At 74.5% G+C, this 115,343-nt stretch carries 69 protein-coding genes and 4 pseudogenes (1 of these 73 running past the window's edge); 33 read left to right on the forward strand and 40 right to left on the reverse strand.

Annotation, left to right across the window (positions count from 1 at the left end):
* Positions 1-143 precede the first annotated feature (143 nt).
* Positions 144-482, forward strand: coding sequence for a hypothetical protein (locus tag ACZ7DL_RS11935; protein ID WP_470773599.1), 339 nt, complete (start codon positions 144-146; stop codon positions 480-482).
* A 9-nt stretch (positions 483-491) separates the two neighbouring features.
* Here ACZ7DL_RS11935 and ACZ7DL_RS11940 read toward each other — a convergent pair.
* Positions 492-779 (reverse strand): annotated as a pseudogene (locus ACZ7DL_RS11940) (RICIN domain-containing protein); the annotation flags it as partial.
* 81 nt (positions 780-860) lie between these two features.
* Between ACZ7DL_RS11940 and ACZ7DL_RS11945 the strand changes: the two are divergent.
* Positions 861-1,178 (forward strand): annotated as a pseudogene (locus ACZ7DL_RS11945) (glycosyltransferase); the annotation flags it as partial.
* A gap of 216 nt (positions 1,179-1,394) precedes the next feature.
* On the opposite strand, the gene ACZ7DL_RS11950 reads toward ACZ7DL_RS11945, so the two are convergent.
* The gene (locus ACZ7DL_RS11950) at positions 1,395-2,420 is read right to left on the reverse strand and encodes an alcohol dehydrogenase (protein ID WP_470773600.1); all 1,026 of its coding nucleotides are present in this window, start codon (positions 2,418-2,420) and stop codon (positions 1,395-1,397) included.
* A gap of 123 nt (positions 2,421-2,543) precedes the next feature.
* Complete coding sequence (locus tag ACZ7DL_RS11955) at positions 2,544-3,206, reverse strand: TetR/AcrR family transcriptional regulator (protein WP_470773602.1); 663 nt, start codon at positions 3,204-3,206, stop codon at positions 2,544-2,546.
* 140 nt (positions 3,207-3,346) lie between these two features.
* Between ACZ7DL_RS11955 and ACZ7DL_RS11960 the strand changes: the two genes are divergently transcribed.
* Positions 3,347-4,600, forward strand: a complete 1,254-nt coding sequence (locus ACZ7DL_RS11960; protein WP_470773604.1) for a YncE family protein — start codon at positions 3,347-3,349, stop codon at positions 4,598-4,600.
* A gap of 52 nt (positions 4,601-4,652) precedes the next feature.
* Here ACZ7DL_RS11960 and ACZ7DL_RS11965 read toward each other — a convergent pair whose 3' ends face one another.
* Both ACZ7DL_RS11965 and ACZ7DL_RS11970 read right to left on the reverse strand, forming a co-directional pair.
* Positions 4,653-6,515 carry an endoglycosylceramidase gene (locus ACZ7DL_RS11965; protein WP_470773606.1) on the reverse strand — a complete coding sequence of 621 codons (1,863 nt, stop codon included), beginning with the start codon at positions 6,513-6,515 and terminating at the stop codon, positions 4,653-4,655.
* Between the two features lie 82 nt (positions 6,516-6,597).
* Positions 6,598-8,628 carry a GTP-binding protein gene (locus ACZ7DL_RS11970; RefSeq protein ID WP_470773608.1) on the reverse strand — a complete coding sequence of 677 codons (2,031 nt, stop codon included), beginning with the start codon at positions 8,626-8,628 and terminating at the stop codon, positions 6,598-6,600.
* 183 nt (positions 8,629-8,811) lie between these two features.
* On the opposite strand from ACZ7DL_RS11970, the gene ACZ7DL_RS11975 reads away from it, so the two are divergent.
* Positions 8,812-9,918, forward strand: a complete 1,107-nt coding sequence (locus ACZ7DL_RS11975) for an XdhC family protein (RefSeq protein WP_470773610.1) — start codon at positions 8,812-8,814, stop codon at positions 9,916-9,918.
* 42 nt (positions 9,919-9,960) lie between these two features.
* On the opposite strand, the gene ACZ7DL_RS11980 is transcribed toward ACZ7DL_RS11975, so the two are convergent.
* From ACZ7DL_RS11980 to ACZ7DL_RS12000, 5 genes are read right to left on the reverse strand one after another with little or no spacing between them, the layout of a single operon-like run.
* Complete coding sequence (locus ACZ7DL_RS11980) at positions 9,961-10,551, reverse strand: GNAT family N-acetyltransferase (protein WP_470773612.1); 591 nt, start codon at positions 10,549-10,551, stop codon at positions 9,961-9,963.
* Positions 10,552-10,573: 22 nt separating this feature from the next.
* The gene (locus ACZ7DL_RS11985) at positions 10,574-11,077 is read right to left on the reverse strand and encodes a metallophosphoesterase family protein (protein ID WP_470773614.1); all 504 of its coding nucleotides are present in this window, start codon (positions 11,075-11,077) and stop codon (positions 10,574-10,576) included.
* Positions 11,078-11,086: 9 nt separating this feature from the next.
* A complete protein-coding gene (locus ACZ7DL_RS11990) occupies positions 11,087-12,097 on the reverse strand; it encodes an SDR family oxidoreductase (RefSeq protein WP_470773616.1) in 1,011 nt (336 codons plus the stop codon).
* Positions 12,098-12,129: 32 nt separating this feature from the next.
* Complete coding sequence (locus ACZ7DL_RS11995; RefSeq protein ID WP_470773618.1) at positions 12,130-13,239, reverse strand: enolase C-terminal domain-like protein; 1,110 nt, start codon at positions 13,237-13,239, stop codon at positions 12,130-12,132.
* Positions 13,240-13,241: 2 nt separating this feature from the next.
* A complete protein-coding gene (locus ACZ7DL_RS12000; protein ID WP_470773620.1) occupies positions 13,242-16,286 on the reverse strand; it encodes an FAD-binding and (Fe-S)-binding domain-containing protein in 3,045 nt (1,014 codons plus the stop codon).
* Positions 16,287-16,410: 124 nt separating this feature from the next.
* Between ACZ7DL_RS12000 and ACZ7DL_RS12005 the strand changes: the two genes are divergently transcribed.
* Positions 16,411-16,848, forward strand: coding sequence for a MarR family winged helix-turn-helix transcriptional regulator (locus ACZ7DL_RS12005; RefSeq protein WP_470773622.1), 438 nt, complete (start codon positions 16,411-16,413; stop codon positions 16,846-16,848).
* A gap of 217 nt (positions 16,849-17,065) precedes the next feature.
* Positions 17,066-17,650: an isochorismatase family protein gene (locus ACZ7DL_RS12010; protein WP_470773624.1), complete on the forward strand. Its 585-nt coding sequence runs from the start codon at positions 17,066-17,068 to the stop codon at positions 17,648-17,650.
* Between the two features lie 115 nt (positions 17,651-17,765).
* On the opposite strand, the gene ACZ7DL_RS12015 is transcribed toward ACZ7DL_RS12010, so the two are convergent.
* The 11 genes from ACZ7DL_RS12015 to ACZ7DL_RS12065 all read right to left on the reverse strand — a co-directional run bounded on the left by ACZ7DL_RS12015 (position 17,766) and on the right by ACZ7DL_RS12065 (position 65,797).
* Positions 17,766-17,954 (reverse strand): hypothetical protein, encoded by a 189-nt coding sequence (locus ACZ7DL_RS12015; RefSeq protein ID WP_470773626.1) that lies wholly within the window; start codon positions 17,952-17,954, stop codon positions 17,766-17,768.
* A gap of 138 nt (positions 17,955-18,092) precedes the next feature.
* Positions 18,093-18,449, reverse strand: coding sequence for a DUF6479 family protein (locus ACZ7DL_RS12020; RefSeq protein WP_470774068.1), 357 nt, complete (start codon positions 18,447-18,449; stop codon positions 18,093-18,095).
* A gap of 92 nt (positions 18,450-18,541) precedes the next feature.
* The gene (locus ACZ7DL_RS12025; protein WP_470773628.1) at positions 18,542-18,814 is read right to left on the reverse strand and encodes a hypothetical protein; all 273 of its coding nucleotides are present in this window, start codon (positions 18,812-18,814) and stop codon (positions 18,542-18,544) included.
* A gap of 393 nt (positions 18,815-19,207) precedes the next feature.
* Positions 19,208-21,580: a SpoIIE family protein phosphatase gene (locus ACZ7DL_RS12030; RefSeq protein WP_470773629.1), complete on the reverse strand. Its 2,373-nt coding sequence runs from the start codon at positions 21,578-21,580 to the stop codon at positions 19,208-19,210.
* A gap of 120 nt (positions 21,581-21,700) precedes the next feature.
* Positions 21,701-22,951, reverse strand: a complete 1,251-nt coding sequence (locus tag ACZ7DL_RS12035) for an MFS transporter (RefSeq protein WP_470773631.1) — start codon at positions 22,949-22,951, stop codon at positions 21,701-21,703.
* Positions 22,948-23,505, reverse strand: coding sequence for a GNAT family N-acetyltransferase (locus ACZ7DL_RS12040; RefSeq protein ID WP_470773632.1), 558 nt, complete (start codon positions 23,503-23,505; stop codon positions 22,948-22,950). The genes ACZ7DL_RS12035 and ACZ7DL_RS12040 overlap by 4 nt, the downstream gene beginning before the upstream one ends.
* A 130-nt stretch (positions 23,506-23,635) precedes the next feature.
* Positions 23,636-23,839 carry an MbtH family protein gene (locus tag ACZ7DL_RS12045; protein ID WP_014676677.1) on the reverse strand — a complete coding sequence of 68 codons (204 nt, stop codon included), beginning with the start codon at positions 23,837-23,839 and terminating at the stop codon, positions 23,636-23,638.
* 126 nt (positions 23,840-23,965) lie between these two features.
* Entirely contained in the window at positions 23,966-43,843 is a 19,878-nt protein-coding gene (locus tag ACZ7DL_RS12050) for a non-ribosomal peptide synthase/polyketide synthase (RefSeq protein ID WP_470773634.1), read from the reverse strand.
* 13 nt (positions 43,844-43,856) lie between these two features.
* Positions 43,857-62,639: a non-ribosomal peptide synthetase gene (locus tag ACZ7DL_RS12055; protein ID WP_470773636.1), complete on the reverse strand. Its 18,783-nt coding sequence runs from the start codon at positions 62,637-62,639 to the stop codon at positions 43,857-43,859.
* Between the two features lie 491 nt (positions 62,640-63,130).
* Complete coding sequence (locus ACZ7DL_RS12060; RefSeq protein ID WP_470773638.1) at positions 63,131-64,486, reverse strand: serine hydrolase domain-containing protein; 1,356 nt, start codon at positions 64,484-64,486, stop codon at positions 63,131-63,133.
* Positions 64,487-64,588: 102 nt separating this feature from the next.
* A complete protein-coding gene (locus ACZ7DL_RS12065) occupies positions 64,589-65,797 on the reverse strand; it encodes a cytochrome P450 (protein WP_470773640.1) in 1,209 nt (402 codons plus the stop codon).
* A 1,345-nt stretch (positions 65,798-67,142) separates the two neighbouring features.
* Between ACZ7DL_RS12065 and ACZ7DL_RS12070 the strand changes: the two genes are divergently transcribed.
* Positions 67,143-69,293, forward strand: coding sequence for a PP2C family protein-serine/threonine phosphatase (locus ACZ7DL_RS12070; protein ID WP_470773642.1), 2,151 nt, complete (start codon positions 67,143-67,145; stop codon positions 69,291-69,293).
* 234 nt (positions 69,294-69,527) lie between these two features.
* Here ACZ7DL_RS12070 and ACZ7DL_RS12075 read toward each other — a convergent pair whose 3' ends face one another.
* On the reverse strand, positions 69,528-71,012 hold the full coding sequence (locus ACZ7DL_RS12075; RefSeq protein ID WP_470773644.1) for a S1 family peptidase: 1,485 nt from the start codon (positions 71,010-71,012) through the stop codon (positions 69,528-69,530).
* A 211-nt stretch (positions 71,013-71,223) separates the two neighbouring features.
* Between ACZ7DL_RS12075 and ACZ7DL_RS12080 the strand changes: the two genes are divergently transcribed.
* The 5 genes from ACZ7DL_RS12080 to ACZ7DL_RS12100 all read left to right on the forward strand — a co-directional run bounded on the left by ACZ7DL_RS12080 (position 71,224) and on the right by ACZ7DL_RS12100 (position 78,263).
* Positions 71,224-71,637, forward strand: coding sequence for a PaaI family thioesterase (locus ACZ7DL_RS12080; RefSeq protein WP_470773646.1), 414 nt, complete (start codon positions 71,224-71,226; stop codon positions 71,635-71,637).
* A 453-nt stretch (positions 71,638-72,090) separates the two neighbouring features.
* Complete coding sequence (locus tag ACZ7DL_RS12085; RefSeq protein WP_470773648.1) at positions 72,091-72,309, forward strand: type A2 lantipeptide; 219 nt, start codon at positions 72,091-72,093, stop codon at positions 72,307-72,309.
* 101 nt (positions 72,310-72,410) lie between these two features.
* The gene (locus ACZ7DL_RS12090; protein WP_470773650.1) at positions 72,411-73,217 is read left to right on the forward strand and encodes a hypothetical protein; all 807 of its coding nucleotides are present in this window, start codon (positions 72,411-72,413) and stop codon (positions 73,215-73,217) included.
* On the forward strand, positions 73,214-75,436 hold the full coding sequence (locus ACZ7DL_RS12095) for an NHLP family bacteriocin export ABC transporter peptidase/permease/ATPase subunit (protein ID WP_470773651.1): 2,223 nt from the start codon (positions 73,214-73,216) through the stop codon (positions 75,434-75,436). Before ACZ7DL_RS12090 ends, ACZ7DL_RS12095 begins: the two co-directional genes overlap by 4 nt.
* Before the next feature lies 1 nt (position 75,437).
* Positions 75,438-78,263 carry an NHLP bacteriocin export ABC transporter permease/ATPase subunit gene (locus ACZ7DL_RS12100; RefSeq protein WP_470773653.1) on the forward strand — a complete coding sequence of 942 codons (2,826 nt, stop codon included), beginning with the start codon at positions 75,438-75,440 and terminating at the stop codon, positions 78,261-78,263.
* On the opposite strand, the gene ACZ7DL_RS12105 is transcribed toward ACZ7DL_RS12100, so the two are convergent.
* Positions 78,260-79,081: a ribonuclease BN gene (locus ACZ7DL_RS12105; RefSeq protein ID WP_470774070.1), complete on the reverse strand. Its 822-nt coding sequence runs from the start codon at positions 79,079-79,081 to the stop codon at positions 78,260-78,262. The two genes, ACZ7DL_RS12100 and ACZ7DL_RS12105, sit on opposite strands and share 4 nt — an antisense overlap.
* A 277-nt stretch (positions 79,082-79,358) precedes the next feature.
* On the opposite strand from ACZ7DL_RS12105, the gene ACZ7DL_RS12110 reads away from it, so the two are divergent.
* A complete protein-coding gene (locus ACZ7DL_RS12110; RefSeq protein ID WP_470774072.1) occupies positions 79,359-80,405 on the forward strand; it encodes an MGDG synthase family glycosyltransferase in 1,047 nt (348 codons plus the stop codon).
* Positions 80,406-80,457: 52 nt separating this feature from the next.
* Here ACZ7DL_RS12110 and ACZ7DL_RS12115 read toward each other — a convergent pair whose 3' ends face one another.
* Genes ACZ7DL_RS12115 through ACZ7DL_RS12125 form a run of 3 tightly spaced genes read right to left on the reverse strand, consistent with a single transcriptional unit; the run spans position 80,458 to position 83,026 of the window.
* Positions 80,458-81,237 carry a polysaccharide deacetylase family protein gene (locus tag ACZ7DL_RS12115; RefSeq protein ID WP_470773655.1) on the reverse strand — a complete coding sequence of 260 codons (780 nt, stop codon included), beginning with the start codon at positions 81,235-81,237 and terminating at the stop codon, positions 80,458-80,460.
* A 7-nt stretch (positions 81,238-81,244) separates the two neighbouring features.
* Entirely contained in the window at positions 81,245-82,165 is a 921-nt protein-coding gene (locus ACZ7DL_RS12120; RefSeq protein WP_470773657.1) for a DMT family transporter, read from the reverse strand.
* 6 nt (positions 82,166-82,171) lie between these two features.
* Positions 82,172-83,026 carry an SDR family NAD(P)-dependent oxidoreductase gene (locus tag ACZ7DL_RS12125; protein WP_470773659.1) on the reverse strand — a complete coding sequence of 285 codons (855 nt, stop codon included), beginning with the start codon at positions 83,024-83,026 and terminating at the stop codon, positions 82,172-82,174.
* Between the two features lie 405 nt (positions 83,027-83,431).
* On the opposite strand from ACZ7DL_RS12125, the pseudogene ACZ7DL_RS12130 reads away from it, so the two are divergent.
* From ACZ7DL_RS12130 to ACZ7DL_RS12150, 5 genes and pseudogenes are all read left to right on the forward strand, one after another.
* A pseudogene (locus ACZ7DL_RS12130) lies at positions 83,432-83,698 on the forward strand (MFS transporter); the annotation flags it as partial.
* Positions 83,699-83,846: 148 nt separating this feature from the next.
* Positions 83,847-84,014, forward strand: a complete 168-nt coding sequence (locus ACZ7DL_RS12135; RefSeq protein ID WP_470773661.1) for a hypothetical protein — start codon at positions 83,847-83,849, stop codon at positions 84,012-84,014.
* Between the two features lie 159 nt (positions 84,015-84,173).
* Complete coding sequence (locus ACZ7DL_RS12140; protein ID WP_470773663.1) at positions 84,174-85,187, forward strand: iron-containing redox enzyme family protein; 1,014 nt, start codon at positions 84,174-84,176, stop codon at positions 85,185-85,187.
* Between the two features lie 45 nt (positions 85,188-85,232).
* Positions 85,233-85,862 carry a HemK2/MTQ2 family protein methyltransferase gene (locus ACZ7DL_RS12145; RefSeq protein ID WP_470774074.1) on the forward strand — a complete coding sequence of 210 codons (630 nt, stop codon included), beginning with the start codon at positions 85,233-85,235 and terminating at the stop codon, positions 85,860-85,862.
* A gap of 43 nt (positions 85,863-85,905) precedes the next feature.
* Positions 85,906-86,112, forward strand: coding sequence for a CDGSH iron-sulfur domain-containing protein (locus tag ACZ7DL_RS12150; RefSeq protein WP_470774076.1), 207 nt, complete (start codon positions 85,906-85,908; stop codon positions 86,110-86,112).
* Between the two features lie 205 nt (positions 86,113-86,317).
* Here ACZ7DL_RS12150 and ACZ7DL_RS12155 read toward each other — a convergent pair whose 3' ends face one another.
* Positions 86,318-86,752: a protease inhibitor gene (locus ACZ7DL_RS12155; protein WP_470773665.1), complete on the reverse strand. Its 435-nt coding sequence runs from the start codon at positions 86,750-86,752 to the stop codon at positions 86,318-86,320.
* Between the two features lie 455 nt (positions 86,753-87,207).
* Here ACZ7DL_RS12155 and ACZ7DL_RS12160 point away from each other — a divergent pair, with 455 nt between their 5' ends.
* On the forward strand, positions 87,208-88,377 hold the full coding sequence (locus ACZ7DL_RS12160) for a lactate 2-monooxygenase (RefSeq protein WP_470773667.1): 1,170 nt from the start codon (positions 87,208-87,210) through the stop codon (positions 88,375-88,377).
* Between the two features lie 39 nt (positions 88,378-88,416).
* On the opposite strand, the gene ACZ7DL_RS12165 is transcribed toward ACZ7DL_RS12160, so the two are convergent.
* The 3 genes from ACZ7DL_RS12165 to ACZ7DL_RS12175 form a co-directional block, all read right to left on the reverse strand.
* The gene (locus tag ACZ7DL_RS12165) at positions 88,417-90,087 is read right to left on the reverse strand and encodes an RICIN domain-containing protein (RefSeq protein WP_470773669.1); all 1,671 of its coding nucleotides are present in this window, start codon (positions 90,085-90,087) and stop codon (positions 88,417-88,419) included.
* A 378-nt stretch (positions 90,088-90,465) separates the two neighbouring features.
* Entirely contained in the window at positions 90,466-90,843 is a 378-nt protein-coding gene (locus tag ACZ7DL_RS12170) for a toxin Doc (protein WP_470773671.1), read from the reverse strand.
* Positions 90,844-90,846: 3 nt separating this feature from the next.
* On the reverse strand, positions 90,847-91,086 hold the full coding sequence (locus ACZ7DL_RS12175) for a hypothetical protein (protein ID WP_030344647.1): 240 nt from the start codon (positions 91,084-91,086) through the stop codon (positions 90,847-90,849).
* 162 nt (positions 91,087-91,248) lie between these two features.
* Here ACZ7DL_RS12175 and ACZ7DL_RS12180 point away from each other — a divergent pair, with 162 nt between their 5' ends.
* The 3 genes and pseudogenes from ACZ7DL_RS12180 (at position 91,249) to ACZ7DL_RS12190 (ending at position 94,521) form a co-directional block, all read left to right on the forward strand.
* The gene (locus tag ACZ7DL_RS12180) at positions 91,249-91,761 is read left to right on the forward strand and encodes a methylated-DNA--[protein]-cysteine S-methyltransferase (RefSeq protein WP_470773674.1); all 513 of its coding nucleotides are present in this window, start codon (positions 91,249-91,251) and stop codon (positions 91,759-91,761) included.
* A gap of 2 nt (positions 91,762-91,763) precedes the next feature.
* Positions 91,764-91,895 (forward strand): annotated as a pseudogene (locus ACZ7DL_RS12185) (2OG-Fe(II) oxygenase); the annotation flags it as partial.
* A gap of 244 nt (positions 91,896-92,139) precedes the next feature.
* Positions 92,140-94,521, forward strand: coding sequence for a SpoIIE family protein phosphatase (locus ACZ7DL_RS12190; RefSeq protein ID WP_470773676.1), 2,382 nt, complete (start codon positions 92,140-92,142; stop codon positions 94,519-94,521).
* Positions 94,522-94,524: 3 nt separating this feature from the next.
* On the opposite strand, the gene ACZ7DL_RS12195 is transcribed toward ACZ7DL_RS12190, so the two are convergent.
* The gene (locus ACZ7DL_RS12195; protein WP_470774078.1) at positions 94,525-95,055 is read right to left on the reverse strand and encodes an RNA polymerase sigma factor; all 531 of its coding nucleotides are present in this window, start codon (positions 95,053-95,055) and stop codon (positions 94,525-94,527) included.
* Between the two features lie 65 nt (positions 95,056-95,120).
* On the opposite strand from ACZ7DL_RS12195, the gene ACZ7DL_RS12200 reads away from it, so the two are divergent.
* The 5 genes from ACZ7DL_RS12200 to ACZ7DL_RS12220 all read left to right on the forward strand — a co-directional run bounded on the left by ACZ7DL_RS12200 (position 95,121) and on the right by ACZ7DL_RS12220 (position 100,677).
* A complete protein-coding gene (locus tag ACZ7DL_RS12200; RefSeq protein WP_470773678.1) occupies positions 95,121-96,512 on the forward strand; it encodes a serine/threonine-protein kinase in 1,392 nt (463 codons plus the stop codon).
* Between the two features lie 172 nt (positions 96,513-96,684).
* Complete coding sequence (locus tag ACZ7DL_RS12205) at positions 96,685-97,377, forward strand: DUF4232 domain-containing protein (protein ID WP_470773679.1); 693 nt, start codon at positions 96,685-96,687, stop codon at positions 97,375-97,377.
* Positions 97,378-97,571: 194 nt separating this feature from the next.
* On the forward strand, positions 97,572-98,813 hold the full coding sequence (locus ACZ7DL_RS12210; RefSeq protein ID WP_470773681.1) for a polysaccharide deacetylase family protein: 1,242 nt from the start codon (positions 97,572-97,574) through the stop codon (positions 98,811-98,813).
* 23 nt (positions 98,814-98,836) lie between these two features.
* Positions 98,837-100,129, forward strand: coding sequence for an arsenic transporter (locus ACZ7DL_RS12215; RefSeq protein WP_470773684.1), 1,293 nt, complete (start codon positions 98,837-98,839; stop codon positions 100,127-100,129).
* A gap of 32 nt (positions 100,130-100,161) precedes the next feature.
* Positions 100,162-100,677, forward strand: coding sequence for a universal stress protein (locus tag ACZ7DL_RS12220; RefSeq protein ID WP_470773686.1), 516 nt, complete (start codon positions 100,162-100,164; stop codon positions 100,675-100,677).
* A gap of 1 nt (position 100,678) precedes the next feature.
* On the opposite strand, the gene ACZ7DL_RS12225 is transcribed toward ACZ7DL_RS12220, so the two are convergent.
* Positions 100,679-102,649 (reverse strand): ricin-type beta-trefoil lectin domain protein, encoded by a 1,971-nt coding sequence (locus tag ACZ7DL_RS12225; protein ID WP_470773688.1) that lies wholly within the window; start codon positions 102,647-102,649, stop codon positions 100,679-100,681.
* Positions 102,650-102,910: 261 nt separating this feature from the next.
* On the reverse strand, positions 102,911-103,879 hold the full coding sequence (locus ACZ7DL_RS12230; RefSeq protein WP_470773690.1) for an aldo/keto reductase: 969 nt from the start codon (positions 103,877-103,879) through the stop codon (positions 102,911-102,913).
* Between the two features lie 141 nt (positions 103,880-104,020).
* Here ACZ7DL_RS12230 and ACZ7DL_RS12235 point away from each other — a divergent pair, with 141 nt between their 5' ends.
* A complete protein-coding gene (locus ACZ7DL_RS12235; RefSeq protein ID WP_470773692.1) occupies positions 104,021-104,974 on the forward strand; it encodes an endo alpha-1,4 polygalactosaminidase in 954 nt (317 codons plus the stop codon).
* On the opposite strand, the gene ACZ7DL_RS12240 is transcribed toward ACZ7DL_RS12235, so the two are convergent.
* The gene (locus ACZ7DL_RS12240; protein ID WP_360737952.1) at positions 104,949-105,149 is read right to left on the reverse strand and encodes a ferredoxin; all 201 of its coding nucleotides are present in this window, start codon (positions 105,147-105,149) and stop codon (positions 104,949-104,951) included. The two genes, ACZ7DL_RS12235 and ACZ7DL_RS12240, sit on opposite strands and share 26 nt — an antisense overlap.
* 12 nt (positions 105,150-105,161) lie before the next feature.
* On the reverse strand, positions 105,162-106,391 hold the full coding sequence (locus tag ACZ7DL_RS12245) for a cytochrome P450 (RefSeq protein WP_470773695.1): 1,230 nt from the start codon (positions 106,389-106,391) through the stop codon (positions 105,162-105,164).
* 258 nt (positions 106,392-106,649) lie between these two features.
* On the opposite strand from ACZ7DL_RS12245, the gene ACZ7DL_RS12250 reads away from it, so the two are divergent.
* Entirely contained in the window at positions 106,650-107,099 is a 450-nt protein-coding gene (locus tag ACZ7DL_RS12250; RefSeq protein ID WP_470773696.1) for a nitroreductase family deazaflavin-dependent oxidoreductase, read from the forward strand.
* A 95-nt stretch (positions 107,100-107,194) separates the two neighbouring features.
* On the opposite strand, the gene ACZ7DL_RS12255 is transcribed toward ACZ7DL_RS12250, so the two are convergent.
* Positions 107,195-108,109 carry a cation diffusion facilitator family transporter gene (locus ACZ7DL_RS12255; protein ID WP_470773698.1) on the reverse strand — a complete coding sequence of 305 codons (915 nt, stop codon included), beginning with the start codon at positions 108,107-108,109 and terminating at the stop codon, positions 107,195-107,197.
* A gap of 458 nt (positions 108,110-108,567) precedes the next feature.
* On the opposite strand from ACZ7DL_RS12255, the gene ACZ7DL_RS12260 reads away from it, so the two are divergent.
* Positions 108,568-109,584 (forward strand): glutathione S-transferase family protein, encoded by a 1,017-nt coding sequence (locus tag ACZ7DL_RS12260; RefSeq protein WP_470773700.1) that lies wholly within the window; start codon positions 108,568-108,570, stop codon positions 109,582-109,584.
* Positions 109,585-109,612: 28 nt separating this feature from the next.
* Positions 109,613-109,915 (forward strand): DUF4235 domain-containing protein, encoded by a 303-nt coding sequence (locus ACZ7DL_RS12265; protein WP_470773702.1) that lies wholly within the window; start codon positions 109,613-109,615, stop codon positions 109,913-109,915.
* A gap of 144 nt (positions 109,916-110,059) precedes the next feature.
* On the opposite strand, the gene ACZ7DL_RS12270 is transcribed toward ACZ7DL_RS12265, so the two are convergent.
* Both ACZ7DL_RS12270 and ACZ7DL_RS12275 read right to left on the reverse strand, forming a co-directional pair.
* Positions 110,060-110,452 carry a VOC family protein gene (locus ACZ7DL_RS12270; protein ID WP_470773703.1) on the reverse strand — a complete coding sequence of 131 codons (393 nt, stop codon included), beginning with the start codon at positions 110,450-110,452 and terminating at the stop codon, positions 110,060-110,062.
* Between the two features lie 52 nt (positions 110,453-110,504).
* The gene (locus tag ACZ7DL_RS12275) at positions 110,505-110,969 is read right to left on the reverse strand and encodes a pyridoxamine 5'-phosphate oxidase family protein (RefSeq protein ID WP_470773706.1); all 465 of its coding nucleotides are present in this window, start codon (positions 110,967-110,969) and stop codon (positions 110,505-110,507) included.
* A 207-nt stretch (positions 110,970-111,176) separates the two neighbouring features.
* Between ACZ7DL_RS12275 and ACZ7DL_RS12280 the strand changes: the two genes are divergently transcribed.
* Entirely contained in the window at positions 111,177-112,802 is a 1,626-nt protein-coding gene (locus ACZ7DL_RS12280; protein WP_470773708.1) for an amidohydrolase, read from the forward strand.
* A 4-nt stretch (positions 112,803-112,806) separates the two neighbouring features.
* Here ACZ7DL_RS12280 and ACZ7DL_RS12285 read toward each other — a convergent pair whose 3' ends face one another.
* A complete protein-coding gene (locus ACZ7DL_RS12285) occupies positions 112,807-113,661 on the reverse strand; it encodes a hypothetical protein (protein WP_470773711.1) in 855 nt (284 codons plus the stop codon).
* 61 nt (positions 113,662-113,722) lie between these two features.
* Complete coding sequence (locus ACZ7DL_RS12290) at positions 113,723-114,691, reverse strand: GlxA family transcriptional regulator (protein ID WP_470773712.1); 969 nt, start codon at positions 114,689-114,691, stop codon at positions 113,723-113,725.
* Positions 114,692-114,762: 71 nt separating this feature from the next.
* On the opposite strand from ACZ7DL_RS12290, the gene ACZ7DL_RS12295 reads away from it, so the two are divergent.
* On the forward strand, positions 114,763-115,343 hold the 5' portion of the coding sequence (locus ACZ7DL_RS12295; protein ID WP_470773713.1) for an NADP-dependent oxidoreductase. The gene runs 370 nt beyond the window's last position; 581 of the gene's 951 nt are visible here — the first part of the coding sequence; it begins with the start codon at positions 114,763-114,765; the stop codon falls past the right edge of the window.

Here is a 115,343-nt window from a genome sequence, read left to right on the forward strand (position 1 = left end):
TGGGGCTACGGCCGCTCGCTGGAGTGGGCGACGTCCTGCCCGCCGCCGCGGCACAACTTCCTCACCCTGCCGCGGATCCGCAGCGAATCCCCGGCATTCGACCTGCACCACCCGGGCGCCCCTGAGCGGGAGTTGACAGCGCGATGACGGCCCACGAGGAGCGGGATCTCGTCCGGGAGATCGAGGGTCATCTGCTGCTGGCCGCCGCACGCGAGGAGGGCCGTATCGCCGCGGCGCGCCTCGGCTCCCGGCTCGACCGGCTCACCGACACCCAACGCGAGGACGTGGAACGGCACTTCGAGGACGAGTACCTGGCGCTCGTCCGGCTCTCGTGGCATCGCACGGCCGAGCGCGCACAGCAGCTGCGGCAGGCGTACGAGTCGCGCTACCGGGCGCTGCGCCGGCGGCTGCTGGCCTGCTGTGTGCTGGGGTGCGCGCTGCTGGCGGCGGCGGTCCTGGTGGCGGTGTCCGCCGCCGCGTAGTGCGGGCTGTCAGGTCCGGGTCCACTTCTGGCCGGCGCCGCCGTTACAGGTCCACAGCACCAGGGAAGTGCCGTTGCCGGTGCCGGTGTCGTATGCGTCCAGGCACAGTCCCGCGTGGACGTTGGTGACCGTGCCGTCCGCGCCGAAGGTCCACTTCTGGTTGTCCTGGCCGTTGCAGTCCCAGATGACGACCTGGGTGCCGTTGGTGGTGCCGAGGTTGTAGGCGTCGAGGCACTTGTCGCCGTAGACGACGAGTTCCTTGCGGGAGGTGTACGTCCAGGCCTGGTCGGCCGAGCCGCCCGCCGCCCGTGGACGACGGGGTGTTGCGGCGCTGCCGAGCGCGGACCCGCCATACTGGCCGTCGTGCGGGTTGCCATCATGACGGCGGGATCCCGGGGCGATGCCGCCCCCTACACCGGGCTGGGGCACCGGCTCGGCCTGGCCGGGCACGAGGTCACCCTGGTCACGCACGACCGTTTCGAGCCGCTGGTGGCCGGTTCCGGGGTGCGGTTCCACGCGCTGCCGGTGGACCCGCTGGCGGAACTCCGGTCCTCGCGCGGCCGGAGGCTGCACCGCAGCACCAGCGGCGCCGGAAAGCTGCTGCGGGTGGTGGACCTGGCGCGGCGCCTGATCGGGCGGCTGACCGAGGACCTGCTCGACGCGGCACGGGACAGCGACGTCCTGCTGCTGTCCGCCCCCGTGCTCGCCGCGCTGGACCGGCTGGACGGCTGATCATCCCGGCCCACGGCAGCCGGCGCACGGCGCCCTCGCCCGACTCGGCCGGTGGTCGGCACCGTGGGGAAGCCGGCGATGCCGGGTCCCGGCCTCCGGCCGGTGGACAGAGCCTCCGAGGCGTCCGGCCGGTAAGCAGAGCCACCGGGGCATCCGGCCGCCGGCCCGGATCGCCCGGACTCAGCCGGTGGTCAGCACCATGCGGAAGCGGGCGGTGCCGGAGAGCATCTTGTCGTACGCCTCTCCCGCCCGCGCCAGCGGCACCGTCTCGGTCATCGGGCGGATCCCGTGCAGGGCGCTGAACGCCATGGTGTCCTCCACGTCCTGCGCGGTGCCGGACGGGTGGCCGCGGACCACGTTGGCGCTCATGAGGAGCTGGACCGGGCTGATGCCCAGGGGCTCGGGAGACGCACCGATGACGACCAGTTCCCCGCGCGGCGCGAGACCGTCCGCGGTCGCCGTGATCGCCTCGGAATTGCCCGCGGTCGCCAGCACCGCCCGGGCCCCGCCGAGGGACTGCAGCGCCTCGGCCACCGGGGCCCCGGAGGTGCTGTCGACGTAGTGGTGGGCGCCCAGCTGCTTGGCGAAGTCGGCTTTCTCGGCGCCCCGGGCGATCGCCACGGTCTCGAAGCCCATCGCCACCGCGTACTGCACGCCGAGGTGGCCGAGGCCGCCGATGCCGAGCACCGCGACCAGGTCCCCCGGCCGGGCGGAACTGCGCCGCAGTCCGTTGTACGTCGTGACACCCGCGCACGCCATGGGTCCGGCGTCGGTCGCCGCGAGCCCCTCGGGGATCCGGGCCAGGGCGTCGACGGGGGCGATCAGCTGCTCGGCGAAGCCGCCGTCGTAGGCCCAGCCGGGAACCTTCAGATTCGGGCACACGATGAAGTCGCCTTCGCGGCAGGGCCGGCAGTGGCCGCAGCTGCCGCCGAACCAGCCGACCGCCACCCGGTCACCGACCTGCCAGCCCCAGTCCTGCGTGCCCTCGCCGAGCGCCGCGATCCGCCCGGCGATCTCGTGTCCGGGCACCTCCGGGAACGTGATGCCCGGCAGCCCGGCGGTCACGAAGAAGGCGTCGCTGTGGCAGATCCCGCACGCCTCGACGGCGATGCGCACCTGGCCGGGCCCCGGCTGCGGCACCTCGCGCTCGACCAGCTCGAACGGGCCGCCCGCGGCGGTCACCTGCGCGACTCGATAGGTACTCATGGGTCTCTCCGGAGTACGGGTACGACGGTCCCCCGCACCAGCAGACCAGCTCGGGCCCGATCCCGCGCGCCGAACGGGCCGTACCCCCGCCGACCTGGGCGGTCCGGCTCCCCGGCCGCGTTTTCAGGTCTCCTGCGGACGCCAGCCCTCCGGCCGGAGGATGCCCAGCAGCAGCCGGACCAGCTCGTCCACCACCTCGTCCAGCGTGGCGTCCACCCAGCCGGCGGTCCAGTCGTGCAGCAGTCCGTTGACGCTGCCGATGAAGGCGGTGGCCGCGAGGCGGTAGTCGCGCGGCGCAGCCTCCCCGCGGGCCACGGCCGCGTCCGCCTCGGCGCGGATCAGGTCGACCCAGCGGGCCCGGCGGGCGAGGCGCTGCTCCTCCAGGCGGCGGCTGACGCCGATGATCTCCACGAAGGCGATCCGGATGCGCCGCGGATCGGAGGTGACACCGCGGGCGTAGGCCCGGAAGAGGACGGTGGCGCGCTCGGCCAGCGGCAGGCCGTCGGCGTCGCCGAGCGCGTCCAGGACGGCCTGTTCGGCCCAGCCGTTGACCTGGAGGTGCAGGGCGGCGAGGACGTCCTCCAGGGTGCGGAACTCCTCGTAGAACTGGCGCGTGGACAGACCGGCGGCCTGGCTCAGGGCGGCCACCGTGGTGCCCCGGTATCCGGGCGTGTCGCCGAACAGCCGCAGTGCCGCGTCCAGGAAGCGGCGGCGCCGCTCGGCCTGCCGTTCCTCGGCGGACCGGCCGCCGTAGCGCCCCGTCGGCGCCCTGAGCCTGCCCCCCACGTCTCCCCCTCCGTCACCCCACCGGTCACCCAATCTTGTCGTGCACACATCTTGTCGAGAAGGCCGCCCCCTCCTTACTTTTCAGTAAGTTCACTGTGAATGCGCACGTGTTCAGTTTTCCCCGAGGAAAGAGAGCCGTCATGGCTGCCTCCAGAACCAGGCACCTGTGCTCCGTGGCCGCCGCCCTCGTCCTGACTGCCGCCGCCCCGGCGACCGCCGCCAACGCGGGCTCAGCCGCCCCCGACGGCCTGCGCGAGGTGCTGTTCGTCGGCAACAACTGGGACGGCACCGCCGATGTGATCCGCTCCTCCGGCGACTTCGCGAAGATCGGCCGGATCAACGTCATCCCCGACAAGGACGCGCGGATGGCGGAGATCAACGCGGATCCGATCAAGTGGATCTACTTCCAGGCGATCCGCAACAGCGTCGGCGAGGGCCACGACCAGTTCGCCGACGACATGTACTCCACCCCGGACGGCAGGTCGGTCGTGGTGTCCCGGCCGAGTTTCGCGGACGTCGTCTCCATCGACCTGGCCGGCGGGAAGATCAACTGGCGTTTTGCGGTGGCCGGTTACCGGGCCGACCACATGGCGGTCTCCCCGGACGGCACCCGGGTGGCGGTCTCCGCCTCGACCGCGAACACCGTGCATGTGCTGGACATCGGCACCGGCAGGCAGCTGGGGTCGTTCGCGACCGGCGACAAGCCGCACGAGAACGTCTTCACCGGGGACGGCAAGTACATCTGGAACATGTCCATCGGTGACGTCAACACCGCCCTGGACGACCCGGGCTGGGACTGGACCAAGGGCGACCGGCACATCACGGTCGTGGACGCGACGACGTACAAGCAGGTCAAGGTCGTCGACATGCGGCAGCGGCTGGACGCCTTCGGGCTGAAGGACTTCTCCGACGCGGTCCGCCCGGCCGTGTTCTCCCCCGACGAGTCCAAGCTGTACTTCCAGGTGTCCTTCTTCAACGGCTTCCTGGAGTACGACGTCGCCACCGACAAGATCACCCGGCTGAAGACCCTGCCGAAGAACCCGGCGACCAGCGAGGACCGCACGACCTGGGTCAACGACTCGCGCCACCACGGCATTTCGATGAATCCCGAGGGCACCAAGCTGTGCGTCGCGGGCACCATGGACGACTACGCGGCCGTGGTCGACCGGGCCTCGCTCCAGGAGGGCCCGCTGGTTGCGGCGTCCAAGCCGTACTGGGCGACCGTCAGCGGGGACGGCAAGGACTGCATCGTCTCCGAGAGTGGCGCCGACCAGGTGACGGCGATCGACTTCGCCACCGGCCGGAAGGTGGCGTCGGTCCCGGTCGGTGACCACCCGCAGCGCGTCCGGCTGGGGCATGTGCAGGCCGACTGGACGGGCCCGAGCGGCAGTTGACGGCCGACGGACCGTGGCCTCCGGGGTGCCCCCACTCACTCCGGAGGCCACCTCACGGTCGGAAGCGGGCCGCCGCCCACGCGGCCAGCTCGGCCTTCGCCGCGGTGAGCAGGTCCGCCGACGGCGCCGTCGCCCCGTTGGTCACCAGCGCGTAGTGCAGCACACCGGAGTCCGCGTCGCCGAGCAGCAGCCGGCGGCTGCCGGTGCCGCCCGGCTCCGGGGCCACGGCGACCGGGGCGGCGGAGGTGGGGGCGGGCGGGGCGTGGACCGTGCCGAGGTCGGAGACGACCGTGGTCGCGGCGGTGGGGAAGGACGCCGGCAGGTGCAGTTCGGTGGGCGCGGTGCCGTCGCCGGAGCGCCACACCAGCACGCCGTACTGGCCCGAGCCGACCAGTTTCGCCACGTTCGGCAGGGAACTCGGCACCGGGTTCCAGGTGAGGGTGGTGGAGCCGTCGCGGGAGCGGTCCTCGTAGGTGAAGGCGAGCGTGGTGCCGGCCGTGGCGCTCGGATAGACGCGGTCCAGGAGACGGGCGTCCTGGCGCAGGGTGACGTTCCCGGAGTCGTCGAGCCGTACCGCGGACAGGTCCTCGTCGTTCCAGGCGTCGCCGGCGGTGAGCACCTTGTCGGGGTTGCCGTTCATCAGCTCGTGGTGGCGGCCGTTGTAGAGGTCCCACTGCCACTGGGTGCCGGACAGCACCGGGCCGGAGGCGGCCGGTTTCGTCCACCAACTCGCGCCGGGAAGGCGCGAGTCGAGGGCCTGGTACATGGCCTTCAGGACGGTCGGCGCCTTGTCGGAGACCGTGCCGGACAGGGGGTGGCCGAACTCGCTGACCAGGGCGGCGGTGCCGGCGGCGAAGGCGCGGTCGCGGACGGCGGCGAAGTCGGCCGCGTACTGGCCGTCGGCCGCCTTGCCCCACATCAGGATCCCGGAGATGGCCTTCTGGTCGTAGAAGTGGGTGCTGAAGGCGTACCCCGGGCCGAGCGTGCCCGCGTCCAGCAGGCCGCCCTCCTGCTTCTGGGTGGAGATGTTGGCGTTCCAGAAGAGGTTCGGCTCGACGAGGGCGGGCTTGTGCTGCCAGCCGGCGGCATCCATGCGGGCGCGGAACCGCACGTAGAACGGCCAGAGCTGATCGCGTTCCCAGGCGCGGGAGGTCTGTCCGGAGTCGTAACCGCCCGCGTAGGGCTCGTTGTACGGGTCGAAGCCGGCGATGCCGGCGAACTCCTCGGCGCTCAGGTGCTGTCGCACGTACGTCATGGCCGTCTCGGCGGTGGCGAGGAAGGCGTCCTGCAGGCCGTGGGAGTTGTGCCAGAAGTCGTACTGGGCCTTCTGCACGGCCGCGTTCCCGGTGATGTTCTGGCCCCAGAAGAGACAGATGCCGCACGACTCCTTCGGGTAACTTCCCGCGTCCACAGCCCACTTGGGGGCGCCGTCGCCGGTGTACCAGCTGCCGGTGTGGAACAGGTACCGGGAGTACAGGTCCTGGTGGAAGTCGGGGTGGACCCGGATGCCCGCGTCCAGGAACGCGCGGATCTGTTCGGTGGCGGCGGCCAGGTAGGCGGTGTCCACCTGGCCGCGTACGGGTTCGGCGTGCGCCCAGGAGAGCAGGAAGCGGACCGCGTTGCCGCCGCCGAGAGCGCGCAGCGCGGCCGCGGACCTCCGGGCGTCGGCGACCGAGGCGAAGGGCAGGCCGCCGTGCTCCTCCAGTTTGGTCTCGCCGGAGACGTTGTAGCCGCGCAGGACGATCTCCCGGCCCTGGCCGTCGGTGAACCGGCCGCCCCGCACGGTCAGCGGGGCTCCGTCGAACCAGAGGGAGTCGGAGGGGGTGGCGGCGGTGGCGGGCGGGGCGCCCGCCACCGTCAGGGATCCACTGAGGACGACCAGAACAGCCAGTAGACGCACCCGGATATTCGCCATGTCCACCACAGTCCGGCGATGTCCGGAGAGCGTCAATAGCTTCTGACTCATCAGTAAGTTGACTAGTAGTCAGCTCAGCCGCTCACTCCCCCACCCGGCGGGTCACGCTCAGCAGGTACTCCTTGCGGTTCAGCGGGTTGTGGTCGGTGCGCGGCCGCTCAGGGACCGTGCCACGGGTCACCGGCGCGTAGTGGTCGAAGGCCGTCTCCAGTTCACCCTCACCCCGGGTCAGCCCCGGCAGCCGCTGCTCCAGCGCGTGCACCCGGGCGGCCGGCACCGTGCCCTCCAGCACACAGGCCGTGGCGTGCGTGCCGGTGGTCTCCGCGACCGCGCCGAGCCGGGCCAGCACCGGCAGCAGCACGCCGAGCGTGTCGGCCGGCGCCTCCAGGCGGAAGCGGTGCACCGGTTCGTGCACCAGGGTGCCGGCCCGGCGCAGCGCGTCGACCAGGACCAGCGGGGTCAGGCCCCGGAAGTCGTAGCCGGTGCTCGACATGCTCTTGTCGAAGCGCTGGTGCGCGTGGCTCTGCCGGGGCGAGTAGCCGGAGTGGGTCATGGTGACCGTGCAGTCGGTGACCTGCCAGCCGTGCAGCCCCTGGCCGAGCGTCTCCCGGACGGTGTCCTCGACGGCCTTGAAGAAGGCGTACGGCATCGAACCGAGCTCCACCTCCAGCCGGAAGTCCACGCCCGCGCCCGGCGGGGCGGGGTCGACACGCAGGCCGACGGTGGCGAGGAAGGGGTTCGGTTCCTTCTTGTTGAACTCCACGGCGTGCCCGGTACCGACCGGCCGTTCGATACACAGGGTCGTCGTCTCCCGGAAGGTGACGTCCAGGCCGTACTCGTCGGCGAGGGTCGCCTGGACGACCTCCTTCTGCACCTCGCCGTAGAGCGACACGGACGTCTCCCCCCGCAGCTCGTCGTGGCGGACGCCGATGAGCGGGTCCTGTTCGGCGAGCTGGGTGAGCGCGAGGTGCAGGGAGCGCCGGTCCGTGCCGGGCCCGGGGACGACGATCGTCTCCAGGGTGGGCGGCGCGAAGTGATGCTCGTACGACCGTCCCGGCACTCCCCCACGCTCGGCTTCGCTCGAGCGGGAGGCACCGCGGGGGGACCCCCAGATCGCGTCACCGATCCGGATGCCGCCGAGGCCCCACACCTTGACGATCCGGCCCGCGCGGGCGCTGTCGGCCCGGCTGTCGGTGCCCCGGTCGAAGACGCCGAGCGCGGTGACGCGGCCCTCGTCGCCTGGGCCCCGGCGGCCGTCCCCGAACAGGATCCGGTCGCGGATGCGCAGGGTGCCGGAGAAGAGGCGGGCGTAGGCCACCTTCTCCCCGGCCGGCCCGCGCTCGACCTTGAAGACCGTGCCCGACAGGGGGCCGTCCGGGTCGCCGGCGGCGGCCGGCAGCAGCCGTTCGATCCCGCCGATCAGCTCCGGTACGCCGGCGCCGGTGATGGCGGAGCCGAAGTACACCGGGTGGACCGACGCATTCCGGGTCTGGGCGGTCAGGGCGCCGCGCAGCCGGCGCCCTGGGACGCCGCCGTCGAGATAGGCGGCGAGCAGGCCGTCGTCCCGGTCCGCCAGCGCCTCCAGCGCGGCCGGGCCGAGTCCGGGCCGGAAGCGGGCGGCGCGCGTGCCGAGCCCGGTGGCCGTCCCCATCGGGACGAGCGGTACGGCCAGCCGCTGCGCCATCTGGCGGAGCACGGCCGTGTCCCGGGCGCCGCGCCGGTCGATCTTGTTGACGAAGACCAGGGTGGGGATGCGCAGCCGGCGCAGGGTGCGCATCAGCACGCGGGTCTGCGCCTGGACGCCCTCCACGGCGGAGACGACCAGGACGGCGCCGTCGAGCACGCCGAGCACCCGCTCCACCTCGGCGATGAAGTCCGGGTGACCGGGGGTGTCGATGAGGTTGACGGTGACGCCGTCGAGCGGGAACGACACGACGGCGGACTTGATGGTGATCCCGCGCTGCCGCTCCAGCGCCAGGGTGTCGGTGGTGGTGCTGCCGGCGTCGACGCTGCCGATCTCGTCGATCACTCCTGCGGTGTGCAGCAGCCGTTCGGTCAGGCTGGTCTTACCTGCGTCGACGTGCGCGAGGATTCCCAGATTGAGCAAGTGCACGAAGCGTCATGTCCTTGAGAGAGGGGGCCATTCCTACCGGGGTGGACATGGACGCAGTGCGCATCTTCGCTCCTGGTTCGCTCGGGAACTCGACCGGTGCAGTGCAGCAGAAGGGCGGCCTCGACGCCAACGGATTAACGTTCAACGAGAGCCCGTGGCGGGGGTTGAGCCGAGGAGCGGACGATGCGTGAGATTCTCGCCGTACTGGACCGGTGGTACGCCGCCCGGCTGCCGTTCGGGCTGGCCACGGTCGTCGCGGTCAGCCACAGCGCCCCGCGCGGGCCCGGGGCCGCGCTGGCGGTCGGCCCGGACGGCGAGGTGGTCGGCAGCGTGTCGGGGGGCTGCGTGGAGGGCGCGGTGTTCGAGCTGGCCCAGGAGGTGGTGGAGACCGGCGCGGTGCGCCTGGAGACGTTCGGCTACACCGACGACGACGCCTTCGCGGTCGGGCTCACCTGCGGCGGTGAGATCACCGTCCTGGTGCGGCCGGTGACGCCGGCCCGGGATCCGGTGTTCGGCGCGGTCACCGCGTCCGTCGCGGGCGGTGAGCCGGTCACCGTGGCCACGGTGGTCGACGGGCCGGCGCCGCGCGGGGCCACCCTCGCCGTGTGGCCGCGGACGGCCGCCGGGAGTCTGGGCACCCGGGGGCTCGACGTGGCCGTCGCCGCCGACGCGCGCGGCGAACTCGCCCTCGGGGTGACCGGCCTGCGGCACTACGGGCCGCACGGGGAGCGGCGCGAGGACACCGTCACGGTGTTTCTCCAGTCCTTCGCGCCGCCGCCGCGCATGCTGGTGTTCGGCGCGATCGACTACGCCGCCGCCGTGGCCCGGCTCGGGGACTTCCTCGGGTACCGGGTGACCGTGTGCGACGCCCGGCCGGTGTTCGCCACGCCCAGCCGGTTCCCGGAGGGCGTGGAGGTCGTCGTGGACTGGCCGCACCGGTATCTGCGCGGCACGCGCACCGACGAGCGGACGGTGATCTGCGTCCTGACCCACGACCCCAAGTTCGACGTACCGGTGCTGCGGGAGGCGCTGCGGCGCCCGGCGGCCTACATCGGGGCGATGGGCAGCCGGCGCACCCACGACGACCGGCTCCGCCGCCTGGTCGAGTCCGGCCTCGGCGACTCCGAACTGGCCCGTCTGCGCTCCCCGGTCGGCCTGGACCTCGGGGCCCGTACGCCGGAGGAGGTGGCGGTGTCGGTGGCGGCGGAGATCGTGGCCCTGCGATGGGGTGGCACGGGGGCACCGCTCAGCAGGACGAGCGGGGCGATCCATCCGCGGGCGGTGGTCTGAGGCTCGTCTTCGGGGCACCCGGCCGGCACTGCCCTGCGCGCGCTACTCGGGGTCTCCGGCCACGCGTGCGTGCAGGTGCTGGTCGTGCCAGCCGTCGGCGTGCAGCAGGGCGCTGCGCTGGGTGCCCTCGAAGGTGAAACCGGCCTTCTCGGCCACCCGGCAGGACGCGGGATTGGCCGTCGAGTGGCACAGCCGCAGGCGGTGCAGGCCCAGGTCGGCCAGCGCCCAACGGGCGAGCCGCCGGGTCGCCGCGACGGCTACACCGCCGCCGCGCGCCTCGGGCAGCAGCCAGTAGACGAGCTCCGCCCCGCCGCCCGCGAGGTCGACGTCGTTGAGCCCGATGAGCCCGACGGCCGGACCGCCCGGCCGCGCTACGGCCCACACGGCGCCGGTCTCGGCCCGCCACCGCTCGTGCATGCGGTCGATCCGGGTGCGGGCCTCGGCGCGGTCGGCCACGCGGAACAGGTTCCACCGCCGGATCGCGGGGTCCTGCCCGGCGGCGACCAGCGCGTCGGCGTCCGCGGGCCGCCAGGGCCGCAGCTCCCGGCCGTGGGGCAGGGCGAGGACGGGCTGCGCCTGACCGGCCATGCGACCTGCGGGTACGACGTGCGGTATGCCGGCGTGGGAGATCATTCCGGCATCCTCGCACAGGTGATCACCCGCGCTGGGGCAGGCGGTGCAGGGTCACGTCGGTGAGCGTTCCGCCGGCGACCGTGGCCGTGAGGTAGGTGCAGTGGGGCTGGCGGCGGCGGTCGGTCGGGGAGCCGGGGTTGAGCAGGCGCAGGCCGCCGGGGCCGGTGGTGTCCCAGGGGATGTGGCTGTGCCCGAAGACCAGCACGTCCAGGTCGGGGAAGCGGGCGGCACAGCGGGCCTCGCGGCCCTGGGCGGGGCCGGTCTCGTGGACGACTCCGAAGCGCAGGCCGCCCAGCTCGGCGTACGCCACCTCGGGGAGCCGGGCGCGCAGGTCCGGGCCGTCGTTGTTGCCGTACACGCCGATCAGCCGGCGGCTGCGGCTCTCCAGCAGGTCGAGGGTGGCGGTGTCGACCCAGTCCCCGGCGTGGAGGACGACGTCCGCGTGCGGGAGTTCGGCGAGCAGTTGCTCGGGGAGCCGCTTGGCCCGCTTGGGCAGGTGCGTGTCGGACATGAGGAGGAGGCGCACCCCGTCAGCCTATGCGGCTCGCCCGGTGAGGCGGCGCAGGCCGCGTACCGTGCCCAGCAGGGCGGCGCCCGCGCCGAGGGCGGTGGCCGCGGGGTGCCGGAGCAGGGTCTCCTGCCAGGAGCGGGCGTGCGCGCTGTCGTCGAAGGAGCCGTGGGCGCCCTGGTCGTCGGCGGGTTCCCGGTCCACCGGTGCGAAGAGGTTGTCCACGCCTACGGGCGGGATGCGGTCGGTCTGCTGGGAGTCGTAGCCGGTGCGGGCCAGGTAGCGGTCGAGGAGGGCCGGGGTGAGCCGGTTCGCCCAGAGGGTGGCGACCGTGGTGGCGCCGATGTAGTACTGCTTGCGCCGCGGGTGGTCGGCGGCGTAAAGCACGCCCCGCGCGGCTACCTCGGGCTGGTAGAACGGCGCGACCGGCATCGGGTGCCGGGAGAGCCGGGAGCGGACCCATTCGAACTGGGGGGTGTTGACGCCGGGCATCTGGGCGACGGTGATGTGCACGTTGCTGCCGCGGTGCAGCAGTTCCGTGCGCAGGGAGGAGGTGAAGCCGTTGATGGCGTGCTTGGCTCCGCAGTACACCGACTGGAGCGGCACCGACCGCTCCCCGAGCGCGGAGCCGACCTGCACGATCGTTCCGCGGTCGCGGGGCATCATCCGCTTCAGCGCGGTGCGGGTGCCGTTGACGAAGCCGAGGTAGGTCACCTCCGTGGCCCGCTTGAACTCCTCGGGGGTGATCTCCTCGAACGGCGCGAACACCGTGGAGAACGCGCAGTTGATCCATACGTCGATGGGGCCGAACGTCTTTTCCGCGGCTTCGGCGGCGGCCTCCAGCTGCGCCGGGTCGGCCACGTCGGCCACCTGCACCAGGGGCCGTCCGCCGAGCGCCGCGACCTCGTCGGCCGCCGCTTCCAGGCCGCCCTCGCCGCGCGCGACCAGGACGACCTCGGCGCCGCGCCGGGCGTACAGACGGGCGGTGGCGCGGCCGATGCCGGCGCTGGCGCCGGTGATGACGACGGTGGGGGGCATGGTCCTTACTCCTCTTGCGTGCACGGTGTGTGTCACTCCACCCGGTAGGGCGCCGCCCGCTCCGCCACGAGGGTCAGGCCGAGGCCCGGTGCCCCGTCGGCGCCCGGCGTGATGCTGCCGCCGCCGGGATCGAGGACGCCGTCGAACAGGAGCCGTTCGATGCGGACGTGGTCGTGGAACCACTCCAGATGGCGCAGGTTGGGCACGGTGGCGGCCACGTGGGCGTGGGCGTGGGGCGCGCAGTGCCCGGAGACGTCGATGCCGCGCGCGTGGGCGAGTGCGGCGGCCCGCAGCCAGACGGTGATGCCGCCGCACCGGGTGACGTCGGCCTGGAGGCAGTCGACGGCTCCGGCGGCCAGCATGTGCTCGAAGTACGGGAGGGTGTAGCCGTATTCGCCGGCGGTGACGTCGATCGGGGTCCGGCGGCGGATGTCCGCGAGGGTGGTCAGATGGTCGGAGGAGACGGGTTCCTCGAACCAGGTGACGCCCTGGTCGGCGAGCGCGTCCGCGATGCGTACGGCCTGCCCGCCGGTGTAGCCCCCGTTGGCGTCGACGTACAGCTCGGCGGTGTCGCCGATGGTGGCCCGTGCCCGGGCGACACGTTCCAGGTCGCGGTACTGCCGGGCGCCCCACGACTCCCCGATCTTGATCTTGACGTGGGGGATGCCCTGTTCCTCGGTCCAGCCGCGCAGCTGGCGTTCCTGTTGCGCGGTGTCGTAGGTGGTGAAGCCGCCGCTGCCGTAGACGGGGACGTGGTCGTGGGCGGCGCCCAGCAGGCGGACCAGGGGCAGACCGAGCAGGCGCGCCTTGAGGTCCCACAGCGCGATGTCGACGGCGGCGATCGCCTGCGCGGCGACGCCGGGCCGTCCGGCGTTGCGCACGGCCCGGCCCATGCGCTCGTTGGCGCGCGGCACGTCGTACGCGGAGCAGCCGGTGACGGTGCCGGCGAGCAGTTCGCGGACGACGTGGGCGGTGGCGGCGGGCGCGTAGGTGTAACCGAGCCCGGTGGCGGTGCCCGCGCGGGCGGTGACCAGGACCAGGGTCGTCTTGTCCCAGGCGAGCGTGCCGTCCGCCTCGGGGGCGTCGGTGGGCACGGTGTAGACGGCGGTGTCCACGGCCTCGACGGCCGGCTGGTCGCTCATGGTCACCGCCTCTGCTGCCGCAGCGCGCCCACGGCCCCCGCGGCACCCAGGGCGAGGGCGGCGGCGGAGGCGGTCGTCGCCCAGCGGGTCGTACGGGAGGGCCCGGCGGGGCGGTCGGCGAGCCGCTCGGGGTGGTCGCTGGGCAGGTTGCCGTCGAGGGCGAGGGCGAGGACCTCGGCGAGGTGCAGGGCGCGGCGGCCGGTGCCGCCCTGCTCGATCTGGGTGCGGCAGCTGAAGCCGTCGGCGAGGACCAGGCTGTCCGGGGCGGCTGCGCGCACGGCGGGCAGGACGCCCTGTTCCGCGACGGCCATGGACACCTCGTGGTGGCCGCGTTCGAAGCCGAAGTTGCCGGCCAGGCCGCAGCAGCCCTCGTCGAGCACCTCGGCGTCGAGGTGGGCGCGGCGCATCAGTTCGCGGTCGGCGTCGAACTTCATGATGGCGTGCTGGTGGCAGTGGGTCTGCACGGTGGCCCGCCGGGTCGGCTGCGGTGGCCGCCAGTCGTCGGGGGCGTGGTGGACCAGTTGTTCGGCGAAGGTGCGGGTCTGCCCGGCGAGCCGCTCCACGTCCTGGTCGCCGGGCAGCAGCTCCGGGGCGTCGGCGCGGAACACGGCCGTGCAGGAGGGCTCCAGGCCGACGACCGGGGTGCCGGCCTCCAGGTAGGGGCGCAGCACGCCGAGGGTGTGGCGCAACACCTTCTTGGCCACCGGGAGTTGGCCGGTGGAGATCCAGGTCAGGCCGCAGCAGACGGGCCGGGTGGGGACGGCGACCCGGAAGCCGGCGTCCTCCAGGACCCGCACGGCCGACTTCGCGATCGAGGGATGGAAGTAGGTGCTGAAGGTGTCGGGCCACAGCACGACGGTGCGCGGGTCGGCCGGGTCGGGCTCGTCCCGGCCGCGCGCCCGCCACCACCGCAGGAAGGACTCCTCGGCGAACACGGGCGCGGGGCGGGCGGCGTCGACGCCGGCCAGCCGCTTGCCCAGGCGGGCCAGACCGGGCGCGTGCAGGGCCGAGTTGACCAGGGAGGGGGCGAGACGGCTCAGGCGCGCCCACACCGGGAGCCAGCCCAGGGAGTAGTGGGCGGCGGGACGGACGCGGCCGGCGTAGTGGTGGGAGAGGAACTCCGCCTTGAGGGTGGCCATGTCGACGCCGGTCGGGCAGTCGGATTTGCATCCCTTGCAGGCCAGGCAGAGGTCGAGAGCGTCGTGCACGGCGGTGGAGCGCCAGCCGTCCTCGATCGCGGAGTCCGCGTGCCCGTCGAGCATCTCGAACAGCAGCCGGGCCCGGCCGCGGGTGGAGTGTTCCTCCTCCCGCGTGGCCCGGTACGAGGGGCACATGACGCCGCCCGAGTGGCTGCGGCAGTTGCCGATGCCGACGCAGCGCATCACCGCGCGGTTGAAGGAGTGGTCGTCCTCGGGGAAACCGAAGTGGGTGGCAGGGGTGGCCGGCCGCCAGCCGGGACCGAGCCGCAGTTGCCCGTCGACGGGGTCGGGGTGGACGACCTTGCCGGGGTTCATCCGGTTGCCGGGGTCGAAGAGCGCCTTCAGCTCACCGAACGCGGTGACGAGCCGTTCGCCGAACATCCGGGTGAGCAGCTCGCCCCGGGCCTGGCCGTCGCCGTGCTCGCCGGAGAGGGAGCCGCCGTAGGAGGCGACGAGGTCGGCGGCGCGTTCCACGAACCGCCGGAAGCCGGCCACGCCCTCGGCGGTCTTCAGCCCGAAGGGGATGCGGGTGTGGACGCAGCCCTGCCCGAAGTGCCCGTACAGGGACGGGTGGTCGTAGTCGAACTCCTCGAACAGCCGCTTGAGGTCGCGCAGGTAGTCGCCGAGCCGTTCGGGCGGTACGGCGGAGTCCTCCCAGCCCTCCCAGGTCTCGCGGTCGTCCGGTGGGCGGGCGGTCACGCCGAGTCCGGCCTCGCGGGCCTTGAGCATCTTCTCCTCGCGGGCGGGGTCGTCGGAGAAGGCGACGTTCGCGTCCTTCTCGGCGCGGCCGATGGCGCGCAGCAGCGCGTGCGCCTGTTCGTCGACGTCGTCCTGGCTGTCCCCGCTGTACTGCACCATCAGCCAGCTGTCGCCCTCGGGCAGGACGTCCAGCGAGTCCAGGTAGGCGCCCTCCTCGCGCATCAGCTGGGCCATGCGCCCGTCCAGGGCCTCCAGTTGGGTGGGCGAGCAGTGCTCCAGCAGGCGGGGCACGTCGTCGGCGGCGGCGCAGATGTCGTCGTAGCCGAGGACCAGCAGGGACTGGTACGGCGGCACGGGCACGAGGTCGAGTTCGGCGCGCAGGACGGTGACCAGGGTGCCCTCGCTGCCGACGAGCGCCTTGGCCACGTCGAAGCCGTTCTCGGGCAGCAGGGAGTCCAGGTTGTAGCCGGAGACGCGGCGGGGGATCTCGGGGAAGCCGCGGCGGATGTCGGCCAGGTACTGGGTGGCGATGCGGTCGAGGCCGGCGTAGAGCTCGCCGAGCCGGCCGCCGCCGGCGATGATCCGGGCGCGTTCGTCGGGCGGGGTGGGGCCGACCCAGGCGCGCTGCCCGTCGTAGGTGAGGATCTCCAGACGGCGGACGTTGTCGACGGTCTTGCCGTAGGCCTGGGCGGAGGCGCCGCAGGAGTTGTTGCCGATCATGCCGCCGAGCGCGCAGTGGCTGTGGGTGGACGGCTTCGGGCCGAACTGGAGCCGGTACCGGGAAAGCCGGCGGTTGAGTTCGTCCAGGACGATGCCGGGTTCCACCACGCAGGTGCGCGCCGCCGGGTCGACGGAGAGCACCTTGGTGCAGTACTTGCTCCAGTCGATCACCACTGCCGTGTTGGTCGACTGGCCGGCAAGGCTGGTGCCGCCACCGCGGGAGAGCACGGGGGCGTCGAAGCGTGCGCACACCGACAGCGCCCGCGCCCCCGCCTCGACGGTGCGGGGGACGACGACGCCCAGCGGGACCTGCCGGTAGTTCGAACCGTCCGTGGCATAGGCGCCGCGGCTGCCCGCGTCGAAGCGGACTTCGCCGTCCACCTCGGCGCGCAGGGCCGCCTCCAGGCCGGACATGTCCGGAGGGGTCATCTGGGCTCCTTGGGTTCACCGACGTGCTGGCTGTCCGAGGGCGGGCGAGTACCCGGCAAATAGACAGGCAAAACTGAACAGCCAGAACTGGACAGTCTCCGCTGTCGGTCGTAGCGTGACGGTCATGGCCGACATCTCCGATTCCGCCGCCCGTGCCGCGCGTGACCTGCGTGTGGTCTTCAGCCGGCTGCGGCGCCGTATCCGGGAGGTGGCACAGGACGCCGACCTCAGCCCCTCGCAGGAGTCGGCGCTCACCCTGGTCGGCAAGCACGGCGCGGCCACGGCCAGCGCGCTCGCGGCCGCCGAGGGGGTGCGCCCGCAGTCCATGGCCGCCACGCTGGCAGCCCTGGAGCAGCACGCGCTGATCCGCCGCGCCCCCGACCCCGACGACGGCCGCCGCCAGTTGGTCACGCTGACCGACGCCGGCCGGGCCCGCGTCGAGGGGAACCGGCAGGTGCGCGAGGAGTGGCTGGCCCGCGCCTTCCAGGATCGCTACACCGAGGAGGAGCGGCAGACGGTCCTCGCGGCACTGGAGCTGATGGAACGGCTGTCGCAGCCGTGATGACGAGGCTCACCGGGCGCGACGTCAGCGACACGCGGCCCTGCCCCGGCGGCTGGGCGCGTCCGCCGCCACCACCGCGTTCTTCCCGCACCGCGCCGGCACGGCCGGGCCGCACGGCCTGGCCCTGTTCGTGCTCGCCGGCTCCGCGCTGCTGCCGGCGACGACACCGCCGGACCGTTCCCTCGGCCGGCCGACCCCGCGAAAGGCCTGATCCTGCATGGCGCTCAGCACGCTCGACCCCCGTACCGCCCTCGTCGCGATCGACCTCCAGAACGGCATCGTGGCCATGCCCACCCAGCCCTGCCCGGGCCCGGACGTCGTCTCCCGCACCGCGGAACTCGCCGGTGCCTTCCGCGCCCACGGCCTGCCCGTGGCCCTGGTCCGGGTCACCTTCGCGCCGGACGGGGCGGACGCCGTCCCCGGCCGCACCGAGCGCGGGCCACGCGGGCTCGCCTTCCCCGAGGGCTGGGACGTCATCGTCGACGAACTGTCCGGACACCCCGGCGACATCCGCGTCACCAAGCACAACTGGAGCGCCTTCCACGGCACCGGCCTGGACGACCAGCTGCGCCGCCGGGGCATCACGCAGATCGTGCTGACCGGGATCGCCACCAGCATCGGCGTGGAGTCCACCGCCCGGGACGCCTACGCTCACGGCTACCACGTCACCCTCGCCACGGACGCCATGGCCGACGCCGACGCCGAGGCGCACGCCAACAGCGTCGAGCGGATCTTCCCGCGGCTCGGCGAGACCGGCACGACCGCGGAGATCCTGGAACTGCTCGCCAAGAGCCGCGCCTGAGTGCCGAGCCGGCCCTGGCGCGGGCCGGATCGGCACTCAGTTCGTCTCGCTGGACGGTGGCTCTGGGTCGATGGCGGTTCGCCGGACGGGGGCGTGGGGGCCGGGGTCCGGGCGTTCAGTCCTCGCCGCGCACGATGGTGTCACCGGCCGCCGTATCCTGCTGCTGCGCCGAGGTGCGGTCCAGGACGGCGGGCAGGCAGGTACGGATGCTCCGGTCCCGGCGACGGCGGGCTTTCGCCCAGCCCGTCTCCCCGTGCGCCATGGCCGGTTTCTCGCTGTCGTCATGCGGGGTCACGTCGCTCATCTTCCTTCTGCGTCCCGCCCGTTGCGGGAGCCGTTCGCCGGGCCCGCGACGGGCCGGGGGCACGATCTGTGCCTGACCGGGTCCCCGGGTCGCGGAGCCGGCAAACACCGCGGCGGGCGCCACCGCGGGAGCGCCGGCTCAGGTCCGGCCGCCGCCTCCGCCGCCGAACGAGCCGCTGGAGCCGGGCGACCAGCGGGCGCGGCGCTGGTCGTCGGCGCGCTTGGTGCCGGCGGCGCCGAGCTGGTGCGGGGTGAGGCGTTCGCTCTCGTCGGCGGCCCGGGGCACCTCGTCGGGCTCGCGGACCTCGCGGGTCTCGTGGACCGGTCCGGACGGCGGCATCGTGGGCTGCTCCTCGGGCCGCGGCGGCGCCGGTTCGCGCTCGCGCACCCTGATGCCCAGCCGGAAGGCCCAGATCAGTCCCACGACGCAGACCACCCCGGCGATCAGGATGAGGACGTATCCGAAGACCTGAACGCCCGCGGCCGCTTGGTACATGGCAGTGTTCATGGCCGTCGGGTACCCGGCGCGGCCCGGCGGATGCGCGCCGGGCGTCCACCGGCGGGCCGGCGGCCCGGCCCGGCAGCGGGTCAGTCCTCGTCCTCCGCCGCCGCGCGTGCCACCTCCGCCTCGATCTCGGGCCGGGGCCGGCCCGACTGCCGGGCGTACTCGCTCACCGCCGTTTGCAGATCGCGGGCCAGGTCCCGCCAGGCGCGCAGGGCGGTCTCGTAGGTGCCCGACTGGACACCGGTCATCCGCCGTTCGGCCGGCGGGCCGTAGGCGTCCCGCAGTTCCTGGACCTGGGCATGGGCGGCCTCGGCCGCGCGCTGCTTCGCGACCAGTTCTTCGAAGGTGTGCGACACGCCAACCGACCCTAGGCAGGCCCGGCCCGCAGGCCCACCACGACCTGCCGTGCACGGCCCTACGCGCACCCGAGTGGCGGGTCGGCCGCGGGGGCGCGGGCTGGTCGGCCGCGGGGGCGCGGGCTCGGGCTGGTCGGCGGCCGGGGGCGCGGGTGAGGCCGGTCGGCAGCCGGGGCCGGGCCACAGGCGAGCGCGATGGTCGACGGCCGGGGACGAGCCGCGGGCGAGGGGCCCGGGGGGCGAAGCCGCGGGCCAGGGGGGGCGAAGCCGCAGGCCAGGTGGGCGAAGCCGCGGGCCAGGGCCGGCGGGTACCGGCGAGGGGCCGGTGCCGGGGGGCGAAGCCGCGGCCGAGGGGCGCCAGCCAGCCGGTGGGTACGAGGTACGACCTGCCGGTCAGCCGGTGGGGACGAGGTCGGCCCAGACCTGTTTGCCGCCGCTGACCGGTACCGTTCCCCAGGCCGCCGAGACGGCCTCCACCAGGAGGATGCCGCGGCCGCCGGTGGCCTCCCAGCCGATGCTGGTGGGTTTCACGGGGCTGCGCGGGGAGGTGTCGGCGACGGCGAGCCGCAGCCGGTGGTTGATCAGGCTGAGGTCGAGGCGGACCGGTCCGCCGGTGTGCACCAGGGCGTTGGTGACCAGCTCGGAGACGACGAGGAGGGCCGTGTCGAGGGTGTCCTGGGAGACCCCCCAGACGCGCAGCGTGCGCCGGGTGAAGCGGCGGGCGTGCCGGACCGCCTCCGGCACCCGCCACACCGTCCAGGTCTCCCGCAGCGGCCGTACCGCCATGCCGTCGTAGCGCACCAGCAGCAGGGCCACGTCGTCGCCGCGGTGGGCTCCGCTGAGCAGGGCGTCGGCGACCAGGCCGAGGTGGGCGGGGTCGGCGGCGGCCAGGCCGCGGGCCAGCCGCTCCATGCCGGTGTCGAGATCGGCGTCGGCGGACTCCACCAGGCCGTCGGTGGTCAGCGCGATCACCGTGCCGGGCTGGAGCCGGAGCGGTGTCATCGGGAACTCCGCCTGCACGAGCACGCCGAGCGGCGGGCCGCCCTCCGCCTGAACGATCTCGGTGGTGCCGTCCGGGTGCCGCAGCACCGGCTGGAGATGCCCGGCCCGCACGCACCAGGCGGTGCCCTGCTCCATGTCGACGTCGACGTAGGCGCAGGTGGCGAAGAGGTCGGTCTCCATCTCCAGCAGCAGCCGGTTGGCGTGGGCGACGACCACGTCCGGGGAGTGGCCCTCGGTGGCGTAGGCGCGCAGCGCGGTGCGCATCTGGCCCATCAGCGTGGCGGCGCCCGCGTTGTGGCCCTGAACGTCACCGATGACGAGGGCGACGTGGTTGTCGGCGAGCGGGATCACGTCGTACCAGTCGCCGCCGACCTCCAGGCCGGCCGTGGTGGGCAGGTAGCGGGCGACGGCGACCGCGCCGGGCAGCCGGGGCAGGCGGCGGGGCAGCAGGGTGCGCTGGAGCATGCCGACGAGCTCGTGCTCGGCGTCGAAGGCGTGCGCGCGCAGCAGGGCCTGGCCGGTGAGGCCGGCGCAGGCGGTGAGCAGGGCGCGTTCGTCGGGGCCGAAGTCGCGGGGGCGGTCCCAGCCGATCAGGCAGGCGCCGGCCATGCGGCCGCCGGCGGGCAGCGGCAGCACGGCGAGGCCGCCCGGGCCGACCTCGGCGAGGGCGGGCTCCAGCGGGCTGCCCGCGGGCCAGATCCGGGCACGGCCCTCGCGCAGCGCGGCGGACAGGGTGGGCATGGCACGCACCGGCGCGTCGGGCCACTCGGTGCGCCATTCGGTGCGCCACACGTCGGGCCAGGACTCGGGTTCGGGCGGGTCGAGGACGGTGACGACCAGCCGGTCGTTCTCCAGTTCGGCCAGCGCGATCCGGTCGGCCTGGAGCGGGCCCCGCAGGGCGGCCACGACGGCCTTGCCGACGTCCTTGACGGTGCCGGCGGTGGCGAGGGCGGCGGCCAGCCGCTGCACCCGGGCGACGTCCGTGACGTCGGAGCGCAGGGTGGAGGCGTCGGCCACGGTGCCGACGAGCCGGGCGGGGCGCCCCTCGCCGCCGGGCACCAGCCGGCCGCGCAGCCGCAGCCACTTGGGTGCGCCGGCGGGCTGGAGGATGCGGAACTCCAGCTCGCGGTCGCCGATGGACATGTGGTCGGCCTCGACCACGGACATCAGCGCGGGCAGATCCTCGGGCACCGCGTGGCCGAGCAGGGTCTCCACCCGGCCGTCGAAGTCGTCCCGGGGGATCCCGAACAGACGCAGGATCGCGTCGCCGACCTCGACCCGGCCGGTGTCCATGGCCAGGCTGAAGGCGTCCTCGGGCAGCTCGCCGGTGTCACCGGCGGCGGCCGGGGCGGGTACGGCGACCGCGTGGGCGATCAGCTCCAGACAGGCCCGGTCGTCGGTGCCGAAGCCGCCGGGGTGTTCGCAGACGGCCAGCAGGCAGCCGCCGCCGGGGCCGAGCGGCAGGGCGGCCACGGAGAAGTCCGGGGACGGGGTGCGGCGCGCGTCCGGGCCGCCGGCGAGCTCGTCGGGGCCGAGCCAGCGCGGCCGGCCGGTGCGGTGGGCCTCGGCGACCGGGGAGGTGCCGGTGGCCGGGTAGCCGTCCCGCAGCCCGTACAGGGTGCGCGGCAGGCCCGCGGACTCGGCGAGGCGGAGCAGCGCGGGATCGTCACCGGGCGTGTACACGCCGGCGAACGACGCCCCGGCGAACACGAGTGCCTGTTCGAGGACCCGGCGGAGCCGGTCGGCGGCGGCCGGGGTCGCCATGAGCGATGCGAGGGCGACTTCGGCACGCTCCGCCCTCGTTCTGCTGATCGCAGCGCCCTCATACACCACGTCGCCATTACAGCGCGTGTGAGCCGCCCGCGCAGCCCCTGTGCACGGCGGCTAGGCGGACACCGTCCGGATGCCCTTGCTGAGGGTCGCCGTCACCGCGGCCACGACGACCAGCGCCGGGAAGACCAGCATGGCCGGTCCCGGGCTCCAGCGGGCCAGCAGCGCTCCGGCCAGGGCGGGGGCGAGCGCGGCGGCCGAGCCGGCGGCGAACAGTACGCCGCTGACCACGCGTCCCTGGAGATGGTCGGGTGTGACGGCGGCCTGGTGACCGAAGAGGGCGGCGTTCGCCGTGGGCCCGAGGAAGACCGCGGCGGCCAGCGGGACGGCGGCCAGCACCGTGCTGGACAGCAGGGTGCTGACGGTCATCAGCGCGGCGGTCACCCAGCACAGCAGCGTGAGCAGGACGGGCAGCCGCAGCCGCCGCTGGAGCGCCGGGGCGGCGAAGGCGCCGAGGAGGCCGCCCAGCGCGAAGATCGTGCCGGCGACGCCGACCAGGAACGGGGAGACGCCGGCGCGGCGCAGCGCCAGGGTCATCGCGAAGATCATGCCGGTGAAGGCCATGTTCAGGGGAGCGGCGATCACCAGCAGGGCCCGCAGGAACGGATGCCCCAGCAGGAAGCGCAGGCCCTGTGCGGCCGAGGCGCCGGCCGGGACCGCCGCCTCCCGGCGTGGCTCCTGGAGCGGTCGCCGGATCCGGAGGACGGCCACGAGGGACAGCAGGAAGCTCAGCGCGTTGCCGAGGAAGGGCAGGGACCGGCCGAGGCCGAACAGCAGACCGCCCAGCGGCGGACCGGCCAGCGAGACGCCGTAGGTCCGCGCCTCGTTGCGGGCGACGGCGGAGGTGAGCTGGTCGAGGCCGACCAGGCTGCGCACGGAGGCGTGCTCGGCGGTGCTGAAGACGGCGGTGGCGGCGGCGCCCGCGACGACCACCGGGAGGATCACCGGCAGGCCGGCCGTGCCCGTCACGACGGCGGTGCCGAGGAGGGCGTACACGGCGATCCGCAGGGCATCGCAGGCGAGCATCAGCCGGCGCCGGTCGAAGCGGTCGGCGAGGACACCGGCCGGCAGCCGGCACACCAGGGTGGTGACGAGCCCGGCGGTACCGACGAGCCCGGCCCGCGCCGGGGACCCGGTCTGCTGGAGAACCAGCAGCGGCAGCGCCAGGTCCACCATGGCACCGCCCAGGTCGGACAGGCACTGGCCGGTCCACAGCAGAGTGAAGTCGCGGTTGCGCCACAGACTTGACGACGGGCCGGTGTCCGCCGTGCCGGCGGCTCCCTCGGTGAGCGGTGGCCGGTTCATACCGGGCCCTCGACGCCGGCGGCGGCCCCGGCCGGATCTGCGCCGGCCGCCTCCGTGGTGGAGATGACCAGCAGCTTGGTGACCGAGCCGTCGTCGGCCACGACGTCCCGGACGAGGCGGAAGCCCAGGCGGTGGCACATGGCCAGGCTGGCGGTGTTCTCGGCGCCCACCATGCCGTAAACCTCGGTGAGTCCGAGGTTGTCGGCGGCGTGCCGGAGCAGGCCGCGTACCGCCTCGCCGCCCAGGCCGCGTCCCCAGTAGCCGGGGGCGAGCGCGGTGACGAGTTCGTGGCCGTCGACGTTGCCGGTCGGTTTCACCTCGGCGTGGCCGACGTAGGTGCCCGCCAGCCACAGGCCCCACACGTCGAAGCGGTGCTGGGGGTAGACGTCGGTGAGGATGGCGCCGAACAGCTCGCGGATCTGCGGTTCGGGCACCAGTTCCTGGCCCATCCAGCGGCACACCTCCTCGTCGCGCAGCAGGGTGACGAAGGCGTCCTCGTGCTCGGGCCGGTAGGGGAGGAACTCCAGGCGTTCGGTGCGCAGTTCGGGGGTCATGGCGGGCTCCTCGGGAGTGATGCGGTACGGCAGGGCCGAGGGCGGTGGGGCGCCGGGACGGCGAGCGGGGGGAGGGGCCGGGCCGGCGCGGGTGCGGCCCGGCCCGGCGTGTCGGTGGCGGCGCGGCCGGTCAGGCGCCGGCGTTCTCCATGCGCTCGCGCAGGCTCTTCGGGCGCATGTCGGTCCAGACCTCGTCGACGTAGGCGGAGCACTCGGCCTCGGTGCCCTCCTTGCCGACGGGCTGCCAGCCGGCGGGCACCTCGATGTCGACGGGCCAGAGGGAGTACTGCTCCTCGTCGTTGCGCAGCACCTGGTAGCGGGTGTTCTCGTCCATGTCGGGTTCCTTTGTCGTCGGTCGGGCAGGGCTTGAGTGGAAGCGGTCGGCGGGTCGGGGCGCGGGGTGCGCGAGGGCCGTGCCGTGCGGTCCGCCGGGGCGGCGCCTCGCGGGGCCGGAGTCTCGTCACCGGCCTCCCCTGGCGTGCCGGGCGAGGTGGCGCAGGGCCTCGGCGAACTCCTCGGCGACGCGGCGCACGGTCGCCGTGTCGTGGACGCCGGGCCGGTGGTGCCAGGTGAAGGCGAGCCGGCCGTGCTGCACCGCGCCCACCACCTCGACCGGGTGCGAGCCGGGGTCCCGGGGGTCGTGGTCCTGCCCGAACGAACCGTGTTCGGCGCGGACCAGACCGCCGTCCGCGGTCTCCGGGCGGGCGTCCCACTGGCCGAGGTAGTTGAACACCACCTGGCTGTGCGCGCTGCCGCCGAGGCGCTCGCGGACCTCGGGTGGGCCGAAGGTGCGCAGCGCGCCGAAGCCGATGCCGTTGCCGGGTACGGCGCGCAGCTGACGGCGGACCGATTTCACCAGGGACCGCCAGTCGCGGTCCGGGCCGAGGTCGCCGGGCTCGGGCACCTGGAGGGCGACCGGGTAGACGGTGGTGAACCAGCCGACGGTACGGGAGAGGTCGACACCGTCGAGCAGGTCCTCGCGGCCGTGGCCCTCCAGGTCCAGGCGTACCCGGTCGTGTCCGGTCCAGCGGGCCAGCGCCAGGGCGAGGGCGGCGAGCAGCACGTCGTTGACCCGGGTGCGGTAGGCGGTGGGCGCCGAGCGCAGCAGGGCCGTGGTGTCCTCCTCCCCGAGTTCGACGCTCACGGTGGCGGCCGGCCCCGGTTCGGGTGCCGGGGCGGGCGCGGGGTCGGTGCGCACCGCCTGTTCCCAGTGGGGCAGTTCGTGGTCGAGGCCGCCTTCGGCGACGTACCCGGCGAGTCCGCGGGCCCAGTCCCGGAAGCTGGTGCCGCGCTCCCCCAGGCTGACCGTCTCACCCTGAAGGACCTGCCGGTAGGCGGTCTCCAGGTCGTCGCGGAGGATGCGCCAGGAGACGGCGTCCACCACCAGGTGATGGGCGACGAGGAGCAGGAACACGGGCCGGTCCGGGCCCCCGGTGAACAGGGCCGCCCGCAGCTGGGGGCCGTGGGCCAGGTCGAAGCCGGCGTGCAGCTCGTCGGCGGCCTTGGCCATGGCCGCGTCGGCGTCCTCGGCGGACAGCCCGGTCAGGTCGTGCCGGACGAGGAGATCGTGGCCGGCGGCGGGCGGCGGGTTGAACTGCCGCCAGCCGTCGGCGTCGTGGGTGAAGCGCATGCGCAGCGCGTCGTGGTGCTCCAGCAGCGCGTCGAGGGCGGTGCGCAGCGCCCGCGGGTCGGGGGTGCCGTCGAGTTCCAGCAGCGCCGACTGGTTGAAGTGGTGGTGGGCGGCGCGGGGGCCGGTCAGGAACCACTCCTGGATCGGGGTGAGCGGCACCTCGCCGGTGACCGGGCCGTCCCCGGACCGCCGGGGCGCGGCGCGGACCACGGTGGCGAGTTCGGCGACGGTCTGGTGCGTGAACAGGTCCCGGGTGGCGACGTGCAGGCCGTCGCGGCGCAGTCGGGAGACGACCTGCATGCTCAGGATGGAGTCGCCGCCGAGGGCGAAGAAGTTGTCGTCGGCGCCGACTTCCTCGATGCCGAGCACATCGGCCCAGATGCGGGCGATCCGGCGTTCGGTGCCGGTGCGCGGCGCGGTCCGCGGGCCGTCGGCGGCCTGCGCGGGCCCGGGTGCGGGCAGGGCCCGACGGTCGGTCTTGCCGCTCGGGGTGAGCGGCAGCCGGTCGAGCGGTACGAAGACCGAGGGCACCATGTGCGGGGGCAGCAACCCGGCCAGGTGCAGCCGCAGCTCACCGACGGGCAGCCCGGCCTGCGCCGGTTCCGTCGGGACGACGTAGGCGACGAGCCGGGCCGGCGCGCCGGGCGTGTCCTCCGCGCGGACGGCCACGACCGCGTCCCGTACCAGGGGGCTGCGGCGCAGCGCGCTCTCGATCTCGCCGGGCTCGATGCGGAAGCCGCGCAGCTTGACCTGGTCGTCGGCGCGTCCGGCGAACCGGAGCCGGCCGTCGGCGGTCCGGCGGACCAGGTCCCCGGTGCGGTACATCCGCTCCCCCGGCGCGCCGAACGGGTCGGGCACGAACCGCTGGGCGGTCAGTCCGGGCCGGCCCAGGTAGCCGCGGGCGAGGCCGGGCCCGGCGAGGTACAGCTCCCCGGTCACGCCGGGCGGTACCGGCCGCAGGGCGGCGTCGAGCACGTGGACGCGGGTGCTGCCGGAGGGGCGGCCGATGGAGGGGGCGCCGGTGCCGGGGGTCAGCGGGCCGGTCCAGGTGGCGACGACGGTGGCCTCGGTGGGCCCGTAGGAGTTGATCATCCGGCGGCCGGGGGCCCAGGCGTCCACCAGGTCGGCGGGGCAGGCCTCGGCGCCCACGATGAGCGTGCGCAGGTGGGGCAGGGCGGCGGCCGTGCCGGGCGGCACGGTGGCCAGCGCCGCCGGGGGGATCAGGGTGTGGCTGATCCGGCGCTCGGCGAGCGCCTCCGCCAGCCGCTCCCCGACCAGCGGGCCCTCCTCGCCGGTGACCAGCGCGGCCCCGCTGAGCAGGGAGACGCACAGCTCCAGTACGGAGGCGTCGAAGCTGGGCGAGGCGAACTGGAGCACCCGGTCGCCGGGGCCCGCCGCGTACTGGGCGGCGGCGGCCGCGGCGAAGGAGGCGAGGCCCCGGTGGGTGACCACCACGCCCTTGGGGGTGCCGGTGGAGCCGGAGGTGTAGATGACGTAGGCGGGGTGGGCGGGGGTGAGCGGCGCGGTGCGGTCGGCGTCCGTCGGTGCCGTCTCCGGCCCGTCGGCGGCCCACACCTGGGACGGGTCGGCGAGGACCAGGTGGGCGCCGGCGTCCCGGATCATGAACTCCCGTCGCTGCGGCGGGTAGTCGGGGTCGACGGGCAGGAAGGCGCCGCCCGCCTTGGCGACGGCGAGCTGGGCCACCACGGTCGCCGCCGAGCGGGGCAGCGCCAGGGCCACCACGCGCTCCGGTCCGACGCCGTCCCGGAGGAGCCGGTGGGCCAGCCGGTTGGCGGCCCGGTCCACCTCCGCGTAGGTCAGCTCCCGGTCGCCGTCCAGCAGTGCCGGCGCGTCCGGGGTCCGGGCCGCCTGCCGTTCGAACAGGGCGGGCAGAGTGGCCTCGGGCACCGGGCGGAAGGTGCCGCGGCCCTGGTCCAGCAGGGTCTTCAGCTCGTCGTCGGAGGTCAGCGGCAGGGCGCCGAGCGGGCGGTCCGGGTCCTCGGCAACGGCGTGCAGCAGGACGCCGAGCTGGCCGGCCATCCGGGCGGCCGTCGCCGGGTCGAAGAGATCGGTGTTGTAGGTGAGCAGCCCGTGCAGCTCCCCGGAGCCGCTCTCGGCGAACTCCAGGGTGAGGTCGAACGCGGCCTGTTCCGACTCCGGTTCGACGTCGGTGACGTCCAGGCCGGGCAGGTCGAGACCGGCGGCCGGGGTGTTCTGGAGGACGACCATGACCTGGAAGAGCGGGCTGCGGCTGGTGTCGCGGACGGGCTGCACCTCGTCCACGACCCGCTCGAACGGCACGTCCTGGTGGGCGAACGCGTCGAGGACCGTCTGCCGTACGGCGGTGAGGAACCCGGTGAACGGCTGGTCGGCCTCGGCCCGGGAGCGCAGCACCAGGGTGTTCACGAAGAACCCGACGAGGGACTGGATCTCGGGCCGGTCGCGGCCGGAGGTGACGGTGCCGACGGCGATGTCCTCGGCGCCGGAGAGCCGGGCGAGGTAGGTCTGGGCGGCGGCGACGAGCGTGGTGAACAGGGTGGTCCCGTGGTCCCGGGCGAGCCGGTTCAGCCGCCGGACGGTCCGGGCGGGCACCACCAGCCGGGCGGTCGCGCCGGCGCTGGTGCGCACCGGCGGCCGGGGCCGGTCGGTGGGCAGCTCCAGCGGTGCGGTGTCGGCCAGTTGCTCCTTCCAGTAGGCCAGGTGCTCGTCGGTGGTGGTGTCGCCGGCGGTGCGCTGCCAGTGCGCGTAGTCGGCGTACTGCACCGGAAGCGGTGGCAACGCATCGTTCGCGGCGCCGAGTCCGGCGCGGTAGAAGTGGGCGAGGTCGCCGAGCAGGACCGAGGTGGACCAGCCGTCGGTGACGATGTGGTGCAGGGCGAGGGTGAGGACGTGGTCGTGCTCGGCGAGCCGGACCAGTCCGGTGCGCAGCAGCGGGCCCGTCCGCAGGTCGAAGGGGCGGGCACGCTCCTCGGCGAGCAGGCGGCGCAGCGCCGGCTCGCGCTCGGCCTGCGCGCGTGAGGACAGGTCGCGCACGGGCAGCGGCACGTCCCGCGGCGGGTGGACGAGCTGGACGCCGTGCCCGTCCACGCTGTCGAAGGTGGTGCGCAGCGACTCGTGGCGGGCCACCACGGCGGCGAGGGCCGCACGGAGCGCGCCGGTGTCCAGGGGGCCGCGCAGCCGGAGGGCGAGAGCGGTGACGTACTCGGCGCCGCCGGGTTCGAACTCGTGGAGGAACCATAGGCGTTGCTGGGCGTGGGACATCGGCGCGGTCTCGCCGCGGTCGGCCGGGACGATCGCCGCCCGGCCGGTGCCCTGCCGGTCGCCGAGCAGGCGGGCCAGCGCGGCGGGCGTGGGGTGCGTGAACACCGCACGCGGCGTGAGGTCGGCGTCGAAGGTCTCGGCGAGTCGGGAGGCGAGCCGGATACTGAGGATCGAGTCGCCGCCGAGCTGGAAGAAGTCGTCCTCCACACCGGGCGGTTCGCTGCCCAGCACCTCGCCGAAGACGGCTGTCGTGCGGCGTTCGGCCTCGGTGCGGGGCTCGACCCGCGGGCGCCGGTCAGGAGCCTTGGGTGCGGGCAGGGCCGCCCGGTCGACCTTGCCGTTGCGGCTGAGCGGGAGCGCGGCGAGCGGGACGAAGGCGGTGGGGACGAGGTAGTCGGGCAGGGTGCGGGCGGCGAAGGCCCGCAGCTCCGCCTCGTCCGCCGCGGCCGGTCCGACGACGTAGGCCACGAGCCGCTTGGCTCCCGGCCGGTCCTCGCGGGCCAGTACGGCCACGTCCGCGATGTCCGGGTGGGTGGCGAGCACGGCCTCGACCTCGCCGGGTTCCACCCGGAAGCCGCGGATCTTCACCTGGTCGTCGGCGCGGCCGAGGAACTCGACGGTGCCGTCCGGCCGCCGCCGGGCCAAGTCCCCGGTGCGGTACATCCGGGCGCCGGGCGGGCCGGAGGGGTCGGCGAGGAAGCGGGCCGCGGTGTCCCCCGGGCGGCCCAGGTAGCCGCGGGCGACGCCCTCGCCGGCCAGGTACAACTCGCCCGCGCAGCCCGGCGGTACGGGCCGCAGCCGGGCGTCGAGGACGTGCGCGCGCATGTCGTCCAGCGGACGGCCGATGGGGACGGTGCCGGGCACGGCCGCCGGGTCGGTGAGGGCGCAGGAGGTCGCGAAGGTCGTGGTCTCGGTGGGCCCGTAGCCGTCCACGACGGTGAGGCCGGGGCAGGCGGCCAGCACCCGGCGCACGGCCTGGGCGGGGACGACGTCACCGCCGGTCCAGACCTGCCGAAGGCCCCGGAAGCAGTCGGGCGCGTCCTGTGCGAGCAGCCGGAACAGACCGGCGGTCAGCCACAGTGCCGTCAGCCCGCCGTCGGCGGCCAGCCGGCGCACCAGCGCCGCGTCCACGCTGTCGCCGGGTGCCACGACCACGCAGCCGCCGGTGAGGAGCGGCGCCCACACCTCGAAGGTGGCGGCGTCGAAGGCCACCGGCGAGTGCAGCAGCACCCGGGCGCACACCCCGTCGGCGAACCGGCTGTCGGTGGCCAGGGCCGCCACGTCCCGGTGCCGTACCGCCACCGCCTTGGGCAGGCCGGTGGAACCGGAGGTGAACATCACATAGGCGAGCCGGTCGGGGTCGGCGGCCGGTGTCCACCCTGTCCGGGAGCCGGTGCCGGGGCGGGCGGCGGTCACCTCGGCGGCGGTGAGCCGGACGGTCGCGCCCGCCTGGGCGAGCAGGGCGCGGCGGCGTTCCTCGGGGGCCCGGGTGTCGACGGGGACGTAGGCGCCGCCCGCCATGAGGACCGCGAGCTGGGCGACGACGAGTTCGGCGGAGCGGTCCATCAGCAGCGCCACCCGGTCCTCGGCCGCCAGCCCGCCGGCCGCCAGGTGGGCGGCCAGCGAGCCGGCCCAGTCGGAGAGTTGGCCGTACGTCAGTTCGCGGTCGCCGTCGCGGACCGCGAACGCGTCCGGGGTGCGCCGCGCCTGTTCGGCGAACAGGTCCACCGGGCTCGCCGGGGTGGCCCGGCGGGCGGTGGTGTGCCAGGCGGCCAGCAGGTCCCGGTCGGCCGGGGTGAGCAGGTCCAGGTCGGCCAGCTCGATGTCGAACCCGTCGGCGAGGGCGGTGAGCAGGGCGGCCAGCCGTTGCGCCGCGCGCTCGGCGGTGGCGGGGTCGAACAGGGCGGGGTCGTAGGCCAGGTCGAGGCCGAGCCGTTCGGTCAGGTGGGCGCGCAGGCACCAGGGGAAGGTGGTGGCGTCGTCGGCGCGCACCTCCGCCACCCGGACGCCGGTGCGGGCCGTGGCCGACTCGTCCACCGGGTAGTTCTCGAACACCACCATGCTGTCGAACAGTGCTTCCCCGGACGGGACGTCACTGACGGCCTGGATGCGCGGCAGGGCGAGGAAGTCGTGGCGGCGGGCGTCGCTCTGCCGGTCCTGGAGCCCGCGCAGCCACGGCAGGACCGGCCCGTCGGGCACCCGGACCCGGGTCGGCACGGTGTTGATGAACATGCCGATCATGCCCTCGACACCGGGGAGTTCGGCCGGGCGGCCGGAGACGGTGGTGCCGAACACCACGTCGTCCCGGCCGCTGTACCGGGCGAGCAGCAGCGCCCAGGCGCCCTCCACCACGGTGTTGACGGTGAGCCCCGCGCGGGCGGCGCTCCCCCGCAGCCGCCGCGAGACCCCGGCGTCCAGCTCGTGGTGGACGGCGGCGGCGGACCGGGCGCGATGGGCCTCGGCGGGTGTGCGGTCGTACGGCAGCGGGGTGCGGGCGGTGAACCCGGCCAGGGCCTCCGTCCAGTACCGTTCGGCCGCCGTCTCGTCCTGCGCGCGCAGCCAGTGCAGGAAGTCCGCGAACGGCCGCCGTACCGGGGGTGCCGGGTCCGGGCCGCCGGTGAGCGCGGCGTACCGCTCGCACACCTCGGTGAGCAGCTGCCCGGTGCTCCAGCCGTCGAGGACGATGTGGTGGGTGGACCACAGCAGCAGCACCTCTTCACCGGGCAGGGCGGCCAGGGTGAGGCGGGTCAGCGGTGCCGTGGTGAGGTCCATGCCCGCCGCGCGGTCCTCGGCGAGCAGCCGCTCGGTGGCCTCCGCGCGCCGCTCGGGTGTCAGGGTCCGCCAGTCGAGGTGGGTGACGGGCAGTCCGGCGCGGTGGTGGACGACCTGTACCGGGTGGGGCAGGCCGCGCCAGTGGACGCTGGTGCGCAGGGCCGGGGTGCGGTCGGCGACCTGCTGCCACGCGGCGGCGAAGGCGCGCGGGTCGGCGACGCCGGACAGCCGTACGGCCGTGCGGTCGAAGTAGGCGTGCTCGGTGTCCACGAGGCCGTGGAAGAGCATCCCGGACTGGAGCGGGGTGAGCGGCAGGACGTCCTCCACGTGCCGGCCGGTGCCGACGAGCCGGTCCAGCTGTTCCTGGCCGAGGCCGGCGAGGGGGAAGTCGGACGGGGTGCGGCCGCCCGCTTCGGGGCGGGCACAGTGCGCCGCGATGTCCCGCAGGGCCGCGAGCGTCTCCTCGGCGAGCCGGCGGACGGTGGCCTCGTCGTAGACCGCCGCCGGGTAGGTCCAGCCCAGTTCGAGCCGGCCGTGCTGGACCACTCCGGTGATGTCGAGGAGGTAGGGGCGGGGTTCGTCCGGGTCGGTGTCCCGGCCGGCCGGGGGCAGGGAGCCGCGGAGCAGACCGTCGGCGCCGGTGCCGCCCGCGTCCCACTGGCCGTGGTAGTTGAAGCCGACCCGCGGAGCGGGGGTGCCGGCGAGCGGGCTGCCGGGCACGAGGTGGCGCAGGGCGCCGTGGCTCAGGCCGTGCAGGGGTATCGCGCGCAGCTGCTCCTTGACCGAGCGGAGGGTGTCGTGCCAGCCGGCGTCGGGGTCGGTGCGCAGGGCGAGCGGGTACTCGGCGGTGAACCAGCCCACGGTCCGGGACAGGTCCACGTCCTCGAAGAGGTCCTCCCGGCCGTGTCCCTCCACGCCCAGCAGTACCGTGTCGCGCCCGCACCAGCGGGCCAGGGTGCGGCCGAGGGCGCTGAGCAGGACGTCGTTGACCTGGGTGCGGTAGATCTCGGGGACCTTGCGCAGCAGGGCGTCGGTCGTCTCCGGGTCCAGGGTGACCGTGAGGGTGGCGGCGGTGCCGTGGGTGTTCGGGCCGGGCCGTCCGGCGGGCAGCCCGGCCGGGGCCGCGCCGGTGCGCGTCCAGTACGGCAGGTCGGCGTCGAGGGCCCCGGAGCGGGTGTGCCGGTCGAGCCGGGCGGCCCACCCGGCGTAGGAGGTGCCCGTGGCGGGCAGTTCGACGGGCCGGCCGGCCGCGGCCGCCCGGTGAGCGGTCTCCAGGTCCGCCAGGAGGATGCGCCAGGAGACGCCGTCGATCACCAAGTGGTGTGCCGAGACGACGAGTTGGCCCGGCTGCCGGGGGCCTCGGTCGACGAACAGGACGCGGACCACCCGGCCCGTGGTGGGGTCGAGGGCGGTCTGCGCCTCGTCCGTGAGCCGCTGGACCTCGGCCTCCAGCGCCGTGTCGTCCAGCCCGGCCAGGTCGTGGCGGGTGAAGACGCCGTCCGGGGCCTCGGGCAGGACCTCCTGGCGCCAGCCGTCGGCGGTGCGGCCGAAGCGGGTGCGCAGGGCCGCGTGGTGGCGTACGAGGGCGTCGACGGCGTTCCGGAGCGCCGGCTCGTCCGTGGCCGGTGCGAGTGCGAGGCGCTGCGTCATGGTGAACCGGAGCGTCTGCCCGGGCTCGCGGCCGTCCAGGTACCAGTGCTGGATCGGCGTGAGCGGCGCCTCGCCCGTCTCCTCGGCGGTGACCGGGCGCGGGGCCGACTGCGTCGCCCGCAGCGCGAGTTCGGCGACCGTCTGGTGGCGGAAGACGTCCTTGGTGGTGAGGGCGAGTCCGGTCTGGCGGGCGCGGGAGACGATCTGGATGCTCAGGATCGAGTCGCCGCCGAGCGCGAAGAAGTTGTCGCGTGCGCCGACGCGTTCGACGCCGAGCACCTCGGCCCAGATCGCGGCCAGGCATTCTTCCGTGCCGGGCCGTGGGGCGACGTAGGGGGAGGTGCTGTCGGGCTGTGCGGGCGGGGCGGGCAGGGCGCGCCGGTCGGTCTTGCCGCTGGTGGTGCGAGGGATGCGGGCCAGCGGGACGAACGCGGCGGGCACCATGTGGTCGGGCAGGGTGCGGCGCAGCGCGAGCCGCAGCTCGTCGGCGGACGGGGCGCGCCCGGCGGCCGGCACCACGTAGCCGACGAGCATGACCCGGCCGGCGTGTTCGCGGGCGGTCACCGCGGCGTCGGCGACGTCCGGGTGGTCCAGGAGCGCGGCCTCCACCTCGCCGGGCTCGATGCGGAACCCGCGGATCTTGACCTGCTCGTCCACCCGGCCCAGGAACTCCAGCAGTCCGTCCCGGTCCCAGCGGGCCCGGTCCCCGGTGCGGTACATCCGCTCTCCCGGTGCCCCGAACGGGTCGGCGAGGAAGCGGGCGGCGGTGAGGCCGGGCCGGTTGAGATAGCCGCGGGCGACCTGCGCCCCGGCCAGGTACAGCTCGCCGGGCACGCCGGGCGGCACCGGTCGCAGGGCGCCGTCGAGCACGTAGGCGCTCAGGTTGCCGCCGGGGCGGCCGATGACCGGGCGGTCGGGCCGGTCGGCGCAGCGGCCGTAGACGGCGTCGACGGTGCACTCGGTGGGCCCGTACATGTTGTAGACCGCCACACCCAACTCGCGCTCCGCGCTGACGAGTTCGCGCCAGCCGGCCGGGCTGACGGCCTCACCGCCGACGAGCAGCAGGCGCGGGTGACGGCGGCCCGGGGCGAGCAGGCCGGCGGCGGTCAGTTCGCGCAGGAAGGACGGGGTGACGTTCACCAGGTCGAGGCGGTCTTCGGAGACCTGGGCGCAGAACGCCTGCGGATCCAGGCGTACGTCCTCGTCGACGAGGTGGACCTCGTGGCCGAGGGCGAGGAGCAGCGGTCCTTCCCAGGAGGTGTCGAAGGAGAAGGAGGCGCTGAGTGCGGCCCGCAGCCGCCGTCCGCCGGTGGTGTGCGGGGCGAGCAGGCCCGCCCGGTGGTCGTGGCACAGGTTGACCAGCTGCCGGTGTTCGACGGCGACGCCCTTGGGGCGGCCGGTGGAGCCGGACGTGTAGACGATGTAGGCGGTGTGCCGCGGCAGCAGGGGCGCGTTCCGGTCGGCGTCGGTCGGGTCGTGGCCGGGCAGCCGGTCCCAGGGTACCGCGTCGAGGCCGGTCAGGAACGTGTGCGGCCGGGCGTCGGCGAGAAGGAAGTCCGCTCGCTCCACGGGGAGTTCGGGGTCGAGGCAGAGCAGGGTGGCACCCGCCTTGAGGACCGCGAGCAGCGCCACCACCAGGTCGGAGGTGCGCGGCAGCCGTACGGCGACCACCTGTTCGGGGCCGGCGCCGAGGGCGATGAGGTGGTGGGCGAGCCGGTTGGCCCGTTCGTTCAGCGCGGCGAAGCCCAGGGTGGTGTCGCGGGCGACCAGGGCGGTGTGGTGCGGCGTGCGGGCGGCCTGGGCCTGGAACAGGGCGGGGAAGGTGGTGTCCGGTTCGGGCAGCCGGGTGCCCTGCCCGTGGCGGAGCACCTGCCGCCGTTCCCCGTCGGTCATCAGCGGCAGCCGCCCCACGGCCTGCCCGGGATCCTCGGCGGCGGCCTCCAGGAGGAGCCGCAGCCGGGCCGCCAGGCGTTCGGCGGTGCCGGCGTCGAAGAGCCCGGTGTTGTACTCCAGGTAGCCGGTGAGGCCGTCGTCGCCCGCCACGAAGTCGAAGGCGAGGTCGAAGGTGGCGTTGTGGACCGGCGGGGTCATCGGCTCCACCGCCAGGCCGGGCAGCCGGGGCGGCTCGGCGCCGAGGTTGTGCAGGGCGACCATGACCTGGAAGAGCGGGGTGCGGCTGGTGTCCCGCTCGGGCTGGAGGGCGTCCACCACGCGCTCGAAGGGCACTTCCTGGTGGGCGAACGCCTCCAGGACCGTGGTGCGCACCTCGGCCAGCAGCTCTCGGAAGGGCAGGTCGGGGCGGACCCGGGCGCGCAGCACCAGTGTGTTGACGAACATGCCGACGACGTCGTGCAGTTCGGGCCGTTCGCGGCCGGCGGTGACGGTGCCGACGGTGACGTCCTCCTGGCCGGCCCAGCGGGCCAGCAGGATCTGGCAGGCCGTCACCAGGGTCATGTACAGGGTGGCGTCGGCTTCCTGACCGCGCTCGCGGAGCCGCTCGGTCAGCGCGGTGGGCAGGGTGAAGGTCACCAGGGCGCCGTCGCGGGTGCGTACGGCGGGCCGCAGCCGGTCGGTGGGCAGTTCGAGCGGGGTCACGCCGTCCAGGGCCGCACGCCAGTAGGCCAGGTCGGCCTCGGCGCGGTCGGCGCGGGTGCGCTGCCAGGCGGCGTAGTCGGTGTAGCGGACGGGCAGGACGGGCAGGTCGGGGCGGCGGTTCTCCAGGGCCGCCGTGTACAGCTCGCCGAGGTCCCGGGCGAGCACGCCGATGGACCAGCCGTCGGTGACGATGTGGTGCACGGCCAGCACGAGGACGTGTTCGTCGGCGGCGAGCCGGGCCAGGCGGGCGCGCAACAGGGGCCCGCCGGTCAGGTCGAAGGGGGTGGCGGCCTCCCGGTCCAGGAGCGCGTCCAGGGCGGCGGTGTCGGGGAGGTCGGTCAGCGGGAGGGGCACGGGGCGGGGCGGGTGGACGATCTGCCGTGCCTGGCCGTCGTGTTCGGCGAACGTGGTGCGCAGCGCCTCGTGCCGGGCGACCAGGCCGTCCAGGGCGGTGCGCAGGGCGGCGGTGTCGAGCGGTCCGCGCAGCCGCAGCACGGACAGGGTCGTGTACTCGGTGCTGCCCGGCTCGAACCGGTCGAGGAACCACAGGCGTTGCTGGGCGTACGACAGGGGCGCCGGGGCGCCCGGAGCGGCGGCCGGGATGACGTCGGCGGCGCTGCCGTCCCGGGGCTCGCCGAGTGCGGTCGCGAGGTCGGACAGCGTGGAGTGGGTGAACAGCAGCCGGGGTGAGACGTCCGTGCCGAAGGCGGCGCGCAGCCGGGAGGTGACACGGACGGCGAGGATGGAGTCGCCGCCGAGGGCGAAGAAGTCGTCGTCGGCGCCGACCTCGTCGGTGTCCAGGACGTCCGTCCACGCGGCGGCGACCAGCCGCTGAGCGGGGGTGCGCAGCGGGGTCCGCGTGCCGTCGGCGGCGAAGCCGTCGGGGCCGGGCGCGGGCAGGGCGCGCCGGTCGAGCTTGCCGTTGGCGGTGAGCGGCAGCCCGGCCATCGGCACATAGGCGGCCGGCACCATGTGCGCGGGCAGCACCTTCTCCAGATGGGCGCGGAGTTCGACGGCGGGCGGGGGCGGTGCGGCGCGGTCGCCGGTGCCGGTGCCGACGACGTGGGCGACCAGCCGGCGCGTTCCTGCGGTGTCCTCGTACACGCCGACGGTGGCCGCGCCCACGCCCGGGTGGGCGTGCAGGGCGGCCTCGATCTCGCCGGGCTCGATGCGGTAGCCGCGGATCTTCACCTGCTGGTCGGCGCGGCCCAGGTACTCCAGGGTGCCGTCGGCCCGCCAGCGGGCCCGGTCCCCGGTGCGGTACATACGGGTGCCGGGCCGCCCGAACGGGTCGGCGAGGAAGCGGGTCGCGGTGAGCCCGGGCCGGCGCAGATAGCCGCGTGCCAGGCCCTCGCCGGCGACGAACAGCTCACCGACGGCGCCGGGCGGTACCGGCTGGAGAGTGCCGTCGAGGACGTAGAGCCGCAGGTCGGGGATGCCGGTGCCGATGGGGCTCGCGGTGCCGGGGCGGGCCGCCCGGCGGTCCAGCGGAGCGTAGGTGACGTGCACGGTGGTCTCGGTGATGCCGTACATGTTCACCAGGCGGGGCGCGGTGTCCGGGTGACGGGCGTACCAGTCGGCGAGCCGGGTCACGTCGAGCGCCTCACCGCCGAAGATCACCGTACGCAGCGCCAACCGGGCGCTCACTTCGGCGAGTTCGGCGTCGGCGCGGATCAGCGGGTAGAACGCGGAGGGGGTCTGGTTGAGGACGGTGACCCGTTCGTCGGCGAGCAGGCGCAGGAAGTCCTCCGGGGAGCGGGCGGTGTCCTCGGGGACGATCACCAGGCGGCCGCCGTGCAGCAGCGGGCCCCACAGCTCCCAGACCGAGAAGTCGAAGGCGTAGGAGTGGAACAGCGTCCACACGTCGTCGGGGCCGAAGCCGAACCACTGCCGGGTGCGGGTGAACAGCCGGACCACGGCCGCGTGCGGGACGACGACGCCCTTGGGCCGGCCGGTGGAGCCGGAGGTGTAGATGGCGTAGGCGGAACTCTCGGGCAGCGCGCGGCGGGCCGGGCCGGCGGCCGGGCGCCGGGCCAGGTCGGCGCGGACGTCCGGGTCGTCGAGCAGCAGTCGGGGTACGGCGACCTCGGCCGTGGTCCGCCGGGTGGTCACCAGCGCCACGGGCCGGGCGTCGGCGAGCAGTTGCCGGAGGCGTTCCGCGGGCAGCCTGGGGTCGATGGGCAGGTAGGCGGCGCCGGTCTTGAGGACGGCGAGGACGGCCACGACCAGGTCGGTGGAGCGGGGCAGGGCGAGGGCGACGAACGTCTCGGGTCCGGCGCCGAGTTCGGCGAGCCGGTGCGCGAGCTGCCCGGACCGCGCGTCCAGGGTGGCGTAGTCGAGCCGGTCGTCGCCGCAAGCGACGGCCTCGGCGTCGGGGGTGCGGGCGGCCTGGGCGGCGAAGAGGCCGTCCAGGGTGTCGGCGGGCCGGCCCTCGGCGATGCCGTTCCACTCGGTCAGCATCCGCCGCCGTTCCTCGGCGGTCGTCGAGGCGAGGGCGCGCACCGGCCGGTCCGGGTCGTCGGCCAGCTCGGTGAGGAGCAGACAGAGCCGGTCGGCGAGGCTCCGTACGGTCGTGGCGTCGAACAGCTCCGGGTCGTAGGCGAGGTCGAAGCCGAACCGCTCGCCCTGGTAGGCCCGCAGGACGAGGGGGTAGTTGGTGGCGTCCCGGGAGGAGACGTCGGCCAGGCGTATCCCGGTCGCGGCTGAACGTGCCTGGTCGAAGGGGTAGTTCTCGAAGGCCACCATGCTGTCGAACAGCGGGCTGCCGGAGGGCACGTCGCTCAGCGCGGTCAGCTCGGCGAGGGACACCGCGGCGAACCGCCGTGCCTCGGCCTGCGCTTGCTGGAGCCGTCCGAGCCAGGCGACGGCGGTCTCGGCGCCGTCGACGTGGACGCGGGTGGGCAGGGTGTTGATGAACATGCCCACCATCGACTCGACCCCGGGCAGGTCGTCGGGGCGGCCGGAGACGGTGGTGCCGAACAGCACGTCCCGCTCGCCGCTGTACCGGGACAGCAGCAGTGCCCAGGCGCCCTGCACCACGGTGCCGAGGGTGAGCCCGGCGGTCCGCGCGGTGCGGGCCAGCCGCGCGGAGACCTCGTCGGACAGCCCGGCCGTGTGGACGCCCGCGGAGCGGGTCTCGTGTCCCGGGCGCCGGGCGCGGTCGACGGGCAGCGGGGTGGGGGTGGCGAAGTGGGCGAGGACGGCCTGCCAGTGCGCGCGTGCCGCCTCGCCGTCCTGGCCGGCCAGCCAGCGCACGTAGTCGCCGAACGGCCGGCGCGCCGGGGGCCGGGGCGCGGCGCCGGTGGTGAGCGCCGCGTACTCCTCGAAGACCTCGCCGAGCACCTGGGCCAGGCTCCAGCCGTCCAGGATCAGATGGTGGGAGGTCCACAGCAGGTGCAGCCGGGCGTCGGGCAGCCGGACGAGGGTGAGCCGCATCAGGGGCGCCGTGCCGAGCTCCAGACCGCGGGCGAGGTCGTCGGCGCGCAGCCGGGCCAGCCGCTCGGCCCGCTCGCCGGCCTCCAGCTCACGCCAGTCCAGCCGGCTCACCGGCACGGTGACGTGGCGGTGCACGACCTGGAGCGGCAACGGCACGCCCTCCCAGACCACCGAGGTGCGCAGGGCGGGGGTGCGGTCGGTCACCCGCTGCCAGGCCAGGGCGAGGGCGTCGGGGTCGTTCACCCCCTCCAGGAGCAGGGCGGCCTGGTCCACGTACACGTCGTCCGGTCCGCCGACCAGCCGGTGGAAGAGCATCCCCTCCTGGAGCGGGGTGAGGGGCAGCAGGTCCTCCACGTCCCGGCCGTCACCCACCAGGTGGTCCACGCCGGCCTGGTCCAGGCCGGCCAGCGGGAAGTCGGAGGGGGTACGGCCGCCCGCGCCGGGGCGGGCACAGTGCTCGGCGATGGCGGTGAGCGCCCGCACCATGTTCTCGGCCAGCTCCCGGACCGTGCCCGCCCGGTGCACCTGGTCGCTCCAGTGCCAGGTGATCTCCAGCTCGCCGTCGGACACCACGGCGGACACGTCCAGCAGGTGGTCCAGCGGCTCGGCGGGGTCCATGTCCCGGCCGGGCACGTCGGCGACGGGTGCGAAATCGCCTCCACCGGGCGCCTCCCACTGGCCGTGGTAGGTGAAGCACACCTGGGGCAGCGGGAGTTCACCGAGGGCCCTCGCGGCGGGCCGGTGCGCGCCGAGGTGGCCCAGCGCCTGGTAGCTCAGGCCGCGGCGGGGCACGGCGTGCAGCCGTTCCTTGACGGCCTTGAGGGTGGTCCCCCAGTCGGCGGGGTCCTTAGCCGGGGTCAGTGTGACCGGGTACTGGGTGGTGAACCAGCCGACCGTGCGCGACAGATCGGCGCCCTCGGCCAGGTCCTCCTCCCGGCCGTGGCCCTCCAGGGCGACGGTCACCCGGTCCTCGCCCGCCCAGTCCGCCAGCACCCGGCCCAGCGCGCTCAGCAGCACGTCGTTGACCTGGGTGCGGTACACCGCCGGGACCCGCCGGAGCAGCGCCTCGGTGGTGGTGCGGTCCACCCGGGTGCGGACGGTGCGCACGGACCCCGCGAGCGGGGTGCCGGGGAGGTCGACGGGCAGCGGGGTGCGCGGCAGCGCGGCCTCCTCCGCCCAGTACGGCAGGTCGTCGTCCAGGTCTCCGGCCCGGACCCGCCGGGCCAGGTCGCGTGCCCAGTCGGCGAACGCCGTGTGCTCGGGCTCCGGCCGGGGTTCCTCGCCGGCCGCCGCCTGCCGGTAGGCCCGTTCCAGGCCGGCGAGCAGCACCCGCCAGGAGACGCTGTCGACCGCCAGGTGGTGGGCGGTCAGGAACAGTCGGGGGCGCTCACCGCCGGTCAGCAGGGCCGCGCGCAGCAGGGCTCCGGTGGCCGGGTCCAGGGCCGCGCGGGCGGCCTCGGCGGCCTCGGCGGGCGAGGCCGCGGGGCCGTACCGGGTCAGCAGGCCGGTGGCCGGGCCGGTGCCGGGGTGCTGCTGCCAGGTGTCCCCGGTGCGGGTGAAGCGGGTGCGCAGGGCCGGGTGCCGGGCCGCCACGGCCTCCAGTGCCCGGTCCAGTGCCCGCTCGTCGAGGTCGTACGGCAGGTCGAGCAGCATCGACATGCTGAAGTGCCGCAGCGGGCCGTGGGTGGCGAAGAACCACTCCTGGACCGGGGTGAGCGGGGCGGGCCCGTCCTCGTGCGGGCGCCGGGGCGCGGGCACGGCGGCGGGGCGGTGGGACGCGGCGGCGGCCAGGTCGGCTACCGTCTGGTGCCGGAAGACGTCCTGGGAGCCGATCCGGAGGCCCGCGGCGCGGGCCCGGGAGACGGCCTGGATGCTCAGGATCGAGTCGCCGCCCAGCTCGAAGAAGTTGTCCGTGACGCCCACCCGGGCCACCCCGAGCACCTCCGCCCAGATCCCGGCCAGGGTCTCCTCGTCGGAGGTGCGCGGGGCCACGAACTCCCTTTGCTCCTCGGTGATTTCGGGAGCGGGCAGGGCGCGGCGGTCCAGCTTGCCGCTGGTGGTCAGCGGCAGCGCGTCCAGCGGGGTGAAGGAGGAGGGCACCAGGGGGTCGGGCAGGACGCGGCGCAGGGCCGCCCGCAGGTCGGCGGGGGCGGGCCGGGGCGCGCCGGGCGCCGGGACGACGTAGCCGGCGAGACGGGTGTGGCCGTGCGGGTCGGGCACGGGGACCACCGCGGCGGCGGCGATGCCGGGCAGCGCGAGCAGGGCGGCCTCGATCTCGCCGGGTTCGATGCGGTGTCCGCGCACCTTGACCTGGTCGTCGGCGCGGCCGAGGTAGTCGACGCGGCCGTCGGCGGTCCAGCGGGCCAGGTCGCCGGTGCGGTACATGCGGGTGCCGGGCGGCCCGTAGGGGTCGGCGAGGAAGCGGGCGGCGGTCAGGCCGGGGCGGCCGGTGTAGCCGCGGGCCAGCTGGGCGCCCGCGAGGTACAGCTCGCCGCCGACACCGGGCGGCACCGGCTGGAGCCGGTCGTCCAGCACATACGCCCGTACCCCGGGCAGGGGGCGGCCCACCAGCGGGCGGTCGCCGCCGTCGATACGGCAGGACAGCGCGTCGACCGTGCACTCGGTGGGGCCGTAGAAGTTGTGCGCGGTCACCTCCGGGTGGGCGGCCAGCTCCCGCCACAGGGCGGAGCCGACCGGCTCGCCGCCGAGCATGAGGACCCGGGGGCGGTGCCGGGGGTCGGTGAGCAGTCCGGCGGGCAGCAGCTGCCGCAGATAGGAGGGGGTGACGTCGAGGAAGTCGACGCGGTGCTCGACCACGTACTCGACCAGGGCGGCCGGGTCCATCCGGGTGACCTCGTCGACCAGGTGCAGCGGGTGGCCGTCGGCCATCAGCAGCACGCCTTCGAGGGAGGTGTCGAAGGAGAAGGACGCGGTGAGCGCCACCCGCAGCGGGCCGCCGCCCGCCTCGGCGACGAAGCCGGCCCGGTGGGCGGCCAGCAGGTGTGCCGCCGAGCGGTGGGACACGGCGACGCCCTTGGGGCGGCCGGTGGAGCCGGAGGTGTGGATGACGTACGCGGTGTGCTCCGGGTGCAGCGGGGCGCGCCGGTCGGCGTCGTTGGGGTCGGTGTCCGGGGCTGTCGCGGGTACGGCGCGCAGGGCGGCCTCGTCCAGGACCAGGGCCGGACGGGCATCGTCCAGCAGAAAGCGGACCCGCTCCTCGGGCAGGGCCGGGTCCAGCGGCAGATAGCCGGCGCCGGACTTCCAGACGGCGAGGATCCCGACGATCATGTCGGCGGTGCGCGGCAGCCGCAGCGCGACCAGTTGTTCGGGGCCGGCGCCGCGGGCGATGAGGTGGTGGGCGAGCCGGTTGGCGCGGGCGTTGAGCGTCGCGTAGTCCAGCCGTTCGCCGCCCGCGACGAGAGCGAGGGCGTCGGGGGTGCGGGCCGCGCGGCGCTCGAAGACGTCCGGGACGGTGTCGTCCACGGGTCGGTGCGCGGTGGCGTTCCAGTCGTGGACGACACGCCGTACCTCCCCCTCGGACAGCAGGGGCAGGCTGCCCAGCGGGCGGTCCGGGGCGTCGGCGGCGCCCGCCAGCAGCCGCAGCAGCTGTCCGGCCAGCCGCTCGGCCGTGGCCGCGTCGAACAGGTCGGTGCGGTACTCCAGCAGCCCGGTCAGCCCGGCACCGTCCGGCACGAACTCGATGCTCAGGTCGAAGGTGGCCGCCTGCCGGGGCACGGTGACCGGGGTGGTGGCGAGCCCGCGCGGGGCGGTCGCCGCGGGTGGGTCGGGATGCAGCAGGACCATCACGTCGAACAGCGGGTTGCGGCCCGGCTCGCGGGGTGCACCCACCGCCTCCACGATCCGCTCGAACGGCGTGTCGCCGTGCGCGAAGGCGTCGTTGACCGTATCGGCCGCCTTCGCCAGCAGGTCGCGGAAGGATCCTGAGGCGTCCACCGTGGTGCGGAGCACGACGGTGTTCACGAAGAAGCCGACGGTCCGTTCGAGGTCGGTGCGGGACCGGCCGGGGGTCAGGGAGCCGACGGTGATGTCGTCCTGGCCGGACCAGCGGGCCAGCAGGGCCTGGGCGGCGGCGACCAGGGCCGTGTGGAGGGTGCTGTGCTGTTCTCTCGCAAGGTCGCGCAGCCGTGTGGCGAGGCGGGCGGGCACGGTGAAGGTGTGGACGGCGCCTTCGCCCGCCTCCTCGCCGCGCCGCGGCCGGTCCAGGGGCAGCCCGGGCGCGACCGCGCCGGCCAACCGCTCCTTCCAGTGGGCGAGCTGGCGTTCGAGGCGGGGCCCGGAGAGCTGGTCGCGCTGCCACACCGCGAAGTCCGGGTACTGCGTGGCCACCGGAGGCAGGCCCGGTGGGTTGCCCTGGGTGAAGGCGTCGTAGGCGGTGCACAGCTCGTCCAGGACCAGGCCCATCGACCAGCCGTCCGTGACGATGTGATGGGCCGTCAGCAGCAGGACGTGCGAGGTGACGGACTCGCGCAGCAGCAGGGCGCGCAGCAGGGGGCCGTGTTCCAGGTCGAAGGGGCGGGCGTACTCCGCCGCCAGGTCGGCGTCCAGGTCGCCGGTGTCCCGGACCGGCAGCGGCACCGGGTCCGCCGGGTGCACGCGCTGCACCGGCCGGCCGTCGGTCTCCTCGAAGGTGGTGCGCAGGGCCTCGTGCCGGGCCACGACGGCGGCCAGCGCGGCGCGCAGCGCCTCGTGGTCCGGCGTGCCGGTGAGCCGGACGGCGACCGCGCTGTTGTAGCGGGGGTCGCCGGGCCGGAGCCGGTCCAGGAACCACAGGCGCTGCTGTGCGAAGGACAGCGGCAGCGGGCGGTCCCGGCCGGCGCGCGGGATGCCCTGCCGGGCGGCCGGGACGGCACCGGCGGCCCGGCCGGCCAGTCGCCGGCGCAGCGCCTCCCGCATCTCCTCGGGCAGCGCCTCGGCACGCTCCCGCCTGGAGGGCCGCGCGGAGCCGGAGGGGTTCGAGGGGGTCGAAGACGTCATGGTCGTCGGATCCTCACCGTTCGTGGTCGTGGCCGCCGGACGCGGCGTCTTCGTGGTCGTGACCGCTGTACGCGGAGTCGTGGTCGTCTGGAGCGCGGTACGCGGAGTCCTGGGCGTGGGGACCGCCGGGCGCGGCGTGTTCGTCGTCGGCGTCGCCGTACGCGGCGTCCTCGAGTTCGCTCAGCACCTGGTCCTCCACCAGTTCGGCCAGGGCGGCGACGGTGCGGGAGACGAGGACGTCGCGGGGGGTGAGCGTGACGCCGAACGCGTCGTTGGCGCGGGAGGCGATGAGCAGGGCGCGCATGGAGTCGCCGCCGAGCAGGAAGTAGTCGTCCTCGGCGCCCACGGCCGCCTGGAGGGTCTCCTCCCAGATGGCCGCCAGCGCCTCCTCGGTGGGGGTGCGGGGGGCCACGTACTCGGGTCGTGCCGGCTCCTCGGCCGGTGCCGGGGCGGGCAGGGCGGCCCGGTCGGTCTTGCCGTTCTCGGTGAGCGGGAAGCGGTCCAGCACCACGAACGCCGACGGCACCATGGGGCCGGGCAGGGAGCGGGCGGCCAGCGCCCGCAGCTCGGCGGCGGTGGGCGGTTCGGTGCCGGGCGCCGCGAGCAGGTGGGCGACCAGCCGCGGCAGGCCCGGTTCGTCCTCCCGTACGGTCACCACGGCGTCCAGCACGCCCGGATGGCGCACGAGGGTCGCCTCGACCTCGCCCGCCTCGATGCGGTGGCCGCGCAACTTGAGCTGGTGGTCGGTGCGGCCCAGGTGGTGCAGTTCGCCCCCGGCGTCGCGGCGCACCAGGTCGCCGGTGCGGTACATCCGGCTGCCGGGCGGCCCGAACGGGTCGGCGACGAACCGGGCCGCGGTCAGCCCGGGCCGGCCGAGGTAGCCGCGGGCCAGCGCCGGTCCGGTGAGCCACAGTTCACCGGCGACGCCGTCGGGGACCGGCCGCAGCCGGGCGTCCAGGACGTAGGCGCCGGTGGCGGGCAGCGGGCGGCCGATGGGCGGTGCGGCGCCGTCCGCCGTCAGCGGCGCGGACCAGGTGGCGACGACGGTGGCCTCGGTGGGGCCGTAGGAGTTGACCATGCGGTGGTGCGGGGCCCAGCGGGCGACGAGTTCGGCACCGCACGCGTCGGCGCCGACGATGAGCGTCTTGAGGTCCGGCAACGTGCCGGGGGTGTCCGGCGGCAGCGTGGCCAGCGCGGCCGGCGGCAGCAGGGTGTGCGTGATGTGCTCGGCCCGCAGGACGTCGGCCAGTTCGGCGCCGAGCAGCGGTCCGGTCCGGGGTACGACCAGCCGGGCACCGTGCGGCAGGGACATGCACAGCTCCAGCACGGAGGCGTCGAAGCTGGGCGTGGCGAAGGCCAGCACCCGGTCACCGGCGGCCACCTGGTAGTGGGCGGCCTCGGCGGCGGAGAACGCGGCGAGCCCGCGGTGGGTGACGACGACGCCCTTGGGGATGCCGGTGGAACCGGAGGTGTAGATGACGTAGGCCGGGTCGTCCAGGTCGAGCGGGCGGGTCCGGTCGGCGTCGGTGGGCCGGTGTCCGGGGACGCCGTCGGGCGGGGCGGCGAGCAGGCCGGCGATCTCCTTGGCGTCGAGGGTGAGGGCGGGGGCCGCGTCGCGCAGCATCAGGGCGATCCGCTCCTCGGGGTAGACGGGGTCGACGGGCAGGAACGCGGCCCCCGCCTTCGCCACCGCCAGCTGTGCCAGCACCATGTCCGCCGAGCGGGACAGCAGCAGCGCCACGAGGGTGCCGGGCCCCGCGCCGCGGGCGATGAGCCGGTGCGCCAGCCGGTTGGCCCGGTCCTCGGCCTCCGCGAAGGTCAGCCGCGTACCGGACGCGTCCAGCGCGGGGGCGGCCGGCCACCGGTCGACGGCGGCCTCGACGAGGGCGGGCAGGGTGGCGGCGGGCACCGGGGCGAGCGCGGGGCGGGCCGGGCCGTGCAGCAGCCGCTGCCGCTCCGCGGGCGGCAGCACGTCGAGGTCGTCCAGGCGGACGGTGCCGTCCGAGGCGGCCAGGGCGTTCAGGGTGTGCAGCAGCTGTCCGGCCAGGGAGGCGGCGGTGGCCGCGTCGAAGTACCGCGGGTCGTGGCCGAGTTCGACGGCCAGCCGGTCACCGGGCGAGACGACCACGGTGAGGGGGTAGTTGGTGGCCTCCCGGGCGTCCAGGTCCCGCACGGCGAGCCCGTTCGCGCCCGCGGTCGCGTCACCGACCGGGTAGTTCTCGAAGACCACCAGACTGTCGAACAGCGCGGTTCCCGAAGGCAGTTCGCTGAGGGCGTGCAGCGCGTTGAGGGGCAGGTGGTCGTGGCGGCGGTCCTCGGCCCGGGCCTCCTGCAGCGCGCGCAGCCAGGTGGCGCAGCGGGCCGTGCCGTCGACGCCGGTCCGGGCGGGCAGGGTGGTGATGAACAGGCCGGTGATGGTGTCGGCGCCGGGCAGATCGGCGGGCCGTCCGGAGACGGTGGTGCCGAAGCACACCTCCTGCTCCCCGCTCCACCGCGCCAGCAGCAGCGCCCAGGCGCCCTGCACCAGGGTGTTGAGGGTGAGGCGGTGCCGGCGGGCGAACTCCTGGAGCCGGTGTGTCTCCTCGGCGCCGAGCCGCTGGGAGAGCCAGGTGCCGGAACGGGCCGTGGTTCCGGGGGCGGGCCTGCGGTCGTAGGGCAGCGGGGTCGGGGTGTTCAGGCCGGCCAGTGCGGCGCGCCAGTGCTCCTCTGCGGGGCCGGTGTCGCGGGCGGCCAGCCAGGCGGCGTAGTCCGCGAACGGCCTGCGCTCGGGCAGCCGGGGCGGCTCGCCGCGGGTGAGGGCGGCGTGCGCGGCCATGACGTCGGACAGGACGTGGAAGACGCTCCAGCCGTCCAGCAGGACGTGGTGGAAGGTCCACACCACGCGGACGGCGTCCGGTCCGAGCCGTACCAGCGCGAGCCGCAGCAGCGGGGCCCGGTCCAGGTCGATGCCCCGGTCGCGCTCGTCGGCGAGCAGCCGTTCCAGCTCGGCGGCGTGCCGGTCGGCCGGCATCCCGCTCCAGTCGTGCTCGGTGACCGGCAGGGTCACCTCCCGGTGGACCACCTGCAGCGGCACGGGTACGCCGTGCAGGGCGACGGACGTGCGCAGCACCGGGGTGCGGCCGACCACGTGCCGCCAGGCGGCGGCCAGCGTCCGCGGATCGTGGGCGCCGTCCGCCACGAAGGTGATCTGCTCGACGTACAGGCCGTGTTCGGCCTCGTCCAGGCCGTGCATCACCATGCCGGTCTGGGTGGGCGTGAGCGGATACACGTCCGTCACGTCCGCTCCGCTGCCGACGAGCCGGTCGACGGCCGCCTGGTCCAGCGGCGCGAGCGGGAAGTCGGAGGGGGTACGGCCGCCGGCACCGGGTGCGGCGCAGTGCCGCACGATCGCGCGGAGTTCGTCGGTCAGCTCGGCGGCCAGCCGGTCGACGGTCTCCCGCCGGTGCACCTCGCGGGAGTACGACCAGGTGAACTCCAGCCTGCCGCCGGCCACTCGGCCGAGGACGTCGAGGAGGTGCGGCCGGTTCGCCGCGCGGTCCATGCCGCCGGCGAGGCCGCCGTGGGGCGCGTGCAGCAGTCCGCCCGGCGCGGTGGCCCACTCCTGCCGGCCCAGGTAGTTGAAGCTGATCTGCGGCAGGCCGGGCAGGTCGCGTCCGGCCGTGGGGTGCAGGTGGCGCAGCGCGCCGTAACCGAGCCCGCCGTGCGGTACGGCCCGCAGGTTCTCCTTGACGGCCTTCAGCACGGTGCCTGTGTCCGCGTCCCGGGGCACGTCCAGGGCGACCGGATACACGGCGGTGAACCAGCCGACGGTGCGGGCCAGGTCAACGTCCTCGAACAGTTCCTCGCGGCCGTGGCCCTCCAGGGTCACGGCCACCCGGTCCCGGCCGGTCCAGCGGGCCAGGACCCGGCCGAGCGCGCACAGCAGGACGTCGTTGACGCGCGTGCGGTACACCTCCGGCACGTCCTGGAGCAGGCGGCGGGTCTCCTCGGCGTCGAGTCCGGTGCTCAGGCTCTCCTCGTCGGCGACCGTGTTCGCGCCGCCGGGGTGGTCGGCGGGCAGCGCGGTGCCGGCGTCGAGGTCCCGCCAGTGGGTGAGTTCGGCGTCGAAGCCGCCCGCCTCGGTGTGCGCGGCGAGCCGCCGGGCCCAGGCCCGGAACGAGGTGCTCTTGGGCGCGAGGGCGGGCCGCTCGCCGTCCCGCAGGGCGCGGTAGGCGGTGTCCAGGTCCTCCAGGATCAGCCGCCAGGACACGGCGTCCACGACCAGATGGTGGGCGGCGAGCAGCAGGACGGGCCGGCCGCCGTCGCCGGGCCGGCACAGGGCGGCCCGCAGCAGCGGCCCGGCGGCCAGGTCGAACCCGGCGGCGAGGGCGCCGGCCACCTCCCGTGGAGCCGCCCGGTGATGCACCTCCAGGTGCGGGTCGGCGGCGCCGGGTGCGGTGCCGTACTGCCGCCACCGCCCGTCACCGGCCCGTTCGAAGCGCAGCCGGAGCGCGTCGTGGTGCTCCAGTACGGCGGCCAGGGCGGCCCGCAGCAGCGTTTCGTCGGGGTCCGTGGCCAGGTCGAAGGCGACCGTCTGGCTGAAGTGGGCGGGGTCGCCGGTGAGGGTGTCGAGCAGCCAGTGCTGGACCGGAGTGAGCGGGGTGTCGCCGGTCACCGGGCCCTGCTCGGCGGCGACGGCCGGGCCCGGCAACCGCTCGGCGGCGGCGGCCAGTTCGGCGAGGGTCTGGTGGGTGAACAGGTGCCGGGGGTTCAGTGCGAGACCGGCCCGGCGGGCGGCCGAGACGATCTGGATGCCGAGGACGGAGTCGCCGCCGAGCGTGAAGTAGTTGTCGTCGGCGCCGACTTCGGGCACGCCCAGTACCTCGCACCAGATGGCCGCGAGGGTCTGCTCCGCCTCGGTGCGCGGTGGCCGGCCCGCCTCTCCGGCGGCCGGGGCGGCCCACTCCGGCGCGGGCAGCGCCCGCCGGTCGAGCTTGCCGGTGGCGCCGAGCGGCAGCCGCTCCAACGGGACGACGACGGCGGGGACCAGGTGGTCGGGCAGGCTGCGGGCGAGGAAGGCGCGCAGTTCGGCGGGGTCCGGGAGGCCGGTCGGGCGGGGGACCGGGTCGGCGGAATCCCGCACGCCACCCGGGCGAGACACCACGTCACCGGCAGATTCCGGTACCCCGCCCGGGCGGGGTACCGCATAGCCGATCAAGCGGCGGTGGCCGGCCCGCTCGACCACGCGGGCCGCTGCCGCCGCCACGGCAGGGTGGCGGGCCAGTGCGGCCTCCACCTCGCCGAGTTCGATGCGGAAGCCGCGCACCTTCACCTGGTCGTCGCCGCGCCCTAGGTAGACGAGGTCGCCGTCGGCCGTCCAGCGGACCAGGTCGCCGGTGCGGTACATGCGGCTGCCGGGCGGGCCGAACGGGTCGGGCAGGAAGCGGGCCGCGGTCAGTCCGGGCCGGTGCAGATAGCCGCGGGCGACGCCGGTTCCGGCGAGGAACAGCTCGCCGGGCGCGCCGACGGGCACCGGGCGCATCCGCTCGTCCAGGACGTAGGCGCGGGCACCGCCGAGCGGGCGGCCGATCGGCGGGTCGCGGTCGGGGTCGGCCGGATCGCAAGTGAAGGCGGTGGCGTAGACGGTGGCCTCGGTGGGGCCGTAGATGTTGCGCACCTGGCATCCGGGGACGGCCGCGCGGACCTGGCGCACGGTCCGGGCGGGCAGCCCCTCCCCCGCGAGGACGACGGTGTCCGCGGTGATCCGCACGGCGTCCTCGGCGAGCAGCCGGTCCAGGGCCGAGGGCACCGCGCTGAGCAGTCCGGCCCGCCAGGGTCCGGGGCGTTCGGCGAGGGCCAGCAGGTCGCGGACGAGCTCCACGCAACCGCCGGACAGCAGCGGGGAGAAGATCTCGAAGACCGACACGTCGAAGTTGAGCGAGGTGGAGGCCACCACGTGGGCCAGTCCCCGGCCGGTGAACTCGGCCGCCGCCCAGTCGGTCAGGGCCAGTACGGAGGCGTGGCTGACGACCACGCCCTTCGGGCGGCCGGTGGAGCCTGAGGTGTGGATGACGTAGGCCGGGTGGCCGGGCAGGAGGGGGCCGGACCGTTCGGCGTCGCCGACGGGGGTGTCCGGCACCGCGAGGCTGGGCTCCTCGTCCAGCACGATCCGGGTGCAGGGGCCCTCGGGCAGCCGGCCGGCGGTCTCCGTGGCCGTGATCACGGCGTCGGGCCGTACGTCCGCGAAGAGGAACGCGACGCGTTCGGCCGGGTACTGGGGGTCGACCGGCAGATAGCCGGCGCCGCTCTTCAGCACCGCGAGGAGCGCCACGATCAGGTCGGCGGTGCGGGGCAGGCAGAGGGCGACGAAGCGCTCGGGTCCGGCGCCGGCGGCGATGAGCAGCCGGGCCAGCCGGCTGGAGCGGGCGTCGAGTTCGCGGTAGGTGAGGCACGTGTCACCGCAGCGGACGGCGGGGGCGTCCGGGGTGCGTTCGGCCTGCCGCCGGAACGCCTCGGGCAGGGTGTCGTGCGGTGGCCCGGCCACCCGTCCGCCGAACCGGTCCACCAGCGTCCGCGCCTCGGCCGGGTCCAGCAGCGGCAGGTCGGCCAGCCGGCGGTCCGGGTCGGTGGCGATGCCCGTCAGCAGGGTGCGCAGGCTCTCGCCGAGCCCTTCCACCGTCGTGGCGTCGAAGGCGGCCGGGTCGTAGTCGAGGTTCACCGCGAGGGTGTCCCCGGGGGCGACGACCACGCTGAGCGGGTAGTTGGTCGGCTCCAGGTCCCGCTCCTGCTCCATGGCGAGGCCGTGCCGGGCCGGTGACCCCTCGTCGAAGGGGTAGTTCTCGAAGACCACGATGGAGTCGAACAGGCTTGTTCCGCCCGGTACTTCGCTCCAGGACTGCACCTGGGCCAGCGAGACGAAGTCGTGGCGCCGGGCCTCCGACTGGGCGGCCTGGAGCTCGCGCAGCCAGTCCGGCAGCGGGCGCCGGCCGTCGACGCGGACCCGGGTGGGCAGGGTGTTGATGAACAGGCCCACCATCGAGGTGATGCCCGGCAGTTCGGCGGGCCGCCCGGAGACGGTCGTGCCGAACACCACGTCACCGCCGCCGCCGTAGCGGGACAGCAGCAGCGCCCACGCGCCCTGGAGGACCGTGTTGAGGGTCAGCCCGGCCCGCTGGGCGGTCTCCCGCAGCCGTGCCGAGACGTCCGGGCCGAGCGTCATCCGTACCGACCCGGAGGAGGAGGCGCGGTGGGCGTCGGCGGCCCGGCGGTCGCGGGGCAGTTCGGTGGGGGCCTGGAAGCCGGCGAGTGTGGCGCGCCAGTACCGCTCGGCGCGGTCCGTGTCCCGTCCGGCCAGCCAGCGCAGGTAGTCGGCGAAGGGCCTGCGTTCGGGGACCTGCGGGCGGCGCCCGGAGGTGAGGGCGGCGTACCGCTCGCACACCTCGTCGAAGACCTGGGCGGCGCTCCAGCCGTCGAGCAGGACGTGGTGGAACGTCCACACCAGCCGGACCCGGTCCGGTGCGAGCCGGATCAGCGTCAGCCGCATCAGGGGCGCGGTGCCGAGGTCGATGCCCGCCTCCCGGTCCTCGGCCAGCAGCCGGTCCAGATCGTGCACTTGGCCGCCGGACCAGTCGTGGTGGGTGACCGGCACGGTGGCCCGGTGGCGTACGACCTGGAGCGGTTCCGGGGTCTCCTGCCACACCAGGCGGGTGCGCAGCACCGGGTTGGCGTCCGCGGTGTGCTGCCATGCCTCGGCGAGCGCGTGCGGGTCGGTGACGCCGTTCAGCACCAGCTGCACCTGGTTGACGTAGGTGCGGCCGTCGGGGTCGAGCAGGCTGTGGAAGAGCATGCCCGACTGCATGGGCGTCAGCGGGTACACGTCCGCGACGTCCCGGCCGTCCCCGGCGATCCGGTCCACGGCGGCCTGGTCCAGGCGGGCCAGCGGGAAGTCCGACGGGGTGCGGCCGCCCGCCTCCGGGTGGGCGCAGTGCGCGACGATGTCGGTCAGGGCGCGCAGCATCCCCTCGGCGAGCGCGGTGACGGTCTCCTCGCGGTGCCGTCCGGGGGTGTAGTGCCAGGTGATCTCCAGCCGGTCGTCCTCGATCCGGGCCACGACGTCCAGCAGGTGCGGCCGTTCGCCCTCGGGTGCCTCCGCGCCGCCCAGACCGCCGGGCACCGCCCCGATGAGGGCGCCGCCGCCGGCGGACCAGTCGAAGCGGCCCAGGTAGTTGAAGGTGATGCCGGGCGCGGGCGTGCCGGTGAGCCGGGCGTCGCGGGCGAGATGGCGCAGGACGCCGTAGCCGAGGCCCCGGTCGGGTACGGCCCGCAGCTGTTCCTTCACCGCTTTGAGCGCGGTGCCCCAGTCCCCGGCCGGGACGGTCAGGGCGAGCGGGAAGAGCGAGGTGAACCAGCCGACCGTGCGGGACAGGTCGACGTCCTCGAAGAGCTGGTCCTCGCGGCCGTGTCCCTCCAGGCCGACGGCGACGGTGCGGCGTCCGGTCCAGTCGGCGAGGACCCGGCCCAGCGCGGTGAGCAGGACGTCGTCGACGCGGGTGCGGTAGACGCCGGGGACGCGGCGCAGCAGGTCGTCGGTGCGGTCGCGGTCCAGCCGGACGGTCACCTCGCGGACGTCGGCCATGGTGGCGGGGCCGGTGCCGGTGCCGTCAACGGGTAGCGGTTCGGCGCAGTGCCGGGCGGCCCGCTCCCAGTGGGCGAGGTGGGCGCTGAAGCGGTCGTGGTCGCGCAGCCGGCGGGCCCACTCCCCCGCGGAGGTGGTGCGGGCGGGAAGTCGTACGGGCTGTCCGGACGCGGCCTGCCGGTAGGCGGTCTCCAGGTCCTCCAGCAGGATCCGCCAGGAGACGCCGTCGACCACCAGGTGGTGGACGACCAGCAGCAGCCGGGCGGGCCGGGTGCCGTCGGCGGTGAACAGGCGGGCGGCGAGGAGCGGGCCCGTGTCCAGGCGGAGTCCGGCGTGGGCCGCCGCCGTGACGCGGTCCTCGGCCCCCGGGTCGTGGACCTGGAGCAGTTCGGGGACCGGGCCGTCGGCGGCGGGCACGTCCTGGCGCCAGGTGCCGTCACCGTCGAGGACGAACCGGGCGCGCAGGGCGTCGTGGTGGGTCCACAGGGCGGTGAGGGCGCGGCGCAGGGCGTCCTGGTCGACGGCGCCGGCCGCCTCGATGACGACGGACTGGTCGAAGAATCCGGCGTGTGCCGGCCGCGGGTCCAGGAACCAGTGCTGGATCGGCGTGAGGTCGACCGGCCCGCTGACCGGTCCGGTGCCGGCGACGGCGGCCGCGGCACCGCCGCCGGCGACGGCCAGCTCGGCGACCGTGGGGTGCCGGAAGAGGTCGCGGGGGGTGAGGGTGAGTCCGGCGGCGCGGGCGCGCGAGACCACCTGGATGCTGAGGATGGAGTCGCCGCCCAGCATGAAGAAGTTGTCGTCCACACCGACCCGTGCCACGCCGAGCAGCTCGGCCCAGATCCCGGCGAGGATCCGCTCGGTCTCGGTGCGGGGGGCACGGTGGGTCTGCTCGCCGCCCGCCGACCAGTCGGGGGCGGGCAGCCGGCGCCGGTCGACCTTGCCGTTGGCCGTCAGCGGCAGCTCGGGCACGGTGACGAACGCGGCGGGCAGCATGTAGTCGGGCAGTCCGGCCGCCAGGTGGGCGCGCAGTTCGGCGGCGGCCGGCACCGCGGCGCCGCCGGCCGGTACGAGGTGGGCGGCCAGCCGCTTGCGTCCGGCGTCCTCGTAGAGGGAGACGACGGCTTCGGCGACGGCGGGGTGGGCGGTGAGCCGGGCCTCGATCTCGGCGGGTTCGACTCGGAAGCCGCGGATCTTGATCTGGTCGTCCGCGCGGCCGACGAAGTGCAGCTCGCCGTCGGCGTTCCAGCGCACGATGTCGCCGGTGCGGTACATCCGCGTGCCGGGCGGGCCGAAAGGGTCGGCGAGATAGCGGGCGGCACTCGCCCCGGGCCGTCCCGCGTAGCCCCGGGCCAGGCCCGCGCCGGCGATGTACAACTCGCCGGGCACGCCCGGGGGCTGGGGCTGGAGGGCGCCGTCCAGGACGTACACGCGGGTGTTGTCCAGTGGGCGGCCGATGGGCAGGACGGCGGGCAGCGGGTCGCCGGAGCGGAAGACCCGGCGGGTGGCGAAGGTGGTGGTCTCGGTGGGGCCGTAGCCGTCCACGACGGTCAGGCCGGGGCAGGCGTCCAGAACCCGGCGTACGACCGCGCCCGGCACGGCCTCGCCGCCCGTCCACACCTCGCGGGCGCCGCGCAGGCAGCCGGGGTCCTCCTGGGCGAGCAGGCGGAACAGACCGGCGGTCAGCCACAGGCAGCTCACCCGCTGCTCGGTGACCGCGCGCCGGACCTGGGCGGTGTCCAGGTCGGCGGGCGGGGCGAGCACGGCCGTGCCGCCGCGCAGCAGCGGCACCCACACCTCGTAGGTGGCGGCGTCGAAGGCGTGCGGCGAGTGCACGAGGACCCGGTCGTGTCCGGTGAAAGCCCGGTCCAGGGCGAGCGCGACGACGTCCCGCTGGCGCACCGCGACCCCCTTGGGGGTGCCGGTGGAGCCCGAAGTGAACATCAGGTACTGGACGTTGTCGGGGTGGACGGTCGCGGCGGGCGCGGGGCCGTCGGCTCCGGTGGTGTCGTCGACGCGCAGGACGCCGTCGCCGGGCAGCACCTCGCGGGCCGTCTCGGCCCACCCGGCGTCGGTGAGGAGCAGGCCGGCTCCGGCCTCGGTCAGCATCCGGCGCAGCCGCCCGGCCGGCGCTCTGCCGTCCAGCGGCACGTACACCCCGCCGGTTCGGACGAGGGCCAGCTGGGTGACGATCAGCTGCACGGAACGGTCCATCAGCACGCCGACCGCGCGTTCCGGCCGCACGCCGAGCCCGGCCAGCCGGGTCGCCAACCGTGCGGCGAGGGCGTCGAGTTCGCGGTACGTGACGTGCTCGTCCCCGGCCTCCAGGGCCACGGCGTCGGGGGTCCGGCGCGCCTGCGCGGCGAAGAGGTCCGCGACGGTGGTGTCGGGCAGGTCGGTGGTGGTGTCGTTCCAGGCGCGCAGCACCTGCTCGCGGCGGTCGGGGGCGAGCAGCGGGAGCCGGGCTGGCGGGCGCCGGGATCCGGTGGGCATGCCGGTGAGCAGCACGGTCAGGTACTCGGCCAGCCGCTCGGCGGTGCCGGTGTCGAACAGCTCGGGGTCGTAGCCCATTCGCAGGGCGAGCTCGGTGCCGGGATAAGCGGTCAGGCTCAGCGGGTAGTTGGTTGTCTCGATACCCTCCAGTCCGCTCAGGCGCAGTCCGTGGGCGGCGGCGAGGTCGTCGTCCACCGGATAGTTCTCGAAGACGACGATGCTGTCGAACAGGCCCACCCGCTCGGGGAGTTCGGTGAACGTCCGCATCCGGGTGAGCGGCAGGTGGTCGAAGCGCCGGTCCTCGCTCTGGTCTTGCTGGAGGGCGCGCAGCCAGTCGAGCAGGGTGCCGTGGGCCGGGACGGTGACCCGGGTGGGCAGGGTGGTGATGAACAGGCCGGTCATGGCCTCGGCGCCGGGCAGCTCGGGCGGGCGTCCGGACACGGTGGTGCCGAACACCACCTCGTCGCGGCCCGCCTGCCCGCCCAGCAGCAGCGCCCAGGCGCCCTGCACCAGCGTGTTCAGGGTCAGGCCGGACGTGCGTGCCAGCTCTTCCAGCGCCCTTGTGACGGCCGCGGGCAGCGTGACCCGGACGGCGTGCGTGGACTCGGCGCGGTGGGCTTCGCGCGGCTCCCGGTCGTAGGGCAGCGGTGTGGCCTCGGTCAGGCCGGACAGGCGGCCCCGCCAGTGCCGTTCGGCCGGGGCCTGGTCGCGCTGCCGCAGCCAGGCCACATAGTCGCGGTGGGGCGGGCGGTGCGGGAGGGCGTCCGGGCCGCGGCCGGTGTGCTGGGCGAAGACGTCCGAGAGCACCTGGAACAGGCTCCAGCCGTCCAGCAGCAGATGGTGGAAGGACCACACCACGCGTACCGCGGTGTCGGAGACGCGGGCGAGGAGCAGCCGCTGGAGCGGGGCCCGTCCGAGGTCGATGCCGTCCGCGCGGTCGCGGGCCAGCACGTCGTCCAGCCGGGCGCGGCGCTCCTCGTCGGTCAGCGCGCGCCAGTCCAGGTGGGTGACCGGTACGGCCGCGTGGCGCTGCACCACCAGCAGCGGCTCGGGGACGTCCTGCCAGACGACCCGGCCGCGCAGCACCTCGCTGCGGTCGGTGACGTGCTGCCAGGCAGCGGCGAGGGCCTCGGGGTCGGGCACGCCGTCCAGGACGAACGTCAGCTGCTGGACGTAGACGCCGCGGTCGTCCTGGGAGAGGCCGTGGAAGAGCATGCCCGCCTGGGTGGGCGTGAGCGGCAGTACGTCGGCCACCGCCGCCGGGTCCGCGCCGACGATCCGGTCGACGGCGGCCTGGTCGAGCGGGGCCAGCGGGAAGTCGGAGGGGGTGCGCCCGGCGGCTCCGGGCCGGGTGGCGTGCCTGGCCAGGTCCGCGAGCGCGCCGGCGTAGCGCCGGGCCAGGTCCGCGACCGTGTCCCGCCGGTGCAGCAGCTCCGAGTAGAACCAGGTGAACTCCAGGCGGTCGCCGGTGAGTTGGCCGACCACCTCCAGCACGTGCGGGCGCTCGGCCGCCGGGTCGGCGTCCAGCTCCAGCGGCCGTACGGTGCCCCGGTACAGGCCGTCGGGGTCCTCGGGCAGCCCCATCCGGCCCAGGTAGTTGAAGCTGACCTGCGCGTCCGCGGTCCGCGGTGCCGCAGCGGGACCGGCCGTCCGGCGCAGCGCGTCATGGCCGATGCCGTGCCTGGGTACGGCGCGCAGCTGCTCCTTGACCCGCTTCAGTACGGCGTCCCAGCCGGCGTCCTCGGGCACGGCGAGGGTGAGGGGGTACCTGGTGGTGAACCAGCCGACCGTGCGGCTGATGTCCAGCTCGGGGAAGAGTTCCTCGCGGCCGTGTCCCTCGACGTCGACCAGCACCCGGTCCCGTCCGCTCCAGGCGCACAGCGCCCGGCCGAGGGCGCCGAGCAGGACGTCGTTGGCCTGGGTGCGGTAGGTGTCGGGCAGGGTGCGCAGCAGGGCCGAGGTGTCCTCGGGGCTCAGCCGGACCGTGACGGCGCGCTGCGCGGCGTAGGTGTTGCGTCCGCCCGGCAGGTCGGCGGGGAGGGCGGGTTCGGTGCCGGGGACCGCCTGGGCCCAGTACTCCCGCTCGTCGTCGAAGCCGCCGTCCGCCGTGTGGGCGTCCAGCCGGCTCGCCCACTGCCGCAGCGGCGAGGACTTCGCGGGCAGTGCGGCGGCGCCGTCGGCACCGGCGCGGCGAACGCGGTAGGCGCGGTCCAGGTCCTCCAGCAGCACGCGCCAGGACACCCCGTCGACCACCAGGTGGTGGACGGCGAGGTGCAGGACGCTCGGCCGGCCGGGGCCGCGGTCGTGCAGCACGGCCCGCAGCAGGGGTCCCCGGGCGAGGTCGAAGGGGCCGAAGTGCAGGGTGTCCCGGTCCGGTCCTGTGTGGCGGGCGAGGCGGATGCGGGGTGCCCGGTCCGCGATGAGCCAGCGGACTCCGGCGGCCGTGCCGTCGCCGGTGAAGCGGGAGCGCAGGGCGTCGTGGTGGGCGGCCAGGTCGTTCAGCGCGTCCTCCAGCGCCGCCGGGTCCAGGTCGTCGGGGACCTGGACGGACAGCGCCTGGGCGTAGTGGCCGGCGCGCTCGGCGGCGGTGGCGAACAGCCAGTGCTGGATGGGGGTCAGGGGGGCGGTGCCGGAGGCCGGCTCGGGTGCGGGGGCGGTCTCGGGCGGGCTCACGGCGGCGTCCGCGCAGCGGGCGAGGGCGGCGACCGTCTGGTGCCGGTAGACGTCCCGGGAGGTCAGCGGCAGGCCCTCCTGCCGGGCGCGGGCCACCACCTGGATGCTGAGGATCGAGTCGCCGCCGAGTTCGAAGAAGTTGTCGTCGACGCCGATGCGTTCCGTGCGCAGGACCTCGGCCCAGATCGCGGCGAGCGCGCGTTCGGTGGGCGTGCGGGGTGCGACGTGCCGTACCGCGCGCACGGCGGGGCCCGGGTCGGGAAGCCGGCCGCGGTCGAGCTTGCCGTTCGGGTTGAGCGGCAGACCGTCCAGCACGACGACGGTCGACGGCACCATGTAGTCGGGCAGGGTGCGGCCCAGTTCCCGGCGTACGGCCTCGGCTTCCACCCGCTCCCCGGCGGCCGGGACCACGTAGCCGACCAGGCGCCGGTGGCCGTCGTCCTCGGTGATGGCGGTGGCCGCCGCCTCGGCCACGCCGGCGCAGCCGCGCAACGCCTCCTCCACCTCGCCGAGTTCGATACGGAAGCCGCGCACCTTGACCTGCTGGTCGATCCGGCCCACGTACTCCAGCAGGCCGTCGGCGCGGCGGCGCACCAGGTCGCCGGTGCGGTACATCCGCTCCCCCGGCGCGCCGTACGGGTCGGCGACGAACCGGGCGGCGGTGAGTCCGGGCCGATTCAGATAGCCGCGGGCCAGGCCGCCGCCTCCGAGGTACAACTCGCCGGTGACGCCGACGGGTTGGGGGCGCAGGGCGCGGTCCAGGACGTAGGTCCGGGTGTGCGCCACCGGTGCGCCGATGGGCGGGGCCTGCTCCGGCAGCCGGTCGCCGGCGAACCAGGCGGTGGCGTACACGGTGGCCTCGGTGGGGCCGTAGATGTTGGCGATGCGGCAGCCGGGCATGGCGGCGCGCAGGTCGTGCAGCGTCTGCGCGGGCAGGGCCTCACCGGCCAGCACGACGGTGTCCGCGGTCACCGGTGCCGTACCGCCCGCGATCAGCCGGGAGACGACGGACGGGACGCCGCTGAGCAGCCCGGCTCGCCGTGGTCCCGTGCCGTCGGCGAGGGCCGGCAGGTCGGCGACCACCTCGACGGTGCCGCCGGCCAGGAGGGGGCAGAGCAGTTCGAAGACCGAGACGTCGAAGTTGAGGGAGGTGGCGGCGATGACGTGGGCGAGCCCGGTGGCGCCGAACCGCTCCCCCGCCCACGCGGCCAGCGCGGCCACCGTGCGGTGGGTGACCACGACCCCCTTGGGGCGGCCGGTGGATCCCGAGGTGTAGATGACGTAGGCGGGATGGTCCGGCAGCAGCGGCCGGAGCCGGTCGGTGTCGGTCAGGTCCGTGTCGGGGCCGGCCGGGTCGGCGCAGTCCTCCAGGAGCAGCGGGTCGCAATCCGGGGGCAGGGCGGAGGCGGTCTCCCGGGTGGCGACGACGAGGGCGGGCCGGGCGTCGGCGAGCATGAGGCGGACACGCTCGCCCGGGTAGGCGGGGTCGACGGGGAGATAGCCCGCGCCGGACTTGAGCACCGCCCACAGCACGGGCACGAGGTCGGCGGAGCGCGGCAGGCACAGCGCGACCAGGGTCTCCGGGCCGGCGCCGCGCGCGACGAGCTGCCGGGCCAGCCGGTTGGCGCGCCGGTCGACCTCGGCGTAGTCCAGCCGGACCGGCCCGCAGACGACGGCGGTACGGTCGGGGGTCCGGGCCACCTGGGCGCGCAGCAGCCCGGGCAGGGTGCCGTGTCCGGTGTCCCGGGCCGGGCACGCGGGCGGGTTCCCGTGATCCACCAGTGCGCGCTGTTCGTCGGCCGAGAGCATGGGCAGTTCGGCCAGGGCGCGGCCCGGGCCGTCCGCCATGGCCGCCAGCAGGCGGTGCAGATGCCCGGTCAGGCGGGCCACGGTCGCGGCCTCGAACAGGTCCGTGTTGAACTCGGCGGTCAGCCGGCAGCCGCCCTCCGCGTCCGGTGTGAACTCCAGGACCAGGTCGAAGCGGGCGGCCGGGCGGGGCAGCGGGTGCTCCGCGCAGCGCAGGCCGCCGAAGAGCGGCGGCACGTCGAGCGCGGACTGCTGTACGACGAGTGCCTGCACCAGCGGGGTGCGGCTCGGGTCGCGGGGCGGGGCCAGCTCCTCCACCACCCGGTCGAACGGCACCCCGTCGTGGGCGAAGGCGTCCAGCACCGTCGTCCGCATGCGCTCCACGAACCGGTCCACGGTCGCCCGCTCGTCCACCTCGGTCCGCAGCACCACGGTGTTGGCGAAGAAGCCCGGCACGTCCTCCAGGTCCCGTCGGCCGCGCCCGTTGGTGACCGTGCCGAAGGCGACGTCCCGCTGCCCCGAGTAGCGGGAGAAGAGCAGCGCGGAGGCGCCCGCGAACAGGGTGAACAGGGTGGTGCCGCGGCCCGCGGCCAGCTGCCGCAGCCGGGCGACCAACTCCGCGGGGAGCGTGTGCCGGTGGGCGGCTCCGGCGGTGGTGCGCACGGCGGGACGCGGCCGGTCCGTGGGCAGCTCCAGGTGCTGAAGGCCGGTCAGATGCCGTTTCCAGTAGGCAAGGTCGGCGGTGTCCGCGTCACCGGCGCGCTGCCGCCGCTCCCAGACTGCGAAGTCCGGGTACTGCACGGCGGGTTGCGTAAGGCCGTCGGGCTCGCCGGTCGTCTCCGCGTGGTAGAGGGCGGCGAGTTCGCGGGTGAGGATGCCCACCGACCAGCCGTCGGTGACGATGTGGTGCTGGGCCAGGAGCAGCAGGTGGTCCTCGGCGGCGAGCCGGACCAGCAGCGCCCGGGTGAGCGGGCCGGCCGCCAGGTCGTAGGGGCGGCTCAGCTCCTCGGTGAGCAGCGCCTCGGCGGCCTCGGCGCGGCGCGCGTCGGGTACGTCGGTGAGATCGGCCGTGCGCAGCGGCAGGTCCGGGTCCGCCGCGACACGCTGCACGCCCTGGCCGTCGGCCGTGGCGAACGTGGTGCGCAGGGAGGCGTGCCGGGCCGCGAGGCGGTGCAGGGAGCGGCTCAGCGCCTCCGGGTCCAGGGCGCCGCGCAGCCGCAGGGAGACACCGGTGTTGTACTCGGTGCCGCCCGCGGTGAGATCGTCCAGGTACCAGAGCCGCCGCTGGGCGCTGGACAGCACAAGCGCGTCCGTGCGGGGAGCGGGCGGGATCGGCTCGGGGGGCGCGGCGGCCGACGGGTCGCCGAGCAGCGGGGCCAGGGCGGCGATCGTGCGCGTCGTGAACACGTCCCGCACGCTCAGCCGTACGCCCAGCTCGTCCCGGATCCGGGACAGGGCACGAGCGGCGAGGATCGATTCACCGCCCAGGTCGAAGAAGTCGTCCGTCACACCGACCGCATCGACGCCCAGGACATCCGCCCAGATCGCCGCGAGCGCCCGCTCCTCCGCCGACCGCGGTGCCACCTGCCCGGCCGTGACCGTGCGCTCGGGTGCGGGCAGGGCCCGCCGGTCGATCTTGTGCTGCGGGGTGAGCGGCATCCGGTCCAGGACGACGACGGCGGACGGCACCATGTGAGCGGGCAGCAGGGCGGCTACGGCGGTGCGCAGCGCGGCCGGGTCCAGGGGTGGGGGCGGGGCCTGAGTGTGTCGCACAGTGCCGGCGGGGGTGACCTCGGCGGCGCGGGCCGGAGCGTCGGTGGCGGGGGTCTGTCCGGACGGGGTGACATAGGCGACGAGGCGCTGGTGGCCCGGTTCGTCCTCGCGCACCACGACCACCGCCTCGCCGACCGCACCGGCCCGACGCAGGGCCGCCTCGATCTCGCCCGGTTCGATGCGGAAGCCGCGGATCTTTACCTGCCGGTCCAGCCGGCCCAGGAACTCCAGTTCCCCGCCGGCGGTCCAGCGCGCCCGGTCCCCGGTGCGGTACAGGCGGGCGCCGGGCGAGCCGAAGGGGTCGGCGACGAAGCGGGCGGCGGTCAGGCCCGGGCGCCCCAGGTAGCCGCGGGCCACCGCGTCCCCGCCCACGAACAACTCGCCGTCCGCACCGGGCGGTACGGGGCGCATCGCGGCGTCGAGGACGTACACCCGGGTGTGCGGCAGGGCGCCGCCGATCGTGGGGGCGCCCCGGCCGGCGGTGAGCGGCCCGGTCCAGGTGGCGACGATGGTGGTCTCGGTGGGGCCATAGGAGTTGATCATGCGGCGGCCGGGTGCCCAGCGGTCGACCAGCCCGGCCGGGCAGGCCTCGGCGCCCACGATCAGCGTGCGCAGGTGGCGCGCGGTGCCCTCCGCGGGATCGGGCAGGGTGGCCAGCGCGGCGGGCGGGATGAGGGCGTGGGTGATGCGGTGCTCGTCCAGGACAGCGGCGAGTTCGTCGCCCAGCCAGGGGCCGTCCGGCGGTACGACGAGGGTGGCACCGGACAGGACGGAGACGCACAGCTCCAGGACGGAGGCGTCGAAGCTCGGCGAGGAGAACTGGAGGACCCGGTCGCCGGGCCCCACGGCGTACCGTTCGGCCGCGGCTCTGGTGAAACCGCCGATGCCGCGGTGGGTGACGGTGACGCCCTTGGGGGTGCCGGTGGAGCCGGAGGTGTAGATGACGTAAGCCGTGTGGTCGGCGTCGACTTCGGCCGCGGGTCGCGCGCCGTCGCCCGAGTCCAGCAGTTCGCCGAGCCGGCGCGGATCGTCCAGGGTGACGGTGGGCGCGGCGTCGGCGAGCATCAGCGCACGGCGCTCGGCGGGGTAGGCGGGGTCCACGGGCAGGAAGGCGGCGCCCGCTCGGGCCGCGGCCAGCTCCGCCGCGATCAGCTCCATGGAGCGTGGCAGGACCAGGGCGACCACCCGGTCGGGCCCGGCTCCCTGTTGTGACAGGTGCGCGGCCAGCCGGTCGGCGCGGGCGGCCAGTTCGCGATAGCTCCAGGTCCGCCGGCCGTCGGTGAGGGCCGGTGCGTCCGGGGTGCGGGCCACCCAGGCGGTGAACAGCTCGCCGAGCGTCGGGTACGCCGGGGCCCCGGCGCTCTCCGGCGCGCCGGCGGCGGGGCCGGCGTGCGGCAGGGAGGACGCCGGTGCGGGCTTGTCGTGCAGGTCCGTCATGGGTGAAGTCCTTTGGAGAGCGGGACGATGCGACGCGGACGAACTGCGGCTTCACCGCGGGGGCGGTACGCCGGATCGGGGTGGCACACCGGGTGTGCGCGGGGGTGCGGCGGTACCGGCGGCCGAGGGCGGCGACCCGACGCGACGCCGGGCGACCACCGCTGACACCTGGCCGACGACAACCACCAGGCCGACGACCGGCCCGGCCGGGGCGGATGCCACGCGACCCGGCGCCGGTGGCGCGGCACGCGGTGGGAGGCCGGGCGGTACGGCGACGGTGTACGCCAGGACGGCGACCGGAGCGGGGCAAGGGCTGGAGCGGGGCAAGGGCTGGAGCGGGGCAAGGGACCGAGCCGGACCGGGGCCTGAGCCGTCCCGGAACCCACCCGGCACCGGCACCCCAGCCGGACCGACACCCGAACCCGGGCCCGCACCCGAACCCGAACCCGGACGGGTCCACACCCGCACCCGAGACCGCCGGCAACCGCTGTTCAGCCGTCGTCGGTGCGGCGGGCCACGCGTCCGGAGATCTGTATGCGGTCGACCGTGCCGGTGGCCGGATCGCGGTGGAAGCGGCCCCCGGGTTCGGGTCGCCCGGTGGCCGGGTCGAGCAGGTCGCACGACAGGTCGGTGTAGCAGAGCAGCGGGATGGGCGGGTCACCGTCGACGGACAGGGTCGGCGCGCCGTCCGGGCCGGGCGTGACGTGGTACGTCGTGGTGCCGTTGCGGTAGGTGCCCACGCAGTCGGGCGGGGCGGCGACCGGACGGCCCCGGTCGGCGGCCTGTGCGCCGGCGGGTATGCGTACGCCGGTGAGCAGGGCGAGTTCGTCGGCGAGTGAGTGCCAGAGCGCGGTGGCGCCGCCGGCGTTGCCCGTGACGGCGACCACCACCCCGCTCTCCGGGTCGGCCCGCAGATGGCAGGACGTGCCCTGGGCGTTGCCGTCGTGGCCGTACCACACGCGGCCGTCCCGCTGGTACAGGGCGAGTCCGGGGCCCCAGCCGTCGGCCAGCGCGCCCGGGCGGGCGGCGGGCTCGGCGCGGCGCATCTCCTTGGCGACGGCGGGCGGCAGCAGGTCGGAGCGGCCGATCAGCGCGTTGCCGAACGCGGTCAGGTCCAGCGCGCTCGCGAGCAGCGCGCCGGCGGGCGCCTCCAGGGGGGCGAGATTCTGCCGGGCCGGACGGGCCTGGCCGGTCGCGGTGTTGACGGCGTGTCCGGCGGCCACGGGGCGGGTCGGCGCGGTGTCGCCGACGAACGCGGGTATCACGCCGAGGGGATGGAGGAGCAGCACCCGGACCGCCTCCGGCCACGGCATTCCGGTGACCGCCTCCACCAGCCGGCCGGCAGCGACGTAGCCGGCGTTGGAATAGGAGAAGTCGGTGCCCGGTGCGAACAGCGCGTCGCGGGCGGTGCAGACGGCCGTGAGATACCGGGTGGCGGTGGTCGCGGCGGCGGTGTCCGAGTCCGGCCCGGTGGGCAACCCGCCGGTGTGGCTGAGCAGGTGACGAATGGTCACCTCGGGTAAGCCGCTCAGTTCCGGGAGGTGTTCGGCGGCGGGCTCGTCCAAATCTATGTCGCCGTCGTCGGCCAGGAGCATGACGAGCGCGGCGGTGTAGGGCTTCGTGAGCGATCCCAGCGGGACCGCCGTGTCGTCGGTGAAGGGGACGCCGGTCGTGACGTCGGCGGTACCGGTGTGTACGGCGATGACCTCCGTGCCGGTGTCCACGACGAGTTGGGTGCCGGGCACCCGGTGGGTCCGGGCAAGGGCGTCGAGACGGTCCTGCATGTCCCGGCGCACCGGGGACGGTGTTCGGCAGGCGGCCGGAGCGGCGGGGATGGTGTAGGGCATGAGAAGGGGACTCCCGTTGGTGGGTCTCATGTGCGGGTGTGCCGGTCCGGCCCGTGGAACGAGCGGCGTGCGGGGCCGGCCGGGGGCGCGTCGCGCGCGGGCCTACGGTTTGCGGACCTCGACGGGCAGATGCCGTACGCCGATGATCACGGCCGGGTTCTGGTAGGCGATGTCCTCGTAGGAGGGGATCGCCAGGCTGCGGAATCGTTCATGCAGCATGCGCAGGGCGATTCGGGCCTCCAGCCGGGCCAGTGGTGCGCCGAAACAGAAGTGAATGCCGTGCCCGAAGGTCAGATGGGGATTGGGCTGCCGGGTCACGTCGAAGAGGTCGGGCGTGTCGAAGCGGGCGGGATCCCGGTTGGCGGCGCCGAGATGCACCATCAGCAGAGTGTCCGCCGGAATGTCGTGACCGCCGAGGACCACCGGCCGGGTGACCCTGCGGCCCAGCTCCGGGAAGGGCGGCAGCCAGCGCAGCACCTCCTCGACGGCGACCGGGATGCGCGCGGGGTCGGCGCGCAGCGCGGCGTCCGTGCCGGGGTGCCGGTCGAAGGTGACGACGGCGTTGCCCAGCAGCGCGGTCGTGGTGATGTGACCGGCCACCAGCAGCAGAGCCACGAAACCGACCATCTCCTGGTCGGCGAGGCGGACGCCGTCCACCTCGGCGGCGATGAGTCTGCTGGTCAGGTCGTCGCCGGGAGCGGCGCGGCGGGCGCGGATGTGCTCCAGCATGTAGCCGTTCATCTCGCGCACGGTGGGGGCGATGGCCTCCAGCGCCCGTTCCAGGTCGGCCATGTCGGGTGCCTCGCCGAGCTGGTCGCCGCCGAACAGGACGCTCGCCCACTCCTGGAAGAGCCGGTGCTCCTCGGCCGGGATGCCGAGCAGTTCGGCGATGACGATGATCGGCAGCGGGTAGGCCAGCGCGTCGACCAGGTCGAACCGGTCGCGGTCGGCGACAGCGTCCAGCAGCCGGGCGCACACGGCCTCGATACGGGGCTCCAGACCCTGGACGACACGCGGGGTGAACGCCTGGCTCACCAGGGTGCGGAGCTTGCGGTGTTCCGGCGGGTCCATGCCGACGAAGTTGCCCTGCCGGAAGGTCTCGAAGTCGGACTGGGTGGGGGCGAGGGCGGAGAGGTCCGAGGAGTACGTCGCCGGATCGGCGAGCACGGTCGCGACGGTCTCGTGGCCCAGCACCTGCCAGCTGCGCTGATCCTCGTCGTACCGCACCGGCCCGGCCTCGCGTAAGCCCCGCCAGCGGTCGGGTAAGTCCTCCAACAGGATCCGGGCGCCCGTCGGTTGCTTGCTGATCACCTTGTCTCCTTGCTAGCGCGTGCGGGCACGGAGGAGCCACGCGGACAGGGGGATGTCGCGGACCGGCGACGGCCGGGGCACGGCTGCGCCACCGCTGCCGGGACGTCCGGGCGGCAGGAGCGCGTGACCCGTGGTGCTTCCTCGTGCGGGGCCGGACGGTCAGCTGCCGCCGGTGTGGTGCCGGGGTGAACCGAAGGCTCTGAACACGTGCAGAGACCTCGGCACGTGCGGTGCTCTCGACGCGTGCAGTGTTCTCGACGCGCGTGGCGCCCTCAACAGATGCGATGCAGGACCCGCCGGCCGTACGGCCGGCCACGGCCCCGCAGCGAACACTGTCGTGCGGTGCACCAACCCGACATAACCCATCCCCTCGGCGATTCCTCCCGCGCGGCGGTCGCGCGGGACCCTCCCGGTTTCGTGAACGAACCGCGGGGCCCTCAGCCCCGCCCGCTCGAATCGAGGTGTGAGAATACGCAGTCGCAGCGCATGCCGCCCCACGATTGGCATGATGCGCACCCCGCGACACCTTCGTTTCGATGGAACTCGGCCACAGTCTTCACGGTGAGTCACGCGTAAGCAACCCCCTGAGGTTGAACGCAGAGTGCTCTGGCGGTGCATTTGCGTCACCATCCGGCAACTTCAGCCAGTCCCTCACGCGCCCAAGGCCGCGGCCGGATCGTCGCACCCGCGTGTGCCCCGGCGCCCCGCGCGCAAACCGAGCGCGCGGGAAAAACTTCCCGCTGGGCGGTGACCTGGCACGCCGTCGGCCCGTGGAACGCGCCGGGCCGGTGCTGCGCCACGCCGTTCGCCGAATGGCCGGACCCGCCCCTGATCTGGGGGGACGATTCGGCCAGCGGGCGCTGCGCGGGCCGCCGCCCGGGACAGCGCCGGAATGCGCCATGGCCGACCTCGGCCCGCCACCGGCGTGTCCCGGCCGCCCCGCGGTCCTCCCCCCGGCACTCGACCGGTACAGGACCGGAGGAGGGGGGTCCGCGGCCCGGACGTACGGAATCGGCCAACCCGGCGCGATGGGGGCGCACACGAAAACCCCGTACACCACCCGTGCTTCTCCTGTACCGGCCCGCTCCCCCCTCCATGCCTCTTCCACACGGCCGGGCACCGGACGGACCGGGGCACCGGGGCCGGAACGCGACGAACCCGGTGGACCGGGAAAGCACCGACCCGCTGGGCCGGGAAAGCCGGTGCATGGAGACGGCGGGGCGGGGTATGCGAAGCCAACCCCCACGCGGGGGCGCGAACCGAGCCTCGTCCGTGCTCGCCGTGCGCCGGGCGCCGCCGCGAGGGAGTCTTGTGCCCGGGATGCGACGCACGGCCGTAGGAGGAGGTGGTCGGCGTGTCCGACGGGCCAGGGCCGGGACCGGCACCGGCGGCCGACGGGGCGCCGGCCACCCTGCCGGTGCTGTCGCTCGCGCTGGCCTCGATGCTGGAAGACGTGCACGCGCACTCGGGCGCGGTATATCTGCTCAGGCCCGACGAGCCGGTCCTGGAGATGGCGGTGCACGCGGGCATGCCCCGGGCGTTCGCGGCGCCGTGGGAGCGGGTCGGGCTGAGCGCGCCGATCCCGGTCGCGGACGCGGTGCGCGAGCGGCGGCTGGTATGGGTGGGCGGCGAGGAGGAGATGGCCCGCCGCTATCCGCGTATCGCGGTGGTGCTGCCGTACCCGTTCGCGCTGGCCGCGGTGCCCGTGGTGACGGAGCGCACGGTGTACGGCGCGGTGTTCGTGACCTGGCCGGGCGCACATCCGCCGGAGCTGTCGGACCGGGAGCGGGAGCATCTGACGGCGGCCTGCGGCCGGCTGGCGCTGCGGCTGGAGCGGGCGGCGCGGGAGAACCGGCCGCTCGGCCGTGAACCGGACGTGGTCGCGACGCCGATATCGGGAGTGGCCGACACGCTGGGCTCGGTCGAGGCGGCGCGGATGGTGTCCCGGCTGCCGTACGGGCTGGTGTCGCTGGATGTCCACGGCCGGATCGGCTTCGTGAACGCGGCCGCCGCGGAACTGCTCGGCAGGCCGGCCGGGGAACTGCTCGGCACGCCGCCCTGGGTGTCGGTGCCGTGGCTGAACGACCCGATGTACGAGGACCGTTACCGGGCGGCGCTGATCAGCCAGCAGACGACGTCGTTCGTGGCGATGCGCCCGCCCGGCGAGTGGCTGTCGTTCCGGCTGTATCCGAGCACGACCGGGCTGAGCGTGCGGATCAGCCGGGCCCGGGCGGTGGCGGAGATGACGCGAGGCGCCCCGCGCTCGGGTCCGGGCCCGTCCCGGCTGGTGACGATCTCCCAGGTGCTGAGCCTGGCGGGCGCGCTGACCGAAGCGGCGGGGGTGCAGGACGTGGTGCAGCTGGTGTGGGACGAGGTGGCGCCGGCCGTCGGCAGCCAGGCCATGGTGATCCTCCGGGCGCAGGCCGGGCGGCTGCACGTGCTGGGGCACCGCGGATATGCGGACCGGAACGTCGTGGAGCGGTTCAACGGGCTGCCGCTGTCCGAGCGCACCCCTGGCACGCAGGCGCTGAACACGGGGGTGCCGGCGTTCTTCGCGTCGCGCGAGGAACTGGAGCGGCTGTATCCGAGCCGGCACGAGACTCCGGACGGCTTCGCGGCCTGGGCGTACCTGCCGCTCATCGCGTCCGGGCGGCCGGTCGGCAGCTGTGTGCTGGCCTACGCCGAGCGGCATGTCTTCCCCGCCGACGAGCGGGCGGTGCTCACCTCGCTCGGCGGGCTGATCGCACAGGCCCTGGAGCGGGCCCTGCTCTACGACGCCAAGCACCGGCTGGCGCACGGCCTCCAACAGGCGCTGCTGCCGCACTCACTGCCGACGCTGCCCGGCATCGAGGCGGCGGCCCGCTATCTGCCGGCCACCCAGGGCATGGAGATCGGCGGCGACTTCTACGACCTGGTGCCGACCCGTCCGCTGGCGGCGGCGGTGATCGGGGACGTCCAGGGGCACAACGTGACCGCGGCGGGGCTGATGGGGCAGATCCGCACGGCGGTCAGGGCGTACACGACGGTGGGGCAGGCGCCGCACGAGGTGATGAGCAGCACCAACCGCCTGCTGATCGACCTCGCCGCCGACCTGTTCGCGAGCTGTCTGTATCTCCGGCTGGACCCGGCGCGCGGGCAGGCCGTCATGGCGCGGGCCGGACATCCGCCGCCGCTGCTGAGACGGCCGGACGGGCGGGTGCGGGTGCTTGACCTGGCCGGCGGTCCGCTTCTCGGGATCGACGCCTCGGCCGTGTATCCGACGACCGAGGTGTCCCTGGCGCCCGGCTCGGTGCTCGTCCTGTACACCGACGGCCTGGTGGAGTCGCCCGGCGTCGACATCGAGGACGCGCTGGCCGACCTCGGCGGACTGCTCACGGACATCGGCGACCAGCCGCTGGAGACTCTGGCGGACCGGGTGGTCCAGCACAGCGCGGCGGCACGGGAACGGATGGACGACGTGGCGGTACTGCTTCTGCGGGCCCGCGCCGACGCCTGACGCCAACGGCCGCCCTGGGGCAGCCCGTTGCCCGTCCCTCCCCCGCTGTCCGGCCAATCGCCCACAGTCGCCCTCCGGCCCGCCGGCCCACCCCGTCCGGCCCACCGCCGTCCGGCCCACCACCGCTGTCCGGGCCCCCACGACCGCGGTCCGGCCCTCCCGCCGGAGGGCCGGACCGATCCCCGGCGGCCGGACCGAGGGGGAGGCCGCCGGGGAGTACGTGGTGCCGGTCGCTCAGTGGCTGCCGGTCAGGGACGACGATCCGTTCTCCGCCGCACCGGCGCCGGACTGGTCACCGGCCGAGCCGGACGGGTCGGACGGGTCGGCCCCACCGCCGATCTGGTCGCCGCCGGCACCGGCCTCGTCACCGGCACCGGCTTGGTCACCGGCACCCGCCTGATCCCCGGCACCGGCCTCGTCACCGGCACCCGCCTGATCCCCGGCACCGGCTTGGTCACCGGCACCCGCCTGATCCCCGGCACCGGCCTCGTCACCGGCACCCGCCTGATCCCCGGCACCGGCTTGGTCACCCGCGCCGGCCTCGTCACCGGCACCCGCCTGGCCGCCCGCTCCGTTGCCCGCGTCGCCGAGGGTGGCGCCGGTGGCCTGGAGGGCGGCGGTGACCGGCTGGAAGAAGGTCTCGCCGCCGCTGGTGCAGTCGCCGCTGCCGCCGGAGGTCAGACCGAGGGCGCTGCCGTCCTGGGTGAACAGGGAGCCGCCGCTGTCGCCGGGCTCGGCACAGACGTTGGTCTGAATGAGGCCGTTGACGGTGTCGACGCCGTTCGGGTCGGTCTCGCTCTGGAAGTTGACGGTGGCGTCGAGGCCGGTGACCTGACCGTCGTGCAGACCGGTCGTGGACCCCATCCGGAACACGGTCTCGCCGACGGTGGCATCGGCCGCCTGCTTGATCTGCACGGTCTGGCCGTTGCCCGCGTTGACCTCGCTCGGCGCCTGCGTGCCGGCGTCGTTGTACTTGACCAGCGCGAAGTCGCTGCCCGGGAAGGTCGCCTGGTCGACGGTGGCGATGGGCTGCCCGTTCTGCGAGTCGGACCAGTCCTTGGCGGCGACCCCGCAGTGACCGGCCGTCAGGAAGGCGGGACTGCCGTCGGAGGCGGTGACGTTGAAGCCGAGGGAGCAGCGGACGTTTCCGCCCTGCGCCTGGGAGAAGATGGCGTCGCCGCCCGAGACGAAGGGCTTGAAGGTGCCGGAGGACTTCTTCAGGGTCGCCATGCCGGAGCCGAGGCTCCGCACGGTCGACTCGAGCCGGTCCCACTTGGCGCCGGTGACGGTGCTGTCGGCGGTGACGAGGACCTTGTCGGTGCGCGGGTCGACGGCCCAGGAGGTGCCGGGGATGGTCGCCTTGGTCTTCAGCGTCCGCGCGGCGGCCTTGAGTTCGCCGATGCTGTTCTCGACCTGGCGGACGGCCGCGCCGGCCTTCTTCGCCTGGACGATGAGATTGTTGTCGCCGCTGACCACGTTGACGACGAGCTGCTGCTTGCCGCTGTCGTAGTAGGAGCCGGCGAAGGCGTCACCGAGGATCTTCTGGAGCTGTGCGGCGAGGTCCGAGGCGTCGCCGGCCTTCAGTGTCTTCGCGCCCGCCGCGCCGCCCGCGGCCGTCTGGTTCTGGTCCTGGGAGGCGTTGGCGTGGGGCAGCAGGAGGGCCGCCGCTCCGAGCGCCGCGACACCGCCCACCGCTATCGCGGCCTTTCGCTTCGGCATTCGCTTGTGACTCAAACTTCTCGACCTCCTGGGGACGGGGGTCTGCCGCTTACGGGCAGTTCGGATCGGGCTGCGTATCGGGGCGCCTGGATGGCCGTAGGTACGCACCGGCCGCGCGGTGTGTTCAATTCCGTTTCCCGCCGGCGGTTCCTGCGCGGCGAATCGGCCATGCTCCGCGTGTCACGGCGGGCGGCCGGGAACAATCCCCCATATGACGATGACCACCGCCGAAGCCGACAAGATCCTCTCCGCCAACTTCGCCCCCTGGGTGCTCGATCTCGGGCTGACGGTCGAGGCGGTGGGCGAGGACCGGGCCGTGCTGCGTCTGCCCTGGTCGGACCGGTTGGCCCGGGAGGGCGGCGGGTTGTCGGGCCAGGCGCTGATGGCGGCCGCCGACACGGCCACGGTGATCGCGGTGTCGGCCGCGCGGGGCGCCTTCGTGCCGATGACGACGGTGCAGCAGTCGACGTCGTTCCAGCGGGCGGTGACCGGCGCGGATGTCCTGATCGAAGCGGTCCTGACCAAGCTGGGCCGCCGGATGGCGTTCGCGGATGTCACGTTGAGGGATGCCGTCTCGGGCGCGCTCGCCGCCCGGGCGAGCACGGTCTACGCGATCCTGGGCTGACACGCTCAGCTATCGGTCGGTAACGCTCAGCTCCGAACACTAACCGGAATCCTCCCTTCAGGGAATCTGCACATCGATCACGCAGGCGCCGCACCGGCACCAGCGGATCTGCACATCCACGCGCCCCCGACGACGCCTTTGGCGAGGAGTGCCGGATTCGCGTACCGGAGGGCAAGGGGCCCTGCGCGACGATGCCGTGCGGCATGTGAAGGAGTCGCCGACAAGGCGTGCACGAGCCTGCACGGATACGCCCCTTCGGGAGCCAAGTGCCCAGGTGAGAGCCCTGATTGATTGGAAGAGCGCCCCGCGTGCGTGCTTTGATCCATCGCACCGCGTCGGTCCGGCGGGCCCCCGGATACGGGTGCCCGGCGCCCGCGGTCGCGGCCGTCCGTCTGTCCCCAGAGGGGGCCGCTCTCCCCCTTGTGAAATATCCATATGAAGGGAAGTTCCACCATGAACTCCACCCCCCAGGTTGAGACCGTCGAGATCTCGGACGCCGAGCTGGACAACGTCTCCGGCGGTCTGTCCTCCAACACCCTCAACAGCACCCTCGGCACCGTGAACGAGATCGCCCCGGGCGTGAACGGTCTGGTCAACACGGTTGTCGGCACCGTCGAGGGCGTCTCCGGCCTGCACACCGCCCCGATCAACGGCCTGGTCGCCGGTCTCTGATCGCACCTCGGTGTCACCGAAGTCCCGGAGCCGTCCCTCGGCTCCGGGGCTCTCGGATGCCCTGAAACAGTTGCGTCTCTCCCACAGGTGAGGGAAGTTCCGTGCAGTTCCGCCAACAGGCCCTCGCCAAGCTCCAGTCACCGGAGGAGCTGGACCTTCCGGTGCGGCTCGCCCGCCCGCAGGGCTGGCTCGCCCTCGGCGTCACCGTCGTCGTCATGGCCGCCGCCTCCGTATGGGCGGTGACCGGCTCGGTCGCCTCCACCGTCGGCGCGCCGGCCATCCTCACCCACGGCCAGGGCAGTTATCTGCTCCAGAGCCCTGTGTCCGGGCAGGTCACGGCCGTTCTCGCCCGGCAGGGCGAACGGCTGCCGGCCGACGCGCCCGTCCTGAAGGTCCGTACGGCCAACGGCGACGCGGTGGTCCGGAGCGTCGCCGCGGGCCGGGTCACCACGCTCGCCGCCACCATCGGGCAGATCATCCGGACCGGCACCACGGTCGCCGCGGTCGAGAAGGTCGCCCACGCCTCCGACCCGCTGTACGCGACCGTGTACGTGCCCGCCGAGAACGCGGCCGCCATCCCGGCGCACGCCTCGGTCGACCTGACCGTCTCCTCCGTACCGACACAGCAGTACGGCGTGCTGCGCGGCGAGGTGGCGTCGGTGGACCGCACCGCGCAGTCCGCCCAGTCGATCTCCGCGTTCCTCGGCGACAGCCAGCTCGGCGAGCAGTTCACCCGCAAGGGCCGCCCGGTGGCCGTCCTGGTGAAACTCGACACGTCGCCGTCCACGAAGAGCGGTTACCGGTGGTCCACCGCCGGCGGACCGCCGTTCCGGCTCGACTCCATGACCCTCGCCACCGGTTCCGTCCGGCTCGCCGACCAGCGTCCCGTCGATTGGCTGCTCCCGTGACCACCGCCCAGCAATCCCGCGGCCGCAGACGCGCGGCTCCCGCCAGGCGGCCCGCCCCCAAGTCCCGTACCGGAACCGTCCGTACGCCCACCGTCCTGCAGATGGAGGCCGTCGAGTGCGGCGCCGCCTCCCTCGCCATGGTCCTCGGCCACTACGGCCGGCACGTCCCGCTGGAGGAGCTGCGCATCGCCTGCGGTGTCTCCCGCGACGGCTCGCGCGCCTCCAACCTGCTGAAGGCGGCGCGGGGTTACGGCCTGACGGCCAAGGGCATGCAGATGGACCTGGCCGCCCTCGCCGAGGTGCGGGCACCGGCCATCCTCTTCTGGGAGTTCAACCACTACGTCGTCTACGACGGCATGGGCCGCCGCTTCGGCCGGCGCGGGGTGTACATCAACGACCCCGCCAAGGGCCGCCGTTTCGTGCCCATGGACGAGTTCGACGGCAGCTTCACCGGCGTGGTGCTGGTGCTGGAGCCGGGCGAGGACTTCACCCGGGGCGGGCGCCGGCCGGGTGTGCTCGGCGCGATGCCGGCCCGGCTGCGCGGCACCGCGGGCACCCTCCCGGCAGCGGTGCTGGCCAGCCTGTTGCTGGTCGCGGTCGGCGCGGCCGTCCCCGCGCTCAGCCGCACGTACATCGACATGTTCCTCATCGGCGGACAGACCTCGCTGCTGGGCGTGCTGTTCACCTCGATGGCCGCCTGTGTGCTGCTCACGCTGGTGCTGACCTGGCTCCAGCAGACCAACCTGCTGCACGGCCGGATCATCTCCTCCACCCTCTCCAGCGCCCGCTTCCTGCGCCATCTGCTGCGGCTGCCGGTGACGTTCTTCGCCCAGCGCTCCCCCGCCGACCTGGTGCAGCGTCTGCAGTCCAACGACCAGGTCGCCGAGACCCTGGCCCGCGACCTCGCGGCGGCCGGTGTCGACGCCGTCGTGGTCGTGCTGTACGCGGTCCTGCTCTACACCTACGACCCCCAGCTGACGTTCGTCGGCATCGGCGTGGCCCTGCTCAACGTGGTGGCCATGCGGCTGGTCGTACGGCTGCGCGCGACCCGTACGGCGAAGCTGCGCGCGGACACCGCGCGGCTCACCAACACCTCGTACACCGGCCTCCAGCTGATCGAGACGATGAAGGCGACCGGCGGCGAGGACGGCTACTTCCGCAAGTGGGCCGGGCAGCACGCCACCACCCTGGAGGAGCAGCAGCGGCTCGGTGTGCCGAGCGCCTGGCTCGGCGTGGTGGCGCCGACACTCGCCACCTTCAACAGCGCGCTGATCCTGTGGATCGGCGGGCTCCGCGCGGTCGAGGGGCACATCTCGGTCGGTCTGCTGGTCGCCTTCCAGGCGCTGGTCACCCGCTTCACCGCCCCGCTCACCCGGCTCAACGGCGTGGCGGGCCGCATCCAGGACTTCGCGGCCGACGTGGCCCGGCTGAAGGACGTGGAGAACTTCCAGGCCGACCCGCTCTACGCCCGCCCCGACGGAGGCGACTCCACCCGGCGGCTGCACGGGCACGTCGAGCTGGAGAACATCACCTTCGGCTACAGCCCGCTCGACAAGCCCCTGCTGACCGGCTTCGACCTGACCGTGGGACCGGGGCAGCAGGTGGCCCTGGTCGGCGGCTCGGGCAGCGGCAAGTCCACGGTCTCCCGGCTGATCTCCGGGCTCTACACGCCGTGGGACGGCGTGATCCGGATCGACGGTCGGCGGCTGGAGGACATCCCGCGCGGCGCCCTCGCCGCGTCCGTCTCCTTCGTCGACCAGGACGTGTTCCTCTTCGAGGGCTCGGTCCGCGACAACGTGGCGCTGTGGGACCCGTCGATCCCCGACGATGCGGTGGTCGAGGCGCTGAAGGACGCGGCCCTGTACGACGTGGTGATGCGCCGGCCCGGCGGCATCCACAGCAAGGTCGAGCAGGACGGCCGCAACTTCTCCGGCGGCCAGCGCCAGCGTCTGGAGATCGCCCGGGCGCTGGTGCGGCGGCCGAGCATCCTCGTGCTGGACGAGGTGACCAGCGCGCTGGACGCGGAGACCGAGCTGGTCGTGATGGACAACCTGCGCCGGCGCGGCTGCGCCTGTGTGGTGATCGCGCACCGGCTGAGCACGGTCCGCGACAGCGACGAGATCGTCGTCCTCCAGCACGGCACGGTGGTGGAGCGCGGACGGCACGAGGAGCTGGTGGCGCGCGGCGGCTCGTACGCGGCACTGGTCAGGGAGCGGTGAGATGACGACTGTTCAGGAGGGATACGACGGCGACCTCGTCCTCGGCGCGCTCGGTTCGCTGGGCACGCGGCTGGACTTCGCCGGCCAGAACCGTCTGGACCTGGAGGGCCCGCAGGTGCTGTGGCTGGTCGCGGCCGGCGCGCTGGACCTGTTCGCGGTGGACGCCGTCCAGCAGGGGCACTGGCACCACCTCGGCCGGCTGGAGGCGGGCACGCTGCTGCTCGGACCGGTCAGCGGCCCCCAGCACACCCTGGTGGCCCGCCCGGTCCGGGACTGCGTGGTGCACCGCGTCAACCTGCGCGAGCTGTACCAGCCCGCCCACACCCAGACCTGGTCGTACGACGAGTACGGCAACCCGCAGTACGTACCGCCGACGACGAGCCCGCTGGAGTACGCCCTCGCGCTGGGCGTCGGCCGCGGCCTGTCCGTGCTCTTCCAGGCCCCGATGGCCGAGGACCGGACGGGTACGCCCGCCGACGACGACGTGTTCTGGATGCAGGTGCCGCCGGGCAGCGTCCAGTACGGCTCGCTGTACGGCGCGGAGGCGGCCGCCGATCTGCTGATGGACCCCGCGCTGTGGCAGAGCATGGTCGATCAGCAGTACCGGCTGCTGACCGCGCTGGACCGGTGGATCGAGCAGTTGGAGCGCACCCACGAGACGCGTACGGCCGCCGGCATCAAGGCCGGTGAGGCGGTCCGCGCCCAGGCCGACCGGACGCTGCTCGCCTCCATCGGGAAGCGCTCGGCCCGCCGCACGACGGCCGCCGACGCCGACGCCACCCACGCGGCCTGCCGGCTCGTCGCCGAGGCGGCCGGGATCAAGCTGGCCGAGCCCGCGCAGAGCGGCACGGAGAGCGACCGGCTGGACCCGGTGGAGCGGGTGGCGCTGGCCTCCCGGGTGCGTACCCGGGCCGTACGGCTGAGCGGCCGCTGGTGGCGGGAGAACGTCGGCCCGCTGGTCGGCCGGCGGGCCCTGTCCCAGGCGCCGGTCGCGCTGCTGTGGCGGCGCGGCGGCTATGTGGCCGTGCACCCGGGCACCGGCCGGGAGACCCCGGTCGAGAAGGCGAACGCGGAGGAGTTCGAGCCGCGCGCGGTGATGTTCTACCGGCCGCTGCCCGACAAGCGGCTCGGCCCGCTCGCGCTGCTGCGCTTCAGCCTCCGCGGTACCCGCGGGGACCTGCTGAGCCTGCTCCTCGCCGGGCTGGTGACGGTCGCCATCGGCGCGCTGGTGCCGATCGCGACGGGCAAGGTGCTCGGCGAGTACGTGCCCCGGGCGCAGGAGGGCCTGATCGTCCAGGTGTGCCTGGCCGTGATGGTGAGCGGGGTGGTCGCGGCGGCGTTCACCCTGCTGGAGAACCTGTCCATCCTGCGTCTGGAGGGCCGGATCGAGGCGGCGCTCCAGCCCGCCGTCTGGGACCGGCTGCTGCGCCTGCCCACCCGCTTCTTCACCCAGCGCTCGACCGGTGAACTGGCCAGCGCGGCCATGGGCATCAGCGCGATCCGCCGGATGCTGGCCGGCGTCGGCCCGGTGGTCGCCCAGTCGGTGACCGTCGGCGCGATGAACCTGGGTCTGCTGCTGTGGTACAGCGTGCCGATGGCGATGGCGGCGATCGGGATGCTCGTCGTCATCGCGGCGGTGTTCGGGGCGCTCGGCCTGTGGCAGGTGCGCTGGCAGCGGCGGCTGGTGGTGCTCGGCAACAAGCTGAACAACCAGGCGTTCCAGACCCTGCGCGGGCTGCCCAAGCTGCGGGTGGCGGCGGCCGAGAACTACGCGTACGCGGCCTGGGCGCGCGAGTTCGCGCGCAGCCGGGGACTCCAGCAGAAGGCGGGCCGGATCAAGAACCTCACCACGGTGCTCGGCGCGGTCTACCTGCCGGTGTGCACGCTGCTGATGTTCATGCTGCTGGCGGGCCCGGCCAAGGGGGCGATGTCGGCGGCGGACTTCCTCGCCTTCAACACGTCGGTGACCATGGTGCTGACCTCAGTGACCCAGCTGACCGGCGCGTTCGTGTCGGCGGTGGCGGCCCTGCCGCTGTTCGAGGAGATCAAGCCGGTACTGGAGGCCACGCCCGAGGTGCGGACGGCGAGCACCCGCCCGGGCCCGCTGTCGGGCGCACTGGAGGCCCGCCGGCTCTCCTTCCGGTACGCCGACGACGGCCCGCTCGTCCTGGACGACGTGACCTTCGCGGTACGGCCGGGCGAGTTCGTGGCGATCGTCGGCCCGAGCGGCTGCGGCAAGTCCACGCTGCTGCGCCTGCTCATCGGCTTCGACAAGCCGGTCTCCGGCAGCGTCCTGTACGACGGCCAGGACCTCGCGGCGCTCGACCAGTCCGCGGTGCGCCGGCAGTGCGGGGTGGTCCTCCAGCACGCGCAGCCGTTCACCGGCTCGATCCTGGACGTCATCTGCGGCACCGAGCCGTACACGCCGGAGGAGGCGATGGCGGCGGCGGAGCTGGCGGGGCTCGCGGAGGACATCAAGCGGATGCCGATGGGGCTGCACACGATCGTCGCGGCGGGCGGCGCGGTCTCCGGCGGCCAACGGCAGCGCCTGATGATCGCCCAGGCTCTCATCCGGCGCCCGCGCATCCTCTTCTTCGACGAGGCGACCAGCGCCCTGGACAACGACACCCAGCGCATCGTCATCGACAGCACCCGCAAGCTGAACGCGACCCGGATCGTCATCGCCCACCGGCTGTCGACCGTCCTGGACGCCGACCGGGTGATCGTGATGGAGGACGGCAAGGTCGTCCAGCAGGGCGCACCGGCCGAACTCCTCGCGGACACCGGGGGCCGGCTGCACGAGCTGGTGCGCCGTCAGCTGGCCTAGGCCCGCTCCGCCTCGTCGGCCGGCTGGTCCGGCTGGTCGTGGTGGTGGGACGGCATCCAGTGGTGCTCGGTGAACCAGCGGCCGAACAGGGCACCGCCGTAGATGACGAAGCCCACGCCGATGAGCCAGGACTCCACGACGAGCACGGTGCCGACGGCGCCGTAGCTCAGGGCGTTGGTGACGATGAGCGGGGTGAAGACGAGGTAGGAGAAGGCGCGCAGACCGGCCAGGCCGATGACGGTGGCCACCGCGCCGGGCAGCAGCGAGCGCCAGTGGACCTGCCCACCGAGCAGGAAGCGCTGCCCCCACCAGAAGAACAGCACACCGCTCACCGTCGACAGCACGATCCGCTGCGTCCCGTGCACCGCCGACTTGGTCGTCACCTCCTGGTAGAGGTACGCCGTCAGCACCACCAGCCAGGTCGCCTGCCGCCACACCCGGTGCCAGGGGCCGGAGGCCAGGCCCCAGATCCGTTCGTAGGCGTTCTGTACGCTGCCACCGAAGGACACGCCGAACACGGCGAGCAGGATGCCGCTCCAGACGCTGGTCGTGCCGATGACCTTGCGCGGGGGGCTGACGACGTCGGTGAGCACGCGGGCGGACCGGCCGGACAGGCCCATGCCGTCGGTGAGCCAGGAGGCGAAGCCGCCGCGCACCAGCGGGTCGGCCGCGGCGACCACGATCAGCAGCGGCGCCAGCGTCACCAGGGCCAGGGTGGCGAACCCCATGGCCCGGTGCATCAGCTCCAGCTCCCGGCCGTGCGCGAACAGGGCTCCGATGCGCAGCCACTCCCACGCGCGATGCAGGCCGCGCCGCAACCACCTCACGGCTCCCTCCCGTGCTCGCCGCCCACACGCTCTTGCGCGCGCTGTTTTCGGTGCCGACGCATCCAGCCTGGCACGCACCGGGCGACTCGCAGCCGGAACGCGGGCACCGGGACGGTGTCATGGTGCGCACGAGTGACCGTTCGGTCCGGCGACACGGCGGACGGGTCCGCCGTTTGCGTGCCGTGTCACCGGAGAATCGGAACCCGTGCGTACCACCGACCACGACACGCCGGGCGGCCGGCGTCGACCGCTGATCGTGAGCGCGAGCATGGGAGCCGGTCACGACACCGTGGCCGCCGAACTCGCGCGGCGGGCCGCGGCCCAGGGGCACGAGGCCCGGGTGGTCGACGTGCTGCGGCTGCTGCCGTACGGCCTGGGCACGGGACTGCGCCGCGGCTACGAGACGTCGGTGCGGCACCTGCCCTGGGTGTACGCCGGGGTCTACGGCACGTTCCTGCGCCAGGGCCCCGGCCCGCGGCCCAGCGGGGTGCCGCTGGCCCGGCTGGCCGGGGACCGGCTGACCGACCTGGTGGACCGGACGGGTGCCGACGCGGTGGTGTCGGTGTTCCATCTGGCCGCACAGCTCACCGGCCATCTGCGGGCCGAGGGCAGGCTGCGGGTGCCGAGCGCGGTGTTCCTGCTCGACTTCGCGGTGCACCGGCAGTGGCTGCATCCGGGCAACGACCTCCACCTGTGCCTGACGGACGCGGCGGCGGCGGAGGTGCGCCGGGTGGCGCCCGGGCCGGTGGTCACGACCGGCCCGGTGGTCGCGCCCGCCTTCCGCGCGCCGGCTCCCGGAGCGGCCCGGTGGCGGGAGCGGTTCGCCGGGCGGGCGCCCGGCCGGCCGCCGGTGCTGTTGTCGGCCGGCGCCTGGGGTGCGGCCTCCCGGCCGGCCGCCACCGCCCGGCTGCTGGCGGCGGCCGGTTATCTCCCGGTGGTGCTGTGCGGCCGTAACGAGCGGCTGCTCGCGCGCATGTCCCGGGAGCCCGCGGCGGTCGCCCTGGGCTGGGTGGACGACATGCCCGGGCTGCTGGCCGCCTGCCACGTCCTGGTGGACAACGCCGCCGGGCAGACCGCCGTCCAGGCCCTCGCCGCGGGCCTGCCCGTGGTCGGCCACCGCCCGCTGCCCGGCCACGGCGCGGACGGCGTCCGGCGGATGGCGGAAGCCGGTCTGTCGGAGCTCACCACGGACGGCCCCGGACTGCTGACGGCACTCGCCGGCCTCCGCGAGGGCGGCCGGGAGCGCGCGGACCGCGTCGCCCGCGGCCGTGCCCTGTTCCGCCGCGACGCGATGGAGTGCGTGACGGCACTGTGAGCGGGACGGCAGGCGGCGGCCCCCGCCGGAGGTGCGAGGGGCACGCCCTGCGTCACTCCGCGGCGGCCCCGGACGGTACGGCGGTCCGCGCCGGAGCCGGTGCCGGGTCGTGGTCGCGCAGCGGGCCGACCGCGAGGCCCGCCGCGCGGCAGTCCCGGACGATGTCCGGGAGCGCGCCCAGTGCCGCGTGCCAGCAGCCGGGGGCCGAGTGCCGGTCGGAGTCGTGCAGCAGGACGGTGCCGCCGCCGCGCAGGTCCGCGGCGACCCGTGCCCGAACGGAGGCCGGCGTGGCGTCGGCCGTCCAGTCCCTGCCCCACGCCGACCACAGCACCGTCCGCAGCCCGGCCCGCCGGGCGGCCCGCCAGCGGCTCGTGGTGAGGATGCCGTACGGCGGCCGGTACCACCGCGGGCGGTGCCCGGTGAGGTCCTGTACCGCGCGGACGGTGCGGGCGACCTCCTCGGCGTCGCGGGCGAACGCGGGCCGCCAGGGCCGGTCATGGGTCCAGCCGTGCACGCCCAGCTCGTGCCCGCGCCGTACCGTCTCGCGGGCCACGGCGGGGTGGCGCACCACGTGCTCGCCGAGCACGAAGAAGGTGGCCCGCACCCCGAGCCCGTCCAGCGCGTCGAGGAAGCGCGGGGTCGACACCGGGTCCGGTCCGTCGTCGAAGCTGAGCGCGACGTGCCGGCGGTGGCCGGTGCCGGCGAGCCCCGGGAAGAGCGGCAGCCGCACGCCCGGGAGCCAGGTGGCCGCCGGGCCGATGTGGACCGCGGCGACGCCGGCCGGCAGCAGGACGGCGGCCGTCCGCCAGGAGCGGCCGGACACGGGGGACATCGGTGACCTACCTCCTCGGGGTGCGCGGCAGGGCGGCGGAGCCGGGGCGCGCCGCCGGGTCGTCGGCGTCCCACTCCCCGCCGACGGACGGAGCGCGGGCCAGGCCGATGCTGCCCGCGCCGATCAGGGCGACGCCGATCACCTCCGGCAGCACGCTCAGGCCGAGATGGATCCGTTCGGCGAACAGCACCCAGCCGAGAGCGACGCTGGCGAGCGCGTCGCCGAGGGTGAGGGCGGGCTGGGAGGCCGTCAGCGATCCGGCGGCGAGCGCGCCCTGGAGCAGCAGGAAGGCGACGAGTCCGGCGGCCCCCGTGGCGTACGGCGACCAGTGCGCGAACATCGCCCCGGGCCCGTGTCCGAGCCGCCCCACGGCCTCCTTGAGCAGCGCCGCGGTGGTGGCGAAGGACACCGCGGAGGCGAGCCCGAGCAGCGCGGCCCGGGACGCGCCCCGCGTGGGACGTGCGACCGCCACGAGCAGGACGACGACGCCGAGCGCCGCGCCGCCGCCCAGCAGCCAGGCCGCCGGCGGCGCGGTGTGCCGGCCGGGTGACGGCGCGGCCGCCAGCAGGAACAGCGCCAGCCCGCCGGCGAGGGCGAGGAACGCCAGCCAGGTCCGGCCGTCCGGGCGGCGCCGGAAGACGATACTGCCCACGGCCAGCGTGAACAGCAGCTCGGCGGTGAGCAGGGGCTGGACCAGGGACAGGCTGCCCACGGCCAGCGCCCCGGCCTGGAGCAGGCTGGACAGCGCCAGCAGACCGGCCCCCGCCAGCCAGGAGCGGCGCCGCAGCAGCCGGGCGAGCCGGCGCACGTCGGCTCCCGCCCCGCCGCCCTGGTCCGGCTCCTGCACGGCCGCCCGGCGCTGCAGCACCGAGGCGGCCGCGTTGGACAGGGCCGCGAGCAGGGCGAGCACCACCGTGACGGCGGTCATGACGGTTCACCCGAAGCGGGCGGCGAGCCGCCGGTAGAGTCCGGGCGCGGCGCCGCGCACCCGGGCGGGCAGGCGCAGCCACCCGGGGACGTACACCTCGTCCCTGTCGTGCAGGACGGCGGCCCAGACCGCGTCCGCCACGCGCTCGGCGGGCACGGGCCGCGGCCAGGACCGGGTGTAGGGGGTGCCTCGCCGGTCGAAGAAGGGGGTGTCGACCACGCCGGGGATGACATGGCTGACGCCCACTCCGGTGCCGCGCAGTTCGTAGCGCAGCGAGTCGGCGAAGGTGCCGAGGGCGGCCTTCGCCGCGGAGTAGACGGCTTCCCCGCGCACGCCCACGCTGCCGGCGAAGGACCCGACGAGCACGAGGCGTCCCGATCCGGCCGCGACCATGTGGGGCAGCAGGGTGCGCACCAGGTGCAGGGTGGCGAGCAGGTCGACGCCGACGACCTCGTCGATGCGCGCGGCGGGCATGCCGGTGAAGTCCCCGGCCCAGCCCACTCCGGCGCCGGCCACCAGCAGGTCCAGCCGGCCGAGGCGGTCCAGGGCGAGATCGGTGAGCCGGCGGTCGGCGCCCGGCCGGGTCAGGTCCGCGGGCAGCGCCACCGCACCGGCAGTGGCGGCCACCTGCTCCAGTCGGGTGACATCGCGGCCGCTCAGCGCCAGCCGCCAGCCGCCCTCGGCGGCCAGTCGGCGGGCCACGGCCGCACCGATGCCCGAGGAGGCGCCCGTCACCAGGGCGGCGCCGACCCGGCCGGCCCGCTCGCGGCCGGCCGGCGGCGCGAGGGCCGCCTCCTCGGCCGAGCCCGGCACCGGCCGGGTGCCGTTCGACGGTCCTGCGGGGGACGGGGCATGGGACATGGTGACGACCTCACTGCGACGGCGTGCACGGGCGCGCGAACTCGGGGGCCGAACCCTCGGGGTGTATCCAGGGCGCCACACACTGAAACACCGCGCACGGCGGAGCGCCCACGGGCAGGACGCGGGGCCCCGGTCCGCCCTGCCCCTGCCGGTGCTCCCCAGCGCGCGGGGCGGTGTTCCGCGACCGGTGCGCACTCGCCGCAGCACCGCGTTCCTCGTACGCCCCGACGGTCGTCCGGCCGCACGGGTGATCCCGGCCGGCCCCGGCGCCCTGGCCGCAGCCCTGGCCCACGTCTTCGCCCGCCGACCGACGCACCCGGCGGGTGGGCCGCCGCCGCTAAAAGAAACGTTGCCGTTTCGCTCACGGTGTTCTACGCTCGATGTGTACGAAACAGTTTCGTTTATGCGCGCGCCAGCGCCATGCAGCAGGTGGGCGGCTCGATCGGCACGGCCCTGCTGAACACCCTGGCGGCGAGCGCCGGCACCGACTACCTCGCCGGCCGGGACGCCACCAGCAAGCCGGTGCGGGCGCAGGCCACGATCGAGAGCTACACCACCGCCTTCTGGTGGTCGGCGGTGCTCTTCGGCGCGGGTGCCGTGCTCGCCTTCGTGTTCTACCGGCGCGGCGTGCCGGCGCAGGACGCGGGTGCCACCCCCGTCGTCCACATGTGACCGGAGCCGCCGTCCGGGCCCGAGGGGCCGCCAGTCAGCAGGGAGACGGCGGCCCCTCGCCCGTTGCGGCGGGACACCGCGGGACGCTTGGGACGGCTCCGCCGGGTAACTCGCAGTGGAGATCACCGTGACGACGGAAGGAGCCGCCATGCCTGGTGGGAAGGACCGCGAGGACCGGCCGGAGACGGCCCTGGAGGAGGTGCTCCGGGAGGTCGAGGAGGCCGAGAAGCGCGACGAGGACCGGGACGCCTCGGGCGAGGCCGGTGACGCCATCACCCCGAACACCGGGGCGCAGGAGCAGGCGAAGGGCGACTGAGGTCGGCCGGGTGGCGCGCCCCGGGGGTGCTCCGCCGGCACTGGTGGGCGCCGCTCGGTGATCGCCCGGGCCGGCGCCTCCGGGTGGGAGGAGTCCGGTGAGTTCTTCACCGGGCAACCGATCACCCGTGCTTTCGTGCGGGCCGGGTACCCGAGCCCCATGAACCACCAGCTGCGAGGACCTCAGCCGCCCCCGCCGCGCGGCCCGCTCTCCGCCGCGGTCACCGCGTATCTGCACGGTACCGGCCCCCTCCCCCGCCCCGCGGACGCGGGGGCCGCGGACCCGTACGGCGACGACCTCCAACTCGCCCTCTACCTGTGCTACGAGCTGCACTACCGCGGCTTCGCCGGTGTCCCGCCCGAGACCGAGTGGGATCCGGAGCTGCTGCGCGTCCGGGCGGCGCTGGAGCACCGCTTCCTCGGCGCGCTGCGCGCCGACACCCCGGTCCACGACAGCCTGGACGACGCGCTCGCCGCCCTCCTGGTCGAGCCGGCCGAGGGCACGGGGGTCTCCCACTTCCTGTCCGCGGAGGGCGAGTTGTGGCAGGTGCGGGAATACGCGGCAGTGCGCTCGCTGTACCACCTGAAGGAGGCCGACCCGCACGCCTGGGTGCTGCCGCGGCTGTGGGGCCGGGCGAAGGCGGCGATGGCGGCGGTGGAGTACGACGAGTTCGGCGGCGGCCGGGCCGACCGGGTCCACGCGCGCCTGTTCGCCGACCTGATGACCGACCTGGGCCTGGAGACCACGTACGGCCGCTATGTGGCCGCGGCCCCCGCCGAGATGCTGGCCGTGGTCAATCTGATGTCCCTGTTCGGCCTGCACCGGGAGCTGCGCGGTGCGCTCGTGGGCCACTTCGCCGAGGTGGAGATCACTTCCTCCCCCGCCTCCCGCCGGCTGGCCGAGGCCATGCGCCGCACCGGTGCCGGGCCGGCGGCCGCGTTCTTCTACGACGAGCACGTGGAGGCGGACGCGGTGCACGAGCAGGTCGTCCGCCACGAGGTGATCGGCGGACTGCTCGACGAGGAGCCGGAGTTGGCACCGGACATCGCCTTCGGGATCGACGTGACCGAGTACCTGGAGGGCCGGCTGGGCCGGCGGCTGCTCGCCGACTGGGGCGCGGGACGCTCGTCCCTGCTGACACCCCTGGCACGACAGATGTCCCATACATCCTGACTACCGGGGTACCCGCGCAGTGTGATCACTCTGGTACTTCCGGGCGTGTACGCCCCACAGGACGACACGGAGCTGCTGGCCGAGGCCCTCCGCGACGAGGCCCCGGGGCCCGGCGCGCGTGTGCTGGACGTCGGCACCGGCAGCGGCGCGCTGGCCCTGGAGGCCGCCCTGCGAGGAGCCGAGGTGACCGCGGTGGACGTGTCCCGGCGGGCGGTGTGGACGGCCCGCCTGAACGCGTGGCTGAGCCGGCTGCCGGTGCGCATCCGGCACGGCAACCTCTTCGCACCGGTGCGGGGCCGGACGTACGACCTCATCCTGGCGAACCCGCCCTACGTACCGGCGCCCGACGCCTCCCGTGCGCCGCGCGGCCGGTCCCGCGCCTGGGACGCCGGGGACGACGGGCGGCTGCTGCTGGACCGGATCTGCCGGGATGCGCCGGCGCTGCTGCGCCCGGGAGGGATCCTGCTGATCGTGCACTCGGCGCTCAGCGGCCCCGACCGCACCCTGGAGCTGCTGCGGGCGGCGGGCCTGAAGGCCGCGACGGTCCGACGCCGCTGGATCGCCCTCGGCCCGGTGCTGCGTTCCCGGGAGGACTGGCTGCGCCGGCGCGGGCTGCTCGCGCCGGCCGACGACAGGGAAGAGCTGGTGGTGATCCGTGCCGAACGACCGCGCTGACACCGGACCGAACGACCCCGCGGAATCCGGGCCGGAGAACGCCGTGGACCGCGCGCCCGACTCCGCTGCCCGCCGGGCCCGCCGGATCACCGTGCAACGGCGCGGGCCCCTCCTGGTGGAAGGGCCCGTGGAGATCGAACTCGAGGACGGAACAACGGTCTTCTCGGACCGGTTCCGTGTCGCTCTGTGTACCTGCCGACGCAGTCGCCGCTACCCGTGGTGCGACACCAGTCACCGACGCCGGGTCTGAGCAACGGTTGAAACAGATTGTTTTTCGCCGCTCCCCGGGACGGCCCCCCACGGACCGGCCCGGGGAGCGGCTGTGTGCCCGGAGCCTGCGGGCGGCCCCACTCCGCCCGCCTGCCCCGGCGCGAGATCGCAGGTTCCCCGCCCCAGGGGCCGCACTCCCCAGTTGCGAGCCTGATCCGGTGTCCACGGGGACCCACGATCCCGGTCTAGAAGGCGAAGAGGGCGCCGCCGACGGCATCCCTCACGCAGGTGTTGCCGAAAGTGCGCTCGTAGGAGACGCGCTTGCCCTGATAGACGCCCTGGACCGTCACGACGACGGGGTCGTACTGCTTGGTGCACATCATGTCGCCGGCGGGCTTCAAGGCGTCCAGGTCGCCCCCTACGCCGCGCAGTTCGGCGCAGGCCTGGGCGGCGGCCGGGTGGGTGCCGGAGGCCGTGGGGGCGCAGTTCAGGGTGACGGCGCGCTCCGGAGTGGCCGTGGCCGCGTCGTTGCCGTGGCCGGTGGTGAGCACCAGCGCCGAGGGGGCGTAGAGCGACGACGGGGCGGCGCCCGGTGCAGCGACGGCAGCCCCGGTCAGGGGTCCGCAAACGGCTGCGGCCGTGAGGCCGAGGGCCGCTGCCCAGCGCGCGGTGTTCCGCATTGTGTGCATCCTTCCGCTCGAACAGACGAGTTACCGGCTCCAGCCCGGTCGGGCACCGGAGCGGCGAGCGCCACTCTGCCGAGTCCACCGCCGAAACTCACATCGAACCCATAGGTTTCAGTAACCTTTCGTGTTGAATCAGTGGCGTGAAGTCACGGAAATCGAACGCTGTGACCCCGGAACTGAGGCGTTTCCCCTCCCCCGAAGCGGCCAGATGGCCGAAAATCAGCTGTTCGTTAATCGTCCTGAAACATTCCGACTCTGCGCGCGTCAAGCCCCTTCATGACTCCCTGTGTTCATGAAGTGATCACCGGGAGCAGGTGCCTCCGCCACCCGGGGCGGACCATCCGGTTCCGCCCGGCCGGCGCGTGCTGACGCGTTCCGGGCGGTGCCCTACGGGTCACCGATCGCTATGGTCGGGCGGGTACGGGATCGGCGTGGGGCGGGAGGGACAGATGGTGCGGCACTGGGCGGATCTCCAGTACGAGATCTACCTGAACGGGATGACGGGGACCGTGCCCCGGCTGCCGACCGATCTGACCCGGCTGGAGGAGCTGGCCGAACACCGGCTCGGCCCGGGCCCGGTGGGCTATGTGGCGGGCAGCGCGGGCGACGGCAGCACGGCCCGGGCCAACCGGGCGGCCCTCGCCCGGCGCCGCATCGTGCCGCGCATGCTGCGCGACGTGCACGAGCGGGATCTCACGACCGAGGTGCTCGGGCGGACCCTGCCGGCGCCGCTGGCGCTCGCTCCGGTGGGCACGATGTCGATCATGCATCCGGACGCCGAGCCGGCCGTCGCCCGGGCGGCGGCCGCGCAGGGCGTGCCGTACGTCCTGTCGTCGGCGGCGAGCACGCCGATGGAACAGGTCGCGGAGGCGACGGGGGACGCCGAGCGGTGGTTCCAGCTGTACTGGGGCAAGGACCGCGAGGTGACCCGGAGTTTCCTCGCCCGGGCGAAGGCGGCCGGGTTCTCGGTGCTGGTCGTCACGCTGGACACCCCGCTGCTGGCATGGCGGCCCCGCGACCTGGACCAGGCATATCTGCCGTTCCTGCACGGCGTGGGCACCGCCAACTACTTCACCGACCCCGCGTTCCAGGCATGCCTCGCCAAGCCGGTGCACGAGGATCCGAAGGCGGCGGTGCTGCACTTCCTCGGCCTGTTCGGGGACGCCGGCCACACCTGGCCGGACCTGGCCTTCCTGCGCGAGCACTGGGACGGGCCGATCGTCCTCAAGGGCATCCTGCACCCGGACGACGCCCGCCTCGCCGCGGACGCCGGGGTGGACGGCGTGGTGGTCTCCAACCATGGCGGCCGGCAGGTGGCCGGCTCGGTCGCGGCGGCCGACGCCCTGCCCCGGATCGCGCAGGCGGCCGGCGACCGGCTGACGGTGCTGTTCGACAGCGGGGTGCGCACCGGCGACGACGTGTTCAAGGCCCTCGCCCTCGGCGCGCGGGCGGTCCTGCTGGGCCGGCCGTACGTCTACGGACTCGGCCTGGACGGCCAGGCGGGCGTGGAACACGTCATCCGCTGTCTGCTGGCGGAGTTCGACCTCACCCTCGCCCTGTCGGGCCACACCGGCCCGGCCACGGTGTCGCCGGCGGACCTGGTGGAGGATCCCAGCTGACCGCGCCCGCGGGCGCGAGGTCCGGGCTGCGCCGCGCCGCTAGATACGCCGCGCCGCCGGCCGGGACGCCGGGTCGTCCGTACCGGCGATCGACAGCGAACCCGGGCCGGCCGTCGGCGTGTCGGTCGTCCAGCGCTGGCCGGCCGAGCCGTCCCGGACCTTGACGACGAGCTCGGCGCCGGGCCCGTCGCCGGCCGCGAGGGCGAGGGTCCGGTCCCAGCGGGGCAGCAACTCGCCCTGCGGGGTGAGGTCGTAGCGCACGTCGTCACCCCGGCGCGCTCCGGCCTCGGCGCAGCTGCCGAGGAGCACCACGCCGGCGTCGGCGTGCGAGTCCAGGCACAGGGCCGGGCCGGCCGCGCTGCGCAGCAGCCCGTCGGTGCCGTACGTCCACTGCTGTGTGGCCGCGCCGGAGCACCCGGCGAGGACGGCGCTCGCCCCGGTTTCCGGCGTGCCCTCGATGTCCAGGCACAGGCCGGCGGCGGCGTTGCGCAGCCGGCCGGGCCGACCGGCTGCGGGCAGACCGGCGGTGCCGGGCGCGGTGGCGGACGCGGACGGGGAGGAGGCACCGGGGACGGCGCTGATGGTGGCGACCGGGGCGGTGCCCTCGTCGCCGTCCGGCCAGGCACTCACGGCGAGGACGGTGGCGAGCAGCCCGGCCGAGGCCACGCCGACGCCGATGAGCAGCGTCCGGGAGGACCGGGCCGGCCCGGATGCGCGGCGTGCCGGCGCCCCCGAGAGCAGCCGCCCGGCTCCGCCCGTGCCGGCGCGGCGCCGGCCGCCGGACACGGTCATGCGGGCCAGGAGCCCCGGCCCGCCACCGCCGCGCCGGCGCCCGCCGGAACGCCGGGAGCCGCCCCGGCTGCGGGCGGGACCCGGGTGGCGGCCGGGGCGCGAGTCGAGGTAGCGGCGGCCTCCCCAGCCGAGCACGGCCTCGGCGAGCAGCACGCCCAAGGCGGCCTCGGCCTGGCCGAGTTGATCGGCCGCGTGCCGGCAGTAGGCGCAGCCGGCCAGATGCTCCTGGACGTCGGGCAGCAGCGCCCCGCCCCGGCGGATCGGCACGTCGAGGAGGCGGTTGTAGTAACGGCATTCCTTGCCGGGCGCGAGTTCCCGGTGGGCGCGCACCAGGCCCTCACGGAATTTCTCGCGGGTCTGTTCGAGCGCGGCCGTCGCGCTCTCGGTGTCCATGCCGAGCAGCCCAGCGGGGACCTCCGGTGGCTCGGCCTCGACCTCGGTATGCCACAACAGGGCCTGTTCCAGCCGGGAAAGGCTGTGGAACGCACGGTCGGTGAGGGTGCGGTTCTCCGGTATCAGAGCCGGCGCGGCGCGCATGCCGCGGCCGCCGGCGGGTTTTCCGAGGCCGGGCAGCACGGCGGTGACGCGGTCCGTGCCGGACCAGTTCACGACCGTGTCCCGGACGGTCACCAGCAGCCGTGGCCGCAGCGCGTCGGCGGGTTCGCCGAGCGCCAGCCGGCCGAGGACCTGGTGGAAGGCGGTGGCGGTGACCATGTGGGAGAGCGGCCCGGAGGCGGCCAGGCAGATGACGGCGTAGTCCTGGGCCGGCTGCCAGTGCCGGGCCATCAGGAGGGCGGCGGACCGGGATGCCTCCGCGTCGGAGCCGGCCCGCAGCGGACCGGCGAGCGACTCGTCGGATTCCCCTGGATCGGCGCCGGGCGGCGGATACGAAGGACGCGGGGGGTGGGGGGTGTGCACTGAGCGAATTCCTTTGGCGCGTGGTGCGTTGGTGCCTGTCTGTCGCTCTCGCGTGCGCGAGGGAGCGGAATTGCACCGCGCCCCGAACCCTTGCACAACTTCCACACGAGCAACAAGGCGCACGTAAGACATCGAGGGTGTTGAAAGAAAGTCAGAAATAGGGCGTCGGCGAGGGCTTGTCGCAAGGAGGCCGAATTCTTCCTGCGCCCCGTGTGAAACGTGCGCACGCACCGGCCGGACGCGCACGCTCCCGCGGCGTGCGGCCCGGTGGTGGACTGGGAACCGGACCTCCTCGAAAGGCCCCCCTCGGCCGGCGGCCCCGGCGGCTTCCCCCGCCGGCCGGGGCGGGGGCACCTGCCCGGGGCCGGGCCCGGCGGGTCAGATCTGCCAGGAGCGGAGCCGGTCGGCGGCGCCGTACACGTCGGTGTTGCCGGAGATCAGATCGCGGGCCAGGTCGACGAGGGCGCCGTAGGGCGGGTCGATGCCGACGCCGCTGACGAACATGTAGGCCACGGCGGTCGCGCAGGCGAAGCGGGCGTTGGCCGCGGGCAGCGGCTTGAGCACGGCGAGGGTGTGCAGCAGCGCGGCGGCCCGCCAGGCCGCGTCGGAGTCCACGCCGAGCCGGGGCGGGTCCACCCGGTGCCGGGCGACGGCGGCGACCAGCGCGGAGAAGTCGTCCACGGCGGGCTGGTCGGGCAGTACTTCCTCATGGCGCTGGAGCAGCCAGGGGACGTCGATATGGATGACGGAGGGCATCGCTCAGGCGGCCTCGCCCTTGGCGGGACGCTCGTCGTCGGGGAAGGCCGCGGCGAACTCCTCGGCGTGGCCGGCGAAGAAGCGGCGGAAGGCCTCGGCGCCCTCCTGCAGGGCCCGGTGGCGGGCGATGTCGGCGGCGGCGGCCTCGCGCACGAGGGCCTTCATCGACGTACCGCGCTCCTTGGCGATCTGCCGCAGGTCCTCTAGTTCCCGTTCGCTGAACTCCACGTTGAGAGCTGGCATGCCCCACACGGTACCGCGCGGGTACTCACGCGTAAATAACCACAGGTCAGTGCAGGTCACCTGCGGTACCGGAGGGGGACGAGGGCGGTGTCCGATTCCCGCCGGTGGCGCGGCGCGCGGCGCCGGAGACTCGACAGCACGGAACAAGCCGAAGGAGGACCGATGGTGACACGCACCGTCCACACCGTCCACGCGAGCCCGTTGGGCGACCTGCTGCTGACCGCGGCCGTGTCCCCGGCCGGCCGTCCCGCCCTCACCTCGCTCTCCCTGCCCGGGCAGCGCGGCGCGCCCGCGGTCCACGCGGACGACCGCGACGACCGGCCGTTCACCGCCGCGCACCGGTGGCTGGACGCGTACTTCGCGGGCCGCCCGGACCGCCGCGACCTGCCGCTGTCCCCCGCCGGCAGCCCGTTCCAGCAGGCCGTGTGGCAGGCCCTGGACGACATCCAGTACGGCACGACGACCACCTACGGCGAGCTGGCCGCCCGGCTCGGCGTGCCCCGGTCGGAGATCCGTGCGGTGGGCCGGGCCCTCGGCGCGAACCCGCTGCTTCTGCTCCGCCCGTGCCACCGGGTGATCGGCGCGGACGGCGGCCTGCGCGGGTACGCGGGAGGAGTCGAGCACAAGCTGTGGCTGCTCACCCACGAGGGTGCGCTCCAGCCGACGCTGCTGTGACGGTGTTCATCACCCGCGAGCGCCCCGTCCGCACCCGCCGTGGCTGGTCGGCCGGGGCGGTGCGGCACGGGGTGAGCACCGTGCGGTCGGGGCGACGGCGGACGCTGGGCCTGGTCTTCCACGACGCCGCCTGATCAGACAACCGGTCCGTGACGGACCGATTGTGACGGCCTGCCGGACAGGATCGTCCAGGTCCGAACGCCTTGCCACTGCCTTCGGCCACCCATCGGCCGGATGGACTCCCGACCGGCCACGGGGCGGCGTTCGGCGGCTCGGCCGAGTGGCCATCGGTTGCATCACGGGAGGGCGCGAAGCACTACGCTGGAACACGAGTGGTGCCACCTGTTCACTGTGAGTGTGCGCTTGGGAGCGGCGAGGATGAGCCGGGCTTATCCGTTCGACGACGCGGCGACGGCCCGGGCTGTCGTCGGCGCGGACGGAACGCTGGTGGAGTGGAACGAGGGCGCGCGGCGCCTGCTCGGCCACCCGGCCGACGCCGTCCTGGGCCGCCCCGCCGCCGACCTGCTGGCCGGCGCCACCACCCCGCCCGTGCCGACGGGCCCGCGCTGGGCGGGGACGGTCGGACTGCGCCACCGGGACGGCCGTACCGTCACCGTGTGGCTGCTGGCCCACCGCCGCCCGCCGCACGACGAGGACCCCGGCGACTGGCTGGTGGTCACCCCGCTCACCGGCACGGAGCCGCCCGCCGTGCACGACCCGCTCACGGAGGCCGGCCTGATCCAGTCGCCGTGCCCGGTCGCCGTCTACGACGACCGGCTGCGGCTGCGCCGGATGAACGAGGCGATGGCCGCCGTCCTCGGGCTGCCGGAGGAGCGGGTACGGGGGCTCCGGCTCGCGGAGATCGGCGGCCGGCCGCAGGGCGAGGAGCTGGAGCAGAGCATGCTCCGGGTGCTGACCTCGGGCCGGCCGCGGGACATACAGACCTTCCTGCGCGCCGGCGGCGAGGGCCGGTCGTACGCCTGGCTCGCCCGCATGGCGCCGGTCCGGGACGGGTCCGGCCGGGTGCGGGGCGTGTGCCTGGCCACGCACGACGTCACCGACAACCACCGGGCCCGCCAGCGGCTCCAGCTGGTCAACGAGGCGAGCGTGCGCATCGGGACCACCCTCGACGTCACCCGCACCGCGCAGGAGCTGGCGGACGTCTGCGTGCCCGCGCTCGCCGACTTCGTCACCATCGACCTGCTGGACCCGGAGGAGTACGGCGGCGAGCCGCCGGCCCGCATCACCGCGCCGGTGCAGCTGCGCCGCACCGCCCACCAGTCGGTGCTCAGGGGCGTACCGGAGGCGGTGATCAAGCCCGGGCAGGCGGAGGAGTATCCGGACTTCTCCCCGCAGGCCGATGCGCTGACCACCGGCCGCGCCGTCATCACCTCGGTGGCCGCCGGCGCCATGGACCAGTGGCTGCGCCGGCACGGCAAGCACGGCGACATGGTGCGCGCGTTCGGCCTCCACTCCGCGATGTCGGTGCCGATCCAGGCGCGCGGGCTGACCCTGGGGGTCGCGGTGCTGACCCGGCACCGGCGCCCGGACGCGTTCACCGCGGACGACGTGCTGCTCGCCGAGGAGATCACCGCGCGGGCCGCCGTCTGCATCGACAACGCCCTCCGCTACTCGCGCGAGCGGGAGACCGCACTCGCGCTCCAGCGCAGCCTGCTGCCCCGCTCGCTGCCGCACACGGCCGCGCTGAAGGCGTCCTCCCGCTATCTGCCGGCCGCGCGCGCCGGTGTGGGCGGGGACTGGTTCGACGTGATCCCGCTGTCCGGGATGCGGGTGGCGATGGTCGTCGGGGACGTCGTCGGACACGGCATCCAGGCCTCGGCCACCATGGGCCGGCTGCGCACCGCCGTCCGCACCCTCGCCGACATCGACCTGGCCCCGGACGAGCTGCTCACGCACCTGGACGACCTGGTGCTGCGGCTGTCGGAGGAGTCCGGCGGCGACGGCAGCCCCGGCGAGGTCGGCGCGACCTGCCTGTACGCCGTCTACGACCCGGTGTCCCGCCGCTGCACGCTGGCCCGCGCCGGGCATCCGCCGCCGGTGCTGCTGCGGCCGGGCGGCCGGCCGCACCTGCTGGACCTGCCCGCCGGTCCCCCGCTGGGCCTCGGCGGGCTGCCGTTCGAGTCCGCCGAGATCGATCTGCCCGAGGGCACCGTCCTCGCCCTGTACACGGACGGACTGGTGCGCTCCCGGAACCGGGACGGGGACGCCGGCCGTGAGCTGCTGTACCAGGCGCTCGGCCGGGACACGGACTGCCTGGACGCGACCTGCGACCGCATCCTGCACGCCCTGCTGCCGTCCGGGAGCGCCGCCGACGACGTGGCGCTGCTCCTCGCCCGCACCCAGGGCCTGCCCGCCTCGCAGGTGGCGACCTGGGACATCCCCCCCGACCCGGCGCTGGTCGCGCCGATCCGCAAGCAGGTCGTGGAGCAGCTGGACACCTGGGAACTGAGCGAGGCCACGTTCGCGGCGGAGCTGGTGGTCAGCGAGCTGGTCACCAATGCCATCAGGTACGGCGCGCACCCGATCCGGCTCCGGCTGATCCACGACGCGGACACGCTGACCTGCGAGGTCTCCGACACCAACCACACCGCCCCGCATCTGCGCCGGGCCAAGAGCTTCGACGAGGGCGGCCGGGGTCTGCTGCTGGTCGCTCAGCTCACCCAGCGCTGGGGCACCCGGCACACTCCGGAGGGCAAGACGATCTGGGCGGAACTGCCGCTGTTCGAGGAGGACGTGTAGCGCTCAGGTGGCCGTCAGCCAGGGCCGTACCTGTCTGCGGGCCTCGTGCAGCCGGGACTTGAAGGTGCCGAGCGGGATACCGGCGCGCTCGGCGGCCTCGGCGTAGTCCAGCTGGCAGATGTCCCGGTAGACCAGCGGCGCGACCAGGTGCGGATGCTCCCGCTCCAGGCGGTCCAGGGCCTCCAGCAGGTCCACCCGGGAGCCGGCGATGACGCTGGTGGTGCGCGGGTCGACGGCGTGCGCGGGCTCGATGGCCGCGGGCTGCTCGGCGGCCCGCCGCTTCAGCTCCCGGTACTTCTGCCGGCAGCAGTTGGCGACGACGGTGTACAGCCAGGTGCCGAACCGGCTGCGGCCCTGGAAGCCGGTGATGTGCCGGGCCACCTGGAGCAGCACGTCCTGGGCGGCCTCCTCGGCGTCTTCCCGGCAGGGCAGGAAGCGCGCGCAGCGGCGCACGACCTCGGGCCGGATCCCGGTCAACAGCCGGTCCAGGGCCCCGCTGTCGCCGGCGGCGGCACGCCGGGCCAGGTCGTCCATCGGCGCCTGTTCCTGCACGAAAAGGCTCCCCTCCACGTCGATCTCAGGCCAGGCATGATAGTCGTATGCACTCCCTGGAGCGGATCGGCCGCTACCGCCTCGCACGGCCGCTGGGCAGCGGCGCCTTCGCCACGGTGTGGCTCGCTCACGACCCCGAGCTCCAGGCGCCGGTGGCGGTGAAGGTCCTCGCGGAGAACTGGTCCCACCGGCTCGACATCAGGGAGCGCTTCCTGTCGGAGGCGCGGCTGCTGCGCCGGGCCGGTTCCAGCCGGGTGGTGCAGGTCTACGACATCGGCGAACTCCCGGACGGCAGGCCGTACTTCGTGATGGAGTACGCCGCCGGCGGGACCCTCGCCGATCTGCTGGCCGGCGGGCCGCTGCCGGTGCGGGACGCGCTGGCGCTGACCGCCGAGGCCGCGCGCAGCGCCGCCGCGCTGCACGAGGCGGGCATCGTGCACCGTGACATCAAGCCGACCAACGTGCTGCTGCACACCGCCCCGGACGGCACCCGGCGGGTGCTGCTGGCCGACCTGGGGCTGGCCAAGAGCCTCGCGCAGGCCTCGGTGCTGACGCTGGCGGCGGGTTCGGCGGGCTACCAGCCGCCGGAGCAGGCCGAGCCCGGCGAGGGCATCGACGAGCGCGCGGACGTCTACAGCCTGGGCGCGGTCGGCTACGAGCTGCTCACCGGGACCGTGCCGGGGCCGCCGGGCAAGGTCGTATCGCCCCGGCGGCTGCGGCCGCAGCTCGGCGAGGACGTCGAGCGGGCGCTGCTGCGCGCGCTGGAACCGGAGCGGGCCCGACGCTGGCCGGGCGCCCCGGCGTTCGCGCAGGAGCTGGACCGGCTGGCCGCGGGCTCGGCGGTGCGGCCCGCGCGGCGGCTGGACAGGGTGCGCAACCGGCTCAACACGGTGACGCTGGCCCTCGCCGCGGTGCTCGCCGCCACCGCGGCCTCGGTCACGGCGACCGTGGTGCTCCACCACGAGGACACGGCCGACGGCGAGGTGCGGGTCGCGGACGCCACCGGGCGGGTGACCCTGCGGGTGCCCGCCGGCTGGGGCCGCGAGCTGCGCCCCGCCGGCTGGAACCCGCACGCCCTCGGGTTGACGGCGGGGCACGAGCCGGGTCTCGTGGTGGCCGACGACGTCTCCCGCTGGTCCGACCTGAAGTCCGCCGTGGACGGTGTGTTCGTCGGCGTCAGCGCGCACGGCGACGTCACCGCGAAGGTGAAGGCGCTCGCCCACGCCGGCTGCCGCTACGCGGGGGCCCGTACCTTCACGGACGCCGACTGGCACGGGCTGGTCCGGGCCTGGAGCGGCTGCCCGGACGGCGGCTCGGTCACCGAGTCCGCGCTGGTCCCGGCGGGCGGCGCCGCGCAGCCGCAGGTGTATGTGCAGGTGCGCCAGCGGGGTGACGGGGACGCGACCGACCGCGTGCTCCGTTCGCTGCGCGTGACCTGAAAGGGCCTGCCGGGGTCCGGAAGGGCCTGCCGAGGGTCAAGGCGGGGAAAAGAACCCCGCATGTCCCGAACTTTTCCGGCGACCCGCGCATCGGACGGAGATGACGGCGCACCCGGCGCCGTAGGCACGCGTCCTGGTCGCGTGCCCTGAACATCCAGGAGTGTTGAGCGACATGGTGTACACCCCCCGGTCCACGCGGCGCGGGGCCCTGCTCGTGGGCACGGTCGCCGTGCTGGGCCTCCTGACCGCCTGTGGCAACAGCCCCGACGCGCACGCCAGCCCGCCGGCCACGGTCTCCGGTACGGCCGGGCCCGCCCGGGACGGCACGGCGAGTCCGGCCTCCGCCACGACCTCCGCCTCCACGGACGCCGCCGCGTCCTCCGCCGCCCCGAAGGCGACCGCCTCCGCGGACGGTACGACCACGGCCACCGTCACCGCCGCCACGAGTTCCCGCTGCCACACCTCGGAACTGCGTGCCTCCGTGGGCCGCAACGACCCGGGGGCCGGCCAGGAGAACTTCCCCGTCGTACTCACCAACAAGTCCGCCCGGACCTGCACCCTGCGCGGCTACCCGGGCGCGGCCTTCGTGACGGACTCCGGCACCCAGCTCGGTGCCGACCCCAAGCGTGAACCGGGCTCCCCGACGACGGTCACGCTGCGCCCCGGGCAGAGCGCCTGGGCCGGGCTGACCTTCTCCAACCCGGAGGTCAGCGGGGCGAAGTCGGCCAGGCCGGCCGCGCTGCTGGTCACGCCGCCGGACGAGCGCGATCCGCTGAAGGCGGCCTGGTCGGGCGGACCGGTACCCGTCTCCGGGAACCACTCGACGGTCCACCTGACCGTGCTCAGCCCCGGCACCGGCCCCTGACCCGGGCCCCCTCCGCACGAACCCCGCTGTCAGCCCCCGAGGCAGCGGGGTTCGTCATGACGGCGCCACAACTGTCACAGGACGGCAACAGGCGCCGACGGCCGCGATCTTTCCTCCGCCTTCCCTCATCGAACCCGGTCGACCGCATCGCGAACAGGCCCCGCGCGGGCCATGACCAGGGAATCGGGGAGAAGATGAACGGGATCTCACGCAGGCGGGTGCTGACGGCGGGGGCGGCGGCGGGCGCCCTCGGAACGCTGGCCGCCTGCTCCTCCGGCACCGGCCTCTCGGTCGGTGGACCGGACCCGGCGGACGGCAGGGGGACCAAGCAGGCCCGGCCGGTGAAGCCGATCGGCGACGGCTCCACCGCCGACACCGGCGCCCAGCCGCACCAGCCGAAGCCGGCCCGGCTGAAGCCCGGGCAGCGGCCCCCGCAGTTCGTGGTGTTCTCCTGGGACGGCGCGGGCGAGCTGAGCAACGGCCTGTTCTCCCGGTTCCGCAAGGTGGCCGCCGACCACGGCGCCGGGATGACGTTCTTCCTCAGCGGCATCTACACCCTGCCCGAGTCCAAGAAGCACCTCTACCGGCCCCCGCAGCACCCGGTCGGCGCCTCCGCGATCGGCTACCTCGCGGACCGGCACATCCACGCCACCCTCCAGCAGGTGCGCGCCGCCTGGCTGGAGGGCCACGAGATCGGCACCCACTTCAACGGGCACTTCTGCGGCGCGACCGGCGTGCGCACGTGGTCCCCGGCCGAGTGGCGCAGCGAGATCGAGCAGGCCGTCGGCTTCGTGACGAAGTGGAAGACGAACACCGGCTTCACCGACCTCGACCCGCTCCCCTTCGACTACCGCAAGGAGCTGATCGGCGGCCGTACCCCCTGCCTGGAGGGCCAGGCCAATCTGCTGCCCACCGCGGCCGCGCTCGGCTGGAAGTACGACGCCAGCTCCCCCGGCGGCCTGCAGATCTGGCCGGGCAAGGTGCAGGGCGGCAGGCTCTGGGACTTCCCGCTCCAGTCCATACCGTTCTCCGGGCACTCCTTCCAGGTGCTCTCGATGGACTACAACATGATGTTCAACCAGTCCGGGGGCAATCCGCTGGGCGACCGCGCGCAGTACGACGCCTGGCGCGCCCAGGCCCGCGACACCTACCTGGCCGGTTTCCGGCGTGCCTACGAGAGCAACCGCGCGCCCTTGTTCATCGGCAACCACTTCGAACGCTGGAACGGCGGTATCTACATGGACGCCGTCGAGGAGGCCATCGGAAAGATGGCCGCGTACGACGACGTGCGCTTCGTGTCCTTCAAGCAGCTCGTGGCCTGGCTGGAGGCGCAGGACCGGGCGGTGCTGCGCACGCTGCGCACGCTGGGGCCGGGGCAGTCCCCGGCAGGCGGCTGGGCGGAGTTCCTCGGCACGGCGGGCAGCCGGCCGTCGTAGCGTTCCCCAGGTCGTCTGTTTTCATGGGCGGGCATCTTGTGATCTCTTCGGAAGGACCCGCCCTGAACACCCCGCTCGCCGAGGCGCTGTCCGCCACTCTGCTGGTCGCCGTGCTGGCCTGGGCCGTCGTACGGCCCTTCGGCTGGCCGGAGGCGGTGATGGCCGTACCCGCCGCCGGGATCGCGGTCGCGGCCGGCGCGATCTCGCTCGACCACGCCCGGGCCGAGGCCGAACGGCTCGGCCCGGTGGTCGGGTTCCTGGCCGCCGTGCTGGTGCTCGCCCACTTCTGCGATGTCGAGGGGCTGTTCCAGGCGTGCGGGGCGTGGACGGCCCGGTGGGCGGCGGGCCGGCCGGCGCGGCTGCTGACGGCGGTGTTCGCGCTGGCGTCGGCCATCACCGCCGTGCTCAGCCTGGACGCGACGATCGTGCTGCTCACCCCGGTGGTCTTCGCCACGGCCGCGCGGACGGGCGTACGGCCCAAACCGCACGTGTACGCCTGCACGCACCTGTCGAACACGGCGTCGCTGCTGCTGCCGGTGTCCAACCTGACGAACCTGCTGGCGTTCGCGGCGAGCGGGCTGAGCTTCACGAGGTTCGCGGCGCTGATGGCGTTGCCGTGGCTGGCCGCGATCGGCGTCGAGTACCTGGTGTTCCGGCGGTTCTTCGCCCGGGATCTGGCGGCGGCGGCCCCGACGGTCCAAGGCACCGGCGAGACGCCCCGGCTGCCGCTGTTCGCGCTGGTGACCGTGGGGTGCACGCTGGCCGGGTTCGTGGTGGCGTCGGCGTTCGGCGTGGACCCCGCCTGGGTGGCCGCGGCCGGCGCGCTGGTGCTGGCCGGGCGGGCGCTGGTGCGCCGGCGGGCGAGCCCGCTGACCGTGGTCCGGGCGGCGGCCCCGGGCTTTCTCGCGTTCGTCCTGGCGCTGGGCATCGTGGTGCGGGCGGTGGTCGACAACGGGCTCGCGGACGTGCTCGGGCATGTGGTGCCGGACGGCACCGGCCTGCCCGCGCTGCTCGCCGTCGCCGCGCTGGCCGCAGTGCTGGCCAACCTGATCAACAACCTGCCCGCGGTGCTGGTCCTGCTGTCGCTGGCGGCGCCCGCCGGGCCGGGGGCGGTCCTCGCCGTGCTGCTGGGCGTGAACATCGGCCCGAACCTCACCTACGCCGGATCGCTGGCCACGCTGCTGTGGCGGCGGATCGTGCACCAGCACGAGCACGACGTGGACCTCGGCGAGTTCACCCGGCTCGGTCTGCTCGCCGTGCCGTCCTCCCTCGCGGTCGCGGTGGTGGCACTGTGGGGGTCGCTCCAGTTTCTGTGACGCGTGCGCCCGAGCCGAGGGAGGCCGAGAGGATGCGGGTGATCGCCTGGCTCGTGGAGGGGACCTGGCCCGCCTGCGTGGACGCGGTGCGCGCCCACGCGCCGGACGACGCCGAGGTGGTGCTCCTCCATGTGAGCGGGCCCGATGTGCCCGGGGTGGCGCACGGGGCCTTCGCGGGGCTGCTCGGGCGCGCCCACCCGCGGGGGCACCCGGCCGAGGGCTGGGGCAGCGATCCGGGTGACCGGGTGGAGGCGCTGGGCGGCACGTCCGCGGCCGCGCTGCTCGACGCGGCGGCCGAGCGGCTGGGCCGGCCCTGTGCGCGCGAGGAGCGGTCCGGCCGGGTCGAGCGGGAGGTGGTGGCCGCCGCCGAGGGGGCCGGTCTGCTGGTGCTGGCCCGGGACGGGGACCGGTCCCGCCTCGGCCCGAAGAGCCTCGGCCCGGCCGTCCGGTTCGCCGTCGACCACGCGCCCTGCCCGGTGCTGCTCGTGTGGCCGGCACCGGCGCCGGGGCTGGCGACGATCCCGCCCCCGCCGCCGCACCACCCCTGACTCAGCGGCGGTGCCGGCCGCCGCCGTATCCTTCGCCGCCACCCCGGCCGCAGTACTCCGGGTACACCGCGCACGGGTCGACGGTGGCGGTCGGCGAGGGCGCCGCACCGGACTCGGTCGCGGTCGGGGTGGGCGTCGGCTTCGCCGGCCCGGACGGCGTGGGGATGGCCGGCGCCAAGGTGCCGGGCGGCGCGGTGGGCGCCGGGAGCGGGGCGCTGTCGCTGTCCCAGTTGACGTTCTCCATCCGCAGATCCGCGTGGGCGGTGTCGACGACCCAGCGCTGGGCGGTCCCCGCGGCGCGGGTCTTGAGCACCAGGGCGCCGGAGCCGTCTGTGGCGGCCGGGGTGAGGGCCAGTTCCTGGTTCGAGCGGGGCACGAGGGCGCCCTGGAGGGTGAAGTCGTAGCGCATGGTGCGGGCGGCCTCTCCGGTGGCCGCACAGGGGGCGAGGCGGACGGAGTAGCCGAGGCGGGAGTCCAGGCAGAGGCCGGGGGCGGCGGCGTTGCGCAGCAGTCCGTCGGTCTCGTACGTCCACTGCTGGCTCGGGACGGCGGAGCAGTCGGTGAGTTCCGTCTCGGCGCCCTCGACCGCCTTCTCCCCGACGACACCGACGCACAGGCCGGAGGTGCGGTTGTGCAGTCGGCCGTGCAGGGTGCCCTGACCGGCGGTGTCCGCCCCGGCCGCCCAGGACGCGCCCGGCGAGACCGCGTTCTCGCCCGGCGTCCGGGAGGGCGGGCCGGCGGCGCCGGGGGCCGGGGTGTCGCCGGAGCCGAGCACCGACCACAGCGCCAGCGGCAGGACGACCAGACCGCTGACGGTGGCCACGGCCAAGGCGAGGTTGCGGCGCCGGACCCGCCGGGCGGCGCGCTGGGCGGAGCGGCTCGGGGTGGCGGGCGGTGGGGAACCGGCCGGGCGGGTGCGGGGGGTGGCCGCGCCGCGCGCGGCGGATCGGTCGCGGGCGGAGCGACCACCACCGTCAGCGGATCGGCTGCGGTCGGCAGGCCCGCCGCGGCCTGATCGGTCGCGGGCGGAGCGGACACCGCGGGCGGCGGGTTCTCCCGGGCCGGCGGCTTCGGCCGCTGCTGCGGAGGTGGGGGGCGTGGTGGGCGGCGGGGGCGCGAACGGTTCGCCCGCGGGAGGCGCGACGGCGGCGGGAGCCGGTGCGGCGGGCTCCTCGGCGCGACTCGCCCGGGACTCCAGATAGTCGCGGGCGCCCCAGCCGAGGACCGCCTCGGCGAGCGCGAGACCCAGGTCGCCGTTGAACCGGGCGAGTTGGTCGGCGGTCCGGCCGCAGTGCGCGCAACCGGCCAGGTGCTGCCCCAGGTCCGGGTCGATGTCGGTGCCGCCGCGCCGGAAGGTGACGTCGAGCATGCGCACATAGCGCCGGCACTCGGCCTCGGGGGCGAGTTCCCGGTGGACCTGGAGGCATTCCTCGCGGAGCCGCTCGTGGGCACGGCGGAGTTCGACGTGGACGTCGTCCTCGTCCAGGCCGAGCAACGCGGCGGGCACGGCCGGGGGTTCCGCCTCGACCTCGATGTGCCACAGCACGGCGCGGGAGGTCTCGGGCACCCGCTGGAACGCGCGGGACAGCAGCCGCCGGCCGGGCGGTGGCAGCAGCCGGGCCGCGGCACGCTCGCCGGTGCCGTCGTCCGCGCGCAGCGCGGGGTGGAGGAGTTCCTGCCGGCCGTCGGTGTCCCACTCGGCCGCGATCCGGCGGACGGCGACCAGCACCTGGGGCCGCCAGGCGGCGCTCGGGCCGGTCTGCCGGAGCGAGGCGCCGAAGAGGCGGGTGAAGGCGGCGGTGGTGAGCATGCCGGCGGCACGCGGGCCGTCGGCGCACAGCCGGGCGTAGGCGAAGGCCGCCGCCCAGTGCCGGTCGAGGAGTTCACCGACGGGATGCAGGGCGGGTGCCGTTCCCGTCCACTTCTTCAGTTCGGCGCTCAGTCTTTCGTCCGACGGGCCTGCCTCGGTCACAGCCGTATTCCTCCAGACGCACTACGGGAATTAGTCCATACCAATAGGTATGACGAGGTGACAGGGCAGTCCGAACGTCCACCTGAGGCGGCACACTTTTGCACAACCGATCACGTACGAACAAGGGATCTTCCGGTTCCCGGGATTCCCCGCGTTTCTTTTTCTTTATTGACGAATTGTCAAGCTCCGCATTCTCCTTTGGCGCAGGAGGATGCCGGTCCGTGCGGCACGGAGGGCGCGCCGCACGGGCCCACCGACCGGTCAGTGGCCGCTGACCGCGCGCGGGGTGTAGGGCTGCTCCAGTTCCTCGATCTCCTTGTCGGTCAGTTCCAGTTCGACGGCGGCCACCGCGTCCTCGATGTGATGCGGCTCGGCCGCGCCGACGATGGGGGCGGCCACCGTGTCCTGGTGCAGCAGCCAGGCGAGGGCCACCTGGGCGCGCGGCACGTCCCGCTGGGCCGCGATGCGGGTGACGGCCTCGACGATCGCGCTGTCGCTCTCCAGGTACAGCCGGCCGCCGAAGTTGTCGTTGGCGCTGCGTTCGGTGACCGTGCCCCAGTCGCGGGTGAGCCGGCCGCGGGCGAGCGGGCTCCACGGCAGCACACCGACGCCCTGGTCCGCGCAGAGGGGCAGCATCTCCCGCTCCTCCTCGCGGTAGAGCAGGTTGTAGTGGTTCTGCATGGACACGAACTTCGTCCAGCCGTGCCGCTCGGCGGTGTACTGCGCCTTGGAGAACTCCCAGGCGTACATCGAACTCGCCCCGATGTAACGGACCTTGCCCGCCTTGACCAGATCGTGCAGCGCCTCCATCGTCTCCTCGACCGGAGTCGCGTGGTCGTAGCGGTGGATCTGGTAGAGGTCGACGTAGTCGGTGCCGAGGCGGCGCAGACTGTGGTCGATCTCGCTCATGACGGCCTTGCGGGACAGACCGGCGCCGTTCGGGCCCGGCCGCATCCGGCCGTTCACCTTCGTCGCCAGCACGATCTCGTCACGGTCGGCGAAGTCCCGCAGGGCTTTGCCGACGATCTCCTCGCTGGTGCCGTCGGAGTAGACGTTGGCGGTGTCGAAGAAGTTGATGCCCGCCTCCAGCGCCTGCCGGATCAGCGGGCGGGACGCCTCCTCGTCGAGGGTCCACTCGTGCGTGCCGCGGTCCGGCAGTCCGTAGGTCATGCAGCCCAGACAGATCCGCGAGACGTCCAGGCCCGTCGAACCGAGCTTCACGTACTGCATCGTTGCTGCTCCTGCCCTTCGCCGACGATGGTCAGCGCCGAGCCTACGACGTGGCCCGGGGCTGACTTGACGGCTCGAGCGCGCGGGCGCTTTGATCCTGACACGTGCCGCGCCTCCCGGCGTGGGCAGGATGGAGCGGACTTGCCCCCCACGGGTGTTCACCGCATCACGAGGTCGCGTACGGCCCTGGGCGCCTTGTCGGCAGCGCTGATCGTCACGGTGACGGCACTGGCCGGCTGCTCCTTCGGCCACGGGCGGCAGGGCGGTTCCCCGAAGCCCGCCGCGGTACGACTGCCGCCGCGGGGCGCCGGGTTCGACTACCAGATCGGCGGCGCCTATCCCCCGCCCGCGGGCGTGCGGATCGTCAGCCGCGACCGGTCGGACTCCCCCGCCCCGGGCCTGTACAACATCTGCTACGTCAACGCGTTCCAGGCCCAGCCCGCCGAGCGCTCCTCCTGGCCGGCCGACCTGTTGCTGCGCGACGCGCACGGCAGGGTCGTCATCGACAAGGACTGGAACGAGCCGCTGCTCGACATCCGCACCCCGGCCAAGCGGGAGCGGGTGGCACGGCGGGTGAACCGGTGGATCGACGGCTGTGCGGACAAGGGCTTCGACGCGGTCGAGCCCGACAACTACGACAGCTACACCCGCTCCCGCCGGCTGCTCGGCACGGCCGACGCGACCGCGTTCATGACCCTGCTCTCCCGGCACGCGCACACCCGGCACCTGGCCATCGCGCAGAAGAACACCGCGGAACTGGCCGGGCAGCGGCGGCGGGCGGGGCTGGACTTCGCGGTGGCGGAGGAGTGCGGGCAGTACGACGAGTGCGAGGTCTACGCGAAGGCGTTCGACGACCGGGTGGTGGACATCGAGTACACCGACGGCGGGCTGCGCGCGGCCCGCGCCCGCTGGGGCGACCGGCTGAGCATCGTGCGCCGGGACCGGGACGTCTCCACTCCGGGCACCGCGGCCTACGTCCGCAGGGTGCGCCAGGTGTATCGACCCGACCGGCGCACGCCCGTCCCACCGGCCCGTTCCGGCCGGTGGGACGGGCGTGCGCCGTCGGCGGTCAGCCGGCGCTGTCCCGCACCGTGATCGCACTGACCGGGCAGGCGTGGGCCGCCGCCCGGACCATCGGATCGCCCGCGCCGTCCTCGCGGCCGGGGAGGAGGGTGCTGTAGCCGTCGTCGTCCTGGGTGAAGACGCCCGGCGCGGCCAGCGCGCACTGTCCGGCGCCGATACAGACGTCCTTGTCGATGTCGATGTGCATGAGCAGAGCCTCTTACCAGGCCACGGGGAGTTCCAGCATCCCCTGGATCGTGTCGCCGGGTTTGAACGGAATGTCCTCCGCCGGAGCGGCCAGCCGTAGCCCGGGCAGCCGGGTGAACAGGCTGCCGAGCGCGATCTCCAGTTCGGCGCGGGCCAGGTTCTGGCCCAGGCACTGGTGGATGCCGAAGCCGAACCCCAGGTGATGGCGGTCGGGCCGGTGGAAGTCCAGGGCGTCGGGGTCGTCGTACACGGAGGCGTCGCGGTTGATCACCGACGTCGAGAAGAGCACGCCGTCCCCGGCCCGGATCGTGGTGCCGCCGATCTCGATGTCCTCCAGCGCCACCCGCAGAAGCCCGTCCGCGATGGACAGCATCCGCATCAGCTCCTCCACGACGGCGGGCAGCAGCGTGGGGTCGGCGCGCAGCTCGGTCAGCCGCTCGGGGTGCCGGAGCAGGGTGTAGGTGCCGAGGGAGATCATGTTGGCGGTCGTCTCGTGGCCGGCGACCAGCAGGATGACGGCGAGCGAGACGAGGTCGGCTCGGTCCAGCTCGCCCTCGCCGAGCCGCTGGTGGACGAGGTCATCGAGGATGCCGTCGCCGGGCTCGGCCTGCTCGGCCTTGGTGTCGATCAGCTCGCCGAGGTACTCCTCCAGCCGGTCGCGGGCGTCCTCGATGTCGACGGCCGTCGGGCCGCGCAGCAGCCTGCGGGACTGCTCCTCGAAGAACTCGTGGTCGGCGTACGGCACGCCGAGCAGGGCGCAGATCACGGTCGACGGCACGGGCAGCGCGAAGGCGGAGACCAGCTCGGCGGGCGACCCCTGCGCGATCATCGCGTCCAGCAGCTCGTCCACGATCCGCTGGATCCAGGGGCGCTGTCCGGCCGCGCGTTTGACGGTGAACGGCGGGATCAGCATCCGCCGCTGCCGCTGGTGCTCGGGGTCGTCCACCCCGAGCAGCGCCACCCCGCGCCGGCGGGTGGCCGCGAAACGGGCCGTGGGCGCGGGGAAGCCGGGGCGGCGGCGGTCGGTGGACAGGCGGGGGTCGGCGAGCAGGGCGCGGGCCGTGGCCTGGGTGGTGACCATCCAGGCCTCGCGGCCGTCGAAGAGGGTGACCCTGGACAGGGCGCGCCCGTCGCGCAGCGGCTCGTATCCGGTCGGCGGGTGGTAGGGGCAGGTGCGGTCCTGGGGGAAGGCCACGGGGGCGGCGGGGGCGGCCGGGCCGGTGACGTCCGTCAGTTCCGTCATGGAAAGACCTCGCAGACGAAAGAAGTGCGTGGTGCCGATCTTCATTAGATGCCCCAGGCACCTATGGGTCGACGTCAAGTTCGGCCACTTCAGTGTCTCTCGTGATCTGGCCGAGGCACCTGGGGTACGAGGGGCGGGAACCGGCCGCTCGCCGTCACCGCGTCGGCGGACGCTGCGCGCGGTAGGGATGAAGGATGCGGCCACCGGTGTTCAGCAGGTGGCACAGAGCAGTCGGACCGACGAAGGGGACACCATCCCATGCCTCTTGAGGGTGAGTACGAGCCCAGCCCGACGCAGTGGGTGCGCGAGCAGGTGGAGCTGTACGAGAGCTCCGGCGGGAAGGAGGGGACGACGTTGCGGGACACCGGACTGCCGGTGATCGTGCTGACCACGCTGGGCGCGAAGAGCGGGAAGATCCGCAAGACGCCGTTGATGCGGGTGGAGCACGAGGGGCGGTACGCGGCGGTGGCCTCCCTCGGCGGGGCGCCCAAGCATCCGGTCTGGTACTTCAACGTGAAGTCCGAGCCGCGGGTCGAGCTTCAGGACGGTCCGGTGAAGCGGGAGATGCGGGCCCGTGAGGTCGCCGGGGCGGAGAAGGCCGAGTGGTGGGAGCGGGCGGTGGCCGCGTACCCGCCGTACGCCGACTACCAGCGGAAAACCGCCCGGGAGATCCCGGTCTTCGTGCTGGAACCGCTCGACGAGAGCTGATCCGGCGGGAGCTGATTCAGGCCGGGCACCGGGCGGTTTTCAGAAAAATCTGTTTCGAGGACGTGTGAAGCGTCTTCGGGGCGGGCACTCGTGCGTCAGGCCCCGCCGCGTTCCCCCGTCGCGGCGGGGCTTTCTCGTGCCTCGCCGGCCGGCCGGTCGGTGACGTCGAGGAAGATCTGGTCGGCGTCGGGGAACATCCGGCCGAGGGACCGCTTGATGCGTACGGCGACCTCCTCGACGCGTTCACTGTCCAGGCCCGGCACCAGGTCGATGCGGGCGGCGATCAGGGTGCAATCCAGGCCCATCTTCATGGTGAACAGGGCCTCCACGCTGTCGATCTCCGGCTGGGCCCGCAGCACCGCCCGGATCCTGCCGCTCAGCTCCGGGTCCACGGCCTCCCCGATCAGCTGGTCACGGGCGTCCCGGCCGAGTCGGTAGGCGACGTAGACGAGCAGCACGCCGATCGCCAGCGAGGCGGAAGCCTCCCAGACGACCTGCCCGGTCACCATGTGCAGGGCCATCCCGACCAGTGCGAGTGTCACGCCGAGCACCGCCGTGCCGTCCTCGGCGACCACCGTGCGCAGCGCGGGATCGCGCAGCCCGCCGAGGCCGCCGCCCTGCCGGCGCACCTGGTGCAGGGCGCGCAGCAGCGAGACGCCTTCGGCGACCAGGGCCACGCCCAGCACGATCAGGCCCGCCACATATCCGCTGAACTTCTCCTCGGCGCCGCTGTGCAGGGCCTCGAAGCCCTGGAAGAAGGAGAAACAGCCGCCCATGACGAAGATGCCCACGGCGGCGAGCAGTGACCAGAAGAAGCGCTCCTTGCCGTAGCCGAAGGGGTGCCGGGAGTCCGGCGGGCGACGGCTGCGGCGCAGCGCGGCCAGCAGGAAGACCTCGTTGAGGCTGTCGGCGACCGAGTGCGCGGCCTCCGACAGCAGCGCGGGCGAGCCCGCGAGGACACCGCCGGCCGCCTTGGCCACGGCGATCACCAGATTGGCGATGAGCGCCACGAGGACGGTGACTTTGGTGTGCCGGTCGGCCTCGGCATCGGCGCGGGAGTCCGCCCCGCTGCCGGAACGGCTGTCGGCCCGGCTGCCGGAGCCGCCGTGGGTCTGACTGCCGGATCGGCCGTCGGCTTCGGCTCGGACATGGGCAGCCGGCGTTCCGTCGACCGTGGCGGAGGCCGGTGGTGCTTGCGGGTCCGTGGGGTGGGCCGGTGGCGGTCCGTCGTCCCTGGCGCCTGCCGGGGACGCTTCCGGGCCCTTGGAGTGTGCCGATGGCCTTCGGTCGTCCGTGAGGCGTGCAGGCGGTGTTCCGTTGCCCTCGGCCGTGCGTGCGGCCGTCTCCCGTTCCGAGGATGTCCCACTCATCTATCGGCGATTGCCCCCGCGCGGGCGACTCACACCGTGCGGGCCGCCCGAAACGGGGAACGCGTTGGCCAGGAGATCCCGGGCGGCGAGGAGGAGACATGGACGGCGACGGCAACAGCTCCTACGGACACCGGGCCTTCACCCGGTCCCGGAGCCACTTCCGCGACCGGATCACCGCCGACGGCCGGGACGGCTGGCCGGTGGAGGCGGGCCGTTACCGGCTGGCGGTCTCCCGTGCCTGTCCGTGGGCGAGCCGGGCGGTGATCGCGCGCCGGCTGCTGGGGCTGGAGGACGCGCTGTCGATGGCGATCGCCGATCCGGTCCAGGACGACCGCAGCTGGCGGTTCACCCTGGACCCGGACGGCCGGGACCCGGTGCTCGGGATCCGCTTCCTGAGCGAGGCGTACGACCGGCGGGAGACCGGCCACCCGGGCGGGGTGAGCGTGCCCGCGATCGTGGACGTCCCCAGCGGGCGCCTGGTCACCAACGACTATCAGCAGATCACCCTGGACCTGGCCACCGAGTGGACGGCCCTGCACCGGGCCGGCGCGCCGGACCTGTACCCGGCGGGCCGCCGCGACGAGATCGACGAGGTGATGGCCGAGGTCTACGCGGACGTCAACAACGGGGTGTACCGGGCCGGGTTCGCCACGCGGCAGAAGGAGTACGAGGAGGCGTGCGCCGGGGTCTTCCGGCGGCTGGAACTGCTCGGCGAGCGGCTGTCCGGGCAGCGCTATCTGGTCGGCGACACCCTCACGGAAGCGGACATCCGGCTGTTCACCACGCTGGTGAGGTTCGACGCGGTCTACCACGGCCACTTCAAGTGCAACCGCTGGAAGCTGGCGGAGCATCCGGTGCTGTGGGCGTACGCCCGGGACCTGTTCCAGACACCGGGGTTCGGCGACACGGTCGACTTCGACCACATCAAGCGGCACTACTACCAGGTGCACACCGGCATCAATCCGACCGGCATCGTGCCGCTCGGCCCGGATCTCGCCGGCTGGTTGAGTCCGCACCACCGCGAGGAGCTGGGCGGACGGCCGTTCGGGGACGGGACGCCGCCCGGGCCGGTGCCCCCGGGCGAACGGGTGGCCCCGCAAGGACGGCCTGCATGAGGGCCTTCTGACGAGGAAGTAGTCACACATGGTCAAGAACAAGAAGAAGAAGCTCCCTCTCGCCTACCAGCCGGTCGGATTCGTGCTCAGCTGGGCGGGCGGCGCGCTGGCCGGTATGGCCTTCCGCAAGGCATGGAAGGCCATCCGGCACGAGGAGGACGCGCCGGACGCCCTGGACCCGGACCGTGGCTGGGGCGAGATCCTGCTGGCCGCGGCGGTCCAGGGCGCGATCTTCGCGGTGGTGCGCAGCGCCGTGGACCGCGGCGGAGCGAAGGCCATCGCCCGGTCGACGGGCGTATGGCCGGCGACCGACAAGGGCGGCCGCGACTGAGCGGCCCGGCCCCTCCCCGGAGCGGGGTCGGCCGGGCCCCTGCCGCCCGCCGACCCCGCTCCCCTATGCCGGCCGACCCGGCTCCGGTGTCCTCGGCCGGCTCCCGCTCCCGCTCCGGCGGTCAGCCCCGCCGCGGTCCCGCCGTCAGCCCTGCTTGGGTGCCGTCGGCGGGAGGAGACGCAGGGTGAAGGAGTGGCCGGCGGGGTCGGCGTAGCCGCGTGCCTCGTACGGTCCGGACGCGTCCCTCGTCTCGAGCGGGCGGCCGCCCAGGGCCACCACCCGCCGCTCGGCCTCGTCCAGGTCCTCGACCAGGAAGTCGAGATGGGCCTGAAGGGAGTTCTCGGGGCGCGGCCAGCTGGGCGGGGTCGCGTTGACGTCCCGCCGGCAGGCCAGCCGGACCCCGTCGGCGCCCCGGATCTCCACGATGTTCGCGGAGGCGTACGTCCGCTCGCCCTCCAGCAACTCCCTGTAGAACTCGGCGAGTTTCTCGGGTTCGGCGCAGTCAAGCACCACCACGCCCGCCTTCACCAGTGCCATGGATCCTCCCGGGATGTGTCCTCCTCACAGCGGATATCCCGGGCCACCGGATTCAGTCGGCGAGCAGCCACTCCCCGTCGCGCATCACGTCCCGCCCGTCCAGCTCGTTCGCCTCGCGCCAGGCCTGGACCCGCTGCGGCAGGACGATGAAGTACAGGTAGCGGGTGGGCAGTCGGCGCGGGTCGAAGCCGGTCTTGCCGGCGAACACCTCGGCGTCCTCCTCGGGCAGGTCCTCGGGGGTCACCGCCCGGACGGTGCCCTCGATCAGGACGACGTCCCGGGTGGGGCCGATGCCGAGACGCGCCCTGCCGGTGGCCACGAGATTGCGGCCGGTGGGGCTGTCGGCCGGGGTGGCGATCAGCAGCGCGGAGCCGTCCCACACGAACGACAGCGGCACGAGGTACGGAGCACCGCCGTGGGGCGCGGCGGTGGCGACCCACGCGTCCACGTCGGTCTCCAGCCGGTGGAGGGTGTCCTTCTTGCGCTGCTCCGCGGTGCGGGCGGGGGGCGGGGTCATGGCGTACGGCCTCCTCTGGGTGATCGCTGGATTCAGTGTGGCCGCCGGTCCCCGGTCCGCGCAGGAGTCGCCGCAGGTGTGTCCGTGCGCCGGCGAGCTGCCGGGCCCTTATGACAACACCGTTGACCCGTTTGGGGCCCCGGCAGTTACATGTCCGATCACCGGGACCGACCGAGGCCCGCCATCCGACCGACCAGGAAAGTCACCATGCGCGCTGATCTGCTGTTCACCGGCGGCCCCGTCCTGACCCCGGGGGGCCGTACCGCGACCGCCGTCGCCGTCACCTCGGGCCGCGTCACCGCGGTCGGCGGCGAGGAGCTGCGCGACCTGGCCGGACCGGGCACGGAGGTGGTGGACCTGGCCGGGCGGCTGCTGCTGCCCGGCTTCCAGGACGCACACGTCCATCCGGTGCCGGCCGGGCTGGAGCTGACCCGGTGCGATCTGACCGGTACGACGACGGCCGAGGAGACCGTGGCCGCCGTACGGGCGTACGCCGACGCCCACCCGGAGCGGGAGTGGATCCTGGGCGGCGGCTGGGCGATGGAGGCGTTCGCGGGTGGTACGCCGGCCAAGGAGCTGCTGGACGCGGTCGTCCCGGACCGGCCGGTGTACCTGCCCAACCGCGATCACCACGGAGCGTGGGTCAACAGCCGGGCGCTGGAGCTGGCCGGGATCGACCGGGACACGCCCGATCCGGCCGACGGGCGGATCGAGCGGGACGCCTCCGGTGCGCCGGGCGGCACTCTCCAGGAGGGTGCGATGCAGCTGGTCGGCCGGCTCGCCCCGCCCGCCACACCCGCCGACCGGCTGGCCGCGCTGCTGCACGTTCAGCGGCATCTGCACGCGCTCGGCATCACCGCCTGGCAGGACGCCCTGGTCGGCGACTTCCTCGGGATGGACGACCCGGCTCAGGCGTATCTCACGGCCGCCCGGGACGGTTCGCTCACCGCGCGGGTCGTGGGTGCGCTGTGGTGGGACCGGGAGCGCGGGGCCGAGCAGATCCCCGAACTCGCGGAGAAGCGGGCCGCTTCGAGCGTCGGCCGGTTCCGGGCGGGCACGGTGAAGCTGATGCTGGACGGTGTCGCCGAGAACCACACGGCCGCGCTGCTCGACCCGTATCTGGACCGGTGCGGCTGCGTGACGGCCAACCGCGGCAAGAGCTTCATCGACCCGGAGCGGCTGCCCGCGTACGTCACCGAGCTGGACGCGCTCGGCTTCCAGTGCCACTTCCACGCGCTGGGCGACCGGGCCGTACGGGACGCGCTGGACGCGGTCGAGGCGGCCCGGGCGGCCAACGGGCCGAGCGACACCCGTCCGCACCTCGCGCATCTCCAGGTCGTGCACCCGGACGACGTGCCCCGCTTCGCCCGGCTCGGCGCCACCGCGAACATCCAGCCGCTGTGGGCGGCGCACGAGCCGCAGATGGACGAGCTGACGATCCCGTTCCTCGGGCCCGAACGGGCCGCCCGGCAGTATCCGTTCGGCGCGCTGCTGCGTTCCGGGGCGCGGCTCGCGGCGGGCAGCGACTGGCCGGTGAGCAGCCCCGATCCGCTCCAGGGCATCCATGTCGCGGTGAACCGGGTCGAGCCGGGCGGCACCGGGCCGGTGTTCCTGCCGGACGAACGGCTGAGCCTCGCCGACGCGCTGACGGCGTACACGGCCGGGTCGGCGTACGTGAACCATCTGGACGACACCGGCCGGGTGACCGTCGGCGCGCTCGCCGACCTGGTGGTGCTGGACCGTGACCCGTTCGCCGGTCCGCCGGAGGCGATCGCGCAGACGCGGGTGGCGCTCACGTATGTGGGGGGTGAGCGGGTGTACGCCGCCGGCTGACCCGTCAGGCGCAGCCGGCGCCCTTCTTCAGCAACGGCCACGCCTCCACGCCGTCGGCGGTGCGGACGTAGGCGGTCGTCTTGTCGTCCGTCAGCCACAGCCGCCGGCCGTGGCGGTGGTACCCGGTGTCGTGGGCGTCGGCGGGCATGGGGACGTCGGCGCGGTACGCCGCCCGGAGCAGGCCGTCCCGGGCGAGGACGCCCTCCGGATCGCGGGCGTACCCGCGGTCGTCCAGCTGGAGGAAGGTGGCCGACTGCCAGCCGCAGTGCTCCGGACCCGGCGAGCTGCTGAGCCGGCTCACCGGAACCCGCCTGCCGTGGCGGTCCGTCCAGATCTCCCAGTCCGTGCCGGCCGTGAAGCTCTCGGGCAGTTCGGCCGGGTCGCAGGAGGCGTTCGTCTCCGGGCCCCAGCCGGGCCGGCCCTTCTGGTCCTCGGCCACCACGACCGCCACCTTGGTACGGCCGGCCACGTCGTAGGAGTACAGCACCCGGTCCGCCTCCGCGCGCTCCACGCGGTAGCCGTGGTCGGGGTCCTCCGGCTTGATCATGTCGAAGTAGAGCGCCAGTCCCTCCTCCGGTGTGTCACCCCCGTCGGAGGCGCTCCACGCGTCGGGCCCGGCGCCCTCGAAGATCTCCCCGTCGCACTCCAGCGCCCGGCCCGCGGCCCCCGCGGCCAGGCGCAGGGCGCGGGGGCCGCTGCCGTCGGTGCTCTTGACGGGCACGTACAGCGGGCCGCTGTACGGGGACTCCGGCGGGGTGCCCTCCACCACCAGGTCCGGCCGGGTGCCGTCGTCGCACCCCGCCGCCGTCACGGCCGTCACCGCCGTGAGTACCGCCACCGCCACGAGCCGTCTGCGCATGTCCGCCCCTGTTCTCCTGCTGCTGTGTGCGGTCCTTCGACGCCGGGGCGGGCCGGAACGTTCAGCGGGTCTGCTGGAAGGTGCGCCGGTAGGCCAGGGGGGAGACGCCGATCGCCGCGTGCAGGTGCTGGCGCAGGGAGGCTCCGGTGGCGAAGCCGACCTCGGCGGCGATCCGGTCCACCGGCAGGTCGCTGGCCTCCAGCAGGTGCCGGGCGCGGACCACGCGCTGCTGGATCAGCCAGCGGCCGGGGCTGAGGCCGACCTCCTCGTTGAAGCGGCGGGCGAAGGTGCGCAGGCTCATCCGGGCGTGCCCGGCGAGGTCCGCCAGGGTGAGCGGCTCGTCCAGCCGCTCCAGGGCCCAGGCGCGGGTGGCGGCGGTGCTCGCGGCGCCGCTCTCGGGGACCGGCTGCTCGATGTACTGCGCCTGGCCGCCGTCCCGGAACGGGGGGACGACACAGCGGCGGGCGACAGCGTTCGCCAGTTCGCTGCCGTGGTCGGTGCGCACGATGTGCAGGCAGATGTCGACGCCGGAGGCCGCCCCGGCGGAGGTGAGCATGCGGCCGTCGGCGACGAACAGGACGTCCGGGTCGACGTCCACCCGGGGGTAGCGGCGGCGGAACACGTCGGCCACCTGCCAGTGGGTGGTCGCCCGGCGGCCGTCGAGCAGGCCGGCCGCGGCCAGGACGAAGGCGGCCGTGCAGATGGAGACGATGCGGGCGTCCGGGCGGATGCGGGCCAGCGCGGCGGCGACCTCGCCGGAGAGCTCCCTCGGGATGTGTTCGGGCGGCATGGCGGCGACGATCACGGTGTCGGCCGTCTCCAGGATCTCCGGGCCGTGCTGGACGCCGATGGTGAAGTCGGCGTTCGTGCGCACCGGGCGGCCGTCGACGGTGCAGGTCAGTACCTCGTAGTGGCCGTCGGCCGCGCCGAAGATGCGGCTGGGGATGCCCAGCTCGAAGGGGTAGACGCCGTCGAGGGCCAGAACGGCCACCCGCTCGGGGCGCCGGGTGCGCGGCTGCGTGTCAGGCATGGCACGATTCTATCGAAGCTTGGCAATCGTGCCATTTCCGGGTCGCGCGCGGCCCGGCAGGCTGGATGACCATGAGCGATGTGAACACCATGCGAGCCATCAGCCAGGACGTCCTCGGCGGTCCCGAGGTCCTGAGGGAAGTACGGGTCGAACGGCCGAAGCCGCGCCCGAACGAGGTGCTGGTCCGAGTGCGGGCCGCCGGAGTGAACCCCACCGACTGGAAGCACCGGGCCACCGGCGGGTTCCTGGGCGAGCCGCCGTTCGTCCTCGGCTGGGACGTCTCCGGCGAGGTCGTGGAGACCGGGATCGGCGCGGCCGCCTTCCGACCCGGCGACGAGGTCTTCGGCATGCTGCCCTACCCCTTCGGCCACGGCTCGCACGCCGAGTACGTGATCGCCCCGGTGCGCGCCCTGGTGCACAAGCCGGCCTCGATCGACCACGTCCAGGCGGGGGCGCTGCCGCTGGTGTCCCTGACCGCCTGGCAGGCGCTGACCGAGCACGCGGACGTCCGGCCGGGACAGCGGGTGCTGATCCACGCGGCGGCCGGCGGGGTCGGCCATGTGGCCGTGCAGATCGCCAAGGCGCGCGGGGCGTATGTGATCGGTACGGCGAGCGCGGGCAAGCACGACTTCCTGCGGGAGATCGGCGTGGA

The sequence above is a fragment of the Streptomyces sp. NPDC036984 genome (assembly GCF_055607665.1).

Coding starts and splice junctions, on each gene's coding strand:
- ACZ7DL_RS11935 (WP_470773599.1), top strand. CDS start 144: ATGACGGCCCACGAGGAGCGGGATCTCGTCCGGGAGATCGAGGGTCAT.
- ACZ7DL_RS11950 (WP_470773600.1), bottom strand. CDS start 2,420: ATGAGTACCTATCGAGTCGCGCAGGTGACCGCCGCGGGCGGCCCGTTC.
- ACZ7DL_RS11960 (WP_470773604.1), top strand. CDS start 3,347: ATGGCTGCCTCCAGAACCAGGCACCTGTGCTCCGTGGCCGCCGCCCTC.
- ACZ7DL_RS11965 (WP_470773606.1), bottom strand. CDS start 6,515: ATGGCGAATATCCGGGTGCGTCTACTGGCTGTTCTGGTCGTCCTCAGT.
- ACZ7DL_RS11975 (WP_470773610.1), top strand. CDS start 8,812: ATGCGTGAGATTCTCGCCGTACTGGACCGGTGGTACGCCGCCCGGCTG.
- ACZ7DL_RS11980 (WP_470773612.1), bottom strand. CDS start 10,551: ATGATCTCCCACGCCGGCATACCGCACGTCGTACCCGCAGGTCGCATG.
- ACZ7DL_RS11990 (WP_470773616.1), bottom strand. CDS start 12,097: ATGCCCCCCACCGTCGTCATCACCGGCGCCAGCGCCGGCATCGGCCGC.
- ACZ7DL_RS11995 (WP_470773618.1), bottom strand. CDS start 13,239: ATGAGCGACCAGCCGGCCGTCGAGGCCGTGGACACCGCCGTCTACACC.
- ACZ7DL_RS12000 (WP_470773620.1), bottom strand. CDS start 16,286: ATGACCCCTCCGGACATGTCCGGCCTGGAGGCGGCCCTGCGCGCCGAG.
- ACZ7DL_RS12005 (WP_470773622.1), top strand. CDS start 16,411: ATGGCCGACATCTCCGATTCCGCCGCCCGTGCCGCGCGTGACCTGCGT.
- ACZ7DL_RS12010 (WP_470773624.1), top strand. CDS start 17,066: ATGGCGCTCAGCACGCTCGACCCCCGTACCGCCCTCGTCGCGATCGAC.
- ACZ7DL_RS12015 (WP_470773626.1), bottom strand. CDS start 17,954: ATGAGCGACGTGACCCCGCATGACGACAGCGAGAAACCGGCCATGGCG.
- ACZ7DL_RS12020 (WP_470774068.1), bottom strand. CDS start 18,449: ATGTACCAAGCGGCCGCGGGCGTTCAGGTCTTCGGATACGTCCTCATC.
- ACZ7DL_RS12030 (WP_470773629.1), bottom strand. CDS start 21,580: ATGGCGACCCCGGCCGCCGCCGACCGGCTCCGCCGGGTCCTCGAACAG.
- ACZ7DL_RS12035 (WP_470773631.1), bottom strand. CDS start 22,951: ATGAACCGGCCACCGCTCACCGAGGGAGCCGCCGGCACGGCGGACACC.
- ACZ7DL_RS12040 (WP_470773632.1), bottom strand. CDS start 23,505: ATGACCCCCGAACTGCGCACCGAACGCCTGGAGTTCCTCCCCTACCGG.
- ACZ7DL_RS12045 (WP_014676677.1), bottom strand. CDS start 23,839: ATGGACGAGAACACCCGCTACCAGGTGCTGCGCAACGACGAGGAGCAG.
- ACZ7DL_RS12050 (WP_470773634.1), bottom strand. CDS start 43,843: ATGACGTCTTCGACCCCCTCGAACCCCTCCGGCTCCGCGCGGCCCTCC.
- ACZ7DL_RS12055 (WP_470773636.1), bottom strand. CDS start 62,639: ATGACGGACCTGCACGACAAGCCCGCACCGGCGTCCTCCCTGCCGCAC.
- ACZ7DL_RS12060 (WP_470773638.1), bottom strand. CDS start 64,486: ATGCCCTACACCATCCCCGCCGCTCCGGCCGCCTGCCGAACACCGTCC.
- ACZ7DL_RS12075 (WP_470773644.1), bottom strand. CDS start 71,012: ATGCCGAAGCGAAAGGCCGCGATAGCGGTGGGCGGTGTCGCGGCGCTC.
- ACZ7DL_RS12080 (WP_470773646.1), top strand. CDS start 71,224: ATGACGATGACCACCGCCGAAGCCGACAAGATCCTCTCCGCCAACTTC.
- ACZ7DL_RS12085 (WP_470773648.1), top strand. CDS start 72,091: ATGAACTCCACCCCCCAGGTTGAGACCGTCGAGATCTCGGACGCCGAG.
- ACZ7DL_RS12100 (WP_470773653.1), top strand. CDS start 75,438: ATGACGACTGTTCAGGAGGGATACGACGGCGACCTCGTCCTCGGCGCG.
- ACZ7DL_RS12110 (WP_470774072.1), top strand. CDS start 79,359: ATGGGAGCCGGTCACGACACCGTGGCCGCCGAACTCGCGCGGCGGGCC.
- ACZ7DL_RS12115 (WP_470773655.1), bottom strand. CDS start 81,237: ATGTCCCCCGTGTCCGGCCGCTCCTGGCGGACGGCCGCCGTCCTGCTG.
- ACZ7DL_RS12120 (WP_470773657.1), bottom strand. CDS start 82,165: ATGACCGCCGTCACGGTGGTGCTCGCCCTGCTCGCGGCCCTGTCCAAC.
- ACZ7DL_RS12125 (WP_470773659.1), bottom strand. CDS start 83,026: ATGTCCCATGCCCCGTCCCCCGCAGGACCGTCGAACGGCACCCGGCCG.
- ACZ7DL_RS12135 (WP_470773661.1), top strand. CDS start 83,847: ATGCCTGGTGGGAAGGACCGCGAGGACCGGCCGGAGACGGCCCTGGAG.
- ACZ7DL_RS12140 (WP_470773663.1), top strand. CDS start 84,174: ATGAACCACCAGCTGCGAGGACCTCAGCCGCCCCCGCCGCGCGGCCCG.
- ACZ7DL_RS12155 (WP_470773665.1), bottom strand. CDS start 86,752: ATGCGGAACACCGCGCGCTGGGCAGCGGCCCTCGGCCTCACGGCCGCA.
- ACZ7DL_RS12160 (WP_470773667.1), top strand. CDS start 87,208: ATGGTGCGGCACTGGGCGGATCTCCAGTACGAGATCTACCTGAACGGG.
- ACZ7DL_RS12170 (WP_470773671.1), bottom strand. CDS start 90,843: ATGCCCTCCGTCATCCATATCGACGTCCCCTGGCTGCTCCAGCGCCAT.
- ACZ7DL_RS12175 (WP_030344647.1), bottom strand. CDS start 91,086: ATGCCAGCTCTCAACGTGGAGTTCAGCGAACGGGAACTAGAGGACCTG.
- ACZ7DL_RS12180 (WP_470773674.1), top strand. CDS start 91,249: ATGGTGACACGCACCGTCCACACCGTCCACGCGAGCCCGTTGGGCGAC.
- ACZ7DL_RS12190 (WP_470773676.1), top strand. CDS start 92,140: ATGAGCCGGGCTTATCCGTTCGACGACGCGGCGACGGCCCGGGCTGTC.
- ACZ7DL_RS12195 (WP_470774078.1), bottom strand. CDS start 95,055: ATGGACGACCTGGCCCGGCGTGCCGCCGCCGGCGACAGCGGGGCCCTG.
- ACZ7DL_RS12200 (WP_470773678.1), top strand. CDS start 95,121: ATGCACTCCCTGGAGCGGATCGGCCGCTACCGCCTCGCACGGCCGCTG.
- ACZ7DL_RS12205 (WP_470773679.1), top strand. CDS start 96,685: ATGGTGTACACCCCCCGGTCCACGCGGCGCGGGGCCCTGCTCGTGGGC.
- ACZ7DL_RS12210 (WP_470773681.1), top strand. CDS start 97,572: ATGAACGGGATCTCACGCAGGCGGGTGCTGACGGCGGGGGCGGCGGCG.
- ACZ7DL_RS12215 (WP_470773684.1), top strand. CDS start 98,837: ATGGGCGGGCATCTTGTGATCTCTTCGGAAGGACCCGCCCTGAACACC.
- ACZ7DL_RS12220 (WP_470773686.1), top strand. CDS start 100,162: ATGCGGGTGATCGCCTGGCTCGTGGAGGGGACCTGGCCCGCCTGCGTG.
- ACZ7DL_RS12230 (WP_470773690.1), bottom strand. CDS start 103,879: ATGCAGTACGTGAAGCTCGGTTCGACGGGCCTGGACGTCTCGCGGATC.
- ACZ7DL_RS12240 (WP_360737952.1), bottom strand. CDS start 105,149: ATGCACATCGACATCGACAAGGACGTCTGTATCGGCGCCGGACAGTGC.
- ACZ7DL_RS12245 (WP_470773695.1), bottom strand. CDS start 106,391: ATGACGGAACTGACGGACGTCACCGGCCCGGCCGCCCCCGCCGCCCCC.
- ACZ7DL_RS12250 (WP_470773696.1), top strand. CDS start 106,650: ATGCCTCTTGAGGGTGAGTACGAGCCCAGCCCGACGCAGTGGGTGCGC.
- ACZ7DL_RS12260 (WP_470773700.1), top strand. CDS start 108,568: ATGGACGGCGACGGCAACAGCTCCTACGGACACCGGGCCTTCACCCGG.
- ACZ7DL_RS12265 (WP_470773702.1), top strand. CDS start 109,613: ATGGTCAAGAACAAGAAGAAGAAGCTCCCTCTCGCCTACCAGCCGGTC.
- ACZ7DL_RS12270 (WP_470773703.1), bottom strand. CDS start 110,452: ATGGCACTGGTGAAGGCGGGCGTGGTGGTGCTTGACTGCGCCGAACCC.
- ACZ7DL_RS12275 (WP_470773706.1), bottom strand. CDS start 110,969: ATGACCCCGCCCCCCGCCCGCACCGCGGAGCAGCGCAAGAAGGACACC.
- ACZ7DL_RS12280 (WP_470773708.1), top strand. CDS start 111,177: ATGCGCGCTGATCTGCTGTTCACCGGCGGCCCCGTCCTGACCCCGGGG.
- ACZ7DL_RS12285 (WP_470773711.1), bottom strand. CDS start 113,661: ATGCGCAGACGGCTCGTGGCGGTGGCGGTACTCACGGCGGTGACGGCC.
- ACZ7DL_RS12290 (WP_470773712.1), bottom strand. CDS start 114,691: ATGCCTGACACGCAGCCGCGCACCCGGCGCCCCGAGCGGGTGGCCGTT.